Genomic DNA, 115,343 nt, shown 5'->3' with positions numbered 1-115,343 from the left:
CCGGCCAACGCGAGCATCAGCCGCGCCTGCACCCCCTCGTGCAGCGGCTCCTCGCAGGCCGCCGTCCGCAGCTGCTCGACCACGAAGGCGGGCCGGTCCCGGCCGAGCGCCAGGTCCGCGAACTCGACGGCCAGTTCGATCCGTTGCTGGGCGACCGCCACCGCGGCCGGGTGCTGCCGCAGCACCGGCAGGTCCTCCAGCACCGGGCCGCGCCAGTACTGGAACGCCCGGCCGAACAGCTCCAGGGCGAGGGCGGGGTCGCTCTCCCGCGCCGCGGCGGCCCGGCCGCCGAGCTCCTCGAAGCGCAGCAGGTCGAGCATCGCGGGGTGGGCCTCCAAGAGGTACCCGCCGCGCACGGTGCTGATCCGGCAGTGCCGGCCGGGCCCGCCGCCGCCCTTGATGGTCCGGCGCAGCCTCGCCACGTAGCTGTGCAGCAGATCGGTGCCGGAGGGCGGCGCCTCACCGCTCCACAGCACCTCCGCCATCTCGCCGTGGCTGACCGTCCGGTTGGGCTGGATGGCCAGCAGCCCGAGCAGGACGCGCTGCTTGAGCGGTAACGCCACCGCGCGGCCGTCGCACGAGACGGACAGCGGCCCCAGGACCCGGATGTCGTACGGCCCGTCGACCTGCGCGGTCGTCCCGGTCCGGCCGGCGTCTTCCGCCCAGGGGGCCTTGCCGCGGTCCAGCCCCACGGCCTGCGCCAACCGGTCGAGCGAGTCGCGGCGCGGCTGCGCCACCCGGCCGGACTCGATGTAGCGCAGGGCGCGGACGCTGAGCCCGGCCCGCTCGGCCACCTCGCTCTGCGTCAGACCGGCGGCCAGTCGGGCACCCCGCAGGATCGCCCCCCAGGAGTCCACGGTCATGCCCACAACACTTCCTTCCCCCGACGGGCGCATGACGCACCGTGACGGATCGACACAGACCGTGCGGGGCGTCGGCGCCGACTGTAGCGAGGCCATGTGTCATCCGGCACACACAGTGGCGTCGCCCCGGGCATGTGAGATGCGACACACCCGCGCCGCGACCGCCCCCGCAACTGCCTCTCCGGGCGACGGATTTTCCTCCCCCGAGTTGCCGCTCGGCCCGACCGCCGCATCATACGCGGAGGTCAGGCTGCCCTTACCGACTCCGGGGGATGCCGCCAGAATCGATACAGCAAGGCTTCCTCCGATTCATTTACGGTCCGTGTGGTCACGCAACCATGAAGCGGCAGCGGGACACTGGGCCGGATTTATCCCTTCGGCAATGTCCGGTTCACATCGCCATGGCAATGTCTGGTTCACATCCCGGTGACACCAGCATGTCGCGCTGTCATGAAGAGAGCGGCTTTTCCACCTGGGTGGCATCTCTTGTGGGGGATTACCAAGCACATGCTGGCGGATACTGCGCACGACTGGCCCCTGACCGGAAGAGAAGTCGAACTAGCGGCGATCGAGGACGCCATCGGCCGGGGCGGCGGAGTCCTCCTGGACGGCGATCGCGGCACGGGGAAGAGCCGGCTGCTGGCGGCGGCCCTGGAGCGGGCCGCGGCCGCGGGCCGGACCGTCATCTCGGTCGGCGGGGCGGGACGGGGCCGGGAGGACTCCGTCGAAGCCTTCGGATCGCTGACGGAGTGCCTGGAATGGTTCACCGCCTCCCGGCGCCGGGAGGCCGTCGCCGACCGCGCGGTGCTCGGCGTCGACGACGCCCATCTCGTCGACGACACGTCAGCGGCCCAGCTGTACCAGCTGGTCGCCTCCGGCCGGCTGGCCCTGGCGACGGCCGTCGAGCGCGGCGCACCGGTGCCGGCCGGGATCGACAAGCTCTGGGTCACCCGCCTGGTGGAGCGCATCGAGCTCGGCCCCTTCGACCGGACCGCGGTCGCCGGCGCCCTGCACGGCCGGCTGGGCGGACACGTCGACACCGCCACCCTGGAGCGGCTCCGGGCCACCACCGGCGGCAACCCGCTGATCCTGGGTGAGCTGGTCGAGGGTGCTCTCGCGGACGGCTCGCTCCGGCAGGTCAACGGGATCTGGCGGTGGCAGGGCCTGGCCGAACGCCCCACCGAGCGGCTGGCCGCCGTCGTCCACCTCAGCCTGCGCGGCCTCGCCCCGGACGAGCAGGAGCTGGTCAACATGCTCGCGGTCGCGCAGCCGCTGGAGGCGGAGATCACCAACCACTGCGGCCTCGCCCAGGCCGCCGAGTCGCTCAACCTGCGCGGGGTGGTGGCGGTCGAGTACCGCGGGCACCGGGTGCGGCTGCGGCTGGCGCTGCCGCTGAGCGGGGTCGTGGTGGCCGCCCGGATGTCCGATCTGACCGCGCGCCGGCTCCGCCGCCAGGTGGCCGACTGGATCGAGAGCACCGGCGCCCGGCGCGCGGACGACGAATTGCGCGTCATCACCCTGCGGCTGGACGCGGGACTCGTCCCCGGGCGGCGGCAGTTACTGCGGCTGGCGCGCACCGCGTTCCAGCGGCAGGACCTGGCGCTCGCGGAGCGCCTGTGCCGGCTGACGCTGGACGGCTCCCCGACCGGCGCCGGGGAGCGGGCCCGCGACCGGCGGCCCCGGCCCGGTCCGGCTTGGGAGCCGGCGCTGCCGATCGGTTCGACGACCGCATCAGCGGCCGGCTCGACGACCGGTTCGGGGATCGGCCCCGCGGCGTTCGGCGCCGCTTCACGCCCGCCGCTGACGCGCGTGGCGTCGGCCGGTGACGCGCCCACGGCGGCCCCCGACGACGTACCGACCGCCCTGCTGCTGGGCCTGATCCTGGCGGCCCGGGGCCACCACACCGAGGCCGAGACGCTCTTCGCCGCCGGCCTCGACACCGGCGCCCGGGTGCCGGTCGCCGACCTGCTCGCCGCGGTGCACGGCAGGGCGGCCAACCTGGCCTTCGGCCTGCGCCGGCTGGACGACGCGGCGGCCGTGCTGGACCGGGCCGTGGCGACCGTGGGCGTCGACCGGGCGCCGGCCCTCCAGGGCTCCCGGGCCGTCATCGCGGTCACGGCCGACCGGCTGCACGACGCGGTCGCGATCGGCGACGCGGCGCTGCCCGACGAGCCCGCCGACTCCCCCGTCACCCAGGTCCTGCTGCCGGCGGTGGCCTTCGCGCGGATGCAACTCGGCGACCCGGCCCGCGCGTTGGAGCTGCTGTCGCGGTGCGCGGCGGCCGTGGACGGCTGGGACGACGATGCCCGGCTGCGCCACCACGTGCTGCTCGCCCGCTGCGCGTTCCTGATGGGCGATCTGCACGGCTGCGAGAGCGCGCTGGGGGCCATGAGCCGGCACGCCGCCGAGGAGGACCACCAGCGCCGGCTCCAGATCGCGGTGCTCCGCTCCCGCCTGTGCCGCGCCGCCGGACGGCCGGACGAGGCGGTCGCGCTGCTGCGGGAGGCGAGCGTCCTCCAGGGGCGGGACGACTGGTTGACCACCCAGGCCTGGACGCTGGCCCAACTCGCCGGCGCGCTGGCCGAGTCCGGTCGGCGGACCGAGGCGCTGCGCACGCTGGTCGAGGCCCGGCTGGTGCAGAGTGAGGCGGTGGCGCACCCGATCGCCGCCGACGACATCGCGCTGGAGCGCGCCCTGGTCCTGGCCCACTGCGGGGACCGTACCGGAGCCGCCGGCCAGGCGCTGGAGGTGGCCAGGAACTCGGCGGCGGCCCACCGCACGGCCACCGCCGTGGCCGCCCTGCACCTGGCGGCCCGCGTCGCGCAGGCCGCTCCGCTCACCGCCCAGGCCACCCGGCTGGCCGCGGACAGCAGTTCGGAGCTGGTCCGGCTGCAGGCCGAGCACATCCGGGCGCTCGCCGAGTCCGACGGTGACGCGCTGACCGCGGTGATGACCCGGCTCCGCGCGCTGGGCGCGCTCCCGCTGGCCGCCGAGGCGGCGGCGCAGGCCGGGCGCGCCTACCGGGCGGCCGGGCGGCACCACAAGAGCCGTGAGGTCCGGAGCGGTTGCGGGGAGATCCTGGCCGACTGCAGTGGCACGCTGCCGCCGTGGTGCGCGGTCGAACCCCGGTGGGAGGGCGCGACCGCGCAGCTGACCACCAGGGAGCGGGAGATCGCCGCGCTCGCCGCGGCCGGGGTGTCCAACCGCGACATCGCCGGCCAACTGGTGCTCTCGGTACGGACGGTGGAGAACCACCTGCACCGCGTCTACCACAAACTGGCGGTCACGGCCCGAGCCGAGCTGGCCCGGGTGCTGGCCCAGGCAGAGGCCACCGAGCCGGTGCTGCTCGGCGATGTCCGGGCGGCCCCGGCGGCAGGCGCGACGGCCGAACGGACGCGGTCCAGACGGAGACCGCCGGGCACCACCAAGGGCCCGGGTCGCCGGGCTGCCGGCTGATCCGCCCCCGTACCCGCACCCGGGTGTGCGGCCCGGCCCGCGGGCCGGGTACTCACCCCGTGCCGGCCGAGCTGGCACCGGACCGCCCCTGGCAGGGCAGCTCGTAGGACAGGTCGTCGCGCACCGCCGCCAGGTGGTGCCCGGGCTCGCGCTGGGCCACCAGGGCCGTCAGGTGCTCGACCGCCGCCCGTAGGCTCTGCTGCTCACAGATCAACTGCTCGATCTGCAACCTCAGTTCGAGATTTTCGGGGGTGGCGGGGAGATCGCCGCCGGACCGCGACGGAGCCGACCGGTCGGCCGGCGCGAGTTGGCGGCTTCTGGCGGACAGCAGCGAGACCGGCGCCAGGCCGCGCTCGCCGCCGGGACGCCCCCGCTCCCGGCCGGCCCCGGCGGGCTCCTCGACCTTCCGACCGCACCGTTTGAGCGCGACCGCCAGCTGCTCGTGGAACCTCTCGCGCCCCGGGTGAGTGGTGACCAGCTCCTCCAGCTGGCCCACCACCTGCCACTGCAGGCCCAGCCGCAACGCGGCGTCGTAGAAGTCCTCCAGCGCCCGCAGCCGCTCCTCCTCCAACTGCGCCGCGGCACCGGCGCAGAGCGGGCCGCCGGCCCCGCCGTCCAGGGCCGGGCCGCGCCACAGCTTCAGCGCCTTGCACAGCAGCGAGTGGGCGGTCCGCGGGTCGCCCGCGATCAGCCGCCGCGCCCGGATCACCTCCATCCGGAAGTGCGAGCTGTCGATCTCGTCGGGCCGGGCCTGCAGCAGGTAGCCGGCGCCGCGGGCGATCAGGCGCGGCGCGTTGGCCCGCGCGGGCTCCGCCTCGATCAGCACCTGGCGCAGGCGCGACACGTGCGCCTGGAGGGCGTTGACGGCCTTGTCCGGCGCGTCGCCGCCCCACAGCTCCCGGATCAGCAGGTCGATGGGCACCGGCGCGCCCAGCCGGGTGAGGAGCGCGCCGAGCAGCATCCGCTGCTTGGGACTGTTCAACTGGACCCGCCGCTGCCTGGCCTCGTCGAAGATCTCAGCAGGACCCAGGATCCGGAACTGCATCTCTACCCCCATGGCTCGGTGCGGCCCGTGCTGCCCAGCAACCTCGACCCGTGCTGCCCAGCAACCTCGAGTCGACCACGAGCCGACCTCCAGCACGTGAGTACGAGCTACTCAAACGCGTTCGAGCGACTGCCCGGCCACCCCACCGCGCCGCCACCCCCGGGCCGCACGCCCGCCCCGCACCGCGCCCGAAGGTGAGTAGCGGCTACTCAGGTCCCATGGCCCACCTGTGTGGTCGTGCCGCGCTACCTGGCTGCGGCGGGGGCGTGCACCGCGTTCGACCACATGAGCTGGACGGGAACATCGCCACTCCCGTCCGCGAGTTTCACCGACCTGAAAATGGCCGAGCTGGGAGCCAGCCCGAGATCGGCCTCGTTGATGGGCAGATCGCCGATCTCACCCTGGCCGATCTCCGAGTACCAGCCGACCTTCGACTCGTCGTTGAACCGAACGGCGTCCTCCACGTCGGGATCCGTCCGCGCCTCGTTGAGCTCGTGGTAGAAGGTGGCGACGACGTTTTCCCAGGATTCGTCGAATCGGACTATCCCGTTGGATCCTTCCGAGAAGACCCCGACCGCGTAGTAGGTCGTCACGGTCTGGTCACCCTTGGCCACGTGCACCGATCCGTGGTACCCGCCCAGTCCGTGCGTCGAGTCACCGTCATCGTCGTCGATCTTGATCAGGGCGCGCGTGCGGCGGGAGTGTTCCTCTTCGGTGCCGGGCGGGGGCTGGAAACCGGGCGAGAAGCCGTCCACGAGGATGACCCCTCGCGGCAGCATCATGTTGATGACGCACTGCCCGGGATCGTTGTCGCCAAGCACCCCGCTCAGGAACAACTGGCCGGCGAGCTCCTCCGCCTGGTCCTTGAAGAACCGCGATCCCTTCGGGGTGTCCAGGTCCACCACGGCGGGCGGCAACGCCCTGGAGCTGATGCTGTCCGAGTAGTACTGGTCCATGACCGATTGCAACGTGCTGTCCGACATCGCCGCCGCGAGTGCCTTGTCGATGTTGTCCATGTCGCTCCCGGCCCAGGCCGCGGCACCGCCGACGAAGCGGTTGACGAAGACCAGGTCGGCGATCGTCTTGCCGCGATGGTCCTTCAGATCCCAGGTCGGAATCTCACGGAACCCGTCGGCCGTCACCGCAGCGGCCGCGGCCTCGCCGGCCAGCGCGGTCCGCCTGCTCGCGAGCGCCTGAGCAAATCGCGAGCCGGGGCCCACCACAATGCCGCGCGGCCTGATCTCCCCGTTCTCGGAATAGATCATGGCAAATATCCCCTTAGGTATGAGCCGGGACAAATGGCGCCACGAACACGTCGGGGGTCCGGGCACATTCCATTTCTCGCGCGTACACCCGTGCGCCCGGCCGACCGCCACCCGGTGGGACGTGCAGCCAAAGGAGCTGGAGGGCGGGCGCCGCACACATTCGTCCCGATTTCAGTCTATCGCCGACGTCCACCGCTGACGTGTCGTAGGGCGCCGCCGTCCCGGCCTACCGGCGGCTTGTGGGCGTACACGCACTCGTCGCGTCACCGCCGGTCACAGCCCTGTCGGACTCCCCATGCCGGCGAATCACCCGCGTTCGCCGACCCGCCGAGCGGCGGCCGTGCCCGAGCCCCCCGGACGGAGCCGCTCACTGCGTCGCTCGCCCGCGCAGGCATCGGTGCCCGCCGCCGTCGTGTCAGCCCGACCCGGCCGGGCCCAGGCGCCTTCGGAGGTGGCGGGGGGTTGTGAACTGTTGGGGATTGAGGTCGTTTTGGTGCGCATAGGTGTCCATGAGTTTGTTGTCGATGGCGGTTTGTTGGATCGATGAGGCGACTGTCGGTGGTGTGTGTGAGGGTCGCTGGGAGGCGTCCCGCTGGTTCCTGTCCGCCGACGGGGAGCCGGGGAAGCGGTTCGGCAACGAGACGATCCGGGTCACCCCGGACGGTGAGGTGTCGATCAAGCTGCCCGCGCCGCTTGCCGAGCATGCCAACGCCGCCAGCGGCCGGTATGTCCTGACCGCGAAGGTGGCGTTCGCGCACCGGGGCACCGAGTGGGCCGACCGGATCGAGGGCCACCGGGCGGTGGCGTACCGCATCCACCGGGATGTGGCTCGTGGCCGCTGGTACCTTGACGCGTCCTGGGTCCGGCCGGTGGTGCGGACGATGCCGCTGGAGGCGGCCCGCGCGGCCGGGATGGTCGGGGTGGACACCAACGCCGACCACTTCGCCGCCTGGCACCTCGACCAGTACGGCAACCCGGTCGGCGAGCCCCGCCGGTTCCGCTACGACCTTTCCGGCACCGCCACCCACCGCGCCGCCCAGATCCGCCACGCCATCGCCCGGCTCCTGCACTGGGCGAAGCGGTGCGGTGTGAGGGCGATCGGCCTGGAGAACCTGGACTTCACCGCCGAGACCACCCGCGAGAAACACGGCCACCGCAAGCGGTTCCGGCAGCTCGTCTCCGGCATCCCCACCGGGAAGCTCCGCGCCCGGCTCATCTCCATGGCCGCCGAGCAGGACATGGTCATCGTCGCCGTGGACCCCGCCTACACCTCCCAATGGGGCGCGCAGCACTGGCAGAAACCGCTCGCGACACCCACCCGCACCACCACCCGACACGACAGCGCCGCCGTCGCGATCGGGCGACGCGCCCTCGGACACCCGATCCGGCGACGGACGGCACCGCCCCCCGACGACCGGAGCGATCGTCGTGGGCATCGGACCGTCCAGGCCCCATCAGGTGTGCGGGGGCGCGAGGGAACCCGCCGCCCCGTCACGGACCGCGCACACGATGCGCGCAGCCGAGCGGGGACAACGAGAACGCGGGCGACCAGTCGGGCATCCACCACCGTTCGGGATGCACGCAGTGATCAGACCTGGGTCCAAGACTCACTCCTGATCACTTAATTGGAACGGTCAGTAGGCAGTGGTCCGCCAGGTCCTCCAGGAAGGCGGCGACGACGGGATCGGGGGTGGTGCGGGTGTAGGCGGTCAAGGCGCGGCCGACCGGGGGGTCCGGGCGCAGGACGGCGCCGTTGAAGCGGGGCGGGATGGTGTTGGCGGGGACGAGGGTGGGGCCGAGTCCGGTGGCGGCGTAGTTGGCGGCGGCGGGCGCCTGCTCGGTGCGGACCGCCACCCGAGGACGGAAGCCGGCTGCGGCGCAGGCCTGGTCCAGGAGGTCGGCCAGGCCGCTGTCGGGGGTGAAGTGCACCCATTCCCGCTCGGCGAGGTCGGCCAGCCGGACGCGGGGCGCACCGGCGGAGCCGGCCGCGGGATCGTCGGTGTGGGTGATGACGAAGAACTCCTCGGTGCCGAGGTGGCGCACCGGCCCCTCCCAGCCGGGCGGTGGCGGTCCGACGGCGATGTCGGCCTGACCGGCGTTCATGGCCGCTGCCAGTTCCTCGGTGCGTCGGTGCTCGAACAGCCGGACCCGCACGCCCGGGTGGTGCCGGCGCCAGGCGCCGAGGGCGGCGGGCAGCAGGCCGTAGCTGATGGAGTAGAGGGTGGCGAGGTGGAGTTCGCCGGTGGCGAGGCCGGCGGTACGGCGGGCGGCGGTGGTGGCGCGCTGGGCCTCGGCGAGGGCGGCGCGGGCATGGGGGAGCATGGCCCGCCCCGCCGGGGTGGGGCGCACGGTGCGGGGCAGGCGTTCCAGCAGCGGGCTGCCGATCTCGCGTTCCAGGGCCTGGAACTGGTGGGAGAGGCCGGGCTGGGTGATGTGCAGGAGTTCGGCCGCGCGGGTGAAGGAGCCTTCGTCGACGATCGTCACCAGATATTCGAGCTGTCGCAGCGTTGGCATGTGTTCAGCTTATGGGTTTGATAGGGAACAGTCCTTGGACGCATACCGGCCTCGGTCCGCAGGATGGGGTCATGTCCGGCGAGGCGGTATCGGGGCCTCGCCGCTTCCCGCTACCAAGGAGTTGTCCCCATGTCGAACGCATCCGGCGCCGGTGTCCTCGCGGTCTTCAAGGCGGCCCCGCATGCCACGGACGAGGATTTCGCGAAGGTCATCGACGCGGAGCTGGCCCGGGCCAAGGACCTCGTCGACCAGGGTGTGATCGTGCACGGCTACCACCGCGCGGACTGCGTCGGTGCGGCACTGGTCATGGACGCCGTCACGGTCGAGGCCGCGCGCGAGATCATCGCGACCTTTCCTGCGGTCGCGGCGGGCCTGATCGAGACCGAGACGGTCATCCCGCTGGTTCCGCTGCAGCTGCCGCAGGACTGACGAACCGCGGGACGGCCGGGCACCGCTGCCCCGGCGGTGCCCGGCCGTCCTCCGGCAGCTTTGTGAAGGCGTCCATGCACGATCCCTTCGCACCGTCCGGGCCCGTCCTCGACCCGGCCGCCCGCGCGCTCGCCGACCAGGTGGCGGCCGGGCCCGACCCGCGCCGGCTTCCCCTGTCGGAGATCCGCGCCCGGCTGGACCTGGCCCAGTCCGGTCCGGTCGAACGCCCCGACGCCCACATCGAGGACCTGTCCCTGGCCGGGCCGGACGGCGCGGTCCGCGTCCGGCTGGTACGGCCGACCGCTCAAGGCCCGGCACCGCTGCCGGTGATCCTCTACCTGCACGGCGGAGGGTGGATCGCCGGCGGTGCGATCAGCCACGACCGGCTGGTCCGGGAGCTGGCGGTGGGGGTGGGCGCGGCCGTGGTCCTCGTGGACTACGACCTCGCCCCCGAAGCCCCCTACCCCACCGCCCTCCGGCAGGCCCGCGCGGCAGCCCACTGGGTGGCCACGCACGGCCTCGGACGCGGACTGGACCCGGCCCGGATGGCCGTGGCCGGCGACAGTGCCGGCGGCAACCTGGCCGCGGCCCTGACCCTGCTGGCCAAGGAGCACGGCGGGTTCGCCTTCCGTCACCAGGTCCTCATCCACCCGCCCCTGTCCGCGTCCTGCGACACCGACTCCTACCGCCGCTTCGCCCGGGGCTGCTTCCAGAGCGCCGACCACCTGCGCTGGCTGTGGCAGCAGTACGTACCCGATCCGGCACGGCGGAGCGAGCCGACCGCCGCGCCACTGAACGCCGAACCGCGCGAACTCGCGGGACTGCCACCGGCGTTGGTGATCACCGCCGAGGCCGACGCGCTCCGCGACGAGGCGGAGGCGTACGCCGCGAAGCTGCGCACCGCCGGCGTGCCGGTCACCTGCGTGCGCTACCAGGGCACGATCCACGCCTTCGTCGTCCTCGACGCCCTCCGGAAAACCGGGGCCGCCCGCGCCGCGCTCGCCCAGATCGTCGCGACCCTGCGCGAGGCGCTCCACCCATGACAGGAGACCCCGTGAACACTCCCCCGCCCGGACCCGCGATCACCGTGGGCACCATCGCCCTGTCGTTCCACCGCGCCACCGCGGCCGTCACCCGCCGCGTGCTGGAGGCCCACGGCCACCGGGTCGAGAGCATCGAGGCCCCGCACGAGCAGCTGTTCCGGCTCCAGGCCGCCGGCCGCATCGACGTCCTGGTCTCCGCCTGGCTGCCCTCCAGCCACGACACCTACCTCTCGGCCTACCGGGACCAGGCCCACCTGCTCGCTCCCCACTACCACCCCTACTGCGTATGGGCGGTGCCGCCGTACGTCCCGGCCGACGCCGTGCGCGAGGTCGCCGACCTCGCCCGGCCCGACGTCGCCGCCCGCATGACGCACGCCATCGACGGCATCAACCCGGGCGCCGGCATCAGCCGCTTCTCCGCCCGGATGGTCACCGCCTACGGCCTCGACCGGGCCGGCTACACCTTCACCCCCGGCACCGAGGCCGGGTTCATCGCCCGCGTCGAACAGGGGATCGCCGACCGGGAGTGGTTCGTCGTCCCGATCTGGCGCCCCCAGTACCTCAACCGCCGCCACGGCCTGCGCCCGCTGGCCGAACCCAAGGGCCTGCTCGGCACCGTCGACGCCGCCTCCCCCGTCATCCGCCGGGCGAGCCTCGGCCGCATCCGCCCCGAGGCACTGGCCCACCTCGACGCCCTTCACCTGGGCAACGACGGCGTCGAGGAACTCGACGCCTGGATCAGCGCCGACGGCCTCACCCCGCTGCAGGCCGCCGACCGCTACCTCGCGGCTCACCCGTAACCGCCCGCACCAACCCACCGGAGACATGGAAATGAACCCGCACCCCGACACCATGCCCGCCGTCGCCTACCGCACCAGCCTGCCGATCGACGACCCCGCCAGCCTGGAGGACCTCGCACAACCCGTTCCCGAGCCCGGCCCGCACGACCTGCTCGTCCGGGTCGAGGCGATCGCCGTCAACCCGGTGGACTACAAGGTCCGTCAGAACGCCGACCCGGGCGGCGCGCCCCGGGTGCTCGGCTGGGACGCCGCGGGCACCGTGGTCGCCGTCGGCGAGCAGGTGACCCTCTTCCAGCCCGGCGACGACGTCTACTACGCCGGCGCACTCGACCGCCCCGGCGCCAACTCCCGCTTCCACGCGGTCGACGAGCGACTGGTCGGCCCCAAGCCCGCCACCCTCTCCTTCACCGAGGCGGCCGCGCTGCCGCTCACCGCGCTCACCGCCTGGGAGGGCCTGTTCGAACGCCTGGGCCTGCGCCACGGCGACCTCGGACAGACCGGCACCCTGTTGGTCACCGCCGCGGCGGGCGGCGTCGGCTCCATCGCCACCCAACTCGCCCGCACGCTCACCGGGTTGACCGTGGTCGGCACCGCCTCCCGGCCCGCGAGCGTCGAGTTCGCCCGCCGGATGGGCGCCCACCACGTGATCGACCACCACCGCCCGCTGGTCGAGCAGCTCGCTGACGTCGCAGCCGGCGGAATCGACCACGTCTTCGGCACCGCCGGCACCGACCGGAACCTCGCCGCCTACGCCGAGGCGCTCAATCCCTTCGGGCAGATCGTCGCCATCGACGACTTCGACACCCTGGAGATCGGCGCCCTCAAGGCCAAGAGCATCTCGTTCCACTGGGAGTTCATGTACACCCGCTCGATGTTCCGGACCCCCGACCAGGCCACCCAGCACCGCATCCTCGCCCAGGTCGCCCGGCTGGTCGACGCCGGACTGATCACCACCACCGCCACCCGGGACCTCGGCCCGATCAGCGCCGCCAACCTCCGCGAAGCCCACCGCCTCCTGGAGTCCGGCACCGCCATCGGCAAGACCACCCTGACCGGCTGGGCGGTCGAAGCGAACGCTCGGCCTGCCGCGGGTTCCGCCCGGCGCGTCTAGGCCGATGGTGCGGGCCGCGCGGCGGCATCGGCGGCACCGCCGTGGCGCAGCGTTTCGAGGGATGCGCCGCGTCGGCGCCGTACGAGTTCCCGCAGGGTGCTGACGTTGCGGTAGCCGACCCGGCCGGCGATCGCCTCGGCGCTGAGCGTGGTGGTGCGCAGCAGGAAGGTCGCCTCGTCCAGTCGGATGTCCTGGACGAAGTCCAGGGGTGATGTGCCGAGGACGGTCTGCGCGGTGCGCTGGAGGGTGCGCTGGCTGACGCCGAGCGTGCGGGCGGCTTCGGCCAGCGGGGGCGGATCGGCCAGGTGCGCGCGGGCCCACCGTTCGAAGGCGGTCATCAGCGGGTCCGCCTGGGCCAGTTGGGTGGGGAGGGCGAAGGCGGCCTGCGAGGGTCGGTCGCCGATCAGCAGGTAGCGGGCGACGAGGTCGGCGAGGGCGGGACTGTGGCGCTGCACCACCCACAGCGCGAGGTCGATGTGGGCGAAGGCCGCGCCCGCGGTGGTGACCGGGCCGTCCTGGATCAGCGTCCGCGAGTCCTCCAGCACCACGCCGGGGTAGCGTGCGCGGAAGGCGGGGCCCAGCCACCAGCTCGTCGTCGCCCGCCTGCGTTCGAGGGTCGCCGACTCGGCCAGGAAGAACGCTCCGCTGCACGCGGCGGCCAGTGGGGTGCCGGAGGCGGCGAAGGCGGCGGCGAGGTCGAGCAGCCAGGCGTTGGCGGGCTCGCGGACCGCTGCGACCACCCGCTCGGGGGCCTGGAAGCCCACCGCCGGCATCAGCAACAGGTCCGTGCCGTGCGGGAGTTCCCCGACCGGTACGGTCGTCAGGCTCAGCCCGTTCCCCGTACGGACCTGCGGCCCCCCGCCGACCACGGTCACCGAGAACGGCGGCGCGCCACCGTCCCGCGCGCTCAGCGAGTTCGCCGCGCCGAGCACATCCATGATCGCCGAAAGCCCTGAATCGAAGACGCCGTCAACCGCTGCCATCACCACGCGCATGGCGCAAACGGTACTCGAAACGTCGTTTCCGCCGCTCGTGGCGGATCGATCACGGCCCTAACGTCTTTCCCGGGCCGGACATTCGCTACCGGCCCCGCTGCGAAGCCGCTGACGGCATCGCCACCCAACCACTGACCTACCATGGAGATCCCGTCATGACACTGAAGCTCGGAGTCCTCGCGTTGCTGACCGCCAAGCCGGGCAAGGAGGCGGAGCTGGCCGCGTTCCTGGACGCCGGCCGCGCCGTCGTCGAGGACGAACCCGGTACCCGGGTCTGGTACGCGTTCCAGGTCGACAGCGCGACCTTCGGCATCTTCGACGCCTTCGCCGACGAGGACGCGCGCCAGGCCCACCTCACCGGCCGCATCCCCGCCGCACTCGCCGAGGTCGGCCCGGAACTGCTCGCCGCCGCCCCCGACATCCGCCTGGTCGACGTCCTCGCGGCCAAGAACCCTTCCTGACGCGACGGCGTCGGGAAAGCGCCGATCTCCAGTGCTCGCACCCGAGGTGGAGATCGGCGCACCCGGCCGGCCGCGTCGCCCGGGAGGGCATCCGCCGGAACCGACCAAGAGGAGGACTCCCGTGCTCCACGTCCCCGGCGGACCGGGTGGCGGCGCCGACCGGCCACCTCGGCAGCGGTCGGCGCGACCGTCCTGGCGCTGGCGGCCGCCGCCGGCTGCGGCGCGGCACCGGCCGGCAGGCCCCCCGCCCGTCCGACGCCCCGACAGCCCGCAGCCGCGGCAAGCGGCCCCGTCGGAGGAGGTGCCGCCTGGACCGGGCAGTTCACCGGCTACGGCTCCCCGTCGTGGCAGCACGCCTGGGGCGTCGCCGGCCAGGGCGCCTGGGGCGGCGACAACCTGGCCGAGGTCTCCGACCCCACCGCCCCCGGCGACGGTTCCGCCCTCCGGGTCACCTACGGAGCAGGCTCCTCGGACAACAAGTGCGCCGACTGCCCCGCCACCGGAGGCGGACAGTTCTACACGGACCTGAACGCCCTCGGCCTGTCCGCACTCGCCCACGGCAGCACCCTCGACCTGGCGTACCGGGTCAGGTTCCCGGCCGGCCGCGACTGGGGCAGGGCCGGGAAACTGCCCGGACTCTACGGGGGCCGGATCGGCCAGGAGTCCGGCGGCAACCACGGCAGCGGCTGGTCCACCCGGTACATGTGGCGCGGCGCGAACGGCGTGCCCGACAACGGCGAGGTCTACCTCTACACGCCCACCAACTCCGGCCCGACCGGCTACGGCGTGGACGAGGGCCTCGGCGACTGGCGGTTCCTCGCCGACGGCACGTGGCACACGGTCGAGCAGCTGGTGAACCGGACGACCGGCGACATCACCGTCTGGTACGACGGCCGGCAAGTCCACTCGGCCCACGGCGAGGCCTCCGGCATCAGCTCCCTCCCCTTCGGGGGCGTCCTCTTCTCCACCTTCTACGGCGGCCACGACACCAGCTGGGGGCCGACGAGCACCCAGCAGGCCTACTTCGCCGACTTCTCCCTCTCCCCTGGCGTCCAGCACTGACCGCGAGGACGTGAACGGCACCGCCCGGTACGCCCGACCCCGGCGACCGGCGGGCGACCCTGCTGGTCCTCACCGAGGCCGCCGCTGTTCCGCCGGTGTTCCTCCGCTGTTCCGGACGGCCTCGCGGGCCGTCTCCCGCATTCGCCGCACCGGCCCGCGGACGCGACCGCGTACCGTACGGTGTGGGTCCATGGATCAGATAGCTCCCCTTGACGCCCGCCGGTGCTACACGGCACATCATCCGGTGCACGCCGCCTACTACTTCGCGCCGGAGCACGACGACTGGTACGGCCTGCTGGGCCTGGACCGCGGTCCGATGGCGTACCTGGCCGGGCGGTCGGCGCCGCTGGGGAGGCCCGGTCCGAGCCTGGTCAGCGCGGTGTTCTACAACTTCAGCCCGGAGCTGATCGCCCGCTGTCTGCCGCGCGCCTGGGACGCGGCGGCGCCGGAACGGGTGCTGGAGACCAGACTGCGGATCGTGGACGCCTGCCTCACCCGGCTGCTGGGCGCGGAGGCGGTGTCCTCGGCCGCCATGGCGGAGGCGGCGGACCTGGCGATGCGGGCGGTCGAGGGCTGCACCGGAGCGGGTCGGCCGATGTTCGCCGCCAACGCGGACCTGCCGGTCCCGGATCGGCCGCACCTGCGGCTGTGGCACGCGGCGACGCTGCTGCGCGAGCACCGCGGCGACGGGCACGTGGGCCTGCTGGTACAGGCCGAACTCGACGGCCTGGAAGCACTCGTGACGCACAGTGCGACCGGCGCGCACTGGAAGCCCTCCTTCCTCCAGCCCCAGCGCGGCTGGTCGCCGCGCGACTGGGCGGCCGCCCAGCAGCGGTTGCGGTCGCGCGGACTGCTGGACGAGACCGGCGAGCTGACCGCGCAGGGGCAGGAGCTGCGACGCACCCTGGAGACGGAGACCGACCGGCTGGACCTGGCGCCGTACCGCCGCCTCGGCGCCGAGGGCACCCGGCGGTTGACCGAGCTGGCCGGGGCGTTCTCCCGCACGGTACTCGCCCGCGACGGCATGCCACTGGCGCAGATCGGCAAGCGCTGAGCGCGGATCGGCAAGCGCCGCACACGGACGGCGGCGGCCCCCGGACGTTCCCGGGAGCCGCCGCCGTCCGTTCGTCGGGCTCAGCCCTCCGCCGCCGCCAGGGCCGTCTTCTCCGCGGCCGAGCGGGCCATCGCCGCCAGGACCTCGCGCAGCTGGTCGAGAGTGGCCTCGTCGGCCACCCGGCCGCCCTTCATCTTGGGGCCGGCCACCGGGATGGACATCGACTCGGGCAGGACGTCGGCGCCCATCATCCGCAGTGTCTCGGTGGTCCAGGCGCGGGCCCGCTCGCCGCCGGTGGTGGCGGGCGAGGCCGTCACCACGGCGACCGGCTTGCCGACCAGCTCCCCACCGCCGACGATCCACTCCAGGCCGTTCTTGAGCACCCCGGACATCCCGGCCGCGTACTCGGGGCAGGTGATCAGCACCGCGTCGGCGCTCTTCAGCTCGGCCCGGAAGGCCATCACCGAAGCGGGCGGGCCGGCGACCTCCACGTCGTGCTCAAAGTACGGCAGCCCCGCCAGGCCCTCGAATATCGTCAGTTCCGTGCCCGGACCGCACATGTCGGCGGCAGTGAGCGCCACCGAGCGGTTGAGCGAGCCCTCGCGCAGGCTCCCGACGATCGCCACGAACTTCATTCCTGTCCCATCTCTCGTTCCGCGTACGCCCATTGTCACGCGATCGAGGCCACCGCCGCACGTCGTACCGCCGTAACGGCCGCCACGATCTGACGGCTGACCAGGTGGCGGTGGTCGACCAGGTAGAAGTGGCCGCCGTGATAGACGTGCAGTCCCCGGTAGTCCCGGGTGTGGCGCTCCCAGGCGGCCAGCCGCGGCCGGTCGACCAGCAGGTCGGTGCTGCCGCCGAAGGACGACAGAGCCACCGGCAGCGGGTCGGCGTCCGGGTCGGGCCGCCAGGTGTCGACCAGGGCGAAGTCGTTGCGGAATGTCGGCGCGAACACCTTCCACAGCATCTCGTTGTCCAGCACGGCGGGCGGTGTCGCGCCCACCGCCCGTAGCCAGTCGCGCAGTTCGGCGTCGGACAGGTGGTGGCGGGCGGCCGGGCCGGCGCCGTGGCCGGCCGACGGCGCCCCGCAGGAGGACAGGCCGAGCCACAGCGGCGCCCGCCGCCCCGGCCGCGCCAGCCGGCCGGCCAGCTCGTAGGCGACCAGCGCTCCCATGCTGTGGCCGAAGAACGCGTACGGCCGGTCCAGCCACGGGGCGAGCTCCCGCTCCAGGAAGTCGGTGAGCTCGTCGGCGCCGGCCAGCGCCGGGCGGTCGGACAGCCGCCCCCGGCCGGGAGCGTCCACCAGGCACAGCTCCCAGTCGCCGGGGAACAGCTGCTCCCAGCCCCGGTAGAGCAGGTGCGAGCCGCCCGCGTGGTGGAACAGGAACAGCCGCAGCGTGGCGTCCGGCCGCGGCCGGGGGCAGGTCACCGCGCCGCGCACGAGCGGGCGCACCCTGGCCGGGCCCGCGGGTATCGCGCTCACCCGCGCGCCGCGGCCAGCGCCGCGTCGAGCGGGTGGACGGCCGGGAGCCGGCGCATCCGGGCGAACTCCACGACCTGTCCGGCGACCGCCTCCAGTCGGGACTGCAGACGGGCGTCGGTGCAGCGGCCGTCAGGACCGAACCCGGCCTCGACGGTGTTCACCGCCACGCCCAGCGGCGTCGGCCAGCCGCGCAGTGCGCACACCACGTCGCGCAGCGCCGACAGTGTGGACACCGCGCCCTGCCAGCCCGCGCCGACCGCCAGGCAGCCGACCGCCCGGCCGGTGAAGTACGGCCGCGCGTCGCCGCGCAGGTCCTCGACGTAGTCGAGGGCGTTCTTCACCAGGCCGGAGATGCCGCCGTGGTAGGCCGGGCTGGCCAGCACCAGCCCGTCCGCGGCCGCGATCTCGGCGATCAGCCGCTCGGCCCGCGGCTCGCGGACCGGCTCGCGCGGGTCGTACAGCGGCAGCAGCAGGTCGTCGCCGGCGATCAGCGAGGTCCGGGCGCCGAGCCGCTCGGCTTCGGCGAGCACCGCGCGCAGCGCCCGCTCGCCGGTCGAGCCGGGCCGGGTCGATCCGCCGATGCCGACCAGTAGCGGCGGCTGTTCCATTACCCCTCCTTCTGTCGGTCGGTCAGGTCCTTCTGTCGGCCGGTCAGGCCGCGACGGGTGCGGTCGGGGCGCCGGCGTCACTGCGGGCGCTCTCGTGCAGGTCGCGCCGGTGGATGAACAGGAAACCGATCGCGGCGCCGACGGCCGCGAACACGGCGCACCACACCATCACGTCACCGAGGGCACTCACGAAGGCGCTGCGGGCGGCGTCGGTGACGCCGGCCAGGGAGTCGGCCGGGACGGCCGCGGACAGGCCGCCGGTGCCGGACGCGGCGATGGTGCGGCCGAGCGGCTCGGCCTGCGCGCCGAGCGCGGAGCCGGCGGTGGAGGCGGCGAAGTCGGCGACCACCTTGTGGTGGAAGAGCGCGCCGAACGCGGCCACCCCGACCGCGACGCCGACCTGCTGGAACGTTTCGCCCATGCCGGAGGCCATACCGGCCTTCTCGGGCCGGACCACGCCGATGGTGATGGCGGCCCGCGGCGGGTTGAACAGGCCCATGCCGATGCCGGTGACGATCATGCTGGGCAGCATCGCCGTCCAGTCGCTGCCCGGCTCGACCAGGGTGATCAGAGCCATGCCGACGGCGATGAAGCCGATCGAGGCACCGATCAGCACGCCGGGCTGCACCGAGGCGAGCGCGCCGCCGGTGATCGCGGCGACGATGAACAGGGTGATCATCATCGGCATGAAGCGCAGGCCGGTCTCCCACGGCGAGTAGCCCAGCACGTTCTGCACGTAGGAGATCTGCAGGAACACCGCGGCCAGGCTGGTGGCGTTGGACAGCAGGGTGGCCAGGCACACGCCGCTGAAGGTGCGGATGCGCAGCAGCGACATGTCGAACATGGCGGCCTCGCCGCGCCGCAGCTCGACCACGACGAAGAGCACCAGCAGCAGCACGCCGCCGGCGAACGCGCCGAGGATCGGGGCGCTGGTCCACCCGGTGGACTCGCCGCGCAGGAAGCCGAGCACCAGCAGGGCCAGGCCGAGGCCGAAGGTGACCATGCCGGCCCAGTCGATGCCGTACGGGACCTGCTCACGCGACTCGTTGAGCTTGGCCAGGCCGATCAGCAGGGCGATCACGCCGATCGGGACGTTGACCAGGAAGATCCACCGCCAGCCGAAGGTGTCGGTCAGCAGGCCGCCGATCAGCGGGCCGAGGGCCAGGGCCAGGCCGGCGATGCCGCCGAACACGCCGAAGGCCTTGCCGCGGTCGGCGCCCCGGAACTCGTTGCCGATCAGGGCGGGCCCGACCGAGAACAGCACGGCGGCGCCGATGCCCTGCACGCCGCGCGCGAGGTTCAGCGTGAGCACGTCCTGGGCGAGGCCCGCGCCCAGCGAGGAGAGGGTGAACAGCACCAGGCCGGTGCTGAACACCCGCTTGCGGCCGAGGCGGTCGGCCAGCGAGCCGCCGGTCAGCAGGAACGCGGCCAGGGTGAGCGTGTAGGAGTCGATCACCCACTGGAGGTCGGAGAACCCGGCGTTCAGGGTCTCCCGCAGGTTCTGGAGGGCGACGTTGACCACGGTCACGTCCAGCATCAGCATGAACATCGCCACGCACGCCAGTGCCAGGGTCCATCCCCGGGCGGAACCTCCCGTCGCCGCGGCGGCCGACGGGTTCTCGGCTGACATCACGCAAGTCCTTTCGTCACACGGGGCGGTGGCCCCGCTGTTCGGTGGTGCACTGCTCATCGCCAGGCGCCGGTGGCCGGGTCGTGGACGCCGCGAACCGCGCCCTCGATCCCGGTCACCGCGATCAGGGCCCGCCCGTCCGGGCCGACCAGGGCACAGTGCTCAGTGCCGTCGGCCGCGAACCAGTGCCGCAGCAGCAGGCCCTGAGGGTGGGCGGCGGCCAGCGCGAGGTCGTTGGCGCCGGTGTACAGGCGCACATCGGCCAGCGCGGTGGGCACGATCACGGGTACGGGGCCGGGGGTGCGGCCGTCGAGCACGCTGGTTCGCAGCAGGCAGTCCAGGGCGGTGCTGGGAATCAGGAAACGGTCGAACACGCTCCGCGCGGGGAGTTCCAGCCGCAGGTCGGCGGCGCCGCCGTCGGACAGCAGTCTGGGGTTGCGCAGGGAGCTGAAGACACCACTCAACTCTACCGTCGTCCCGGAGAGTTCGTAGGTGTTCGGAGCACTCCGGCCGACTTCGGCGACGGGCGGGCAGAGCGGCCCGGCCGTCAGGGTGCGGGCCAGGGTGACCGTCATCCGGCTGTGCTCACGGGCGGGCACCGGTCCGTCGGCCGGGGTGAGCACCCGGACCGCGACCCGGTCGCCGTCGCGTTCGGCGGTGACCTGGAGGGTGCGCGGCCAGCGGTGTTCGGCGGCACGGATGAACCGGGAGAGCACCACGTCGCCGATCCGGGCCGGCACCAGGCCGGGGGCGAGTGCCGCGGCGGCCTCGGCGGCCATCTCCAGGATGAAGGTGCCGGGGACGGTGGGCCGGCCGTCGACCAGGTGGTCGCGCAGGTACGGGTGGCCGTCGAGGTCGACGTGGCAGGTCCAGACCGCGGTGCGGCCGCTCCGGGCGGGCGCGGCGGTCAGGAAGGCACGCGGCGCGGCGGCCAGCGGCCCGGGCGCGGGCACGGCCCGGGCTGCGGCCCGGAAGCCGGGGGCACGGCGCTCCAGGGTGGCCCAGTCGGCGTCGCCGATCCAGCTGGTGGCCAGCCCATGGCTGCCCCGGCCGGCCAGTTCGGTGCGGAAGAAGGCCCGGCCCTGTTCGTCCGTCAACTGACCGATCTCGTTCTGCCGGGCGAGCAGCGCGCCGGCGGGCGTGTCGGCCGAGGCCATCCCGGACTCGACCCACAGCCCGGACGTGAACGCGACCTCGTCCCGGCCGTCGATCGCACGGGCGTGTGCGGCGGCCAGCATCAGGTACTCGTTCGCGGCACCGTAGTCGGGCTCGCCGCGCAGGCCGATGAAGGCGGACACCGAGCTGACGGCGCACCACAGCGCGGGCCGGCGCTCGCCGAACGCGGCGCGCAGGTGGGCGTGGCCGCGGACCTTGACGTCCCGGACGGCGCGGAAGTCGGCGAGCTTCTTGCGGGTCACCCCGGCGGAGCGGCCCAGGCCGGCGCCGTGCACCAGGACGTCGACCCGGCCCTCGACGGCGAGGACCTCCTCGACGGTCTTGCGCACGGCACCCTCGTCGAGCACGTCGCACTGGCGGTAGTGGACCTGACCGGGGCCGCACAGCGCCTCCAGGTCGGCGATCACCCGGGCTCGTTCGTGGAGCTGGACGGCGCGCTCGTAGCGGCGGCCGAGGGCGGCCGGGTTCTCGCCGGGGTGGCGGGCGGCCAGTTCCCGCAGCGCCTCGACCCGGGGCGCGGGTGCGGCGGCGTCGGCCGGGTCGGGGGCGGCACCGGAGCCGAGCAGCCACACCGACTGCGGGGTGCGGCCGTCGACGAGTTCGCGCACCAGGTGGGCGGTGAGCCCGCGGGCACCTCCGGTGGCGACCACGACGGGGGCGTCGGGCAGTGCCGGCGCCTGCTCGGCGGCGGGGACGGGGACGGGCAGCAGTTCCAGTCGTTCGCCGGCCAGGTGGTAGGCGGCGGGGATGAACCGCTCGGCGGCGGACTCCTCGGCGAGCAGCGCCAGCGCCGCGTCCGCCTCGGTGCGGTCGGTGACCACGGCGAACATCAAGCAGTCCGTCAGTTCCTGGGCCAGGCTGCGGACCAGGCCGGTGAACAGGCCTCCGTGCGGGGCGGGCACCAGACCGTCGGCACCGTCCAGCACCAGCACCGCGAAGGAGCGCAGGTCCGGGGCGCGGTGCTGGGCGGCCAGGAACGCCAGGTCGTGCAGGTCGAGCAGGCGCTCGGACACGGCGTCGGACGGCCGGTCCTGGAATCCGGCCAGGACGCGTACGTGGGTGAGGGCCCGGCCGTGCCCGTCGAGCAGGGCGGCCAGGTCCTCGGGCCGCTCCAGTCGGACGGCGGGGACACCGTCCACCGGCGTGGCGCCGCTCGGTACGGCGATCAGGCAGTCGGCGGGCAGCGGGAGGCCGGCCAGCGCCGCCGGGTCGTCGGCGAGCAGCAGGGTGCCCGCGGGGACGGCGGCCAGCGGCTCGCGCACCCGCCGGGCGGGCACCGGGTGCAGGGTCAGGGCGTGCCGGGCGAGGTGACCGGTCAGCACCTGCGGCCCGGCGGGGTCGGCGACGTGCGCCGGGGTGACCCGCACGGTCGGGGTGTGGGCGTCCTCGACGGACCGCAGCCGGCTCGGCTCGCCCCGGCGCAGCGCCTTGAGCAGGGCGACGGAGCCCTCGGCGCCCCGGTAGTCGCGGGGCTCGGCGGGGGCCGCGGGGGCCTGCGGGCGGTCGAGGGAGAGCTCACCGAGTACGGGCAGTCCGCGCTGCTCGGCGGTGCTGCGCCGGGTGAGGACGAAGCCGACGGCCGCGTCGGCGACCGGGCGCGGGTCGCGGGCGGGCAGGCCGTCGACGGCGGCGCTGACGCCCATCACCACGGCGAGGTCGATCTCGCCGTCGCGCAGGTAGCGGACGGCCGTGACGAGCGCGGACAGCGCGGAGTCCCGGCCGGCGTCGACGGTCATGTTGGGGCCGTGCAGGTCGAGGCGCTGGACGACGCGGGCGGCGATGACGTTGGGCATCAGGCCGGGATAGGCGTCCTCGTTGATCGGCGGGGTGAGGCCGCGCACGGTGTCGGCGAGCGCCGAGGCGGGAAGTCCGGCGGGGGCGGTGACGTGCCGCTCCAGGTCGTCGAGGTGGTAGCGCAGCGCGTAGCCGTGGGCGTTGCGGGTGGGGCCGCTGTGGCCGACGAACACCCCGGCGCGATCGGCGAGCCGCCGGTCGCCCACCCAGTCGCCGGCGATCCGGTCGGCGCACCGCAGGGCCATCAGCTGGCTGCGGTCCATGGCGGCGATGGCGGACGGCGCGAGCCTGGCCTCGACCGGGCTGGGCACGGGGTAGGCGTCGCCGAAGGTGGCGGGCCAGTCGGCGGCGGCGCCGGTCAGCCAGCGCTCCAGTTTCTCGGGCGAGGGGTCGCCGGGCAGGTGGGTGCCGGCCGCGACCACCACGACCGGGTCGTCGGCGTCCGCCGCGGGCCGCTCGGGTGCGACCGGGGGGCGGTCGGTGAGCAGCAGGTGGCCGTTGGTGCCGCCGAAGCCCATGGCGGAGATGCCGACGGTGCGGCGTCCGCCGTCCCGCTCGGGCCAGGCCAGGTCGGCGGTGGGCACCCGGACCCCGGTGGTGCCGTCGGGCAGGCCGGTGAACTGGCGCTGGCCGGGGATGGTCCGGTGACCGAGGGCGAGCAGCGCGTGCACCGCGGAGACCGCGCCGGCAGCCCAACCGGCGTGTCCGACAAGGGACTTGTTCGAGGTCATGGTCCAGGTACGGCCGGGCGCGGCGGCGGTGAGGGCGCCCAGTTCGGTGCGGTCGCCGGCCGGGGTGCCGGTGGAGTGGGCGACCACCCAGTCGACGTCCTGCGGGTCGGTGTCGGCGGACTCCCAGGCGCGGTGCAGAGCGATCTGCTGCCCGGCCGGGTTGGGGGCGTAGATCGCCTTGCCGCGGCCGTCGGAGGAGCCGCCGAAGCCGGCCACGTAGCCGAGGATCGGGTCGCCGTCGGCGACCGCGCGGCGATGGGTCTTCAGGGCGAGGATCGCCGCGCCGTCGCTGAACAGCACACCGTCGGCGCCGCGGTCGAGCGAGCGCACCTGCCCGGAGCGGGACAGGCCCCGGAGCTTGGAGAAGAGCACCAGGTTCTGCGTGGTCAGCGCGAACGCGCCGCCGCACAGGGCGACATCGGCCTCTCCGGCGCGCAGCGCGCGCACCCCGATGTCGATGGTGTACAGCGAGGAGGAGCAGGCGGTGTCGACCACCACGATCTCCGCGTCCGCCGGCAGGTCCGGCACGGCGGCCCGGGCGATCCGGTACGGCAGCACCTCGTCGGGGGTACCGGCGGCCAGCGGGTAGCGGCACTCCAGGCCGTCCGGGACGGGCAGGCCGGCGTCACCGAGCAGGCGGCGGGCACCGGTGGCGACCAGGGTGTGCTCCAGGTGCTGGCTGCCGTCGGGGGTCAGGCCCACCGCGAACAGCTGCCGGTCGGCCGGACGGACCGTCACCTTCTCGGTGGCACCGAGCAGCGAGTGCCGCAGCCACAGCGCGGTGTACTCATCGGCGGTGAACGCCCCGGAGTCGATCTCCGCGCGCAGCGCGGGGTGCGGGGTGAAGCCGGTCATGAAGCCGGACACCCGGGCGTACGTCTTGTCCTCGGCGGCGATGTCCGGCGACCAGACCGTGTCGAGGTCGATCCGGTCGCCGGGTTCGCCGAAGACGGGCTCGCCCTCGGTGAGCAGCCGCCAGAACTCCTCGGGGCTGCTGGCACCGGGCACGGCCAGGCCCATGCCCACCACGACCACCGCGTCCCCCGCGACGTCGTCGGCCGCCGCGTCCGCGGCGGCGTCGGGCCGGGGCTGGGGCGCGCCCAGTTCGAGGGTGCGGCCGTCGAGCGCGACGGCGTCCGGGCCGGTCAGGAACACGGCGACCCGGGCGGCAGCCGCGTCCCGGCCGTCGGTGGAGTGCAGGGCATGGATCCGCACGCCGGGGGCGGCCGCCGCGAGCAGTTCGCGGACGGCCCCCTCCAGCTCCTGCCGTTCCCCGCCCGGCGGCCCGACCAGCAGCAGGGCTCCGCCCGGCGCCAGGGCGCGGACGGCCTCGGCGGCGGCCTGCCGGGCGGCGGGCCGCCACCCGTCCAGGTCGGCCGTCACGACCGCGGCGGCGGGCCGACCGGCCGGGCCGGCCTGCGCGAGCGCTGCGGCGACGGCCGGCCCGGTCGGCTCGCAGGCGAGCACGCGGGCGTCGGCGAACGCGGCGGTCAGGGGCTCCACTGCGCCGGGGTCGGCGGCGACCAGGACGGTGCGCGGGGCGGGGTCGATCGGCATGGTGACTCCGTGGGATCCTTCGTGAGGGTCGGTCAGCTCGCGAACGCCGGTGCGGCGAGCACGAGTTCGGCCACGTCGGCCAGAGTGGACTGGGCGATGAACCGACCGGGCTCGATCGACTCGCCCAGACCGAAGCGCTCGACCACCTTGGCCAGCATCTCCACCCGCTTCAGCGAGTCGATACCGAGGTCCGCCTCCAGATCGGCGTCCGCGGTGACCATCTCCACGGGGTAGCCCAGCGTCCCCGCGAACAGCTCACGCAGCTGCGCCACCACCTCCTCCAGGCCCAGCCCCACCGCCCCAGCAGGCTCCGCCACGACCGACTCGGCCACGACCGGCTCCGCCACCACGGGCGCCACCACGGCCTCCACCGCGGCCGGCCGCGCGGCCGGCTGGGCCGCGGCCTCCACCGCGCTCGCGACGGCGACGTCCGGGACACTGCGCCGCACCAGCCCGGACAGGCCTGCCCGGCCGCACTCCACGAACCGTTCGGCGCCCTCGGCGTGCAGCGCGCGCACGGCGTCCAGGAACCGCACCGGAGCGGTGAGCTGGCGGACCAGCAGCTCCTTGAGGTCGTCCCGGTCGCCCGCCCAGCCACCGGCGACCGGCGAGTACACCGCGTGCCGCAGCGGGAGTTGCCGGATGCCGACGATCCGCTCACGGAAGTCGTGCGCGGCGGCGGCCAGGCCCGGGCTGTGGAACGGGTAGGGCGCGTTCAGCCGTATCGTGCGCGCGCCCAGGGCCTCGGCGAGCCGGGCGACCAGGGCGACCGACTCGTCGGGTCCGGCGACCACGGACTGCCGCGGAGCGTTGACCACGGCGAGCGCCAGCGCGCGGTCGTCGGCCGCGCCGACCAGGTGGGCGGCGCGGTCCGCGGACAGCTCCAGGGCGAGCATGCCGCCGCGGCCGGGGTAGTGGGCGAGCAGCGCCTCGGCCCGGTGGCACACCAGCCGGGCGCCGTCGGCCGGCTCGAACGCGCCGGCGAGGGTGAGGGCGGCGATCTCCCCCATGCTGTGGCCGACCAGGGCGTCGGCCGGGCCGGCCGTCCCGGCGATCCGGTACCCGCCGACCGCGGCGGTGAACACGGCGAGCTGCAGCGCGAACGGGTCCTCGCGGACCAGCTCGGCGGCGGACGGGGCGTCGGCGCGGGTGAGCAGGCCGCTCACGCCGGGGCGGCCGAACTCGGCGGCGACCCGGTCGGCGGTGCGCAGCGCCTCGGCCAGTCGGTCGTCGTCCCGGCCGGCGAACATGCCGGGGGTGTAACCACCCTGCCCGGGCAGCAGGTAGACGGTCTGTACTGCCATCACGCGTCCTTCGTGGGTGTCGTCTGAGTACTCGTCGGGATGTTCGCGGTCACCAGGTGACGGGCAGTTCGCGGACGCCGTAGAGCACCATGTCGTGGCGGAACGGCAGGTCGGTCAGCGGCTTGGCCAGCTTCAGGTCGGGCAGGCGGCTGAACAGGCCGGCGAAGACGGTGCTCAGCTCGACCCGGGCCATGGTGAAGCCCACGCACTTGTGGAAGCCGTGGCCGAAGGCGACGTGGCTCTGCGCGTTCTCCCGGTGGATGTCGAACCGGTCGGGCTCGGGGAACACGGTGGCGTCCCGGTTGGCGGCGTTGAGCATGACCAGCAGGCCCTCACCGGCCTTGACGGTCTGCCCGCCGACCTCCAGGTCCTCGACGGCGGCGCGGGGCAGGCCGGCGTGGTTGATGGACAGGTAGCGCAGCAGTTCCTCGATGGCCTGCGGGATCAGCGAGGGGTCCGCCTTCAGCTCCTCCAGCTGGTCGGGGTGCTCCAGCAGGGTCGCGGTGCCCAGGCCGATGATCTGCGCCATGGTGTCGTAGCCGGACAGCAGCAGCAGTGCGGCCAGGCCGACGAACTCGGCGTGGTCGATCCGGCCGGCCTCCTGGTGGGTGGCCAGCCGGCCGAGCATGTCGTCGGTGGGGTTCTGCTCCCGGTCGGTCACCAGCCGGTCGAAGTAGGCCATCAGCTCGCCGGCCGCCTGGCCGACCTGCTCGGGGGTGCTGCGGCGGTCGAGGATGGTGTCGGTGAGACCGACGAACAGCGGAGCGTCCTCGTACGGCACGTCGAGCAGTTCGCACATGACGGTGGCGGCCATCGGGAAGGCCAGCTGGGTGACCAGGTCGGCGCTGCTGCCCTGCTCCTCCAGGCGGTCCAGCAGGCCGTCCAGGATGGCCTGCATCTGGGGGCGCTTGGCCTCCATCGCGTTGATCAGGAACTCGCGGGTGATCAGGCGGCGCAGCCGGCCGTGGTCGGGCTCGTCCTGGTTGAGGAAGAAGCCGGGGGGCAGCGGGGTGTCGCCGGCGATGTAGGACGGGTAGCCGGGGGTGTTGGGGTCGGAGCTGAGCCGGTGGTCGGTCAGCACGGCCCGGACGTCCTCGTGCCGGGTCACCACCCAGACCTCCTCGCCGCGCGGCACGGCGACCTTGAACACCGGCTGCTCGGAGCCGAGCTCACGGTAGGCGGGCGGCGGGTCGAGGGGGTGGACGCGGGGCATCGGGAAGGCCGGAAGGGCGGAGGTGGTCATCGCGGTCTCCATCAGCTCTGGGGCGGGGCGGGCAGGAAGCCCGTGGACACGAAGTAGTCGAGGTACAGGTCGAACAGGGCCCGGTCGACGGGGCGGCACTCGATGCCGGAGCCGTCCAGCGCGGCCTGCAGGTTGGCGGTGCCGAACACCGGCCGGCTACCGGGGTAGCCGACCTCGTCGGCGGGCCTGTCCTCGCCGAACAGCGGGAGGTAGACGGCGAGTTCGTTCTCCTCACCGCGTTCGACCGCGGCCACCAGCTCGCGGTACCAGTCGTGGTAGTCGAGCTTGCGCAGCGGGTAGCCGTAGTCGACGACCAGCTGGAAGATGTCGTTCATGCTGCTGGAGCCGGCGCTGGGCACGTTGAAGACCGGCTCGTGGAATCCCCCGCCGAGCGCGATCCGGGCGACGGCGGCGGCGCAGTAGTCCACCGGGACCAGGTCGATCAGCAGGTCGTAGTCCAGATAGGCGCCGAGCTGGATGCAGCCCTTGAGCAGGTGGTTGATGAAGGTGTCGGTCGAGCAGGCGCCGCTGGTCTGCGAGCCGGCCACCGCGCCGAGCCGGTAGACGTGGGTCGGCACGCCGCGCTCGCGGGCCTGCAGCATCAGGGTGTCGGCCACCCACTTGGACTGCCGGTAGCCGCCGACCACGTCCTCGGTCTCGGTGAGCCGCTCCTCGTCCCAGCGGCGCTCGCCCTGGTCGCCGGGGTAGACGCCGATGGTGGAGACGAAGTGCACCGGCTTGACCCGGGTGTCGCAGGCCAGCCGCAGCACCTCCAGCGCGCCGAACACGTTGACCGGCTTGATCTTCGCGTAGGGCACGATCCAGCTGGAGATCGCCGCGTTGTGGATCACCATTTCGACGGTCTCGGCGAGCTCCCGGTAGGCGCGCCGGGTGGTGCCGAGGTAGGGCCGGCCGGTGTCGCCGGGGACGCCGACCACCCGCTCGGAGTCGCCGGTGCGCAGCAGCCCGTACTCGGCGAGGTTGTCGAGCACCCGGACGTCGGCCTGCGCCCGGTCGGCGGCCCGCACCAGCACGTACACGGTGGCGGTGGAGCGGTCGAGCAGCTCGCGCAGCAGGAACGCACCGGTGTATCCGGTGCCGCCGGTGAGCAGCACCGCGCGGTACGGACCGGCGACGGGCGCCAGCGCGTCGGGGCCGGGGGCGATGTCGGCGGGCAGGACGGCGTCGGCGAGCATCTCCTCGCCGCCGACGCCGCGCGGGTTGCCCGCACCGCTGATCTGCGGGTCGACCTGCGAGCCGACCATCCGGCCGAGCTGGGCGACGGTCGGGTTCTCGAACATCCGGCGCAGGTCGAGCCGCACGCCGTACGCGTCGCGCACCTGGGCGGCCATCTGGAGGACCGTCAGGGAGTCCCCGCCCAGGTCGAAGAAGCTGGTCTCCACGCCGACCTTGGGCAGCCCCAGCAGGTCCTGCCAGATCCGGGCGAGCTGGGTCTCCACCGGGGTGCGGGGGGCGACGTACGCGGTCTCGGTGCTCTCCTCGGCGGTGGGCCGGGGCAGGCTGCCCCGGTCGACCTTGCCGTTGGGGAGCTTGGGGAGTTCCGGCAGCACGACGAAGTGCGCGGGCACCATCGCCTCGGGCAGGTGGGCGCGGGCGTAGCCTCGCAGGCTGCCGCGCAGGCCGGCCGCCCAGGACGACGCGAGCGGGTCGTTGGCGAGTCGTCGGTTCATGCCACGTCCTCGGAGTTGAGGGGGGTCTCGGGGTTGACGGGGGTGAAGACCGCGTCGAACGTGTCCAGTCGGCCGTCGGGGCGGACCCGGGTGGCCAGCCGGTGGCCGGTCGCCTCGGCGATCTCGACGAGGTCCTCGGGGTGGACGGCGGCCTCCTCGTCCACCGACCACAGCTGCCGGTCGAGGTCCCACGCGGTGGCCTCGCCGGGAGCGTCGGCGAGGGCGCGGACCGCGGCGGCGACCCGCACCAGCCGGCGGTTGGGGATCCCGGTGACCAGCCGCTCGCCGGGTTCGGCGACGAGCCGGTCACGCAGCGAGTCCAGCCCGTCGGGCAGCGTCGTCCAGGCGATGCGCGCCGCGGGGGCGGGCGCCGGGGCGCCGTCGCCGACCAGCAGGGTCACGTCGTAGCGGAACAGCGACAGCTCGTTGTCGGCGCGGCCGCGCTTGAGCTCGAGCCGGACGTCGGCGACCTTGCCGCTGTCCGCGGCCAGCCGCTGGAAGAAGTCCGGCGAGAGGCACAGCTCGCGTTCCTCGTTCAGCTGCCGGTGCACCGCGGAGCGGATCTCCTCGACGGTGCTCAGCGCGCCGGCCCGGTGCAGCTGCACGGCGGTGTGGAACTCGGGCAGCAGGTCGAGCGAGCGGACGTCGCCGACGAACACCGCGCCGCCGGGGCGGACGGCGCGCACCGCGTCCAGCAGGACCGTGCGCAGGTAGTCGGTGCCGGGGAAGTACTGGGCGACCGAGTTGATCACCACGGTGTCCAGGCTGTCCTCGGGCAGGGCGGCGAGGTACTCGGGCCCGCTGTGGGCGAGGTGGACGTGGCCGGGCAGCGGCCGGCCCAGGCAGCCCCGGGCGGCGTCCAGCGCGGCCGGGGACAGGTCGACGCCGTGGTACTCCTCGACGTGCTCGGCGAAGGAGCGCAGCACGAGGCCGACTCCGACGCCGACGTCGGCGACCCTGGCGGGCTCCAGGGCGCGGATCCGCTCCACGGTGTGGCCGAGCCATTCGCGCATCTCGGGCACCGGGATCGGCTCGCCGGTGTAGCTGGACAGCCAGCCGGCGAACTCCGAGCCGTCCTCGGCGGGCGCGGTGTACGCGCTCTCCCACACCTCGCCCCAGCGCTGGACGTGGGCCTGCTGGACGGTGTCGTCGGACAGCTCCTCGGCGGGCGAGACGTAGGCGACCAGCTCGGGGCCGTGCGCGCCGTCGATCGCGATGACCGCGACCGCGTCGACGCCCTCGTGCCGCGACAGCACGCTCTCCACCTCGTCCGGCTCGACCCGGTGGCCGAGGATCTTCACCTGCCGGTCGACCCGGCCGAGGAACTCCAGCCGCCCGTCGGCGCGCCAGCGCACCCGGTCGCCGGTGCGGTAGTAGCGCTGCCCGTCGTGCTCGACGAAGCGCTCGGCGGTGAGGTCGGGCCGGCCGAGGTAGCCGGCCGCGACGCCGTCGCCGCCGATCCACAGCTCGCCGGAGGAGCCGATCGGAACGGGCCGGCCGTGGGGATCGGTGACCCGGACGGCGGTGTTGGCGATCGGCCGGCCGATCGGGATGGTGCCGGCCTGCACGTCCAGGTCCCGGTCCAGCTCGTGGACGGTGGACCAGATGGTGGTCTCGGTGGGCCCGTACATGTTGAGCACCCGCACCTGCGGCAGTGCGCCGAGCAGGCGCTGCGCCAGGCCGGAGGGGAACGCCTCGCCGCCGATCAGCAGGGCGCGCAGCCCGGTCAGCGCGGCGAGCGCCTCGGGCTCGGCGGCGACCGCGGCGAACAGCGAGGGGGTGCCCTGGAGCAGGGTGACGCCGTGGCGTTCGCACAGCGCGGCCAGCGAGTGCGGACTCTCGGCGACCTCGGCCTCGTGGACCCGGCGCAGCTCGTCGACCCAGGTGAGGCTGTCGAGGACGTCGTCCGGGGCGACGCCGAAGTCGACCAGGCAGGCGATCTCGTCGACCCCGACGGCGGACAGGGTGCGGACCAGGTCCGCGCAGTCCTCGGGCGAGCCGAACAGGCCGGAGGCCTCGAAGTAGCGGTCGATGGCGAGGTCGATGACCGCCTCGATCTGGTCCTCCGCGCCCATCTCCGGCAGCTCCTGGCCGGTGGTGGCGAACAGGGTGCGCCACAGCTCGGTGGAGCTGCGCAGGTAGTCGCGGAACGGCTCGCGGGCCCGCGCCCGGGCGTCGGCGGTGTCCTCGGACATGAAGGTGTGCACCATCAGGGTGACCTGGCCGGGGCCGCTGTGCCCGGCCGCCTCCCGGGCCAGCCGGTACGCCTTGATCTTCGCCGCGAGGTCCTCGGGCGCCTGGCCGAGCAGGTGGGTGAGCAGGTTGGCACCGGACGCGCCGGCCTGCTCGAAGGTCTGCACGGCACCGACCGAGGTCAGCCAGATCGGCGGCTCCTCCTGGACCGGCGCGGGGTGGATGCGCACGTCGACGACCTCGCCGCTGCCGCCGGTGCGCAGCACCTGCTCGCCGCGCCACAGCCGCCGGAACTCGTCGATCTGCTCCGCCATCTTCTGCTTGCGCACCGGGAAGTTCTCCGGGCGCAGCGCGAAGTCGTTGGAGTTCCATCCGGACGCGAAGGCGAGGCCGACCCGGCCGCCGGAGAGGTTGTCGACCAGCGACCACTCCTCGGCGATGCGGATGGTGTCGTGCAGCGGGGCGACGACGCTGCCGCTGCGCAGGGCGATCCGCTCGGTGACGGTGGCCAGCGCGGCGGACATCACCGACGGGTTGGGGTAGAGGCCGCCGAAGTGGTGGAAGTGCCGTTCGGGTGTCCACACGGCTTCGAAGCCGTGGCGGTCGGCGAACCGGGTGGCGTCCAGTACCAGCCGGTAGCCGTCCTGGTTGGAGACGCCGGCGGAGGCGGCGAAGAAGAACAGGCTGAACCCGACCGCACGTTCGCGACTCTCGGTCTGCGGCACCAGGTTGTTGATGATCCGTTCGCCCGCCACCACGACCTTGGCGCCGCGGGTGAGCGGCCACAGCAGCTCGAGCACCGAGATGTCGAAGGAGACGCTGGTGACGGCGAGCACGGTGTCCTGCGGGCCGCAGCCGACGGTGCGGTCCATGCCGACGAAGAAGTTGACGGCGTTGCGGTGCCGGATGGCGGTGCCCTTGGGCTTGCCGGTCGTACCGGAGGTGTAGATGACGTAGGCGGTGTCATCGCCGCCGACGGCGACGTCGGGCGCGTGGTCGGGCCGGGCCGCGATGGGGGCGGCGTCCTCGTGGACGTCGACCCGGCGGGGCGCGGCGAGGCCGGCGGGTGCGCCGGGGCCGGTGATCAGGCAGCTGATGCCGGCGTCCTCGGCGATGGTGTCCAGCCGGGTACGGGGGAACGCCGGGTCCATCGGAACGTACGCGGCGCCGGCCTTGTGGACCGCGACCAGGGCGGTGACCAGGTCGATGCCGCGACGGATGCTGACGCCGACCAGGTCGCCCCGGCGCACGCCGAGGGCGAGCAGGTGGTGGGCGAGGCGGTTGGCGCGGGCCTCCAGCTCGGCGTAGTCGATCTCGTCGTGCCGGTGGGCGAGGGCGGTGGCGCCGGGGTTGGCGCGCACGTGCCGGGCGATCAGGCCGTGCACGGTGTCGGCGGCGTCGTAGTCGGCCGCGGTGTCGTTCCAGGCCGCCACCCGGGCGAGTTCGGCCCGGCCGAACAGCTCGGCCTCGACGGCACGCCGCTCCGGGTGGTGGGCGACCTCCTCGACGGCGCGGGCGTAGTACCCGGCGAGCCGGTCGCAGAACTCCTCGGGCAGCACGGCGAGGTCGCAGTCAAGCCACAGCGACAGCCGGCGCTCCTCCGGGTCGATCAGGAAGTTCACGGCCAGCGGGTAGTTGGTCTCGGCGATGCCGACGGTGACCCGCATCAACGCGTCCGAGGAGCGGCTGCCGTCGCGGTGGAAGTCCATGAAGTTGACGTAGGAGCTGAGCTGGAGCTCCGCGCCGAGGTCGTGCTGCATCTGCGCGATCGGGTAGCGGCGGTACGGGGCCGCGGCGCGCTCGTGGGCGAAGACGGCCCGGGCGGCCTCGGCCAGGGTCACGGTGGACAGGTCGAGACGCAGCGGCAGCGTGTTGAGGAAGACGCCGATGGTCTCGTCGCCGCCGTGCTCCTCCAGTCGGCCGTTGGCGACCATGCCGGTCAGCACCTCGTCGGCGCCCCCGACCAGGCGCAGCACCGCGGCGTGCGCGGCGACCAGCAGCGCCTTCAGCGGCAGCGCCTCGCGGGCGGCCAGGTCGCGCAGCGCGGCGGCGGTCGCTTCGGGGATCGGCACGTCGTATCGCTGGTTGGCGGCGTGCCGGGGCTCGTCGGCCGGGCGGGGGGCGAGTTCGGTGGGCTCGGCGCCGCGCAGCAGGGCGGACCAGAAGTCGCGGGCGGCGGGGTCGGCCACGGCGGCGCGTTCCGCGGCGACGAAATCGCGGTAGACGGAGGCCACTTCGGGCAGGGCGAGGGCCTGGCCGGCGATCCGGGCCTGGTAGTGCTCGACCACTTCTTCGAGCATCCGCATGTCGCTCCAGCCGTCGAGGACGACGTGGTGCTCGATGACGGACAGTTCGAAGGAGTCCTCGCCGCACGGGTGGACGGCGAACTTCAGCAGCGGGGCGGTCTCGGGGTCGAAGGTGGTGAACTTGGCCTGCTCGACCCACGCCTCGACGGCCCGCTGCTGGGCGGTGGGGGTGAGACCGCGCAGGTCCTCGCCGTCCTCGACGGGGATGGTGACGTCCCGGTGGACCAGTTGCAGCGGCTCGGAGTAGCGCGCGAGGTCGAAGGAGCAGCGCAGCGACGGGTGGCGGCGGGCGGTGTCGTCGACGGCGGCCCGCAGCGCCTCGCGGTCGAGCGGCGCGGATATCCGGATGCTGGTGACGACCCGGTAGATGGAGGTGTCCTCGGCGAACGCGGCGTGGAAGAGCATGCCCGCCTGCATCGCGCTGAGCGGGTAGGCGTCGTCCAGGCCGTCCGGCAGCAGCTGCCGGTCCCGCTCGGACAGCAACCCGAAGGGCTCCCGGGCGGCGGCCGGCTCCTGGTCCACCGCCCGTACGGCGCGGGCGAGTTCGCGGATGGACGGGCCCTGGAACAGGTCGGCCACGTCGAAGGTGCTGCCGTGCCGCTCGACCTCGGCGCGCACCCGGATCGCGTGCATGGAGTCGCCGCCGAGCGCGAAGAAGGAGTCGTCGATGCCGAACGCGTCGGTGCCCAGAACGGTGGCCCAGGCCTGGTGCAGCAGCCGTTCGCGGTCGGTGCTCGGCGGCTGGACGGCGGCGCGCGCCGCTCTCGCGGCGGGCAGTGGCAGGGCCTTGCGGTCGAGCTTGCCGTTGGGCAGCAGCGGCAGCTCGGTGAGCGGGACGACGTGCCCGGGCACCATGTAGGCGGGCAGCCGCTCGCGCAGCCAGTCGGTCAGCTCGGTGTGCTCGGGCTCGGCGCCGACGGGCACCACGTGGGCGACCAGCTGCGGCTCGCCGCCGCCCAGTCGCGGCGCGGTGACCACGGCGTTGGCGATCCCGGGGTGGGCGAGCAGCGCGGACTCGATCTCCCCGGGCTCGATGCGGAACCCGTGCACCTTCACCTGGTGGTCGAGTCGGCCCTGGTAGAGGACCACGCCGTCGGAACGCAGCACGGCGCGGTCGCCGGTGCGGTAGAGCCGTCCGGCGCCGGCCGGTCCGGGGACGAACGCGGCGGACGTCAGCTCGGGCCGGTTGAGGTAGCCGATGGCGACCTGGACGCCGCCGATGCAGAGCTCACCGGCCACTCCGGCGGGCAGCTGCCGACCGGCGCGGTCCATCACGTACAGCGTGGTGTTGGCCACCGGCCGGCCGATCGGGACCGGCCCGGCGGCGTCCTCGGGGCGGCACTGCCAGTGGGTGACGTCGATGGACGCCTCGGTCGGCCCGTACAGGTTGTACAGGGCCGGCGCGTGCTGGCCGTAGCGCTCGAAGTAGCGGCCGACGGTCTCCGGGCGCAGCGCCTCGCCGCTGCACACGATCCGGCGCAGGCCGGGCAGTTCGGCGGCGGCGTCCTCGGCCAGGAAGAGGTCGAGCATGGACGGCACGAAGTGCGCGGTGGTGATGCCGTGCCGGCGGACCGTCTCGGCGATGGCCCGCGGGTCGCGGTGCGCGCCGGGCGCGGCCAGGTGCAGGGTGGCGCCGGTCATCAGCGGCCAGAAGAACTCCCACACCGACACGTCGAAGGTGAACGGCGTCTTCTGCAGCACCTTGTCGTCGGCGCCGAGGCGGTACTCGTCCTGCATCCACAGCAGCCGGTTGACCACACCGCGGTGCGGCACGGCGACGCCCTTGGGGCGGCCGGTGGAGCCGGAGGTGAAGATGACGTACGCGGGGTCGGCCGGGCCGGCGGTGACGCCGAGCGGACCGGCGGCGGGCAGCTGGGTCAGCACCTGGTCGAGGGCGAGGGTCTCCAGGCAGCTGCCGGACAGCCGTTGGGCCAGGTCGGCCCGGGTCAGCACCAGCCGGACCTCGGCGTCCTCGATCTGCAGCGCCAGCCGGGCCAGCGGCTGATCGGGGTCGAGCGGGGTGTACGCGGCGCCGGCCAGCAGGACGCCGAGCAGGGCGACGACCAGGTCGAGCGAGCGCTCCTCGTGGACACCGACCACGTCGCCGGTGCGCACCCCGCGCTGACGCAGGTGGTGGGCCAGCGCGCGGGCCCGGTCGATGAGCTGGCGGTAGGTCAGCGACGCGCCGTCGACCTCGGCGGCGATCGCGTCGGGGGTGCGGGCGGCCTGCTCCTCGATCCACGCGTGCAGCGGGCGGTCGAGATCGTAGTCGCGCACCGGGCCCTCGGCCCGGGCGGCGGCCGCCTCGTCCTCGGCGAGCAGGTCGATCCCGCCGACCGGCGTGTACTCGGGGGCGCGCAGCAGGGCGTCGGTGAACCGGACGAAGCGCTCCCGGTGGGCGGCGAGCGGGGCGGCCCGGTGCCGGTCGGGGTTGGGCTCGAAGGTCAGTCGCAGGTCGGCGCCGTCGGCGCCGCCGAAGAACTCCAGGCCGAGGTCGGCGACCGGGCCGGAGGACAGCTGGTGGACGGGGCAGTCGACGGTGCCGAGCCGCAGCTTGCCGTCGAAGGACACCACGTTGACCACCACGCCGGTGGTGTGCTCGCCGCCGTCGGCGCGGCGGATCTCCCGCCGGATCTCCTCCCCGCGGAAGCGCTGGCGGCGCAGCGCCTCGCCGGCCCGCTCGCCGACCTGCCGCACGACCTCGCCGAAGTCCTGCTCGGGGCGGACGGTCACCCGCAGCGGCAGCACGTTGGCGAGCATGCCGGGGGTGGTGAGCGAGACCCGGGTGGTGCGGCCGCGCACCGGCAGGCCGAGGACGAGGTCCTGCTGCTGGGTGACGCGGTGCAGGTAGACGGCGGTGGCGGCCATCACGATGACCGACCAGTGCACCTTGTGCCGGGCCGCGGCGGCGTCGACGCCGGTGATGCCGGCGGGCTGCTGGAACCGGGAGGCGGCCGGGCCGTCCTGGTCCGGGGAGGCGAGGCTCGCGGTGTCGGGCCAGTCGGCGAGGGCGCCGAGCCAGTGCGCGCGGTCCTGCTCGTACTGTTCGGAGCCGCGGTAGGCCTCGTCCTCGGCGAGCAGGTCGGCCAGGGTGCCGCCCGCTGACGGCCGCGGCTCGCGGCCCTCGGTCAGGGCGGTGTAGATCTCGGCGAGCCGCCGCCAGTGCAGCGCCTGGCCGTAACCGTCGAGGACGATGTGGTGGTACCGGAAGTGCAGCAGGTGGTGGCGCGGGGCGACCTTCACCAGGGTGTGCGCGAACAGCGGTCCGCGGGTCAGGTCGACGGGGGTGGCGAGGTCGTCGCGCATCCACTGCTCGGCGGCGGCCCGGGCGTCCGCCGCGCCGCTGACGTCCCGGGTGTGCAACCCGGGGACGGCGTCGAGCGGCACCTGCCAGGGCCGGCCGTCGGGATCGGCGGTGAACCGCACGCACATCGCCTCGGCCTCGACGACGGCGAGCCGGACGGCCTCGGCCAGGCGCCGCTCGTCGACGTCCCCCTGGATGTCCACGTAGCCGGCGCAGTTGTGCATCGCGCCGCCGGAGTCGAGCTGGTGGGCGATCCACACCTCGTTCTGGGCGGCGGACAGCGGCAGACGCCCTGTGAAGGCGTTCACGAGTCACTCCTCTGGTGAGAAATTCATGAATGCGCGCGGGACTCGGTTTCACCGCGATGAAGAATTCGGAAATCCATTGCGCCGCCATTCCGGGCGGCCGAGGCGCTACCGACGGGTACCGTCGGCCGGGCCCGGACCGGCGCACACCGAAGCCTCTGACCAAGCGTCAGTTACGCGCCACGCTCCAGTAGTTACAGCCACTTCGAGGATCTCCCATCCGGCACCACCGGCGCCCTGATCGATCCTGCGGCCTCCCCCCCGAAGCGCTCCCCCACGACGCGGTTGACCTTAGGGTTCTCGGACCTGACCGGTCAACAACGACTTTCGGCCCGCGGTTCAAGCCGGAGAATTCCGGCGATTACACCGCGATGCCCCCCACACCCGCCCCGACCTGCATCGTCGGTGCGCTGCACATCCGGAGCGCCACAGGGCGTCAATCCGGTCGCAGGCGCACGACCTGCGCCAGGAGCACACAGCGTGAGCGCAGGTAGCAGCGGGTGGACCGTGCCGCACCCCCCGAATCCCCGCCCGCCACAGACCCCCCGCCGGCCACCCGCAGTCACCAAATGGACGCCAAAGCGGTCCCCGACCGATCAAAACCAGCCACCACCGGTGCCGTATGGCGTCCCTCTCAGCCCCTATCGGCCACCCGGGGAGGTCCTCCGACTTTGCCGCGGAAGGGCCGCGTGACGTCCCGATCTACCGTCCACCAGGGCATTCTTGACACATCGCCACCAAGCGCTCCGACGACGTGACCGGTCCGGGCCGGAAAAGGGGCTTGCGCCCTATTGCGCCATGATCCGATCAGCGGTATTCCACCCCCGGGCGTCGGCGGGACAGCCGCCGGAACGGCGTTCCGTGGAGTGGCACGGCAATCCCGGAATCCCCCAGCACGCAGCCGACCATCGCGCAACTCTCCGATGACAACGGCAGGTTCACCACGGGGTGGCCGACGACATTGCCCCGGCCCTGCGGGAACTCCCGCACCGGTCTCCTGACGCCGCTCCGGGGCACCCGAAGGCGCGGGACCCCGGGAACGCCGAAGGCCCTCCGTCCCGGGAGGGCCTTCACGGCGGCGAGGCCGCCGCGGTCGAGCTGTGATGGGCGGCAACGAACCGCAGGTTCGCCACCCGGGTGCCGTCATGGTCGACCGACCACCCAAAGGGTGGGCCCGGCGGCAGGAGCCGCCGGGCCGAACGTTCGGACGGACCAGGGGTCAGCTGGTCTGGATCGCGGTGTCGTCGATCACGAAGCTGGTCTGGAGGGAGGAGTCCTCCACACCGGTGAACTTCAGCGCGACGCTCTGCCCGGCGTAGGCCGACAGGTCGACCGTCTTCTGGGCGTAACCGGTGTTCTTGTCGAGGTTGGAGTAGGTGGCCACCGCGGTGCCGTTGACGGTCACGGTGAGCTTGTCGTACTGGGCCGTGGTGGTGGTCTCGGCCGTGTCGATGTGCAGCCAGTAGCTCAGGGTGGCCTTGCAGCCCGCCGGGATGGTGACGGTCTGCGAGAGGCTGTCGGTGTGCGCGGTGCCGTAGCCGTCCAACCACGCCTTCCAGGAGCCGCTGTGGGCCGGCTCGGACGCCGAGTTGTCGATCACACCGCTGGTCGCGGTCCACGGCGCGGCGGAGCCGGTCTCGAAGCCGGGGTTGCCGAGCAGCTGGGTCGGGGTGCAACCGCCGCCGGTGCCGGTGACCGTCCAGCCGAAGCTGGTGGAGCCGGCGGCGCCGGTGGTGTCGGTGGCGGTGGCGGTCACGTTGTAGCTGCCGGCGGTGGTGGCGGTGCCGGTGATCAGGCCGGTCGAGGAGTTGATGGACAGGCCGGCCGGCAGGCCGGTGGCCGAGTAGGTGAAGCTCTGGCCGGAGGCCGAGTCGCTGGCCTGGACCTGCAGGTTGGCCGAGGAGCCCTGGGCGGTGGTCTGGTTGCCGGGGTTGGTGACGCTCACCGTGTTGCCCGTCGAGCCGCCGCCCACGATCGGGTGGGAGATGGCGCAGGAGTTGGTGTCGTTGGACCAGCTGGCCTGCTCGGCCCAGGTGCCGAAGGTGCCGAAGGTGACGTTGGCCGCGCCGCCCGCGGTGCCCGGGGACAGCCAGGCGCACTCGTCGGAGTTCTCCTGGCCGTTGTACGAGCTGCCGGACACGTGGTTGGTCCAGCCGCCGGCCGGGTTCTGGTCCGACATCATCTCGTGCCACTCGTGGCCGAGGGTCATCGTCCAACCGTCCAGCGTGCCGGGCGAGTTGACGAAGCCCACGCCGCAGCCGGCGCCCGAGTCCATGTTGTAGGGCTGGTTGCTGAACGCGACGTCGCCGTACGGGGAGGTCACCGCGCCGCCGGTCAGCGTGGTGTCACCGTTGTAGTCGTGCCACGCGCAGTACTGGTTCTGGTAGTTGTCGGGGTTGGTGCCGTGCGGCGACAGGATCACGTAGTAGGCGTCCCGGTTGGACGCCGCCGTGGTGTTGCCGAAGTGGGCCGCCGCGTTGACGGCTTCCTGGCCGAGCTGGTGGCCGGTGGCGGCGCTCGGTGACGCCGCCGCGTTGTCGTACCACACGCCGGCGAGCACCCCGCCGCTCTGGTACGGGACGAAGTTCGCGTTCGAGGGGCAACTGGTGGCGCCGGCGGCCACGTTCGGCCCGTCGCACCACTGCGTCAGGTCCGCGGACCAGAGTTCGTTGCCGGTGCCGATGCCCTTGAACATCTGCTGAGCGGCGCCGGCCGCCCCGGCCGAGTCGCCCGAGAACTTCGCGTTCCCGTTGGCGTCCGTGCTCTGGGTCCCCCACTGGGAACCGTAGAACACCAGGTAGACCTTGGAGTGGCCGCTCTGGACACCGATCCCGTCGATTCCTCCGCCGTAGGAGAGGGTCTGCGGTCCGGTGGCCGCGCTGGCGCTGGACTCCTGGTGGGTGGCGGCCCACTGCTTCATCTTGTCGTTCTGGGCGATGGTGGGCATGGCGCCATGCCGGTAGGAGTGCTGGTAGGCGGGGCTGTACGGGTTGGTCACGGAGCCGCTCTGCGGCGAGGCCGGCTCGTCCGCCGCCTGGGCTGCACCGGTGGTGGTCAGCGCGGCGGTGACGAGGGACAGCGAGGCGACGGCGGCCAGGGCCAGTCGTCTGGCCGCACGGATGCGGGGAATGCCCATGTGTGGGGGGTCCTCTCTCCTGCCGTCTCCGGTGCCGGTCGGCCCTGATGACGGCTCGGGGCATGACGGGGTACGGCAATCACACGGGCGGGAGGCGCGAGAACGGTGGGGCGGCCCGTGCTTGCCGGCAGTGCCATGGGAGCTGACGGGCATCGGCCGACGCCACGTCAGCGGCTGAGCAGCAACGCGATGGTGGAGCAGCGGAACCAGCGCCGGCCGCCGACCCGAGGGCTCTGGCAGGGGGCGTGAACGGAAGAAAAGCAGCGGTGACAGGCCTCAGTCAACGGGTAGCGCAAAAGAGATTCCTTCTGCGCCGCCGAAACCTCCGACAGGAAAGAATCTGACGAGGAATCGGCAATGGGAGATTCTCGCCGGCCATCATTTCGGGATCTCCGGAATAGAACGAAGCCCGGGCCACTCAACCGGCCGGGCGCGCCGGGCACCGCCTCCGGCCGAGCCGGATCTCAGCCATGAGTCAACTCCCTGTGCGGATAGCCCGATGGAGCGTCGACGGACGGCGCGGCCGGACCCGAGGGTCCCGGGCGGCACCTCTACTGCGCCTACTGCGCCGGGATCGGACGCACCGGGTGCTTGTTCAGGATGGAGACCCGGTTGAAGGCGTTGATGGTGATGGCCACCCGGATCACCGCGGAGATCCGGTCGTCCGTCAGGACCTCGCGGGCGGCGCGGTAGGCGTCCTCCTGCGGGGCGGCGTCCGCCGGGTTGGTGGTCGCCTCCGCCACGGCGAGGGCGGCGCGCTCCCGAGGGGTGAACAGCTCGGTGTCGCGCCACGCCGGGAGGGTGCCCAGGCGCTGGGCGGTATCGCCCGCCTGCAGGGCGGCCTTGGTGTGCACGTTGAGGCAGTAGGCGCAGCCGTTGCACGACCTGCGGTTATGCAAATCGGGACGACAGGATTTGAACTTGCGAGGGTGATCTCGACACAGCTGGCGGTGCCGCCGAGAATCTCGTCCAGCGCCCACTCGGCGACCTCGAACACCAGGTGATGAAGGCCGCGTTCACCGACCGATCCGATGTACATCCCAGGCCGCTTCCGAACGGCCTCCAGGCCCTCCAGAACCACGATCGTGCTGGCGTCGTACACCTGGGATTCCTCGCTCATGATGCCCCCTCCGAAGGTGTCCGACAGAGCTCACCAGCCTAGGAGATTTCCGAGAAAACACCAGGTCAGAGCAAGTTTCCAGTCGATCAGCCGAGCTCCCAGAGCGTCAGCCGCCCGTGTTCGTCGACGGCGGTCCAGGTGCCGTCGCCGCGCAGCCGGGGCTCGGCGGCAAGACGGCCTCGGATCGCTCCGCTGGAGACGTCGACGACGTACGGGATGTTCCGCTCGTCGTCCTCGGTCTCACCGGCGACGGTGATCACCGCGGTGGCGGCATCGAGGTAACCACCGCTCCACGCGATGTGGGGCTCTTCGCCCTCGTCGTCATCGGTGTTCCCGTCCTCGCTGGTTCCTGCGGGGGCCAGGAAGCGGTCGACGGCGAAGCGGCACAGCTCGGTTCCGTCCGGGAAGGCATGAAAGACGGCGTCATCCTCGCCGTGTCCGACAGTCATGAACTCCCGGCCGTCGGGGGAGACATCGATCAGGCAACGGTCGTCCCACGGGTAGGCGTGGACGCTGATCGCGTTGCCGTCCAGACGGCCGTGGAAGAGGAAGACGCCGTCCTGGCCCTCGCCGACGTCCAGGAGCATGTGGATGCCGTCGGGGTGGGCCAGCTGGTGGGCGCCCTGGCCGACCGTGGGCAGGGCGTGCTCGGCGAGCACCCGCCCGTCGGCGGCGTCGACGACCAGCCAGCGGTCCCCACCGTCGCCCCGCCCCAGCATGGCGTCCGGTCGAAAGATCCACACGTGCGCGCCGTCGCGCGAGAAGGCGCAGTTTGCGAGCCCGATCGAGGAATGGGCCGGCGGCATGAAGGGGATCCGCCAGCGCACCGTACCGTCGGCGTCCAGGCACACGGCCTCGTGCTGGGTGGCAACGACGACGCATCCGGAGTCGGGCGCAAGAGCAGCGCCATAGGCGTCACGTGGCCGATCTCCCAGCCGGAACACCGCACAGGGCGCGACGATCCCGTCAGCGGCAGCCGAGAAGTCAACCGCGAACAACGTCCCTTCCGACGCCCACGACACTGGGCTGCGCCTGGCTGTTACCGCCGCGGCTGCGAGTGGGGACGGTTCCGTTTCCGGTGTCAGCGGCTTGGTCGTGGCGATCGGTCGAACGGGCAGCAGCGTCATGGGGATGCAATGTATCGGGGCGCCCCGACAACACCGGCCGGACCCGGAAGGAATCCGGGTGGCCCCGGACGTACACCCCGGCCGGAGCGAAGACGATCGAGTACTCGTCCCCCGAACCGTTGGCCATCGACGCCATCTCCTCCGTCTGCGACCACCGCGCGTCGTAGGAGTGGTAGCGCGAGGACTGACCGGGGCCGAGGATCGCATCCAGCATCGCCAGAGCACGGCAGTGGTCCCGCAGGACGTCGGGATCGGGCAGAGAACGGGCGACATCGTTGACGGTCATGCCGACCATCCAAGCGGACCCCAGTGACAACCCGCACAATCGCCACCAGGCCGCCGCACAAGAGACATCGGCGACCAACCGGGACAGCGGCCCCGTCCCGGCAGCGAACGCCCTTCGAGGCGCTGACACGTCTCAGCCGGCGGCTGCGCCCAGGTAGAGGGCAGCAAGCCGGGGAAGGCGACGGTGCATCTCGTCAGCGTCGTCGAAGTCGAAGTCCTCGCCCATGTCGGGCTCCAGCGCCGTATCCAGGTCCTGCCCGGCCCGATGGCGCTTCCACTCCTCATGGAAGGCATCGGCGTCACCCGTGAGGCGCTCGAACGCGTCGCCGGCCGCGTAGTTCACGTCCTCGTCGAAGATCACGTAGTCGTCGCCCCCGGCCGCGGCCTCGATCACTGCGGGGTGGCCCGCCAGATCGTCCGGGCGAGCGGCTGCCAGCTCGTACCAGTCCCGCCCGAGGGCGATCAGACCGGCCCGGAAGTCCATGAAACTGTCGTCCGAGCAACCTCCCCCGATGAGATAGGCGGCGGCCCACACGTCCCAGCGGTACACGGCACCGTGCACCTCGTCGAATCGCTCCTGATAGGCGATGATCTCCTCCTGCGGGAGCCTCGCCAGCTGGTCCACCAATGCCTCGGCGAACGCTCTACCGTGCGAGCCGCTGCTTTCGGCCCGCGCTGCCCCGACCACATTCCAGAACCCGTCGACGTCCATGACCAGCCACCCTTGCAGCAGGTTCCGACATGTGAGGCCCACCCGATCTCACCGCGGCGAGTGACGAGGTCGCTCTTCGAGCGGCGTAGTCACTTGTGGGTGGCCTCCAACGCCCCGCCTTCGAGCTGCGCCGGTGCCGAGGCACCGCCCCGCGCGTGCGGTGACGTCCGGCTCCGGTTCCGGATCAGGTGAAGGGGCCGTCGGTGACGAAGCGCTGGAGGTGGTGGGCGAAGGCGCGGGCCTCGGCGGGCGGCCAGGAGACCAGGGACGCCTCGATGTGCGCGGCGAGGCGGCGTCGGGTGACGTCCACGGTCTGCTGCCCGGCCTCGGTGAGCGCGAGCAGGGTGGCGCGCCGGTCGCGGGGGTCGGGTTCGCGGCACAGGAGGCCTGCGTCCTCCAGGCGGGTGGCGCGGCGGGTCACGCCGGAGCGGTCCAGGCCGATCTCGCCGGCGAGGTCGGCTGCGCTGCGCGGGCCGGTGCGGGCCAGCCCGCTGAGGACGGGGTAGGTGGCCTCGTCCACGGCGTCGCCCAGGCCCTCGGTCAGGCGCTGGTGCAGCCGTGTCCGGGTGTCGCGCCTGAGCAGCACTGCCAGCGCGTCGGCGATCTCGTGTCCTACATCGTTCGGCATGCCTCCAGATTAGCGTGCGCGGCGCACGCAGCCTGTAGTACTCTTTAGATGCGTGCTCAACGCACGCAAATCTCCGATCCAGGAACCCGTGTTCCCGACCCTTCTGTGAGGACCGCCATGACCACCACCGCCTTCCGTACCGACGTCGTCTCCGCCATGACCGACCTGCTCTTCACGCCGGGGCTGGAGCTGTCCGAGGCCGTGGACCGGCACTTCGCCCCGGACTACCGCCAGCGCACCGACGGCAGTTGGGCCGACCGGAGCGAGTTCACGGCTCACATCGCCCACCTGCGCGGCATCGTCGCGGGCGGCTCGATCCAGGTGCTGGAGGAACTCGTGCAGGGTGACCTGTACGCCGACCGGCACATCATCGATGTCGACAAGACCGACGGCTCCTCCGTTCGCGTGGAGGTCTACCTCTTCGGCGAGTTCGCCCCCGACGGTCGCTTCCGGCGCATCGAGGAGACCACCCTGATGCTCCAGGGCGCCGACAGCGACCGCAACATCGGCAGCGCCCGCTGACGGTGAGGGTGTTCATGAGCGGTTCCCGGTCAGGCCGACCAGCCCTCTGACCGACCCTGGTCCTGAACGGGATCTGTCGGCCTCGTCCGTGAGCCGCTCGTGAGCGGCAGCCCGGCTTGCATGGCTTCGTCAGAGCCTGGCCATGGCTCCTTCGCTGTCCCGTCCTGTGCGCCCGCCGGGCCGGTGGCTGCCGTCCCACCCGGATCGATGGAGCTCGTCCGGCACCGGGGTGCTGGTCGCACCGGAGGGCACCGGCGCCTGCGGGGCCGGCCTCGCCCGCCACCCGCGCGAGTGGGGCGTGACTGTGGTGGGGATCGACCGCCCGAACCACAAGGCACGCCGCCGGCAGGGCGAGCCGACCGTGTCGACGACGAGGCCGCCGCCCTGGCGGCCTGCCGACCGGTCGGCTCGCCGCGCCACGCATACCCAAGCAGCGCCACGGCCGGGTCGAGGCCGCACGGGGCATGCGAGTGCGCCGGCGCAGCGCGGTGCATCAACGCGCCGATGTGGCACGGCAGACAAAGCGACTGAATCGTCACCGCGCCCGGCGGTCTTCGGGCGGTGCTGTGCAACCTGGGCGACTGACAGCCGATCACGACCTGTCCCGCCGCCCGCCCCAACCCCGAGCCGGCCGGAAAGCCGGCCGTTGTCCTCAGGCTTGCGTTGCGGACCCCGGCCCGGGGCCATCAGTAGATCGGCGCCCCGACCACACCAACCACCCCAACCATCACCGCCGAGCAGCTCGCAAGCGCTGCTTGACATCCCTACGAGCATCGCCGCGTCCTCGCTGGAGCCCGCACCCATGTCCCGAACACGTACCCGTCCGCACGACAACCTGACCCTCGCCGTCCTGCTGCTGGGCGTCGGCGCGTACTCGCTGCTGCAATCGCTGGTGGTCCCGGTCCTGCCGACCCTGATGGAGCACCTGCACACCAGCCAGTCGACCGCGACCTGGCTGATGACCGGCTACCTGCTGTCCGCCTCCGTGGCCACCCCGATCCTGGGCCGGATCGGCGACAAGGCCGGCAAGGAGCGGATGCTGCTCGCCACCCTCACGGCGCTGACCGCCGGTTCCGCGATGGCCGGCGCCTCCCACTCCATCGGCCCGATGATCGTCGCACGGGTCATCCAGGGCGCAGGTGGCGCCGTGGTGCCACTCGCGTTCGGCATCATCCGTGACGAGTTCCCCGCCGCGAAGGTCCGCGGCGCCGTCGGCGTCACGGCGGCGCTGTCCGCCGTCGGCGTCGGACTGGGGCTGATCCTGGCCGGACCGATCGTCGACCACCTGGACTACCACTGGCTGTTCTGGGCACCGACGATCCTCACGGCGCTCGCCGCCATCGCGACCTACCTGTTCGTGCCCGAGTCGCCGGTGCGCACCCCGGGCCGGATCAGCTGGGGTGCCGCGCTGCTGCTCTCCGTCTGGCTGGTGGCCCTGCTGCTGGCCGCCGGCGAGGGGACGCAATGGGGCTGGGGCTCGCCCCGGATCCTGGGCCTGTTCGCGGTCGCCGTGGTCTTCGCCGCCTGCTGGGTCGTGGTCGAGCTGCGCTCGAACGCCCCACTGATCGACATGCGGATGATGCGCGTCCCGGCGGTGTGGACCGCCAACCTGGTCGCCCTGCTCTTCGGCACCGGGATGTACACCACGATGAGCTTCCTACCGCAGCTGGTCCAGACCTCGCAGCGGCTCGCCGGCTACGGCTTCAGCGCGAGCGTGAGCCAGTCCGGGGTCTACATGTTGCCGCTGACCGGCGGCATGTTCGTCCTCGGCGTGATCGCCGGTCCCCTGGCCACCCGCTTCGGCTCCAAGCGCGTGCTGATCGCCGGCAGCCTGGTCACCGTCGCCCCGTTCGCGGTCCTGGCCACGGCCCACGACCGGTCCTGGGAGATCTACACCGCCTCGGCCCTGCTCGGCGTCGGCCTCGGCCTCGCCTTCTCCGCCATGTCCGCCATCGTCGTCGAGGCCGTCCCGCCGTCCCAGACCGGGGTGGCCAGCGGGATGAACGCCAACGTCCGCACCATCGGCGGCGCGATCGGCAGCGCGGTGACGGCCAGCATCCTGTCCTCCGGGGTCACGGTCAGCCACCCTTTCCCCCACGACTCCGGCTACACGAGCACCTTCTGGTTCCTGACCGGCAGCGCCGTGCTCGCCACCGCCGCGGCCCTCGCCGTCCCGACGATCGAGCACCACCGGAGCGACCGCGGCGACGTGGCATCGCCCCGGACCCGCACGGAGCAGGGCAGCGTGCCCGGTACTGCTGACGGCGACGTCAGCCACCCTGCACTCACGCCGTGATCGCCCGGCGCAACCGGTCGGCACCGGTCGTCGCGGCCGACAGGCAGGTGGCGGGCATCTCGTCGCGCCGCAAGCCCCGGGCGGCCTCGCCGCCGATCGCCACCGTACGGACCGGGATGCTCACCCCGGTGAGCCGGCCGTCCGTCGTGCGGCAGAAGGATCGGTGTACGAGCGGCTCGACAGCCCCCCTCTGCACCGCCTCCTCCGCACCGAGACCACACCGTCGGAACACCTGCGAAAGCCCGCCGCGTGGGCCGCCCCCGCGTCACGTCGCCATCTGTCCAAGCAATGTCCATGAGTGAAAGGAAGTGGTTGTCATGCTCGACGTACTCATCGCCGGGGCCGGCCCGGTGGGACTCTGGCTGGCCGCGGAGTTGCGCCTGCACGGGGTGGAGGTGACCGTCGTGGAACGCCGGGCGGCACCGGACGGACGGTCGCGCGCGGTCGGCATGCAGGCCGGCACGCTGGACACCTTCGCCACCCGCGGGCTCGCGGAACGGTTCATCGAACGCGGCACCCCGGTGCCGACCGGCCACTTCGGGGCGGCGACCACCCGGCTGGACTTCTCCACGGTCGGGGCGGTGCACCCGTTCATGCTGGCGCTCGGTCAGTCCGTCACCGAACAGCTCCTGGAGGAGCACGCGGTCGCCGTGGGCGCCCGGGTGCTGCGCGGGGAGGAGGTCGTCTCGCTCACCCAGGGGCCGGACGCCGTCGAGGTGGTGATCCGGGCCGGCGGCACCCACCGGACCGTGCGGGCCCGCTGGGTGGTGGGCTGCGACGGCACCCGCAGCGCGGTGCGCCAGGCGGCCGGCATCGACTTCCCCGGTCAGGACACCACGCTGACCGGGTGGCTCGCCGACGTCGAACTCGACGATCCGCCCACCGCGCCGCTCGCCGCCACCGGGCCGGCCGGTTCGTTCCTGGCGGCCCCGATCGGCGACGGCGTCCACCGCCTGGCGGGCCTCTCCATCGCCACCATGCACCGTGGCACCGGCGAACCGCTGACCCTGGAGGAGGTGCGCGAGCAGACCCGCACGCTACTGGGACGGGACCTGGGCATGCGCAACCCCCGCTGGCTGTCGCGCTACGGCAACGCCACCCGTCAGGCCGCGCGGTACCGGGCCGGACGGGTGCTGGTGGCCGGGGACGCGGCGCACATGTTCTTCCCGGCCGGTGGGCAGGGCATGAACCTCGGCATCCAGGACGCCACCAACCTGGGCTGGAAGCTGGCCGCCACCCTCCAGGGCCGGGCGCCCGACGGACTGCTCGACAGCTACGACACGGAGCGCCGGCCGGCCGCCCGCGCCGTCATCGACAACACCCGCGCGCAGCTCGCCCTCTTCGCCGCGGCGAACCCCGAGCAGATCGCGCTGCGCGAGGTCTGGTCCGCCGCACTGGCCGAACCGCAGACCAACCGCCAGTGGGCCCGCCGGATCGCCGGCTTCGACGACCCGCTCCCCGCCGCCACCGCACCCGGCGCGCACCCGCTGAACGGCACCCGACTGGCCGGCCTCACCCTGGACACGCCCGACGCACCCACCGCCCACCCGCTGATGCACCACGGCCGACCGCTGCTGCTGGACCTCGGCGGCACACGGACGCCGTGCCCCACGCACGGCCTGGAACAGCGAGCAGCCTCCGTCAACACCGAAACAGCGGATCCGATCTGGCGGGACGTCACCGCCGTCCTCATCCGGCCGGATGCCCGGATCGCCTGGGCCAGCACCGACACCGATCCGCAGCGCCGGGCCGCGGACTGCCTCACCGCCCTGCGCACCCTGGACCGCTGAGCGCGCTCGGTGATCCCACCCGCCGGACCCGCTCGGCGCCCCTCTCTCACGGACCAGGCCGGATCAGCGCGGGACTCCCCCAGCCCCAGCGGGGGCACCCCCATCAACGGGTGCATCGCAAGGCGGGGCACCTCCAATGCCGTCAGGTCAGGGCGGCATTGGAGGTGGTGTCTCGTATGTTCGCGAGACAACGAGGCCACGCGGCGACGCTGTCCACGTCGCGGTCGGGCAGCAGGTCGAAAGGTTGGTGGGTCTCGCAGTCCACCAGGATGGTGCCGTAGCGGCGGCCCTTCCTGGTGGCGAACTCGTCGATGCCGAGCACCCCCGGCGTCGTCCAGGCGGGGTCCGGCAGTGCCATGACCAGGTGCAGGACGGTCATCCGACCGATCGTGACGCCGAGCAGCAGGGCCAGGCGGACGACGGCGCGAGCGGCCAGGACAACGCCCGGCGCGCTGAGCAGACGCTGCAGGACGGGCGTACGGCGGCCGTAGCGGTAGGTCAGCCCGTCTATCTGCTCGACGAAGGCCACCCGCCGGCACTCGCGGTTGTCGCAGAACAGCCGGCGGACCGACAGTTCGATCACAACGCCTCGGCCGCCGCACGGCGCGTCCGCGAACCGTCGACCGTACCGGCTGTGCACCCGGCCGGACCGTGCCCCGCAGCCGGGACACGACATGAGCGCGCCCTCCGGTGTCGATGCTTCGATCACCACGAGGCCGTCCCGTACCTCCATGCACTCGACCCGCGTCCCCGCGAGATGCGGGAGCAGAAGGGATATCTCCTCACACGCGGTCAGCGCCCACCCCGAGGTGACAGGGCGTCACCGGTGCACGGAAGTGCGATCGCCTTCACGAAATCCGTGCCTGAACCGTCGATGAGAGCCACTCGGGCGGCGAGTTCGTAATTTGGCGGTTCCGGGTCCTCTCGGGTCGGCCCCTGACAGGCCCGGCCAGCGAGGGCCCGGTTTCGTCTCGGATGTGCGTGGAAACTGGGATGTCCCGGTCGTGCGCCGCTGCGAGACCGGCCGCCATGACGCGACCTGAACTCTCCGAACTCGACCACCTGCGAGAGATAGAGCGGCTCGCTGGCGCGGTCGCGAACGCCGCCTCGGCCGAGGGCTGGCTCTCGTATCTGCCCGAACCAGAGGATGCGACGCCCCTGCAGCGGGCGGTGAACGCACTGGCCCGCGAGCTTGATCGTCATCGGCACCAACGTGATCCCGGGGGTGCTCCGGACTCCGCGGTACCGCGAGGTGGTCACGCGCAAGACTCTCCTGGCCAGTCAACGGCAGCTCACCGACCGGGCCATCGAAGTCCGAGGTCGCGAGCGGTTGCGGGGCCGCCCCCAAGGGGACGGGGCGGCCCCGCGTGGCCGATACGGTGCCTCACCCAGCCGGCACCGCATCGCCGTCGGAATCTGCGGCGGCCTTCGCGCGCAGCGGCTCGAGCGCCACCGACCAGGCGACGACCTCGTCCAGCATCGTGTTCATCGCCGCTTCCTGCCGCTCCCCGGGCCGGAACACGCCCGCCGAGGTCGGGTCCGTCATGTCGCAGCCGGTGTAGTCGAAGTCGTCGAACACCGACAGGACGACCTGACTGCGTACGCCGGCGACCTTCACCTCGGCCAGCGTCAGCCGCAGATGCTCGACGGCACGAGTGCCGCCGTGCACGCCGTAGCTGACGAACCCGGCCGCCTTGTCGTTCCACTCGGCGAACAGGTGGTCGATCGCGTTCTTCAGGGCCGCGGTCATGGAGTGGTTGTACTCGGGCGTCACGAAGACGAATCCGTCGAACGAACCGATGGCGGCGGCCCACCGCCGCGTGGCCTCGTTGCGGTACTGGCCGAACATCGCGGGCACGGGCTCGTCCAGCAGCGGCAGCGCGTAGTCCGCCAGGTCGACCAGTTCGAAGGTCACCTCGCCCACCACCGCCGCGGGATGCCGCGCGGCGACCTCGGTGGCCCACCGGGCCACGGTCTCCCCGCGCCGGCCGGGGCGAGTGCTCCCGAGTATGACGGCAATCCTGGTCATCTGTTCCGCTCCCTATGTGTCATGTGCGTGCGGGCCCGGCGGCGGGCACGTCGTTCAGCCGGTCCGCGAGATGGCGCCCGGTCACCGAGGTCCGGTGCTCCACGAGGTCCCTGGGCAGCCCGGAGAACACGACGTCACCGCCGGCCGCTCCGGCACCAGGCCCCATGTCGATCACCCAGTCGGCCTGGGCGATGACGTCCAGGTCGTGCTCCACTACGACCACGGTGCTGCCCTTCGCCACGAGCTGCTCCAGCAGGCCGAGCAGGCGCCCCACGTCCTGGCGGTGCAGCCCCGCTGTCGGCTCGTCGACCACGTAGAAGTCGGAGGGCGAGGCCAGCTCGACGGCCAGCTTGAGCCGTTGCCGTTCTCCTCCGGACAGCGTGGACAGCGGCTGCCCGAGTACGAGATAGCCGAGCCCGGCCCCCTCAAGGCTCTCCAGCACCGCCCTGATCGGCCGTTCCGTGAAGAACTGGCACGCCTCGGCCACCGACAGGGCGAGGACATCGGCGATGCTGCGACCGCGGAGCCGGTGGGCGAGCACCTCGCTGCGGAACCGGGAGCCGTCGCACTCCTCGCAGGTGGACTCCATGGTGTCGCCCCGGCCCAGCTCCGTCACGGTGACCCCGAGACCGTTGCAGGCCGGGCAGGCACCCGCCGAGTTCGACGAGAACAGCGCGGTACTCACCCCAGTGGCACGGGCGAACGCCTTGCGGACGGGATCCAGGATGCCGGTCCAGCTCGCGGGCGTGCTGCGGCGGCTTCCCCGGGGCAGGCTCTGGTCGATGATCACGCAGGAGTCCAGGTGTGACGGGAGTACGCCCCGGCTCAGCGAACTCTTGCCCGCCCCCGCGACCCCGCTGACGACGACGAGGACCCCGAGCGGGAACTCCACGGTCACATCGCGCAGGTTGTGCAGATCGGCGCCCTCCACCCGCAGCCACCCCCTCGGCTCGCGGGCGGCCCGCAGCCGGGGCACGGTGCGCAGGGCGGCGGCGGTGGCCCCGTCGGACGCGGGAAGGCCGCCGGGCTCTCCCGCGTAAACGATCGTTCCGCCGTGAGTTCCGGCGCCCGGCCCCAGGTCGACGACCGCGTCGGCGACATCGAGTACCTGGGGGTCGTGCTCCACGACGAGGACGGTGTTGCCCTTGTCGCGCAGGTTCGCCATCACCTTCAACACCCGGTCGACGTCGTCGGCGTGCAGCCCGGTCGTCGGCTCGTCGAAGACGTACGTCAGGTCGGTCAGCGCCGAGCCCAGGTGGCGCACCATCTTCACCCGCTGCGATTCGCCGCCCGACAGCGTGCCCGCACGGCGCTGGAGGTTGAGATAGCCCAGACCGAGCTCGACCATCGCGGCCAGCGCGGTGCGGATGCCGTCGACGACACCGGCCATCGCCGGGTCGGTCCACTTCTCCATGAGCGCGAGCAGCTCGGCGATCTCCATGCTCGTGCACTCGGCGATGCCCACCCCGTTGACCCGGACCGAGCGGGCCTCGGCCGACAGACGGCTGCCCTCGCACGCGGCGCACGTCGCGGTGGTGGAGATGAGCTCGACCGCGGCACGCACGTGCGGCTGGAGCGATTCGAGTTCCTTGTTCAGGTACAGACGCCGCAACTTGGGCACGAGACCCTCGTACGTCACCTTCAGCGAGCGGCTGTCGACCTTGGCGTGGTCCAGGTACAGCAGTGTCCTCCACGCCTCGTCGTCGTACTCGCGGAGCGGGAGGTCGGGGTCGAAGAAGCCGGAGTTGACGAAGATCGACCAGAACGCGGAGCCGACCGCGAAGGTGGGGAAGAGCAGCGCGCCCTCGTTGAGGGAGCGGTCGCGGTCCACCAGCCGGTCGATGTCGACATCGGTGACCACCCCGGTGCCCGAACAGGACGGGCACATGCCGGCCGGATCGTTGAACGAGAACCGGCTGGGCGAGCCGATGTGCGGGGTGCCGTGGCGGGAGAAGAGCTGGCGCAGCAGACCATAGGTGTCGGTGGCGGTCCCGATGGTGGACCGGGGGTCCGCGCCCAGCCGCTTCTGGTCCACCGTCACGACGGCCGAGAGGTTGCGCAGACTGTCGACGTCCGGGCGCACCGTCTGCGGCAGCAGCCCCTGGACGAAGGTCGGCTGGGTCTCGTTGAGCAGGCGCTGGGACTCGGCCGCGATGGTGCCGAGCACCAGCGAGCTCTTGCCCGAACCCGAAACCCCGGTGAAGACGGTGAGCGCGCCCTTGCGCACGTCGATCGAGACGTCGCGCAGGTTGTTGGTGCGCGCCCCGCGTACCTCGATGTGGCCGCTGTCGTGGGACAGCCGACCCGCTCGCGGCTGGTCGGCGGCTCGCTCCGTGCTGCCCGCTGTCGATGCCTCGGTCAATGATCGGGCGGGTTTCAAAGATCCTCCTGTGGTTCCTGGGGTGTCAGGCTATGAGGAGTAGAGGTCAGTCTCTGACCTCTACTCCTCATAGCTCCGCGCGTCCTACTCGGGCCCCGGTATGTCCAGTTCGAGCGCGCCCATCGGGCAGGACCTGATCAGCCGCTCCATCCGGCGGACACCACCGGGCGGGTCGTCCCCCGCCCGCAGGACGACCCGTTGCTCGGAGGACCGGAAGATCGCGTCCGACAGTCCCTCGCACTGCCGGTGCATCTCGCACCTTCGGGCGTCGATCCCGACCACGGCCAGTACGGCACCGGCGTCAGGACGCTCGTCCATGGAACGTCACATCCATCCTCTCGATCCCTCGGATGGTGTTGTGCAGCCGCCACGTGGGCTTCGAGACCTCGATCCGGCCGACGTGGCGGACGAGCGCCGCCAGCAGGCTCTGCCCCTCGAGGCGCGACAGCGCCTGACCGACGCACGCGTGGATGCCGTGCCCGAAGCCGACGTGCTGGGCCACGCCCGGCCGGCCGACGTCGAAGGACTCCGGGTCCTTCCAGAACCTCTCGTCGCGGTTGGCCGAGCCGAAGAGCAGGAGCACTCGCGACCCGCGGGGGAGCTGCGCCCCGCCCAGCTCGGTGTCGTCCGCCACGTGGCGGGTGAATCCGCGAAGCGGTGACTCGAGCCGGATGATCTCGTTGAACGCCGACGGGATGAGTGAGGGGTCCGCCTTGAGGCGCAGCCACTGGTCCTCGTGCTCGCCCAACAGCCACAGCATGCTGGACAGGGCGCTGACCGAGGTGTCCATGGACGGGGCCAGGAAGTCACCGAGCAGCCCCGGCAGCAGCTTGTCCTCGATCTTGCCCTCGCGGGCCTCCGAGACCAGCTCGGCCCCCCAGCTTCCGGGACGCAGATTGCCCGGCTGCGACATCCGGTGGAGGAACTCGCTCATCTCGCCCAGGAGGGGAAGCCCTGCCCGGGTCCGGTCGTTCATGGGTCCGAAGGCGTTGAATCCGGCACTGGCCCACTCCAGGAGCCGTTCCTTCCCCTCGCCCTCGGGCCACCCCAGCAGATCGGGCACCACGGCCAGCGGGAACGCGACCGCGAAGTCCTGGACGGCGTCGAACGATCCCCGCTCGACGAGGTCCTTCACCAGCCGGTCCGCCCAGGAGGTGACGTACCCCGTGATGTCGGCCATCGCGCGGGGCTTGAGATGCCGGGCCACCAGTCCGCGCACATAGGCGTGGTACGGCGGATCACTGGTGAAGCTGCTGCCCTTCTGCGCCTTGTTCAGGGTGTCCATCAGGCCCACCCCCTCACCGGATACGAACGTGCCGTGGCGGTGCAGGGCCGCGTAGACCTCGTCGTAGCGGGCGGCGCAGTGCACCTGATGGGAGGTCAGGTACGTCACCGGCGCGAGGTCGCGGAGCGCGCCGTACACCGGGTACGGGTCGGTGATCGACGCGTCGGTGTACGGATCGAGATCGGTCCGCGGGATCGTCATTGTCGAAGTCACGGCTTCACCTTCCCTGCGCGACGAGGTCTTCGATCAGCGGAACGATGCCCACCGCTGTCGGCGCCGTCGCGGCCTGTTGTGCGAGGTCCCAGGCCCTGGAGCAGTACGAGGAGTCGCCCAGCATCTCCTTGGCGACCTGCGCGATCGCCTCGGCGGTGCCTTCCTCGCGGTAGAGCGTTCGCGCGCATCCGTAGTCCGTGAGGCGCTTGAGAGCCGGTACGAACGCCTCGAACGGGTTGAGGATCAGCTGCGGCGTGGCGGTGTTGATGGCGTTGATGGCCGTCAGGCCGCCCGCCGGATGGATGATCACCTCGCAGGTCGGCAGGATGGCCTCCAGCGGGATCCAGCCGGCCCGGACGCCCGGGTACTTCTCCTCCAACTGCTTGCCCTCGGCCTCGCCGATGGCGACGACGACCTCGACCTCAAGGGCCCGCAACCCCTCCACGATGGCCGAGATCCGGTCCATCGCCCCCGGGAAGGCGTACCGGAAGCTGCCCATCGTCAGGCACACCCGGCCCTGGTCCGGAGTCCTCAGCATCCAGGGCTCGATCTCCCGCTGCTTGTTGTGCGGGGTCCAGCGCATGAAGGTGTTGGCCGTGCCGGTCAGCCCGGGAGGGCAGATGTCGATGCGCAACGACGGGTCGGGCAGCGTGTCCGCGCCGATCGTGGCGAGCTGGCCCGCCAGCTCCTCGTGGAGATGCTCCTCGTAGCCGTGGATGTCGAACAGGTCCCAGGACTGCCGTACGAAGGGGATGCCGACGAGCCGGGCGGCGATCTCCGCACCGTGTCCCTGGCTCCCCGCGATCAGGACGTCGGCGCCCCAGGTCCGGCAGATCTCCACCAGATCGTCGAAGACGTAGCTTCCCTGGCGGCCGAACCAGTGACCCAGGTAGGGCATCTCCAGCTCGGGCCGGTGGGGGTACTCGATCGCCGGCCTGCCCCCGGAGGCGGCCTTGATGCTCTCGGTCGAATGGCCGCGGGCCACCGGGATCGACGGCAGACCGACGCCGGTGACCGCACCGGACAGCTCCTCGAAGGAAGCCACCAGGATGTCGTGCCCGGACGCCCGCAGCGCCGAGGCAAGGGGGCCGATCGCGAAGGCACTGGCCGGGCTCGTGCCCGCGGCGTAGAACAGGGCCTTCACGAGGCGGCCTCCTCGGACCGGTCCTTGTCGCGCTCGGCGAAGTAGGCTTCCTTCAGCCCGACCGTCTCGAATTCGATGGCGGCCAGACCCGAGGTCAGCAGATGGCTGGAGCGGAGCTCCCGGACGAGGTCCAGGTAGTTCTCCATGTCGTCGAAGCCCAGGACGAAGAAGCTCTCCGCCTCACGCCCGTACTTGATGGCGCGCACCGGGGTGATCTCCCCGCCCCGCTTCACGAAGGCGCCGATGCCGGGGAAGACGTGCTCGTGCTCGATCGATATGCGCTCGTCGAGCGACAGCTCGTACCAGGGGTTCTGGTAGTTGACGACGAGAACGGCGGTGAACCTCATGCCCGGGGCTCCGATCGGTTCTCCTGCGGACGCAGTACGGCGTGCATGTGCCAGATCAGGGAAACGACGTTCCCGGCTTCGTCGACCATCTGGTCGGAGAGGTTGTCGGTGGGGGCGTCGACCTCGAAGGTCCGCGGGTCGACCATCTTGGCGACGGCCTCGGCGGGAAGCGAACTGTGGTAGCGGGTCGCCTCGATCGTCCTGATGTCCCAGTCCGCGGAGAACGCCGCCCGCAGCTCCGGCTCGGAGATCCGGCGCGGCCCGGGGAAGTCGGGCGTGAGTTCCGTCGAGAACGTGAACAGGTGGAGTTCGGCGCCGTCGGCGCAGAGTGCGCGCAGGAGCTCTGTGTAGCGGGGCACTTCCTCTGCCGGAAGCGTGTGGAAGAAGGCGCTGTCCAGCACGGAGTCGTAGCGGGATCCGGACCTCGCCAGGGAGAACGCGTCGACGACCCGGAAGTCCACCGCCACGCCGCTGCGACGGGCCTTCTCGCGGCCGCATTCGACGGCGACCTCCGAGATGTCGACCGCGCTGACGCGGAGTCCCTGAGCGGCCAGGTACAACGCGTTGTCCCCGAGTCCGCAGCCGAGATCGACTACGTTTCCACGGAATCCGCCGGCGTCACAGATCGTGCGTACCGCGGGCTGCGGTCCGCCGATGTTCCACGGCATGAGGGGGCCCAGCTTCTCCCCGTCCTGATAGAGCTTCTCGAAGGGGATCTTCTCCGTGCTGCCGGTGGGCATCGTTCGCGATTCCTCTCATGGTTCTATGGACATGCGGTGGTGGAAGATGTTCAAGGGGTCCCACGTACGCTTCGCCGACCGCAGGCGTGCGTAGTTGTCCTTGTAGTACAGGTGGTGCCAGGGCTGCCCGGAGCGATTGCGGGCAGGGTCCATGAGGTCGGCGTCGGGGTAGTTGATGTAGCAGCCGTCGGTACGGTCGCCGACGACCGGAACGCCCCCCGTACCGGCGAAGAACTCCTCGTAGAGGCCGCGCAGCCAGCCGAGATGGAGCCCGTCCTGCTCGGCGTCCTGCCAGGCGGAGAACCACGACGACTTCGCGATGGAGTCCCGCTGGGCGGCGACCGTGTCGGACGGGTCCCGCCGGTTGATCTCCCCCCCGTAGCTGTTGAGCATGACGTACGAGGCCTGGCCGGGGTGGTCGGAGTTCAGGTGGCGGTGGAGCACGGCGAACTGGTCGTCGGTGGGCGTCGTGCGGTGGTACGCGGACTTGGAGGCCGAGCGGGCTCCCATGACGTCGCCGCAGTCGGCCTGACTCATGTAACGGGTGCCGGTCAGCCAGCTCATGACGCCCCCTCGGGGGATGCCCACCGCGCCCGTCCCCTCCGTCAGCGACGCGACGAACTCCCGCAGAATCCTGCCCTCGGGGTCCACGTCGGCGTCCTGCTGGACCATCAGCTGCAGGAATCCCGAGCTGCGGTGCTGGACGAAGAGAGTGGCGAACAGCGACGACTCGGGCGTTCCCGGCGCGCTGTGGCGCTCGTGCCACTCGAAGAAGCGCCGCAGCAGGGTGATGAACGCCTGCTCGTCCAGGGCCGCCCAGGGGTACATGATCTTCTGGACGTGCAGCCGGCCGGAGGCGCGGGGCAGGCCGACCGGCCCGTCGGCCAGGTGCTCCGGGCTGCGGAACTCGTAGGCGGTGACGATGCCGAAGTTGCCGCCGCCACCGCCGGTGTGCGCCCAGAAGAGCTCGCCGAGGTCGCCGGTGTCGTCGGCGCGCGCGGTCACCAGACGCACCTGCCGGGACTCGTCCACGACGGCGACCTCCACGGCACGCAGATGGTCCACCACCAGCCCCAGCCGCCGCGACAGCGGGCCGTAGCCGCCGCCCGCGACCAGCCCTCCCATGCCCACCGCGGAGCAGGCCCCCAGGGGCAGGGCCGTGTTCCACCGGCGGTACAGGGCCTTCTGGGCCTGGTCGACCGTCGCACCCGCACCGATCCGCACCCCGAGTCCGTCCTCGGACAGGCCGACCCCGTTGAGGTTGTGGAGGTCCAGGACGAGGTCACGGCGCGGCGTACCCACGAAGTCCTGGCCGCAGTGGCCACCGGACCGGCAGGCGACGCCACGCCCGTCCGAGACGGCCCCGCGCAGAGCGGCGACGGTCTCGTCCGGCGTGACAGGCAGCACGAACTGCGCGGGTTCGACGGCGAACCGGTGGTTGTCCGAGTGCGAGAGCTCGATGTACCGGGGGTCTCCGGGGCCCACCGTGCGCGGTGTCATCGGCGCCGTCACGACGCGTCGCCCTGGCGGGACCGGGAGAAGACGACCTCGTACGTATTGGACTCCCGCGAGGTCAGCAGGGACTTGCCGCGTGCGCGCATCCGCCGGTCGTGCGCGGGGCGCTGCTCCTCCGGCATGGTGTGGAACGCCTCGTAGGAGGCGGCGTCGTCCCATTGCGCGTAGTTGACGACCATGTCTCCGTCGAGCGCCCGGAGAATGCTGTGCGAGCGGTATCCCGGCACCTGCCGCATCCAGGAGTCCGGCTTCTCGAACATGGACACGAGCTCGCTCTGGTGCTTGGGATCGCATCCCATTAGGACGATGACGGTGAAGTCGTCGCGGTCCGGGCCGATCTCCGCCAGGGAGCCGCCGTCCTTCGTCTGGACGGACACCACCTCGGTCTTCAGCAGATGCACCGACGTGGTGAGATCGGTGAAGTAGGGAACCGTGTTGTGCTTGAAGTTCTCGCCGTCGTACCGCTCCTTCAGATCGTCGATCGACCGCCACTGGATGTAGTTGGCCGCGCAGGGCCGCGCCACTCCGGCGTGCAGGGTGGACGACCGCCAGCCCGGGTAGTTCGCCTTGGCGATGATGCCCCGCATGGCGTCCAGGAGAATCTTCTGCTTCTCCGAGTCCGTGGTGTTGAACAGGTTGAACACGGTCAGGGAGCCGTTCTCCGGCTCGATGATCGGCATGCGTCCTCCTATGAGACTTTCTTTCCTTCGATGACGGACTGCAGGCCGGCCCGGGCGACTCCGACCAGCTCGATACCGACCTCGGACATCAGGGACCGGAACTCCTGCACGGTGCGCTGCTTGCCCTCGCAGAGGACGAGCATGTCCATGTCCATCAGCGAGATCGCCCGGTCCGCCGTGTCGTCCAGACCGGCCACGGCCTCGACGACGGCGAGATGCGCCCCTTCGCGCATGGCCGACGCGATGTTCTTGAGAATGTGGCGGGACCGCGCGTCGTCCCAGTCGTGGAACACGTTGGAGACCATGTACAGGTCGCTCCCGGGCGGCACGCTGTCGAAGAAGGAGCCGGCCTTCACCGTCACGCGGTCCGAGACCCCCGCGTCCGACAGCTCGGGCCACGCCCGCGAGACCACGTCCGGCTGGTCGAAGAGGACGCCGGAGATGCCGGGGTGCTTCTGCAGCACGGCGGACAGGAGCGCCCCTCGCCCGCCACCGACATCGGTGACGCTCGTGAACCGGGAGAAGTCGAACGCCTCGACCACGGGGCGGATGACCCTCTTGGAGAGCTCGGTCATCGCGGAGTTGAAGACGGCCGCGGTGTCGGGATTGGACTCCATGAACTCCCAGACGCCCGAACCGTGCATCGCGGCGAAGGGCGAGCGCCCCGTGCGCACCGCGGTGGGCAGGTGCGCCCAGGTCGACCGTTCGGCGGTGGAGCCCGTCCACCGTGCGAAGTTGCGCATGGAGTTGGCGTCGTCGGTGGCCAGGGCGCGGCCCAGGGCGGTCAGCCCCAGTGTGTCCTGGTCGGTCCGGCGCAGCAGGCCGACCGCTGTGCCGGCGCGGAAGAACCGGTCCGCGGTGTCGCGCTCGAGACCGAGCCGAACCGCCAGCTGGGCCGATCCCAGAGCCCCGGGCGTCAGGGCGTCGGCCACCCCGAGTTCCGCGAAGGTGCTGACGACACCGGCGCGCCAACTCCCCATGAGGAGGTCGAGAAGCTGCAGGCTGACAGGTGCCGACGACGGGGGCAGCGATTGTGCATTTGCCATGGTCATGATGTCCCTTCGACTGTTGGCCATGTGAGGAGGTGGGGCACCGCTGCAAGAGGAGTCCGTGCTCGTCACACTCTCTTTCCGATGCAGGGGCGGCGCTAGGTATCCCCATGGGATGGTCCTGGGAAGCGGTGCCCGAGCGACGCGGAGTGCTGTGGGACGGGGCGTACGCACCCGTCCCGCAGCACTCCGCGGGGTGTAGCCGGACGGACAGCGCGGCGTGGACCGCGTGGCCGTCCTTCGGTTAATCGCCTCTAGGCATGGGTCCGGCCGGCGTTGATTTCGGCGTCCGGTGCCGCGTCGGCGGCGTTGCCCTCTCCCCACTGCTGGGCGCCCTGCTTGGGCCGGGGGATGAGGAAGGTCGCCAGCATGCCGAGGGCGAGCAGCGCGGCACAGGTGTAGCCGTTGATCTGGATCGCGTGGGACATGGCGTCGCGGGCGGCGTCGGCGGCGGACGCCGTCTGCGGGTTGTCGCCCAGCCCGGAGATCATCGCGCCGGCGCTGTCGGAGACCGCCGAGGACAGCTGGTCGGCGCCGGCCTCGGGCGTTCCCTGCTTGATGAGCCGGTCCGACAGGTCGGAGGCCAGTGCCGTGAAGAACGTCGAGGTCAGGACCGCGATACCCAGTGCGGAGCCGAGCTGGCGCGCTGCGCTCTGGATTCCGGAGCCCTGGCCGGCCTGCCGCGGCGGCACGTCCGCCAGGACCACGTTGGTGACCTGGGCGGTGGCGAAGCCGACCCCCATGCCGTACAGGAACAGGGCGATGGAGATGACCCACCACTGGGAGTCGCTGCTGGCCAGCAGGCCGAACATCAGCAGGCCGGCGGCCTCCAGGACCAGGCCGATCCGGACCAGGCCGACCGGCCCGGTCTTCTCGGCCATGCCGAAGCTCGCGCCGCTCGCGAAGAAGCTGCCGACCGCGACGACGAAGACCAGCAGCCCGGTCTGGACCGGGGAGTAGTCCAGGGCGTACTGGAGCCACAGCGGCAGCACGGCGAGCATGCCGAACTCGGCCAGGGCGATGATGAATGTCGCGATGTTGCCCGTGCTGAAGGACTTGATGCCGAACAGCGAGGTGTCCATCAGCGGCGCCGTGCCGTTGCCCCGGGTGAGCCGCACCTGGAGGAACAGGAAGAGGGCGAGACACACCACCGCGACGGCCAGGGCGACCGGGATGACCGACAGGCCCGTGCCGTCCCCGAAGGGACCGAAGTCCTTGCGCGGTTCCCACCACCCGTAGTTGCGTCCCTCGATCAGCGCGAACGCGAGAAGTCCGAGGCCCAGCACCGACAGCACCGCGCCGACGGCGTCGATCCGTCCCGGCTGGCGGGGGGAGGGCTGGAGGAACTTCATGACGCCGGCGAGGATCAGCGCGACGACCGCGATGTTGATGCCGAAGGCCCACCGCCAGGAGTAGTCGGCGAGCCAGCCGCCCAGCAGCGGTCCGACCGCGGCGGCCGCCCCGATCGTCGATCCCCAGATGGCGAACGCCTTGCCGCGGTCCGGCCCCCGGAAGGTCAGATTGAGCAGCGCCAGCGACGTCGGCATGATGATCGCGCCACCGACACCCTGCGCGAACCGGCTGGCGATCAGCAGCTCCCCGGTGGGCGACACCGCCGCGGCGATGCTGGCCAGCCCGAAGATCACGGTCCCGACCATGAACAGCCTGCGCGCTCCCAGGATGTCCGAGAAGCGGCCCATCACCAGCAGCAGGGCGGCCAGGATGATCGCGTAGGACTCCTGGATCCACTGAGCGCCGAAGGCCGAGATCTCCAGGTCGTCGATGATCGGCGGCATCACCACATTGACGATGGTGAAGTCCACGACCACCAGCGAGACACCGAGGGAAATGGCGACCAGGCCCAACCAGGCGTCCCGGTTGGTGGGTAGGGGCCGAGCCGGATTCTCGGGCACAGCGTTCCTCCGTTCTGTTCGATGGGGGTGCACCCGGTTCGGTCGCCGAGGGCGAGGTACTGGGGGTGTCGGGGAGGCGTCCCGCCTCCGAGCCAATGGCACCCTGCCAGAAGAAGAGGACGTATTCTGACCTCTACTGACACCAATCCGGAGGGCAATCCGTGATCGCCAACCGAACGCTGGAACTGCTCAGCCTGCTTCAGGCCCAGAAGGAGTGGACCGGCGACGGTTTGGCCGAGCGGCTGGGGGTGTCCCCGCGGACGGTCCGGCGCGACATCAACCGGCTGCGCGAACTGGGCTATCCCGTCACGGCGCGCAAGGGCCCCTCCGGCTTCTACCGGCTGTCCCGCGGAGCGCGGCTGCCCCCGCTGATAGTCGACGACGAGCAGGCCATCGCCATCGCGCTGGCCCTGCAGACGGCTCCGGCCTCGGTGACCGGCATGGGGGACGCCACGAAGCGGGCGCTGAACTCCATCAAGGAGCTCCTGCCTCCCCACCTGGCCCGCAGGCTGGCGACCTTCTCGATCGAGCAGATAGAGAACGCCTGGGAGCTGGCTCCGCCACAGGTCGATCCCGCGCTGCTGGCACAGCTGAGCGCCGCCGCGCAGCAGCGCGAGCTGGTGCGGTTCGCCTACCGGTCCATCGACCGCGGCCCGGTGGAGGACGACGAGGTCCTGGCCGAACCCCATCGGCTCGTCGTCTGGTCCGGGCGCTGGTATCTGGTGGCGTACGACCAGCGCAGGAACTCCTGGCACACTTATCGACTCGACCGCATCGGGCAACTGGCCCCCACCGCCTGGCGGTTCGGTCCTCGGGAAGTGCCGGAGGCGGACATCACCCGCTTCGTCCAGAGCCAGCCCGACCGGGGGGACACCGCGGACACCTGGCCGTGCTGGGGCACCGTCCTGATGGAGTGCCCCGCGACGCTGGTGGCGAAGTGGGCTCCGGGCGCGGCGAGCTTCGAAGCGATCGACGAGCGGATCACCCGGATCCGGATGGGGGCGTGGTCCTGGTCGGCGCTCATCGGCTTCCTCGTCACCTTCAACTGCCGTTTCACCGTCGAAGGCCCGCCCGAACTCGCCGAAGCGGCCCGCCAGGTGATCGGCCGCCTCGACGTCGGGGTGCCCCTGCCCGACGAGCGGGCGCCGGAGCCGGTCAGTTCAGTCCGAGCCGGTACCTGAGATCGGAACGGACGGCCCGCATTCCTTCCTCGATGTTCAGGAACGGGGACGACGCCAGATCCGTCCACACCCGTGAGGTGACCGAGAGATCGACGTTCGGACCCGCCGCCACGGGCTCGTGCGCAACGGGCACCGGCCGGTCGAAGAGACGCTCGGCCACCTCCAGGAGCTCGTCGATCCGGAAGGGCCGCCCGCTGGCGAAGATCTTGCAGACATACGGGTCCGTCCCCTGGGTACGGGAACGCACCGCCTCCATCGCCGCGACGGCCATCCGGGCGCAGTCCCGCGCGTAGATGTAGTCGCGCGTGGTCTCCAGCGCGGCTCGCAGCGGCAGGGGCTCGCCGCTCAGCTGGGCCTTGATGATGGCGCTGACCAGGCCCTGGTTCTTGGCGAGGTTCTGTCCGGGGCCGTAGAGATTCGTGATGCGGGCCGACACGGTGGGCAGTCGCCACCGGTGCGACAGGGCCCGGGCTTCCTCCTCCACGGCGAGTTTGGCCTCGCCGTAGGGATTCCTGGGAACGGGAGGGGAGAACTCCGTGAACGGCGCGCGCTCCGAGCCCGCGAACGCGCCGCCCGCCGACGACGCGAAGAACAGGGCGCCGTTCGAAGGGGAACCCGACCGTTCGAGCCCGTCGTTGACGCCGGCCAGCAAGCGGCTCACCAGTACGCGTTCCCGCTCGACCTGTTGCGCCGGTGTGTGGAACACAGCCAGGCCCGCACACCAGTACAGATTCCAGCGGGCCGGCTGCCTGGCCAGGTCCCTTCCCAGCGCGTAGAGCCGCCGGCACGCCTGGGCGTGGTCGCCCCACCGCACGGACACCCGGCGGACCGGACGTGGGCCGAGCACGCCGAGGATGTGCCTCCCCAGCAGCCCTCCACCGCCCACGACGACTTCCGTCGTCCCGGTGGATTCCTCGCGCGCGGCGGAGCCGTACGAACCCGGCGACAGCAGCGCCTCGCCGACGGGCGGAGCCGGAAGAATGCGGTCCATCGTCAGCTCACGTCCAGATACGGATGCGGCCTGGGACCGGACGGCCCGGCCGGCTCACGGCCTCGGACAAACTTCTTCAGATGCGCTCGTACCGACCCGTTCGGGTGCCGCCGCGAGGCGTCGAGCGCGAGATTCCACACCGCCTCCTGCTGCCGGGTGTCCAGCAGCCGGGAGATCAGCCCCTCCCACGCGACGCACAGATCGACGAACTCCTCCTGGAGGCCCAGGCGCGCCGCCAGCTCGGCGGACCGGGTGAGGGTCCGCAGCACCACATTGCCGTCGGCGCTCGGCGAGGGGCTGATGCGGCTGGCCCCCACCAGACCGTACGACGCCTTGTAGTGGTGCAACGCGGCGCGGGCGATGCGGCATTGCTCCTCGCGGGGGATGCTCTTCTGCACTTCCAGATGCGCGGCGTGCAACAGCAGCGGGTGCATCTGGTACGTGCCCGACCGCGTCCGTTGCAGCAGCGCCCGGTCTGCGAAGCGCCGGCACGCGCGCCGGGCCCAGTCGGCCGATACGCCGAGCGAGGCCGCGACCGAGGTCTCGTCCATCTCGGGACAGGGCAGGAGCGAGAGCCGCAGATAGCGGTCGTGATCGAACTCCTCCAGGCAGGTGAACGAGGTCATGAGCCGGCCGACCAGACTGCGCCCGGGCACTTCCAGTTCGCTGAAGACGGAGGTCGAGGAGGAGAGGCGGTTGCTGAGCTCGCGCAGGTCCAGGAAGTCGCGTGTCGATATCCGCGCCGCTGCCAGGCGGAGCGCCAGCGGCAGGTTGGCGCACATCTGGATCAGCGCCCGGGCATCCTGCGTCTGCCTGCCGTCGAAGCGCTGATCGACCATGGAGCTGAGCATCTTCAGGCACTCGTCCTCGTCCGGCAGCCCGAGCGAGATGTGATGGGCCCCGTCGATTCCGTTGAGGATGATGCGGGAGGTGATGACGCACGCGCTGTCGCGCGAGGGCGGGATGAGCGGCTCCACCTGCGCGATGCTGCACGCGTCGTCCAGCACGACGAGCAGCTTCTGCCCCGCGGTGAGGGTCCGCCACTGTGCCAGGCGCCCCTCCTCGGAGGACGGGATCTCGTCGTCGGGAACGCCCTTCTGCCTCAGCAGCACCCCGAGCGCGCAGGACACACTGGCCGTGGAGGACGAGGCGGACCCGTCCAGCGACACGAAATGCTGCCCGTCCGGATAGTGGCGGGCCAGTTTGTGTGCCAGCCGGACGGCGATGGTCGTCTTGCCCACGCCGCCCATTCCGTGAATCGTCGCCACGAGCAGCGGATGGGGCCCGCCCCCCGACAGCAGTTTTTCCAGCTCGTCGACCTCGCGTTCCCGCCCTGCGAAATCGTGCAGATCCCGGGGCAGGCAGCTCGGGCCGACCGGGGGACTGTCCCTTGCCGCGGAGGACGGCAGGTGCGGGACGTTATGGACGGGCAGGCTGCTCACGGGCTGGACGGGCGGGGCGGGAACGGCGACATCGGATCCCATGCGGACCGGATGCCCATGGATCTTCGACGCCACGTGCAGTATCGAGGTCAGTTCGTCGGAACGTCCTCTTTCATGGAATGCCTTCACGGTTTTGTTCAGGAGTACGCGGTGCTGCTCCACCAGCTCGAAGATGCGGAGTTCCTGCCCCCGCGGTTCCGATCCCTCACACGGCCGTCCACGCCAGAGCGCCAGTGCCGAGTACGCCGTCGAGAGGTCCTCGTCACTCGCCAGGGAGCTCGACATCGCCCGGTCGTAGAGGCGGCGGAACTCGGAGACATCGGACTGCTTGGGCGTCAGCTTGAGCATGTAGCCCTCCTGCGAGGTCGTCACCAGGTCCCAGCCGTCGTCGAAACTGAGCCGTAATGCGGAAATCATCTTCCGCACCTGGTGATTCGCGCTGGAAGGGCGCTTCTTTTCCCATGCGGCATGGAGCAGATCCTCCATCGCCGCCGAATGTTCGGGCTGAAGGGCGAGATAGGAAACCACCGTCCGGTATTTCCGCCCGGTCAGCTGAACAAGTGTGTCGTCATTTCGAACCTGAAGTGAACCCAGCACGTCAAAACGAATGAAACTCATAGCTTCTTCCCCCGTCAGCCATTCGATTCAATTGAGAAAATGCCCTGCTTCGAACTGCCGGCACGACCCGGTCGATCGGTCGTGGGCCTGCGGCAGCCCCCCGTGAAGAAGGCTTCGAAAATCCTCGTGCGCACTCCCGCCCACGTCATGGGCGGGAGCAGCGACAGGTCAGGTGTGGGGGACGCCGGGCCTTCCGCGATGCCGACGCATGCGTGAGCGCACCCAGAAATCCACCGGATGCGACTCGGGACCGAACGGTCGGCCCGCGACTGGTGCGGGCCGACACCGGGAAGGGTGGGAACCAGCGATTCGGAATACCGGGGTCCATTTCACCCGGAAGGGGAACTCCGTGTCGCGCGAAGCCCCTCAGGCCGACTGTCTGTTGGCGCGATGCACTGATAGGCAGCAGGCGGCGCCTGGTTCACCAAAGGCCCCGGACGTTCGGGTGGCCGGCCATTGCATCTGATCTCCCCCGTTCAGTCTTCAGTAATGCTAACACCAAGCTTTGGCCGAAACCCCGCTTTCTGGTTCCTGGACGATTTGACGGTTTCGGTGGTCCGGGTTTTCCTGGCGTCACCCGCGGGGCCGTTCGGGGACTTCGGTCCCGGCTTGGTGGTCAGCGGAAGGACTCGACGATCTCGCGCCTGACCGACTCCCCGTACTCGGCCTCGCGCCGGTGGCGCGGCATCGTGGCGACGGTGGCGGAACGCCCGGAGCGAACGGAGGGCAACCGGCGCGCGGCCATGGACAGGGCCGTTCCCGGGCCGATCTCCACGAACGTGTGCGGACCGGAACCGAAGTTCCGGCAGAGCGCCTCCCAGAAATCGACCCGCTCGGCCATCTGCCGCGTCCAGAACCCGGCTGGCAGCACCTCCCGGTCGCTGACCCTCCGCGCCGAGAAGGCCGAGACCATCCGCACCCCCGCCGGCGACAGGCGGTGCTCGTACCGGGCCAGGAACTCCTCGAACTCGAGAGCGGCGGGCCCCAGGAGAGGAGAGTGGAACGGTTCGGTCGCGGCGGCGCGCATGCACGGCACACCCTGGGAGCCGAGATGACGAACCGTGGCGGAGACATCCTCCTCCGCACAGCTCACTACGCACTGGTTGTCCGCGTTCTCCGCCGCGATCCAGGCGCTCCCGTCCAGGGCACCGAGCTGCTCCCGTACCGATTCCGCCGTACCGCGGCAGGCGATCAGACCGCCGCGGGGGGCGTGCTCGAGGAGCCGGGCCCGTTCGTTCAGGAGCGCGCCCGCCAGCCCGAGATCGAAGACCCCGGCGAGCGTGGCCGCGGCCAGTTCGCCCACGCTGTGACCGATCAGGGTCACCTCGGCATCCCCCAGCTCGTCCAGCCAGACCGTGCCCGCCGCGTAGCCGATGCCGAACAGCAACGGCTGGGCGTACGGCCCGCGGGCGAGTTGCTGGGGTGAACCGTTCAGCCATACGTCCCGCAGCCGGTCCGCACCGGTGCCGAAGGCGTCGAGGAAATCGTCGAGCGCCTTCCTGAACCGGGGGTCGGACTCGTAGAGCGGGGCCCCCATCGACGGGAACTGCGAGCCCTGCCCGGGCAGCATCAGCACCGGGGAGCCCGGAGCGGCTTCCGCCCCGCCGGGCTGCCGGGCGGCCGAGGACGCGTCACGCACGCGATTCGTCACCGGTTCACCACCCCGCCACGCCGTCGAGGAAGGACGGCATGTCGTGGGAGCGATATGTACGGACCCGCGGCAGCGCCCGCTGGACGAAACCGGAGAGGACCTTGCCCGGCCCCAGCTCCCAGGTCCGCGACACCGACCGCCTCTCCAGCTCGGCCATGACATCCACCCAGCGGACCCGGTGCACGAGCTGGTCGCCGAGCTGACGCCTGATCTCCTCACCGCTCGCGTACGGCGCGGCCGTCGAGCCGGAGAGCAGGGGCGTTCGGGGCGAACGGAAGTCGAAACGCCGCAGGTAGTCCACGAAATCAGCCGTCGCGCTCTCCATGAGGCTGGAATGAGCCGGGCCGCCGATCCGCAGCACGGTCGCCCGCGCATCCGGCCTCGTGATGACCCGCCGGACCAAGTCGTCGATGGCGGTGGACTGGCCGGAGACCACGACCTGGCGGGGCTCGTTGTGATTGGCGACCTCGACCACCTCGCCGGTGTCGCGCCGCACATCCGCGCAGGCCCGCTCGACCTGCTCGATCGCGAGGCCGATGACGGCCGCCATCTTGCCGTCCACCCGTTGCTGCACCTCCGCCATGAGCACGCCGCGACGATGAACGAGCTGGAGGACCTCCTGCCAGGTCAGCACGGAGGCCGCCGCGAGCGCCGTGTACTCGCCCAGGCTGTGGCCCGCGACGACGTCCGGCACCGCGCCGTTGGCCCGGGCGGCGACCAGGGCCGCGTAACTGCACAGAAAGACGGCCGGCTGGGTGACCGGCATGTGCCGCAGCCGCTCGACCGGCCCTTCCTCGCACAGGCGGGTGAGGGGAAAGCCCAGGATCTCTTCCGCTTCCCGCCACAGCGGTTCGACCAGGCGCGGGTAGTGCTCGCGCAGATGTGTGCCCATGCCGGGCTTCTGGGTTCCCTGTCCGGGAAACAGGAACGCTCTCACGGCGCCACCTCGGGTATGCGGTCGTCAATTGGGCGCAGGGCGTCGCCCCCGTCGTTCCCGGCCCTGCCGGGCGCGTCGACACCGGCGAGGCAGTCGGCGATCCCCGCCCGGAACACCTCGTCCGTGTCCAGGCGTTCGGCCACGCGGGCCTTGTACGCGGCGGTCGCCTCGTCGGTGTCGAACAGCAGGCGGGCCTGGCCCCGCAGCCTTTGCGCCAGGACCCCCAGCCACGGGGATCGCTCCCGCTGGTAGTCCAGGAGCGCGCGCGGGTCTCCGGTGCGGAGGTACCGCAGCGCCCGGTGGCCGAGCGCGTCGGCGTCCATCAGTGACGTGTTCAGCGCCTGACCGCCGATGGGGACGAAGGGGTGGGCGGCGTCACCGCACAGCACGAAACGGCCTTCGACCAGTCGGCGCGCCACTCTCGTGTCGTCGCCGAACGTGCGCACCCAGGACGGTTCGACCGGAAGCCCTTCGCCGGTGGCGTCCTGCCAGGCGGCACGCAGATCCTCGGCCGAGCGCTCTTCCCCCGCGGGCCACCGCGGGTCATGGATCAGCACCCGCGTGACCTCGGCACTGAGCGGGGCGGCGGTCACGGTGTAGCGCCCCCGCCGCTCGAAACGCCGCTTGGGCACCTCGCAGTGGTGAAGATCGGCCTGCACCAGGACACGGGCGGGCGGCGCGCCCGCGCACTCAATGCCGAGCAGGGACCGGACGGTGCTCTCCTGCCCGTCCGCGGCGACCAGCAGCGCCGCTCCGACGGTCCGACCGGTCCGGGTCGTCACCTCGCAACGCCCCTCCTGCTCCCGGACGGACACGACATGCTCACCACGCTGTACGCGCACGCCGCGGTGGTACGCCCAGTCGCCCAGCGTCCGTACCAGTTCCGGCTGCGGGCAGCGCCAGACACCGGCCCGCGCGGAGCGGACCCGCGACAGGTCCACGGACAGGCCGCCGTAGTGCCCCTGGGTGCCCCGGGGCAGCCGCGGCGCGAACGCGACCCCGTGGGAGTCGAGGATCTCCATGGCGCGGGCGTGCAGGGTCGAGGCACGTGTCTGCGGATTCGGGGTCTCCCGCGATTCCAGAACGGTGACCCGGGCGCCTCCCCCGGCGAGGATTCCCGCCAGGAGGAGGCCACTGGGCCCGGCACCCACGACCAGCACGTCCGGGGGACCGGGCACGGTCATGTCCCCGACCGCCGCTGCGCCGCGGCGGTGCCCGCCCACCGGACCGCCGCCTCGAGGGTCCGCAGGCTGTTGTTGCCCAGGTTCCGCCGGGCCAGCCGTTTCGCGTCCGCGACCGTCGCCTCCGGGCCGAGGACCTTCCGCACCACGCCGGGGTCGATCGCCACGGTGTGCTGCGACGTGACCCGCCACTTCTCCCCGGCCGGGGAGATGGTCCACTCACCGGTGTGCAGCGCCAGCAGCGCCGGCAGCGTCACCTGCTTGTACAGGAGCCTGGCCGGGCTCTGGGACACCCGGTAGGACTCCGTGACGTGCGTGTCCCCGTCCGGGGTCCGCGTCCGCATCCGGAGCAGCTGGAGTCCGTCGGAGAACTCCTTCATCTCGGCCTCGGCGACGTGGTCCAGCCGCCCCGACCACAGCTCGCCGCGGTCCAGGAACGAGAACAGCAGGACGGGATCGGCCGTGGTTTCGACCGCGTCCGTGAAGGTGAACGGGCTCAGGTCGCCGTCCGCGTCCCGTTCGACGGCGGACCGCAGCGCCGCGAGCTCCTTCGTGCTGTTGGTGTCCACGGCCCGGGCTATCCATTCGAGCGACTCGGCCGAGTCGCCCTCCGCCCGGTAGGTATGCGACAGCCGGACCGTGCAGCCGCCGTCGGACGCGGGCAGGACCTGCCACTCGCCCGACATCTCCGCGACCGGTGGCGCGGTGACGGTCTGCGCGAAGCGGATGGTACGGGCGACGGGGTCGAGCCGGCGCTCGGACACCCAGGACTTGGGCTCGCCGTTGGCGACCGCCCACAGCTGGATCGTCTGCCTGTCCCCGTCGCGGGACAGCTCCGCGCTGTGGATGGTCGGCTCGAACATCCGCGACCACTGCCCGACGTCCGACAGGCGGTGGTACACCTCGTCGGCACCGCTGTTGATCACGATGGTGTGCACGTCCACGCGAGGCCGGTCGGCCATGCGGATCATCTCCTAGAAGTTTCCGAGGCCGCCACACACATTGAGTGCCTGGGCCGTGATCGAGGCGGCGCCTTCGGTCGTGAGGTACTCGACGAGGGAGGCGACCTCGTCGGCCGTGCTGTAACGGCCGAGCGGGATCTTCGCCTCGAAAGCGGTCAGGACCTCCGCCTCCGTGGTCTCCCACGCCTGGGCGTACGCCTGACGGACACGCGAGGCCATGGGGGTCTCCACGTATCCCGGGCAGACCGCGTTCATCGCGATGCCCTGGGACGCGAGTTCCTTGCCGACCGCCTTGGTGAAGCCGACCACGCCGTGCTTGGAGGCGGAGTACGGGGCGGCCAGCAGGACCCCTTGCTTGCCCGCGGTGGACGCGATGTTGATGATCCGGCCGTGGTCGACCTTGTCGATGCCGCCGCGGGCCAGGACCTCCCGGGTGACGTAGAAGACGCTGTCGAGGTTGGTGCCGAGCACCTCCCGCCACAGTTCGTCGGTCAGTTCGGCCGTCCTGCCGCCGCCGTTGCGGCCGGCGTTGTTGACCAGGATCCCGATGGGCCCGTTGGCTTCCACGGCCCGGCCGACCAGACCGCGTACCTGCTGGGGGTCGCTCACATCGGCGGTCAGCACGGCGACGGGCACGCCGTGACCGGAGAGTTCCGCGGCGGTGCGGTCGAGCTTCTCGGGGTCACGGCCGCAGATCGTCACGGTGTGCCCGGCCGCCGCGAGACGCCGCGCGACGGCCGCTCCGATGCCGCTCGACCCGCCGGTGACGAGAGCGTGTCGGGAAAGGCTCATGACGAGGCCGCCCGACGCTGCAGGGCGTGGTTGATCGCGTCCAGAAGCTGCTGGGGCGTTTCGAGGTCGATGAGGACCGAGTCGTCGATCTCGATGTCGTTGTCGCGGCCCAGGCGCAGACCGGTCTCCAGAACGGCCAGGGAGTCGTACCCCAGGTCTTTGAAGGCCCTGGTGCCCAGATCGCGTTCGAGGTCGACGCCCTCGTCGACGCCGGAGCCCTCCACGAGCGCCCGCCTGAGGTCGTCCATGGTGACGTGCTGTGTCATTGTCTTCCCCTTCGGTTATGCCCCGATGACCAGGGCGGAGTTGAACCCACCGGTGCCCCGGGACAGGACCAGGACGTTGGTGATGTGATGGCGCGCGGTCACACCGCGCAGGTCGATCCCCAGGGACTCGTCCGCCTCGACGTTGATGGTCGGGGGGATCGTCTGGTCGCGGATGGCGAGTGCCGCCATGGCGATGTCGAGCGAGGCGGTGCCGCAGCCCATCCGACCCGTCGCCGTCTTGGGCGCGGCGACCGGGACGGAGCGCGCTCCGAAGACGTCCACCAGGGCGGCGGCCTCGGCACGGTCGGCCTGCCTGGTGCCGGCCGCGTCGGCGAGGACGAGGCTGATGTTGCGGGGGCGAAGCCCTGCCGCGTCGAGCGCGAGGCGGATGGCCCGGCCCAGGCCCGTCCCCGGGTCGTCCCGCACACCGTCCACCGTCGCCCCGTGGCCGAGCACCGCCGCGTAGTGGCCGTCGGCCTCGGACCGCAGTACGAGATGGGCCCCGCCCTCGCCGTTGACCCACCCGTCGGCCCGCTCGTCGAACGGGAGGTAGGCGGTGCGCGGGTCGGCGGACCGCGACAGCTGACCGGTCGAGGTGTGCGCGACACGTCCCCAGGGGCACATGGTGCTGTCCACCGATCCGGTGAGCATGATCTGGTTCCCCCGTGCCAGGCGGCGCGCGGCGAGGGCGACGGCGTCCAGACCGCCGGCGTCGTCGGCGACGATCACGCCGCTGTGGCCCTGGCAGCCGTGCCGGATCGAGATCTGGCCGGTGTTCACCGCGTAGAACCAGGCGTAGGACTGATGGGTGCTGACGTACTTGGGGCCTTTGGACCACAGGTTCTGCAGTTCCTTCTGCCCGAACGCGTAACCGCCCGCGGTGGACGCGGTCATGACGCCGATGTCGAGCGGGTCGACCCCGTCCAGGTCGATGCCGCTGTCCTCGAACGCCCCGGCTGCCGTGACCAGCGACATCTGTGTCATCCGGTCGGTGGCCGGCAGGAGCCGACTGGGCAGCCCCTTCGGGTCGAAGTCGAGGACCTCGCCGCTGACGGGGTTGTCGTACAGGGTGGAGTCGAACGAACGGGTCACCCCCAGACCGCTGCACCCGTCGAGGAGGGCCTTCCAGTGCTCTTCCCGGCTCCGACCCAGAGGGGAGACGACGTCGATTCCGCTGATGTGTACGGTCATGCCGCACTCTCCGGATCCGCCAGAACCATGGCGCTCTGGAATCCACCGAAGCCGCTGCCGGTCGTCAGGATCCTGTTGGTCGGTTGCTTCCTGGCATGGAGCGGGACGTAGTCCAGATCGAGTTCCGGGTCCGGCTCGGTGAGGTTGGCGGTCGGCGGGATCACGTCGTGGCGCAGCGCCAGGGCGCAGGCGGCGATCTCCAGGGAGCCGATGGCCCCCAGCGAGTGACCGATCATCGACTTGATGGAGCTGATGGGCACGTGGTGGGCGGCGGCGCCGAGGGACGCCTTCAGCGCGGCGGTCTCGTGCCGGTCGTTCTGCTTCGTCCCGCTGCCGTGGGCATTGACGTAGTCGAGCTGGCCCGGATCGATGCGGGCCTGGCCGAGGGCGGCGGTGACGGCCTTCGCCAGCTCGCGTCCCTCTGGCCTGAGGCCGGTCATGTGGTAAGCGTTGCAGCGACTGGCGTATCCCATGACCTCGCCGTAGACGCGCGCGCCGCGGCGCAGCACGGACTCCTCGGACTCCAGGACGAACATCGCGCTGCCTTCGCCCAGGACGAAGCCGGACCGTGCCGCGTCGAACGGCCGCGAGGCGGTCTCCGGACTGTCGTTGTAGGTCGATGTCGCCTTGATCGTGTCGAAACAGGCGACGGTGATGGGAGAGATGGGCGCGTCGGTGGCACCGCAGACGACCGAGTCCAGCACACCGTCCTGGACGAGCTCCCACGCGTTGCCCACGGCGTCGATCCCGGACGTGCAGCCGGTCGAGACGACGCCGCTCTGCCCGGTGATGCCGAGGTCCTGGGCGATGCCACTGGCGAACGAACTGGGCACGAAGTACGAGTAGAGCTCGGCGGGGGAGTCGGGGGCCACGTCCCAGAGTTCGCCGTCCTTGCTGAGCCGCCGGTAGACCTCCTCCAGCTTGGTCGTGGCGCCGACGGCGGAGCCGACCATCACCCCGGCGCGCCCGGGAGGGCAGGTGCCCGCCCACTGCGCGTCCTCGACCGCTTCACGGGCGGCGACCAGGGCGAACTGGGCCGCGCGGTCCAGCTCCACGGCCTGCCGCTCGGACAGTCCCGCGGCTTCGGCGTGGAAGTCGACCTCAGCGGCCACCCGGGACCTGAACGGCTCCGGGTCACAGAGGCTGAGGCGGCGGGTGGCGGTACGCCCCTGGGTCAGGAGTTCCCAGAAGCTGTCGCGCCCGACGGATCCGGGCGCGACGACCCCGACCCCGGTGATGAAGACCCGGCGGCTCATCGCTCGGCCTGCCAGTGGTAGAAGCGCTCCGCCATGGCGTCCTTCGGCGACCGCCAGTCGGGGGCGTAGGCGTCGATGTACGGCCTGAGGTCGTTGCTGATCCCGATGAACCGCGGATCGGACTTGGCCGCCTCGACCGCGCCGGTGCCGTCGGGGGTCTCGAAGTCCTGCAGGTGGAAGTAGAGGCCGCGGTACCGGAAGAGTTCGCGGCGCAGGGTGCCCATCCGCGCGGGCATGTCGGTGGCGTCGAAGCGCGTGAAGATGTCTGCGACCGCGTCCGCATGACCGGGGTCCATCCGGGCGACGATGAGAGAGCTGAACAAGGGTTCCTCCTCTGGTTACGCGGCGGGCTCTCCGAGCCAGCAGCTGAGTGAAGGGAGCAGTCCGTCGGACTGGTGGCCCGCCCAGGCGATGTGGCCGTCCGGCCGGACAAAGAGGTTCGGGGGCGTGGCCGGGCCGCTCGTCCGGTGCGGCTTCCTCGGCCGCGCGCGCACCACGCGCACCCGCCGCCGCCACGGCGCGGCGGCCGACGCCGCCGAGTCGTCGTCCGTGAGGAGGACCAGCAGGGCTGATCCGTGCCGGAGTTCCCCGACGACGTCGTCGCCGGTCCCGGCCACGTCGAACACGTCCGGTGCCAGCCGCCCGCCCACCGGTGGCAGGGCGCCCGGGACGCCCATGTCGTAGCGGATGTCCAGTCCGCTGACGCTGTCGGCCAGCCGGGTCGACACCTCCGGGATGTCCAGGAGCCGCCGCAGGACCTCGCGCAGCGGGTCCACCTCCGGGCCGCGCAGAAATATCTGTCCCTGGGCCGCGGTGTTGAGCAGCAGTTCCCGGCCGACCGGGTACCGCTCGCTCTGGTAGGTGTCCAGCAGGGAGTCCGGCGCGTGTCCGAGGGCCACCAGCGCCAGTTTCCAGCCGAGGTTCACCGCGTCCTGGATCGAGACGTTCATCCCCTGGCCGCCGGCCGGCAGGTGCGTGTGGGCACTGTCGCCGACGAGCAGCGCGCGCCCGAAGCGGTACGACTCCACGAGGGACGAGGCGTCCGAGAAGGAACTGGCCCACAGGCACTCGCCGTCCGCCAGCGGCTTGCCGACGATGTTCTCGTAGGCGGTCCTGATCTCGGCATGGGTGACGGGGGTGCCGTGCGGGCGCGCCGGCTGGGAGAAGTCGCAGACGATGACCCGTTCCGTCCCGTCGCCCAGCGGCGCCGACATGACCATGCCTTTTTCGTGCTTGACCCCGAAGGGCTCATCGGGCAGGCCACAGCCCCGCAGATCGCCCAGGAGCATCTGCACGGAAGGGGGAGTGCGGTGGACCGGCATGCCGATCGCCTCGCGCACCCCACTGGCCGCTCCGTCGCAGCCGACCACGTAGTCCGCCTCGACGACCCGCTGCCCGGCCGGGCCGCCGAGCACGCAGCGGTATCCCGCGCCGGTGGACGCCATGGACTCCAGCCGCCACGGCCGCCGCACCGGGACCCCCAGTTCCTCGGCCCGGGCGGCGAGTACCCGCTCGGTCCTGGACTGCGGGTACTGGTTGGCCGGGCGCATCGTGCTGGACAGGTGGTCCCCGTCGATGTTCAGACCCGCGAAGTGCACCCCCGGCACCTGGGCGAGCCCGTCGAAGCGGTCCAAGATGCCCCGCTGCTTGAAGATCTCCAGCGTGCGCACCGTGAATCCCAGCGCCCGGGACTGCCCGGTCGGGCCGGGCAGCGCGTCGATCACCAGTGGCTGGATTCCGTGCAGCGCCAGCTCGGCGCCGAGCATGAGACCTGTAGGGCCGGCTCCCACGACCAGAACCGGTACGTGCGACCGAATTTCATCTGCGGCGTGCAACGTCATGCTGCCAACGGTGCTCGGAATCGTCCGGCCGCAGTAGGGCATCAGCAGTGAGGATGGAGGTATATCCGTGCTATCGAAGGGGAGCGCGACCGACCACCCTCATGCCGGACAAGGGGGACGCGAACCGGGTGGTGCCGTCCTCGACGCACGCCGGGCCGCACCTGCCCCGTGAGGGGAGGCGCGGCCGATACGGGCCGTGCTCCGGCGACCCTCCTCGGGAGAGGGGCTGGGCTCAGGAGCGTGGCTGGGGCGGACGGTGAGGATCTGCTCGGCCCGTCCCACCGGCCCGTGGATGTCGTGCAGCACACTGCTGGTGAGCCCCGCCCCGCGGGGCCGAAGGTGACGGTGGTGTCCAGGCCGGTCCACGGCCCTTCCGACTGCCGGTGCAGATGGATCGTCAGATCGATGCCGGGGAACATCTCGTGGGCGGGGTCCTGCTGGACGGCGACGCCGTTCGCGGTGTCCACCAGTGCGATGTACGAGGCGAGCGCGCCGTTCACTGACCATCCGAGGAAGCCCTCCGACAGGTGCTCGGACGCAACTGCTCGAGCGGACTGGGGGCGCGGGGCAGGACGGCGTCCACGACACCGGTGTGGACGATGGCGTCCTCGTGCGGCGCCTGCCGTCATTCGGTCGATTGACGACAGGCGCGGGGGCGAGGGGTCAGGGTGTGGTGGTGAGGGCGGGCCAGAGGGTGGCGGCGGTGACGGACCGGGCCAGGGCAGGCGCCCAGGTGGTTTCGTTGCCGTCCTCGTCACGCCAGGACCACAGGCGGGTGGTGGCGAGGTGGAGCGGGTTGAGCTGGGTGATGCCTATGGCGCCGTGGAGTTGGTGGGCGATGCGGGCGATCTCGGCGGCCGAGGCGGATGCCTGGGTCTTGGCGGCGGCGACGGCGAAGTGGGCGGCCACCCCGCCGGTGTCCAGGGGGGTGGCGGCGGCTTGGACGGCGGCGCGTACCAGGGCGGCCTCCTCGATGAGCCGTGCCTCCTCCTGTTTGACGGCCTGGAAGCGGCTGAGCGGACGGCCGAACTGGGTGCGGGCGGTGGTGTGGGCGACCGTCAGTTCCACGCAGTGTTCGGCGGCTCCGGCGATCAGGGCGGCCCGGGCCAGGGCTGCGCGGAGCCGGGCCTCGTCGAGCAGCTCCGGGGAGATCCGGCGGACCTGCGAGGCGGGGATCTCGAGGGCGGCGAGGTGCAGGTTGTCGCGGGGTTCCTCGGCGAGGTTGCCGCCGGGGGTGAGGACGGCCTGGTCCGGGGTGAGGGTGAACAGGACAGGGCCGAAGGGGGCGGTGGCCAGGACGATGACGGCGGTGGCGGTGCGGGCCCAGGGGACGCGGCGCAGGGTGCCGGTGACCAGCAGGGTGTCGTCGTCGCCCAGGCAGCCGGCCGAACCGACGGCGGAGGCAGCCGGACGAGCGTAACGGACCGTCAGCTCGGTGGCGATGGCATAGCTGAGCGGGCCGTCGGGGACGGGGAGGCCGACGCGGTGCAGCAGCGGGCGGGCGACCAGGGCGGTCTCGGCGAGAGGGGCGGGGACGGCGCGGCGTCCTGCCTCCTGGGCGGCGGCGAGGAGTTCGGCGGTCGAGGCGTCCAGGGAGGGGAGGGCCACGGCGTCCGGGGCCGTCGTGTTGGTGACGACGGCGATGGAGTCCGCATCGGCGTAGAAGGCGGTGGTGTCGTAGGCGTCGGCGGAGATGACGGGGGCGCTGGTGTCGATCGTGTGGGTGTTCATCGGTGCTGCTCCAGACCACGAGTGATGATGCCGCGAAGGATCTCGTTGGTGCCGCCGCGCAGCGTGTAGCCGGGGCTGTGCAGCAGGGCGAAGGCGAGCAGTTCCGGGTGGGTACCGGGGGTGGCGTGCGGGTCGGCGGGGATCGGTAGGACGCTGCGGACGGTGTCGACCAGGGTGCCCTCCAGACGGGTGCCGAGGTCTTTGACCAGGGCGGCCTGGGTGTCGGGCGAGGCTCCGGTGTCCAGGGCGGCGGCCACACCGAGGGACAGTTGGCGGATGCCGTGCAGACGCGCCGCCAGAATGCCCACCTGGGTGAGCTGTTCGGCTGTCGCGGAGCGCTGCTCCAGTTCGCGGAGCAGGGAGACCAGCAGGGGGAAGGTGGACAGATAGCGTTCGGGGCCGCTGCGTTCGAAGGCGAGTTCGCCGGTGACCTGCTTCCAGCCGTCGCCCCGCTGCCCGAGCAGCATGCCGTCGGGGACGTCGACGCCTTCGAGATGGAAGGCGTTGAAGCGGTGCTCGCCGCTCATCAGCCGGATCGGCTCGACCCGCACGCCCGGGGCACGCAGGTCGACGATGAACTGGCTGAGGCCGGCGTGCCTGTCCTCGGCCTCATCGGTGCGGGCGAGGACGATGGCGTAGTCGTTGACGTGAGCGCCGCCGGTCCACATCTTGGTGCCGGTCAACCGCCAGCCGTCGGCGGTCCGTTCGGCGCGGGTGGCGACCGAGGCGAGATCGGAGCCGCTGCTCTTCTCACTCATGCCGATGGAGAAGAAGCACTGCCCGGCGGCGATCCGGGGCAGGAAGAAGCGGCGTTGCTCCTCGGTGCCGTGCTGGAGGATGGACGGGCCGGCCTGCCGGTCGGAGACCCAGTGGGCGCTGACCGGGGCGCCGGCGGCGAGCAGTTCCTCGATCACCACGTAGCGTTCCAGGAAGCCGCGGCCGGCGCCGCCGTAATCGACGGGCAGGGCCATGCCGACCCAGCCGCGCTCCGCGAGGCGGCGGCTGAAGTCGGGGTCCCAGCCGGCCAACCAGGAGTCGGGGCGGCCGAGTACGGTGCCGCGGGCGCGCTCCTCGTCGAGAAAGGCGCGGACCTCGGTACGGAGTCGGCAGGCCGATTCGGGCAGGATGACGTCGGGGAATGCCATCGGTGAAAGCGTTGAAGGCGACATGGTTCATTCGCTCCTGAGCTGGTGAATGAGCGTTCTCTGGTGAATGAGCGTTCTCTTCGGTACGGGAATTCGGTCAGCCTGTGGGGTGCAGCAGGGAAGGGTCGAAGCCGGCTTCGCGGAGGACCTCCTCGGTGTGCTGGCCGATGGCCGGGCAGGGCCGTAGCTCCGGCTCCGGGTCGGCCGAGTAGCGCACCGGGAGGCCGATGGCCCGGTAGCGGCCCTCGGTGGGGTGGTCGGCCTCGCGCAGCAGGCCGCCCTCGCGGGCGTAGGCGGTGGTGGCGGCGGAGGCCAGGTCGAGCACGGGGGCGGCTGCGATACCCACCCGGTCGCAGAACTCCTGCCACTCGGCACTGGTGTGACGCGGTGACAGCTCCGCGAGCAGCGGATAGAGCGCGTCGGCGTTGCGGGCCCGGTCGGGGCCGGTGGCGAAACGCGGGTCGGCGGCCAGTTCGGGGCGGCCCACGAAGGCGGTGAAGTCCCGCCAGTTGCGGTCGCTCTGCGGCAGGATGCACATCCAGCCGTCGGCGGTGCGCAGGGCGCGGCGCTGCGGGCTGAGCGAGCGCGGCGAGCCGAACGCCCCGTCGGCCTCCAGGGCGGCCGCGCCCAGGTGCTCGACCAGGTTGAAGGCGAGCATGGTGTCGGCCATCGGGACCTCGATGTGTTGTCCGGTGCCGCCGTGGTCCCGGTAGTGCAGCGCGGCCAGTACCGACTGGGCGATCTGCATGCCGCAGATCTTGTCGGCCAGCACGGTGGGAACGTAGTGGGGTTGGCCGGAGACCTGGTGGTTGAGCCAGACCAGGCCGCTGGCCGCCTGGATGATGTCGTCGTACGCGGCGTGGGTGCCGTAGCGGCTGTCGCTGCGGAAGCCCTGGGCGTTGGCGTAGATCAGGCCGGGGTTGACGGCCGCGACGTCGTGGTAGCCGAGGCGGAGCTTCTCCAAGGCCTGCGGGCGCAGGTTGGTGATCAGGACGTCGGCGGTGCGCAGGAGGGCGAGCAGGGCGTCGCGGCCGTGCGGAGCCTTGAGATCGATGGCGGCGCTGCGCTTGTTGCGGTTCAGGTTGAGTGCCGCGCCGCCCATGCCGGGGTGGCGCTGCGGCGGGTAGTGGCGCGTCATGTCACCGGTGGGCGGCTCGACTTTGATCACGTCGGCGCCCAGGTCTCCGAGTTGCTGGGCGGCGTACGGAGCCATGATCACGCTGGCCAGTTCGATGACGCGGACTCCGGCGAGGAGTCCTCGGCCGGACGGGCCGCTCGGCTTCTCGGACATCTTCCTGTGCCTCCTGGGGTATCGGGTGGGGTGGATGAACGGTGGTGCGGTACGGGCGGCGGCGGACACGTGGTGCCGAAGACGCAGAAGCGGTGGAACTCGCCGCATCGGTCGGCCTGGGGCAGCGGTTTCAGTTGCCAGGGCTGGTTGCGTAGAAGTGGCCTAGCTCCACTGGAGCGCAGCAGACCCGAGCGGGGACCGCCGGCCAGGCTGAGGGACCGAGCGCCCGCTGTACGCGAACGGTGTCGCCGGTTCGGTGAGCGGGCCGAAGTCGGTCCCCGTGGTCGACAGCGCGGCGAGCGGCGCGCGCCCGGGCCGGGGCAGGCCGAGTACGTCCTCCCGCGCGAGCAGACCGAGTTCCTGCACCCAGTGACACACCCCGGCCAAGGTCACGCGGATCCGCCACGAGCCGCCCTCCGCCGCACGGCGGCGCAGGACCGTTGCGACGGCGGCAGCCCCGAGGTAGGCGGCGAGGTAGTCGTTGAGCAGGTACGTCGGCGGCAGCGACGGCCGGTCGGTCCACTCCTCGACGGCGAATCCGGTTGCCGAGCAGGCGAGTTGGTCGAACCCGCCGCGTTCGCCCCAGGGGCCGTCGGCGCCCCAGGCGTGGTATTCGAGGGTGATGAGTCCGGGGCGGCGCCGGACGAGTTCCTCGGTCGACGCCCCGTGCCGGGCAAGTCCCCGGTAGGCGTGGACGAAGACGTCCGCGTCCTTGAGCGCGTCGTGGAAGGCCGCACGGTCGTGATCGTCGCGCAGGTCGCAGTAGGCGTTGCGCTTGCCGCCGCCGGTCATCGCGATCATCGGGATCGGGTCGGGGCGGTCGGGACGCGACAGGTGCAGCACGTCGGCGCCGAACTGGGCGAGGAGCCGCGCCGCGACGGGACCTGCGATGACATGGGTGAGATCGAGCACCCGTACGCCCGCAAGCGCCTCATCGGCCGCACCGATCGGCTCCAGCGGCCGGACCGGTCCGTCACCGACACGTTCGATCTCGACGACCGGGCGCTGCGCGACATGGCGCCCCGCGGGGTGCGCGAGCCACTCGTCCCGGCTGCGCACCACGCAGGCGACGCCGCCCCGCGCGCAGACGGCCTCCTCCAGCGTGAAGGCGTCCCAGCCGGCCACCGTCTGCGCGATCCCCACCTTGTCGAGCCCGCACCTCAGCACGGAGTGGACCGCGTCCCGCAGATGCGGATAGGTGGTGATGATGAAGATCCACCGGCCGTCGCGCGCCCGGTAGAAGTCGCTGTTGCCGAGCAGGGTCGGATCGTCGAGGAGAGAGACGAGCGGGCGTCCCGAGAGCGTCGTGTGATACGTCGCCATGAGCTGGTCGATCGCGCCCCCGGCCTGCACCTCGACCCTCTGGTGCGGGTGGCCGCGCTGTTCGCCGACCGCCGCCGTCTGCCGCCCGAAGACACCGATCGCGGCAGACATGGCATCGGCGAGGCGATGCACCGAGGGCACCAGGGGATCCGCCCCGACGACGGTGATGTCCTCGGCCCCCCGGGCCGGATCGGGGTCGCCGAGAGTGTGCAGCAGCCGGGAGACGATCTCGGCGGTGGACGACGGAGGCGTCGGCCCGGCCGTGGTCAGCATGTTCGAAGTCATGCCGGGATGCTCGTTCCCCGCACCGCACGAGCGCCCGCGTTCACGGATATCCGTGAACCGATGCGGACGTCACGTCCGCCCCTCCTGGATGTGCGCGAGGAGCCGGGCCGCCGCCCGGTCCAGACTCAGCCGCTCCGAGCGGCCACGACGCCGGTGCGTCAGAACGAGGGCACCCGTGACGACGGGGCCGTCGGTGACGGGGATCGCGAGCGCGCTGACCTCGGGATCGGCCAGACCCTCGCTGCGGCTGATCCGCGACGCACGGATCCCCGGAAGAGCGCGGCGGAACTCGGCGACCGCCTCGGGGTCGTGGCGGGCGAGCTCGTCGAGCAGCCCACGGCGCTCCACCTCGTCGGTGAAGGCCAGCAGCAACCGGCCGGCGGCGGTACGCAGCAGCGGCCGGGCCATGTGCTCGTCGGCGAGCGGCACGAGCCGGGGAATCTCGTCCTCGCCGCCGCGCGCGAGGTGCACGGCGTCGAGCCCGACCCGCACCGTGAGCAGCACCGGGGTACCCGCGACGCGGCTCAGTTCGTCGAGTTCGGTCTGACTGATCCGCGGGACGACCCGGCCTGCGATGAGGTTGAGGACGTGCGGGGCGGGCCCGAGCCGGAAGCGCCGGTGCTGTTCCAGCAGGAAACCGGTCGCGACAAGGCCGTTGACCAGATCCTGCACCGAACTCGCCGGGGCCTCGGCCGCCCGCGCCAACTCGGCCACGGTCACCCCGCCCGGCGCCCGCGCGGCGGCCTCCAGGATCCACACGACCCGGTCCACCGTACGGTGACGCCGCCGCCGGCCGTGCTCGCTCATCCCGCCCGCCTTGTCCTTGTTGTACGTAGCCGGCCGATCGCGCCGTCACGGCCCGCCGATTCTCCCCCGCCACCCGACGAGCAAGCCGACCCCGGCCCGCTACAGACGTCACCAGCCCGGCACCTGCACCGGACCCTGATGTCGACCGTTCACACCGCCGGCGGCAGTACCTGAACCTGAACCTGATCCACGCCGTCATGTCCAGGATCGTGCGAACGACGGGGCTGCGCCAAGCTCTACCGTGCCGCGAAGGCTCCGACCTTGAAGTCGGTGCCGCAGACGCTGAAGACGCCGCCCGGCGAGCCGTTCGCCTTCATCACGTTCACCGTGGTGCCCGCGTCCTTGGGCAGCGCGACCTTGACGTGGGACGCCTGCACCGGGCAGGTGTAACGGGCCGACTTGGTGCCCTCGCCGTTCACGTCGTTGTACAGCACGTCCGCCACCACCGCGGCGCCCGCCGGTACTTCGACCGCTTCCGAGCCCTCCTTGGAGTTGTCCCCCGAGACCGGGCTCGCCTTGCCCTGGTCGTCGTCGGCGACCACGGTCGTCGGGCCGACGATGGTGCAGGGGGCACCCGAGCTGTTGGTGATCTTGAGGGTGGCCGCGGCGGCCTGCGCGTCACTGGCGTGGCCCGCGGACTGGAGGAACGTCACCGAGGTGTTCTTGGTCGTGCAGGCCGCGGTGACACCGCCCCCGCCGGCGCGGGAGGGCGAACTGCCTCCAGCGCTCGTGCTCGTCCTGTTCCCGGACGGCGCCGAGGCCGAGGTGGACGCCGACGCCGAGGTGGAGGTGGAGGCGGAGGCGGAGGTGGAACCCGACGGGGCGGCTGATGATGCGCTGGTGCCGGCGGCGCCGCTGTCCTGCGTACCGCTGCCGTCGTTGCAGGCGGTCAGGGACAGGGCGAGCGTGGCGACGGCGCCGACGGCGAGCAGGGCGGGACGGGTGGTGGTGCGCATGGCTGGTTCCCCCGGTTCTCGTTCGTGGGTCGCGATCCTGCACGAGGTCGTTTCCCCTTACACGAACGAGGGTGTTGCGGCGCGCTGGCAGATCACTAACGAGCGCGGCGGCGGCGCTAACGCCCCGCTAACGCTCCCGGATCCTGGCGTGTGCCGCCGCGTGCCGGCGCCGCAGTTCGGGCAGTGCGTCCTGGTCGGCGATGTGCAGCAGGGCATCGAGCGCGGTGACGGCGCCCGCGTCGTAGCCGGTCTGCTCGGCCTCGAGCGCGGCCTGCGCGAGGCAGCGCCGCCCGGCCATGGTGTCGCCGAGCCCGGCCAGCGCCTCGCCCTGCCAGGTACGCAGGAGCACGCGCCGGGCGACCGCCTCGTGCTCGGGGCCGAGGCCGAGCGCCACCTCGGCCGCCTCGTACGCCTGCCGGTGGCGGCCCGCGCCGAGGTGGATGCGGGCCAGGTGCTGGAGCGCGAGCATCCGGGTGTGCGCGTCGTCGGCCTCGGTGGCGAGGGCGAGGGCTCGGGTGCAGGCCGTTTCGGCGGCGCCGGGTTCGTCGTCGGGGAGGGCCGCGGCGAGGTTGACCAGGGCGGTGGCCTCGCCGAGTATGTCGCCTGCGCGGGCCGCGAGTTCGGGTGCGACGCGCAGGTGCCGGACGGCCTCGGCAGTGCGGCCCTCCTCGGCGAGCACCCAGCCGAGCAGGGTCAGGACGCGAGCCTCCGCATAGGGGTCGGCGCAGGCGCGGGCGTCGGCGAGGGCGGCCTCCAGGGTGGGCGCCCAGTCGGCGAGGACCCGCCAGACCACGAACGGCCACTGGGTCACGGCGATCCGCCAGGCCCGCTCGGGCCGGTCCTCGGCGCGGGCCGCAGCGGCGATCAGGGCGAGGTCGTCGCGTTCGGCGGCGAACCAGCCGAGCGCCTCCTCGCGGCTGGTGAAGTCCCGCACTGCGGGCGGCTGTTGAAAGTCATCGGGCTGTACGAAGGCGGGCTCCCCGCCAGGTTCCGCAGCCTCGGACGCGGACAGCGCGGTCGCCACGCAGTGGTCGTACAGGCGCAGCCGGGCCGCGGTGCGGGCGGCCGGGTCGTGGCTCTGGCCACGCGCGTAGAGCCGGACCAGATCGTGCAGGACGTAGCAGCCGGGGGCGGTCTCGGTGAGCAGGTGCGCGGCGACCAGGCGGTCGAGGGCGCGGGCCGCATCCGGCGGGGTCGTGTCGGCGAGCGCAGCGGCGCTGAACCGGTCGACGTGTGTGCCCGGGTGATGGCCGAGCGCGGTGAACAGCTGCGCCGTGTCGGCGGGGAGGTGGGCGATGGTGAGCCGTAGCGCGGAGGCGACGCCGATGTCCTCGGCGGCGAGCAGCGCGAGCCGCTGACGCTCGTCGGCGAGCCGGTCGGCGAGGGAGGCGAGGCCGAGGGCGGGGAGTTCCACGAGCCGAGCGGCGGCGACCCGCAGCGCGAGCGGCAGCCCGCCGCACAACTCGGCTGTACGGCGGGCCGCTTGGGGCTCGGCGGCGGTGCGGTGCTCGCCGAGGACACGGGTGAGCAGGGCCACGCTGTCGTCGGTGGCGAGGACGTCGAGGGCGACGACGCGGGCGGCGTCGGAGGCGACGAGACCGGCGAGGCGGGCACGGCTGGTGACGACGGTGACGCAGCCGGGTCCCGTGGGCAGCAGCGGGCGCACCTGGGCGGAGGTACGGGCGTTGTCGAGGACGACGAGCAGCTGCAGTTCGGCGGTGAGCTCGCGGAACAGGGCACCGGCGGCGTCCGCCGACTCGGGCATCCGGCGCGGTGGAACGTCGAGAGCGACGAGGAACTCCCGCAGCAGCTCGGCCGGTTCGGGGTCCGAGGTGTCGCTGAACCCGCGCAGATCGGCGTAGAGCGTCCCGTCGGGGAAGTCGGAGCGCCGGCCGGCCGCCCAGTGCACGGCCAGTGCGGTCTTGCCGACCCCGGCGGGCCCGGTGACCACGACGACCGGCCCGTCAGGTCCGGCCGCGGCCGCCGTCAGCGCGGCGCTCTCGGCGGTGCGGCCGTGGAATCCACGCGGGGTACGAGGCAGCAGGTTGGGCCGGACCTGCACTGGTTCCAGGGCGGGTTGGGGCGTATCGGCCCGGACCGTGGGGGCGCTGTCGGGGCCGAGGGCGAGGGTGAAGGCGGCGGTCAGCTCGGCGCCCGGACGGACGCCGAGCTCGTCGGCGAGAACCTGGCGGGCGCGGTGGTAGGCGTCCAGGGCCTCCGAGGAACGCCCCGCGTGGTGCAGCGCCTCGACCAGCCGGGCGGCCAGCGGCTCGCGCAGCGGATGGGCCCCGGTCTCCGGCCGCAACAGCTGGACAGCGCGCTCGTGTTCACCGCCCACGACGTACGTGTCGGCGAGCAGCTCGACCGCGGCGAGCCGCGCCTCGTCCAAGGTGTGCGCGGCGGAGCGCAGCAGCGGTGACGGGTAGGCGCCGGCCAGCGCGGGGCCCTGCCACAGGGCGAGCGCCTCGGTGAGCAGCGCGGCCCTGTCACCGGGGTCGGTGGCGCGGCGGGCAAGCGCCACCAGACCCTCGAAGCGGTGGGCGTCGAGCAGCGTCTCCGGCAGTTCCAGGTGGTACGCGGCGCCGCGCGTGCTCAGCTCGACGCCGTACGCCGATGCGTCGACGCCCGCCAACAGTGCCCGCAGGCGCGAGACATGGCCTTGGATCACGGTACGGGCGTGCAGCGGGGGTTCGTCGTCCCACAGCGCCTCGGTGAGTGTGTCCACGGAGACCGCGACATTGGCCCGCAGCAACAGCATCGCGAGCAGGCTGCGCCGCTTGGCGGGCCCGAGCGGCAACGGCCCGTCGTTCCCGCTGACCGACACGGGGCCGAGGACCTGGAACTCCATGAACCGAACCCTATCTTCCGAGGGCTACTGGGCATCGGGACGTCGAACCGTACGGATACCGCTACCGCGCCACCCCGTCACCGATCAGGTCGGGCCGGTCGCCGGCGGAGCCGATGGCACGAGGGATCAGGGCCCGGCGGTGGCTTCGACGCACCGGGCCAGGTGGCGCACCCAGTAGGTGTCGTCACTGCCTTCGTCGCGCCCGGACCACAGGCGGGTGGTGGCGAGGTGGAGCGGGTGGAGCCGGGTGATGCCGATGGCGCCGTGAGGTTGGTGAGCGATGCGGGCGATCTCCGCGGCCGAGGCGGATGCCTGGGTCTTTGCGGCGGCGACGGTGAACCGCGTGCCCGGGTCGCCGGTGTCCAGCGGCGCGGCAGCTGCCTGGACGGCGGCGCATACCAGGGCGACCTCTTCGATCAGGCGTGCTTCCTCTTGCTTGACGGCCTGGAAGCGGCTGAGCGGGCGGCCGGGCAGAGGGGGAGGCAGCCGGACGGGCGTAGCGGATCGTCAGGTCAACCGATCACGGCAGACATGGCATCGACGAGGCGATGCACCGAAGGCACCAGGGGATCCGCCCCGACGACGGTGATGTCCTCGGCCCTCCGGGCCGGATCGGGGTCGCCGAGAGTGTGCGGCAGCCGGGAGACCACCTCGCCGGTGGACGACGGAGGCGTCGGCCCGGCCGTGGTCAGCGCGTTCGAAGTCATGCCGGGATGCTCGTTCCCCGCACCGCACGAGCGCCCGCGTTCACGGATATCCGTGAACCGATGCGGACGTCACGTCCGCCCCTCCTGGATGTGCGCGAGGAGCCGGGCCGCCGCCCGGTCCAGACTCAGCCGCTCCGAGCGGCCACGACGCCGGTGCGTCAGAACGAGGGCACCCGTGACGACGGGGCCGTCAGTGACGGGGATCGCGAGCGCGCTGACCTCGGGATCGGCCAGACCCTCGCTGCGGCTGATCCGCGACGCACGGATCCCCGGGTCATGACTCGGCATCCGCGACCCCCTCTTCCTGCTCGCCGGGCTCGGAGCGGTCGCCGGTCGCCGAGTCGGCGCCCGAAGCACATCGACGACTGGGTCACCGCCCAGCTGGAAGCCAAGCGCGGAAAGGTCACCGTCTACCGGGCCGTGTCCACCCTGCGCAACGCGCTGAACGCCGCCGTGCGCTCCTGGAGGCTGCGCCACAACCCGGCCAAGCACTCCGTGCCGCCCAAGCCCCGCGCCGCCGAGCGCACCTGCTGGACCCCCGACGAGGCCGCAACGGTCCTGCGCCACAACGCAGAGCAGTACGCCGATCAGCTGACCGACCTGTTCGAGGTCATGCTCGGGACCGGCATGCGCCGCGGCGAGATCCCCAGCCCTGCATTGGTCGGACGTCCACCTCATGGACCGCAAGCTGCGGCGGAGCGGATGGGCCCACTCAGCCCGGACAGCGGTCGACCGTTGCGCCCGTGACGGACGGTGAGCAACTCGGCGGCGAAGGCGACCGCTGTCTCCTTCGCGGTCGCCGCGCCGAGGTCGAGCCCCAGCGGCGCGTGCAGCCGGGCCAGTGCCTCCGGAGTGACGCCCGCTTCCCGCAGGGCCTCGACGCGCTGGGCCTGGGTGCGTCGCGACCCCAGCGCCCCCACGTAGGCGAGCGGCCTGCCGAGCGCCTCCACGAGCACGGGGATGTCGAACTTCGTGTCGTGCGTCATCACACAGACGACGGTTCTGGGGTCGGTCCGGGCGGCTGCCAGGTACCGGTGCGGCCAGTCGACGACCACCTCGTGCGCGGCGGGAAAGCGCTCCGCCGTCGTGAAAGCGGGTCGGGCGTCGCAGACGGTGACGTGGTAGCCGAGGAAGGCCCCGATCTCGCAGACCGCTGCGGCGTGGTCGTTCGCCCCGAAGACCAGCAGGCGTGGCGGCGGTGCCCAGGCCTCCAGCAGCACCCGGGCCTCGCCCGGCTGCGCACCGCCGCGCAACCGGTACGTCAGCACCCGGGCTTCATCGAGCCCGAGGAGCGCTTCGGCGTCGGTCAGGACCTGCTGGTCGAGATCGACGCGCCCGGTGCTCCCTCGATGACCGTCCTCGCGGACGGCCAGCACGCGTCCGGCTTCGCCCTCCGGTGCCGAGATCACGCGGGCCACGACCACGGGGGCCCGCGCGGCGACAGCCCGATGGGCGTCAGCGAGGACGTCCGCCGGCTCCTGCGCCACGGCCTGGACGAAGACCTCGATCTCGCCGCCGCAGGTCAGACCGATCGCGAACGCGTCCTCGTCGGAGTACCCGAAGGAGGCGCACCGGGGCCGGCCGGTGCTCAGCACCTCGCGGGCGAGCTCGTAGACGGCGCTCTCGACGCAGCCTCCCGAGACGCTTCCCAGCGCCTTGCCGTCGGTATCCACGCACAGGGCCGAGCCGGGTGGCAACGGTGCGCTCCCACGTACGCCGATCACGCTGGCGACGGCGTAGGGTGCGCCGGTCGCGTGCCATTCCAGCAGGCGGGACGTCAGTTGCCGCACGGCGTTTCTCCGATCTGCTCCGCGGCCAGTGTGGAAGCGGTGCTCTGGTTTTCAGCGAAGCGAGCCCGTCGGCGCCGCCCCCAGGAAGGCGCGGCCATTGGCCTCCAGCACGGCGGCGTCCATGCCGTTGTCCAGCGGGAACCGGACCGGGTCCGGCTGCGCCATGTCGAACGGGTAGTCGCTGCCGCAGACGACCCGGTCCGGGGAGGCGTGGGCGCGCAGCAGGCGCAGGGTTTCGGGGTCGTGGGCGACCGTGTCGAAGTACAGCCGCCTGAACGACTCGGCCGGGGGACGCGTGCTCCCCCGTCGCACGTCCTCCCGGGTGCGCCAGCCGTGGCCCCAGCGGCCGAGCAGGGCCGGTGCGCAGCCGCCGCCGTGGACGAAGCAGATCCGCAGGCCGGGCAGCTCCTCCAGAACGCCGCCCAGCAGGACCGCGGCGACCGCCGTGGTGCTCTCGACCGGGTTGCCGATCAGGTTGACCAGGTAGTGGTGGTCCCATTCCTGGCGGGGCAGCTGCATCGGGTGGACCAGCACGGACAGGCCCAGGCCGGCGGCGACGCCGAGCACCTCCCGCATGCTGCCCCGGTCGTAGGAGCGGCCGTCGACCACGGGCGGGACGGCGACTCCCGCCACCCCCTCCGCCACGGCCAGCCGTTCGAGCTCCCGCCGCGCCGCACCGACGTCGTCGAGGCGCACGAGCCCGAGTCCGACCAGGGCCCCGTCCGTGCCGGCTACGGCCTCGGCGAGCCGTTCGTTGTAGGCGGCCACGTACGCGTCGGCCTCCCGGGGCCGGTGCACGGGGAAGGCGAAGGGAGGCGCGGAGATCACGCGGACGCCCAGTCCGGCCTGCTGCGTGTCGGCGAGGACGGCGTCGATGTCGGTCATCGCCGTCGTCCGGAACGAGAGCGGGGCATCGCCGAGGTACAGCTCGCCGTCCCGGTCGTTCATCCCCCCGTACGGGTTCCCCGGGGGTAGGGCCAGCAGCTCGCGCGGGAGCCAGTGCGCGTGGACGTCGATCACTCCGCTGCGGATCCCTCCGTTCACAGCCATGCGTACTCCTTGACGGTCTTTCCGATGAGCTGCGGGCGGGGAATCACTCGCCACCCCGGCACTCGTGTGCTGCGCGGGTGACCGCGCGCCGGATCGCCTCGTAGCCGGTGCAGCGACAGATGTTGGAACCGACGACCGCCTCGACGGCCTCCGGCTTGTCGGCGATCGCCGGATCGCGTTCGAGGGCTTCGGCGGCCACCATCAGGAATCCCGGGGTGCAGAACCCGCACTGGAGTGCGTGCTCGGCCGAGAAGGCCCGCTGCAGCGGGTGGGGTTCGCCGCCGGGGTCCGCCAGGCCCTCCACGGTCCGGAGCGAGCTCCCGTCGCACTGGACCGCCAGGACAAGGCACGAGCGGACCGCCTGGCCGTCCATCAGGACGGTGCAGGCGCCGCAGATGCCGTGCTCGCAGCCCAGATGGGTGCCGGTCAGGCCGCAGTCGTCGCGCAGGACGTCGGCAAGCAGCCGCCGGGGCTCGACGTCGAGCTCGTAGCCCCGGCCGTTGACGGTGAGCGTGATCTTCATCGGTCCTCTCCCTTGCGGGCGGCGCGCGACCGTCGGTCCGCGTCCGCGTCCGTGAGCGTCCGGGCCACCAGAACGGCCAGGGCCTGCCGCTTGTAGGCGACGTCCCCGTAGGGTTCGGCCACGGGCGCGGCGTCCTCGTGCGCGGCGATCTGTCCGGCACGGACGAACGGGTGGTCCCCGCGCGGGTGTCCGCTGCCGGGAGGCGGCAGCTCGGTACCGATCAACGACCGCTCGGCCGCCCGCGCACGCAGCGGCCGGTCGGCGCTGTTGACCAGTCCGATGCGTGCGTCGGCCACCACCCCGTCGCGCACCGACACCGCCGCCGCGACGGCCACCTGCGCGAAGCAGAAGTGGGTGCGCCGGTGCTCGATGAAGCCGACCCCGTACTCATCGCCGAGCAGCGGGAGTCGCACGGCGGTGATCAGCTCGTCCGCCCTGCGCTCGGTGCGGTACGGGCCGAGGAAGTAGTCCCGAACCGCGAGTTCGCGCTTCCCCTCGCGCGAGGTCACCTCCACGGTGGCATCCAGGGCGAGGCCGATCGCGCACCACTCCGAGGCCGGGTGGGCCCAGGCGAAGCTCCCGGCCATGGTTCCGCGGGACCGGATGGGCGGATGTGCGATGTTGACCACCGCCAGGGCGAGCAGTCTCCCGAGCGGCCCCGGCACCGCGTCCGCCGACTCGAAGGTGCGGTGTCGGACCAGCGCGCCGACACGCGCCTCGTTCCCGTTGACGTCGATCCGGTCCAGGCCGGCAAGGCGGTTGATGTCGACGACGAGGTCCGGGCGGATCCGTGCCAGATGCATCTCCAGCAGCAGGCTCTGGCCTCCCGCGAGCACCTGGGTCCGTCGGTTCCCCTCCCCGAGTGCCTCGACGGCCTCGGCGATCGTGCTCGGCAGCACGTAGTCGAACGCGGCAGGTTTCACCGGCTGTCCTCCTCCAATTTCGGGGCCTCCTCGAACTTCGGGGCGCGCGCTGCCCGCCACACGACGTCCGGGGTGAGCGGCATCTGCAGCAGGTCGGGATCGGCGGGGCGCAGCGCGTCGGTCACGGCGTTGACGACGGCGGCCGGGGTGCCGATGCACCCTGACTCCCCCGCGCCCTTGGCGCCCAGCGGGGTGCCGGGGCTGGGGGTGCACGTGTCCTTGATCTCGATGGGTGGGATCTCGCTGTAGGTCGGCAGCAGGTAGTCCAGGAAGCCGTTGGCCAGGTGGGGCACGCCGTCCTCGCCGAAGGTCATGCCCTCGTAGAGGGCCTGGCCGAGGCCCTGCACGGCCGACCCGAACGCCTGGCCGCGCACCACGGTGGGGTTGAGCACCACGCCGCAGTCGTCCACCGCGACCAGCCGCAGCACGCGGACGGTGCCGAGCTCCGGATCCACCTCGACGACCGCGACGTGCGCGCCGAAGGGGAACGCCATGCCGGCCTCGAAGCGGTCCTCGACGCGCAGCGGGCCGGTGGCCTTCACCAGTTCGGCGAGGTCGGCGACGGCGGAGTCGTCCCGCGCCGCGCGGACGACCCCGTCGGCCCACTCGACCTCGTCGACCAGCAGGCCCCACAGCTGCGCGGCACGCGTGCGCGCCTGCTCGATCAGCATGGCGGCGACGTGCTGCAGCATCGCCCCGGCCACCTGCGCGGAACGGCTCGCGAACGATCCCAGCCCTTCGGGCTGTTCGTCGGTGTCCCCCTCGACGAGACGGACCCGCTCCTCCGCGATGCCGAGGACCTTCGCGACCAGGGCGGGGAAGACCGTCTCGTGCCCCTGACCGCTCGGCGCGGCACCGCACCGCACGGTGACGGTTCCGTCGGCGTGCGCCTCGGCGCTGCCGAACTCGTGCAGACCGCCGGGCTCGCCGCCGGAGCGTTCGACGTAGCAGGAGACGCCGATGCCCAGTGGGAGAGCCTGCGGATCCTCGCGGCGGCGAGCCTGTTCGGCACGCCAGGCGGCGTAGTCCAGGGTCTCCAGGGCGAGGTCCAGAGCGCCGGCGTAGTCGCCGCTGTCGTAGCGTCGGCCGGTGGGCGTCTCGTACGGGAACGCCTCAGGCGGGATGAAGTTGCGCCGCCGCAGCTCCACGGGATCGATGTCCAGTCGGCGTGCCATCAGATCCATGGCCCGTTCCAGGGCGATCGCCGCCTCGGGGCGTCCCGCACCGCGGTAGGGGTAGGTCACCATCGTGTTGGTGAGCACGGAGCGCAGGGTCGCGTGCACCCGTGGGGTGGTGTACGGGCCCGTGGCCATCCACACGGTCTGCATGGGCAGGCCCACCCCGAGGTGCGGATAGGCGCCGACATCGGCCTCGACCTTCAGTTCGTAGGCGAGCAGCCTGCCTTCGGCGTCGGCCGCCAGACGCACGGTCTGGTCCTGGCCCCGGCCTCGGGTGGCGACGAGCATCGACTCCAGCCGGTCCTCGATCCAGCGGACCGGCCTACCGAGCTTGACCGCCAGGTGGGCGACGACCACGAACTCGGGGAAGGCGGCGCTCTTCGAGCCGAAAGCGCCCCCGGTGTCGGGAACGACGACCCGAATCCGGTCGGCGGACCATCCGAGCAGCGCCGCGAGCTCGCGTTTGAGCCGGTGGGGCATCTGGTGTCCGGACCAGACCGTCAGGCGGTCCCCCTCCGGCACGGCGAGGATGGTGCGGCACTCCATCGGACTGGGCATCAGCAACTGCTGGCGGTAACGGCCCTGCACGACGGCGGCGGCCTCACGCCAGACGGAGTCGTCGACGGGCTGCCCGGCCTCCCCGCGCAGAGCGGTGTTGCTCAGGCCGTCGAACAGACGGGGTTCGTCCATGGCCGCCGCAGCCGGCGTGATCACTGCAGGCAGCGGATCGATGGCGAAGGTCACCTCGGCCACGCCGTCCTCCGCGCGGTAGCGGTCCTCCCCGAGGACGACGGCGACCGCCTCTCCGGGGTAGCGCACCCGCTCCTTGACCAGCGCCGGCCACTCCCGGCCCGCGACGGCCTCCTCCGTGGACAGCCGCGCCAGCAGGGTGTGCGGAACCGCGGGAAGGTCCGGGAGCTCGGCGGCCGACCAGGCCCCGACGACTCCGGGGACCTCGCGGGCCGCAGCGCAGTCCACGTCCCGAAGCAGCCCGTGCGCGACACGGCTTCTCACGAACGCGGCGTCGAGGCATCCCGGAACCGCGATGTCCGCGACGAACCGGCCGCTTCCGGTGAGGAGCCTCTCGTCCTCACGCCTGGTCCAATGCTTCACGCGCAGACCTCCTGGGCCCGTGTCTGAACAAGGAAATCGGGAAATCGACGGTCCGCGCCTGCACGGCTCGGGAGATGTTCACATCCCGAAGGCCGAAGCCCGATGGCTGGAGGCTACCGTCGTGGGAGTCCTCGCATGCGGCGGCCGCAATCAGCGTGCACCGACGGAGGAGTGCTGTGCCCTCCGCGCACAATCCGAGGGTCACGCGCTGCACCGACGGAAGTGATTCCCTCCATCGGGAGGCGGCGCCGACCGGTCACACGGCGTCCTGGCGCACGGTGCCTCGCAGCGCGGGCCGGGTGCTACTGGATCTCCTTCTCGACCAGCGAGTGATCGGGGAACAGGCCGCCGCCGGTGTCCGAGGTGTTCAGCCACACGTCGCCGTCCAGGCCGATGCAGGTGATCAACTCGTGGTGCTGCTCGACATACTCGGAGTTGCCCGGTCCGCCGGTGTAGTCCTGGTAGCCCAGCCGGGCCGCCGACACGCCGGAGATGCACTCGGCCCCGCCGGGCACCTCCGTGGCGGTCTCGGCGGTCCCGTCGGGGTCGCGCCGGCCCTGCCGGACGTGGTTGTCCCGGCCGACCAGGAAGATGTGCTCCATCACCCGGCGGGCACCCTCGTTCCAGTCCATGAAGGTGCTCGGCCGCTGCGCCATGGAGCCCCAGCGGTTCGGCCCGGCCTGGTAGTTGTAGCTCGCGCGGCCGGGCTCCGACGGCCGCCCCCGCCATCGGCTCCTCCCCTGGGGTGTGTCGACGCCCTGGTCAGCTCCAACCACTGCCGGTGCACGGGCTACCAATCCATCCGCTGCGCGATCCTGCGGCCACTCGTGATCAGCGGCCGCGGCCGCCGTAGCGGACAACGGCCGCCATTCGTGCGGACACCGCTCAGGGTGTCACTGCGTCGGGATCGTGCGCACCGGGTGCTTGCTCAGGATGGAGACCCGGTTGAAGGCGTTGATGGTGATGGCCACCCAGATCACCGCGGAGATCTGGCCGTCCGTCAGGACCTCGCGGGCGGCGCGGTAGGCGCCCTCCTGCAAGGCGGCGTCCGCCGGGTTGGTGGTCGCCTCCGCCAGGGCGAGGGCGGCGCGTTCCTGCGGGGTGAACAGGTCGGTGTCGCGCCACGCCGGGAGGGTGCCCAGGCGCTGGGCGGTGTCGCCCGCCTGCTGGGCGGCCCTGGTGTGCACGTTGAGGCAGTAGGCGCAGCCGTTGATCTGGGAGACGCGCAGGTTGACCAGTTCCACGAGCTTGCGGTCCAGCCCGGCGTCGGCCGCGCCCGCACGGGCGGATTCGGCCGTCGCGCGCATCGCGCGGTAGGTCTCGGGGCTCTGCTTGTCGATGAAGACCCGCCGGCGCCTCGGGGTCACGGTCACATCCGTCGCTGTCACGTCACTCACGGAAACTCCTCTGGCGGATCACTGTCGGGCGGCACTGCGCCATGGCATGATAGTTGAAACTGAAACATTCTTGAAGAGTCGACTGAGGGGACCTACCGTGACCACCACCGAGACCGATCCCGTCGAGCCGCGCGGCGAAGCCCCGGACCGGAAGGCCGGCCCCCGGGTGGAGGTCCTGCCCGCGCGGGACGTGCCGCTGGGCGGGCCGCGGGCGATGACCGTCCGGCGCACCCTGCCGCAGCGGGCCCGGACCCTGATCGGTGCCTGGTGCTTCGTGGACCACTACGGGCCCGACGATGTCGCCGTGAGCGGCGGGATGGACGTCGCCCCGCACCCCCACACCGGGCTGCAGACGGTGAGCTGGCTGTTCAGCGGAGAGATCGAGCACCGGGACAGCCTCGGTGTCCACGCCTTCGTCCGCCCCGGCGAGCTGAACCTGATGACGGGCGGGCACGGCATCAGCCACTCGGAGGTGTCGACGCCCGCGACCACCATCCTGCACGGCGTCCAGCTGTGGGTGGCGCTGCCCGAGCAGCACCGGCACGCCGAGCGCGACTTCCAGCACCACGCACCGGAGCCCGTCCCGCTGGACGGCGGCGAGGCTCGGGTCTTCCTCGGCTCCCTGGCCGGCGACACCTCCCCCGTCCCCACCTTCACCCCGCTGCTCGGCGCCGAGATCACACTCCGGCCGCATGCCACCGTCACCCTCGACGTGGACCCCGCCTTCGAGCACGGCCTGCTCGTCGACCACGGGGACGTCCGGATGGCGGGCACGCCGCTGCGCCCGGCCGAACTCGGCTACCTCGCCCCCGGGGCCACCACGCTGACCCTCGCCAACACCGGCGACGCCCCGGCCCGGACGGTCCTGATCGGCGGCCCGCCCTTCGAGGAGCAGATCGTCATGTGGTGGAACTTCATCGGCCGCAACCACCAGGACATCGTCGAGGCCCGGGAGGCCTGGCAGAACGGATCCGACCGATTCGGCAGCGTCACAGGCTACCCCGGAGACCGCCTCCCCGCCCCCGTCCTGCCCGGGACGACCCTCACCCCGCGCGGGAATCCCCCGGTGCATCAGGCGGGCTGAGGAGCCGTCACACCGGTCAGGTCGACCGTGACGTCCGGGCGCCACGGGAGCAGTGCGAGGTCCTGGTCCTGCAGGGCGAGGACCAGGGCCGAGTCGGGCAGCACCCGGCGCAGCTCGCGCAGCAGCGCCTCGGCGGTCGGGCGGTCGAGTCCGGCGGTGGGTTCGTCGAGCAGCAGGATGCGCGGCCGGCGCAGGATCGCGCGGGCGACGGCGAGGCGGCGGCGCTGCCCTTGGGACAGCGCGCGGCCGGCGGGGCCGACCGGGGTGTCCAGGCGCAGGGCACCGAGGCCGACCGTCGCCAGCGCGGCGCGCAGTCGCTCCGGGTCGGCGAGTGGTGCGGCCAGGCACAGGTTGGCCGAGACGGTCGTGTCGGCGAGCCAGTCGTCGGCCTCGACCAGGGTGAGCACGTCGGCGACGGCCTCGGCGGGCAGGTCCGCGACGGGGGCGCCGCCCAGCCGTACCCGGCCGGAGGTGGTCGGCAGCCGTCCGGCCAACTGCCCGAGGAGCGTGGACTTCCCGCTGCCGTTGGGGCCGGTGACGACGACCAGCCGGGGAGCACGGACGGTGAACGAGAGTGGCCGCCCACCGTTGGCAGTGGGCAGGTCCGCCACGGTGAGCACCGGGCTGCCCCGCGTCGGTGCGGGCCGCTGCCGGTCGGTGGCGGTCGCGGTGAGCGGGCCCAGACGCGCGGCCGCGTCCTGGGCGCCGGCCAGCTCCTGGAGCAGCTGCGGAAGGCGCTCCAGCAGGTCCCACACCGCCGCGAGCAGCAGCACCTCGCCGACGGCGTCGGCCACCGGCTGCGACCAGCCGTCTGCCTGCAGCGCGAGCAGCAGGGCGAGACCCTGGCCGAGGGCGGCGAGCAGCCGCAGGCCCAGGCGGCCCACTCGCTGCTCGGCCGCCGCGGCGGCGGCCGCCGCCTCCTCGCGCTCCAGCGCCGTCGCGACGACACCTCGGACCTGCGGCATCGCGTCCAGGCAGCGCAGTTCGTTGAAGGCGGCCCGGGCGGCGATCAGGTCCGTCCGTGCGCCGGCCCGCGCGGCGGCGGCACCCGCGAGGTGCCGCCGGGCCCGGCGCCCGGTGCGGATCGCCCACCAGGTGCCGCCCGCGAACACGCCGAGCTCGGCCGCGCCCAGTGTCGGGCTCGCTCGCAGTAGCAGCACTTCCACCAGCACCGCGGTGACGGCGCAGCCGGCGAGTGGCGCGACGACCTGGGCAGGCAGACCGGCCACCGTCTCGACATCGGTGGTCAGGCGGGCGAGCAGGGTTCCGTCGCGTTGGGCGCGGAGCTCGCGCGCGCTCAGCTCGCCCGCGCCCCGGACCAGGCGGCCGCGCAGGGTCACGGTCGTGGCGAGGACGACCCGGTGGCTGACCAGCCGTTCGAGGTAGCGCAGCGAGGTGCGCAGCAGGGCGAGGGCCCGGACCGTCCCCGACGGGTACATCCACGACCAGGTCGTGTTGGCCAGCAGTGTCACCAGCGCGCAGGTCGTCAGGAACCAGCCGGACAGGCCCAGCAGGGCCGCTGCGCTCAGTTCCGCCGCCGCGGCCAGTGTGATGCCGACGGCCAGGTCGCGGCGGGGCATGGAGTGGCGCAGCAGTTTCCAGGCGTTCATCGCGGCCTTCCCCGGTCCAGGCGGATCGTCCGGTCCGCGAGCGGGAGCAGTTCGGGGCTGTGGGTGGCGAGCAGCACGCTCCGGCCGCGCGTCAGTGTGCGCAGGGCCGCCACCACGCGGGCCTCCGCTACCGGGTCGAGGTGAGCCGTGGGCTCGTCCAGGCAGAGCAGCGGTGCGTCCCGCAGCAGGGCCCGCACCAGGGAGAGCTGCTGGGACTGGCCGGAGGAAAGCCCGCTGCCCCGCTCGCCGAGCGGGGTGTCCAGCCCGCCCGGCAGGTCGGCGAGCAGGTCGCCGAAACCGAGCGTGCGAAAGGCGGCGGCGAGTTCCGCGTCGCTGGCGTCCGGCCGAGCCAGCAGCAGGTTCTCGCGGACGGTGCCGGGCAGCAGGTGCGCGGGCTGGCCGACCCAGGCGACCGAGCCGGGTGACGGCGGCTGCCGGGTGCCTTCCCGCTCGTGGGTGACGGTTCCGGCGGCGGGTTCGGCCAGGCCCGCGGCGACGGCGAGCAGGGTCGACTTGCCCGCGCCGCTGGGCCCGGTGACGGCGAGGAACGCGCCGGGGGTGAGGTCGAGACTCACGTCGTCCAGCGCCGGGTCCTCCCGATCGGGATGACGGACCGTCACCCGATCCAACCGCACGCCGACCGCGTCGCCGGTGCGCCGGTCCGGCGCGGGCCGGGCCGGTGCCACGCCCCCACTGCCGGCGCTGCCGAGGACCTCGTCGATCAGCTCCGCCGCGGCGCGGGCCTCGGCGCGGGCGTGGTAGCCGCGGGCCAGGTCCCGGGCGGGGGCGAAGTAGGCGGGGGTGAGCACCAGCACGAAGAGCGCGGTGGCCAGGCTCATCCGGCCGGGCACCAGCGGCAGCTGGAGGTAGTCGAGCAGCGCCAGCCCGCAGTAGGTCGCCACCACGGCGAGGGTCCCGGTGATCAGCAGCTCGATCCAGGCGGTGGAGAGGAAGGCGACCCGCAGCACCGTCTGCGTGCGGTGGGCCAGTTCCTCGTCGTCCTCGCGCAGCGCGACCGCGGCGGTCTCCCGGGCACCCAGTCCGATCAGCGTTGGCAGGCCGCGCAACTGGTCGAGCAGGCGCGCGCTGTGGCCGCGCACCGCCGTCAGCTGCGCGTGGACGGCGGCCTGCGTGCCCAGGCCGATGACCTTCAGGTTGGCGGGCAGCAGCGGGGTGGCGGCAACCAGGATCAGTGCCACGAACCAGCTGCGGACCGCGATGGCGGCCAGCGTCAGGCCGCTGCCCAGCAGCATCGTGGTGCGGGCGGGGACGTACTCGGTGAGCCACTCGGTCAGCCGGGCGACCTCGCCGGTCAGGGACTCGGCGAGGGCGGCGTCACCGATGCCGGGGCGGGCGGGGCCGTGCGCCGGCAGAGCTGCGGCGAGCAGACGCTCGCGCAGGGCCGCGCGCACCCGGCGGGCACCGCGCGCGGCAGCCGCGTCGGCGGTGGACAGCAGCACCGACCGGACCGCCAGACCGGCCAGCACAAGCCCGGCGCCGGGCAGGACCTGCACCGGGAGCCGTCCGCCGTGTTGGCCGGTGAGCCCGCGCTGCGCGGCCCAGGCCAGACCTGCCGCCCAGAGCACGGTGCCCAGTGGGGCCAGCCCGCGCAGCAGGCCCGCCCGCCGCAGCTCCCCGCGACCGGGCTCGGCCCACGCGTGCAGCCGGGCCGACACCTCGTCGTCCCGGCCCCGGGCCCGCTCGTCGCCGAGCTCGGTCAGCAGTGCGGCTGAGACGCTCACGTCCCGGCCCCGGCGGAGTCCGCGTCGTCCGGGTCGAGATCGAAGACCCCGTCCCGCTGGTCCCGCCGGTCGCCGAGGATCCAGGCGACCAGGGCCGTCGCCGAGAGGAGGGCGATGCCCACGGGGTCGATCCAGTCGGCGACGCCGCCGAAGACGTCCTGGGACACGGCCGCCAGCCCGACACCCAGCACGGTGAGCAGCGCGCGCCGGACGACGACCACGAAGCCACCCGGCTCGGGCCGGACTTGGCGGGATTCCCTCGCGCGCACCCGGAGCGGGGCGAGCGGCGCCTCGGGAGCCTGCGTGAACTTGCCGCGGAAGGCCCACCAGGCGTACGCGTTGTAGGCGAACACCACCGGCATGCACAGCCCCACGCCGACCACGAGGAAGGTCTGCGAGCTGGACGGGCTGGACGCCTGGTGCAGCGTCAGCCCAGGAGGTACGACCACCGGCGCGGTCGCGGCCACCAGCGCCAGCAGACCGCAGACCTGGGCCGCGACCACACCCACGAAGGGCCGCCAGTCCGGCCGCCGCCCGAAGCCGTGCCAGGCCACCGCACCCGCGGCCACCGCACCGGCGACCGCGATCCAGTACAGCGTCGCGCGCACCGGCTCGTCGAACCTGAACTTCTCCGGATCGGCGACCTCCAGGCCGAACCCGAGGATCAGCGCGGCCACGGTGGTGCCCACCAGCAGCGGGCGCCCGGCCCGGCCCGCCCGCTCGCGGGCGGCGCCTTCGGTCTTGTCCTGCAGCCAGGCGGCGCCGGCCAGCAGGTAGAGCACCACCAGACCCAGCGCGCACAGCACGCTGTACGGGGTGAGCCAGTCGAAGGCGCCCCCGCTGAACGAACCGTCACGCTGCTCCAGTCCGGAGAGCACGCCGCCGAGCACCAGGCCCTGGCAGAGGGTCGCCGCGAGGGAGGACGCGCCGAACAGCAGGGCCCAGCCGCGCCGGTAGCCGGCGGCGGCACTCTGGAACTCCAGCCCCATACCGCGCAGGATGATCGAGAGCAGCATGCCGATCAGCGGCAGGTAGACCCCCGGCAGCACGGTCGCGTAGACGCCGGGCAGCCCCGCCCACAGGGCGACGCCGGCCAGCACGAGCCAGCTCTCGTTGGCGTCCCAGGCGGTGGCGATCAGCTCGCCGTACTCGCGCCGCCCCTCCCCCTTGGCGAACAGGCTGAGCATGCCGACGCCCAGGTCGTAGCCGTCCAGGACGACGTACATGCCGAGCGAGAGCAGGACGAGCGCGTAGGTGGCGTACTCAAGCAACGGAGGCCTCCGTTCCGAAGGTGGTCGTCGCGACGGCGCCCGCGGGTGCCTCGGGGCCGGCCTTGACCGTCCGGACGATGTAGCGGACCCAGATGACCAGCAGGGTCGTGTAGAGGAGCACGAAGGCGGTCAGGGTGGTCGCGGCCTGGGCGGTGGTCAGGTGCGACAGCGCGTCGGAGGTGCGCAGCTTGCCGTAGACCACCCAGGGCTGGCGCCCGGTCTCGGCGGTGATCCAGCCACCGGTGATGGCGAGGACGCCGGCCGGTGTCATCCAGACCATCCAGCGCAGGAAGCGGCGGGAGTCGAACAACCGCCTGCGCAGGCGCAGCACCAGCCCCGCGAGGGCGGTGGCGAACATGGCCAGGGCGGTGAAGTACATGGCGCGGAAGCCGTAGAAGGCGCTCCACATGTTGGGCCGCTGGTCGGGTGGGGTCTGCAGCAGGCCGGGCACCTCGGCCTTGCCGGTGAGGTCGTGGCCGATCACCGCACCCAGGTGCGGGATCGTGATCCGCAGGTCGTTCGCGCCCTGGCCGGTGTCGGGGACGACGACCAGGTTGTATCCGTTGTTGTCGGTGCGCCAGTTCCCCTCGAACGCCTGGAGTTTCGCGGGCTGGTGCTGGGCCATGAAGACGGCGGTGGCGTCGCCGACGTACAGCTGGATCGGCATCAGGACGGCGAGCACGCCGAGGGCGATGGACAGGCAGCGGCGGGCGAACGGCAGCGCGGCCCGGCGCTGCTTGACCAGGTACCAGGCGGAGATGCCGCCGACGAACCAGCTCGCGCTGATCAGCACGGCCAGCAGCATGTGCGGGAAGCGGTAGGTGAAGGCCGGGTTGAGCAGGACCTCGCCCCAGTCGCTCGGGTGGAACTGGCCGGCCGCCTCGGTGTAGCCGGCCGGGTCCTGCATCCAGCTGTTGGCGGACAGGATCCAGGTGGTGGACAGCAGGGTGCCGAAGGCCACCATCCAGGACGCGAAGGCCATGGTGCGCGGCTTGACCCGGCCCTCGCCGTAGAGCATGACGCCGATGAAGCCGGCCTCCAGGAAGAAGGCCGTGATGACCTCCATACCGATGGTGACCCCGATGACGGGTCCGACCGCGTGGGCGAAGACACCCCAGTTGAGGCCGAACTCGAAGGTCATCACGGTGCCCGCGACGACACCGAGGCCGAAGCCGACCGCGAAGATCTTCTTCCAGAAGCGGAAGATCTGCTGGTAGAGCGGGTTGCCCGTGCGTACGTACGCGGTCTGCACGACGGCAAGCAGCACGGAGAGGCCGACCGTGAGGGCCGGGAAGGACATGTGGAAGATCGCCGTGATGGCGAACTGCCACCGTGACAGTTCTATGGCAGCCGGTGAGGCCATGAGGTCTCCGGAGGGGACGCGGAACGGGCTGGTGCGGGGGTCAGGGGCGCGGAATGCTCCGCGGATCGGCGCATGCCGGGTGGATCACTCCCGGTAGAGCAGCACCGTGGCGCCGGCCAGCACCGCGCTGGCCACCAGGGCCCAGGCGATCTGACCGTGCAGCACCAGGACCGCGCCCGGCACGGCGCCGGCCAGCATGGTGGCGACCGCGAGGATCCTGCGCCGCTGGCGCGGCGCGGCACCACCGGCCAGGCGGGAGTCGGCCGCCAGGCCGGTCAGGGTGAGGGTGAGCACCGTGGTGGTGAGGTCCGGCACACCGAGACCGCGCACGGTGCCGTTGCGGACGCCCATCGCCACCGCCACCAGGGCGATCACGGCGTACCGCACGGATCCGTCCGCACTCCAGGCGAAGGCGACGACGGCGGCCGCACCGTGCAGCGAGACCTCCAGGACCAGGGCCGCGCGCAGCCATCGGCCGCGCCGCGTGGTGGTGTGCCGCCCCGCGAGGCGGCCGGCCAGGACCGCGCCGGCGAGGAAGGCGGCGAGGGAGGTCAGCGAGCCCGCGACGGAGAACCCGGGGGCTCCGGCCAGGGCGAAGGCGATGACGACGACGTTGCCGGTCATGTTCGCCGTGAAGACGTGGCCGAGGCCGAGGTAGCTCACCGCGTCGATCAGGCCGCTCACCGCAGTGAGGGCGAACAGGGCCAGCGCCAGCGGATGACGGTCGTGGACCTGTGCTCCGGGGAGCTGTGGCGGGGCGGTGCGGGGATCGCCTGCGGGCGCGGTCATGACGCCTCCTCTCCGAATTGACGCATCGTCAGAAGAAGCACGGGTCCAGCGGCCCCGCGCCCTGACCCGGGAGGGCGAGACCGCGGGCTTCGCGCCAGGCGCGCTGCTCCTCGGAGGCCGCCACGGCCTCCGCCACCCGCTCGGCCTGGTGGACGCCGGCGAGGCCGGGCGCGGGGGTGGCGTGGTAGCCGCCGAACCGCGTGACCGGGCTCCACGACGGCGCCACCGCGGGCAGGTCCGGGGCCAGCCCCTGGTGCTCCTGGGCGCCGTGGACGATCCGGCCGCCGACCACGGTGAGCACGGACTCGATGTGCGGGATGTCCGGCTCGGGCACGGTGAAGTAGTCCGCACTGAGGATCGCGAGGTCCGCGTAACTGCCCACGGTCAGACGGCCCTTGACATCCTCCTCGCCGGTGAGCCGGGCGCCGCCCAGGGTGTAGAGCTCCAGGGCCTGTTCGCGGCTGAGCCGGTTGTGGTCGGCCGCGAGCCGCCGCCCGCTGACCGCGCGGCCGGAGACCAGCCAGTGCAGGGCGACCCAGGGGTTGTAGGAGGAGACCCGGGTGGCGTCGGTGCCCGCCGCGACGGTGAGACCGCGGTCCAGCATCGCGCGCAGCGGCGGCGCCTCGGCGGCGGCCGGGGCGCCGTAGCGGGCGACGAACGCCTCGCCCTGGAAGGACAGGCGGTTCTGCACGGAGACGGCTCCGCCCAGGGCCGCGATCCGGTCGAGGCTGTCCGGGCTCACCGTCTCCGCGTGGTCGAAGAGCCAGCGGTTGCCGTGCGGGAAGAGGCCCTCGGCCGCGAGCTTCTCGAAGACCGCGAGGTCGCGGCGGATGGTCTCGTCGTAGGTGGCGTGCAGCCGGAAGCCCCAGCCGTTTTCCATCAGCAGGCGGACGGCCTTCTCGAACTCCGTCTCGTACGCGCCCAGGTGCGGCCTGGGCTCGGTGAAGTTCTCGAAGTCGGCCGCGGCCCAGGTGAGGTTCTCCCCCGCTCCGTTGAGGCGCAGCCACGCGTCGCCCTCCCCTGGGCGCACGGTGTTGACCCAGCGGGTGAGGTCGTCCAGTTCCTGCCCCGCGGTCTGCGGGAAGAGGTGGTAGGCGATCCGCAGCGTCAACTGCCCTTGCCGAGCCAGGTCCATGACGGTGCCGTAGTTCTCCGGGAAGCTCTGGAAGCCGCCGGCGGCGTCGATCGCCGAGGTGAGGCCGAAGCGGTTCAGCTCGCGCAGGAAGTGCCGGGTGGAGCCGGCCCGGTCGGCCTCGTCCAGCGCCGGCGCCTTGGCCAGCGTGGAGTAGAGCAGCAACGCGCCCGGCGCGGCGATCAGCAGGCCGGTCGGCTCGCCGTCGTGGCCGCGCACGATCTGGCCGCCGACCGGGTCCGGGGTGTCCCGGGTGAAGCCGGCGGCGCGGAGTGCGGCCCGGTTGAGCAGCGCCGACTGGTAGAGGTGCAGCACGAAGACGGGGGTGTCGGGTGCCGCGGCGTTGAGTTCGTCCAGGGTGGGCAGCCGCCGCTCGGCGAACTGGTCGGCGGACCAGCCGCCGACCACCCGCACCCACTGGCCGGGCGGGGTGCGCTCCGCCTGGACCCGGAGCATGGCGAGAGCCTGACGCAGCGTCGGCACGCCGTCCCAGCGCAGCTCCAGCACGTAGTTGAGACCGCCGCGGATGACGTGCAGGTGCGCGTCGTTGAGTCCCGGGACGGCCCGGCGGCCGAGCGCGTCGACCACCCGGGTGCCCGGGCCGACCAGCGGGACGATGTCCGCGTCGTCACCGACCGCCTGGATCAGTCCGTCCCGGACGGCCACGGCGGTCGCCTGGGGACGGCCCGGGTCGTTGGTGTGCACCTTGGCGTTGCGGATGACCAGATCGGCGGGCTGGTCCGGGATGCCGGGGCGGATGCCGGCGACGGGCATGCTGGACAACGGAGTTCCTTTCGGGCGACGGCAGCTGATGGGTCGGCGTGCGCGGTCGAGGTGCGCGCCGGGTCAGTGGGGGCTGAGCGCAGCGGGTGGGATGAACGGCAGCGCGGGGCTGTCGGCGGGCCGCGGAGCCGCCACGGCCGCGACGGCCAGCGCCGCGAGTTCTCCCCCGGCTCGCTCGACCCGCACCGGCAGGGTGTCGGTGAGCGCGTCGCCGGTCCCGCCCCAGTCCTCGGAGGCCGCGAAGACGGCGGTCGGGGCGACGAGCGCGCGCTGGTAGGCGAAGAGCGGGCGCATCGCGTGCTCGAGTGCCAGGGAGTGGCGCGCGGTGCCGCCCGTCGCGGCGATCAGCACCGGCTTGCCCGCCAGCGCTCCGGGTTCGAGCAGGTCGAAGAACGACTTGAACAGGCCGCTGTAGGAGGCCGAGAAGACCGGCGACACGGCGATCAGCGCGTCGGCCGTGCTCACCTCCTCCAGCGCGCCGGCCAGCGCGGGCGCGGGGAAGCCGGAGAGCAGGTGGTGCGATATGAGGGTGGCCAGCGGGCGCAACTCGTGCAGGTGCACCCGGACTTCGCGGCCGGCCCGGGTGAGGTGCGCGGTGGTGGCGTCGGTGAGCCGGTCGGCGAGCAGGCGGGTGGACGAGGGCTGGCTCAGTCCGGCCGAGACCACGGCCAGGGTGATCGGCGAGGTCGTTTCCATGATGTGGCTCCGTCGGGGTCAGGAGGCGGTGGGGACGCGGTCCCGGAGCGCGGCGTGGGTAGGTGCGTCGGGCACGGTCGCGGGCCGGCCGGCGGCGAACTCCTTGCGGAGCACGGGCACCACCTCCTCGCCGAGGATGTCGAGCTGCTCCAGCACGGTCTTCAGCGGCAGCCCGGCGTGGTCCATCAGGAACAGCTGGCGCTGGTAGTCCCCGACCACCTCGCGGAAACCCAGGGTGCGTTCGATGACCTGCTGGGGGCTGCCCACGGTCAGCGGCGTCTGCTCCGTGAACTCCTCCAGTGAGGGCCCGTGGCCGTAGACCGGTGCGTTGTCGAAGTACGGACGGAACTCGCGGACCGCGTCCTGGGAGTTGTGGCGCATGAAGACCTGCCCGCCGAGCCCGACGATCGCCTGCTCCGGCGTCCCGTGCCCGTGGTGGGCGAAGCGGGTGCGGTAGAGCTCCACCATCCGCCGGGTGTGCTCCTGCGGCCAGAAGATGTTGTTGTGGAAGAAGCCGTCGCCGTAGTAGGCGGCCTGCTCGGCGATCTCCGGGGAGCGGATCGAGCCGTGCCAGACGAAGGGCGGTATGCCGTCCAGCGGGCGCGGGGTGGCGGTGAAGGACTGCAGCGGGGTGCGGAAGCGGCCCTCCCAGTCCACCACGTCCTCGCGCCACAGCCGGTGCAGCAGCGCGTAGTTCTCCACCGCGAGCGGGAGGCCCTGGCGGATGTCCTGGCCGAACCAGGGGTAGACCGGGCCGGTGTTGCCGCGCCCGAGCATCAGGTCGACCCGGCCGTCAGCGACGTGCTGCAGCATCGCGTAGTCCTCGGCGATCTTCACCGGGTCGTTGGTGGTGATCAGGGTGGTCGCGGTGGAGAGGACGATCCGCTCGGTCCGCGCGGCGATCCAGCCGAGCATGGTGGTGGGCGAGGACGGCACGAACGGCGGGTTGTGGTGCTCGCCGGTGGCGAAGACGTCGAGTCCGACCTCCTCGGCCTTGAGCGCGATGGCCAGGATCGCCTTGATCCGCTCGTGCTCGGACGGCGCCCGTCCCGTAGTGGGGTCGACCGTCACGTCGCCGACGCTGAATATCCCGAACTGCAAGGGGTGCCGCCTTTCCGCTGACCGGGCGGCCCGGTGGGGCCGCCCCGGCGAACCTAGGCAGCCCGCGGTGCCCGGAGTGCTTTCGCAGCGCATCGTCGGTTGCCTCGCAGCGCACGGCGCGTGCGGCTGACCTGGGAATGCGCTGTCAGTGCAGTCTGGGAACAGTCCCGGGCGCGCAGCGAGCAGCCGCGTCGGGCCGGCGCGCATTAGCGTCGTCGAACGTGGCGCCCTGATGGCCCTGCCAGGCGCCGACGTTCCCGTCAACTCCCCGAATGGAGAAGAACCATGGTCGACTTCGCCACGGTCCACGCCGCCCCGAGCCCCGATCTGCTCACCCCGGACAACGCGATGATGCTGTTCGTCGACCACCAGCCGCAGATGTTCTTCGGTACCGGCAGCGGTGACCGCACCTCCATCATCAATTCGACCGTCGGCCTGGCGAAGGCCGCGAAGATCTTCGACGTCCCGGTGGTGCTCTCCACCGTGGCGGCGGAGTCCTTCTCCGGGCCGATCCTCCCGCAGCTGAAGGCGGTCTTCCCCGATCACGGGATCGTCGACCGGACCAGCATGAACGCCTGGGAGGACGAGGCGCTGGTCGAGGCGGTCAAGGCGACCGGCCGCAGCAAGATCATCCTGTCGGGCCTGTGGACCGAGGTCTGCCTGGTCCTGCCGGCGCTGTCGGCCCTGGAGCAGGGCTACGAGGTGTACGTGGTCGCGGACGCGTCGGGCGGTGTGAGCCCGCGGGCGCACGAGCACGCCCTGCAGCGGATGACCGCGGCCGGCGCGGTGCCGGTCACCTGGCTCCAGGTGCTGCTGGAGCTCCAGCGCGACTGGGCCCGGACCGAGACCTATGTCGCGGTGACGGACCTGGTCAAGGAGCACGGCGGCGCCTACGGCATGGGCGTCGTCTACGCCCAGGCCATGGTCAACCCGCACGCCGCCGGCTGACGGGCCGCGACCGAACTCGACCGGAGTCCATCATGAACACGGGCCTTCTCCTGCTGCGGGTGGTCGCCGGCCTGCTGATCGCGGGCCACGGCGTCCAGAAGGTCAGCTTCCGCCTGGGCGGCAGCGGACTGGCGGGTGGTACCGCCGAGTTCCGCGGCGACGGCTTCCGCGGCGGGAGGCTCACCGCGCTCGCCGCCGGCGGCACCCAGATCGGGGCCGGACTGATGCTGGCGCTCGGCCTGCTCACTCCGCTGGCCGGCGCGGGTGTGATGGGCGTGATGACCGTCGCCCTCACCGTCAAGTGGCCGCACGGGCTGTGGGTGCAGCACGACGGGTACGAGTACCCCCTCGTGCTGGTCGTCATCGGTGCGGTGCTGGCCGCCACCGGCCCCGGCCAGTGGTCGCTGGACGGCGCCCTCGGCCTGGCGCACTGGCCGTTGTGGTGGCTGCCGGTGGCGGTGGTCGCCGGCGTGGGCGGCGGCCTGGCCACACGGCTCGCCCTGCACCGGGCCTGACCGCGGACACCTCCCGATCGCGCGGGCCCGGAGCGCCCTCCTGCTCCGGGCCCGCGCCCATTCGTCACCCAGGGAAGGTCGATGAAGTCGAGTACCGTCACGGATTCCGGCGGGTCCGCCTGGACCCCGCTGCGGGAGAAGGTGTTCCGCGCGCTGTGGCTGGCCCAGTTCGTCTCGAACGTGGGCGGCTGGATGCAGACCGTCGGGGCGCAGTGGCTGCTGGTCGGCCACGGGGCCGCGCTGGTCTCGTTGGTCCAGGTCGCGGCCGGTCTGCCCGTGCTGCTCCTCGCCCTGCCGGCCGGCGTCCTCGCGGATCTGGTGGACCGCCGCAGGCTACTGCTCGGAATGCAGGCGGCCATGGCCGCGGTCGCCGCCGTGCTCGCCGCGCTCGCGCTGCTCGGCGTCCTCGGACCGTGGTCGCTGCTGCTCCTCACCTTCTTGCTCGGCTGTCTGACCGCGCTGAACGGTCCGGCCTGGCAGGCGCTCCAGCCGAGTCTGGTGCCGCGCGAGCAGCTACGGCAGGCCTCGGCACTCGGGGCGGTGAACATGAACGTGGCCCGTGCGCTCGGGCCCGCGCTCGGTGGTGCCCTGGTCGCGGCCGCCGGCGTCGGCTGGACCTTCGCGTTCAATGCGGTCTCGTTCCTCGGCATCGTGCTGGTCCTGCTGTTCTGGCGCCCCGTCGGCGCGACGCCGGGCCGCGGCCAGGAGCGCGAGCACGCACTCGCGGCACTGCGCGCCGGCGGGCGCTACGTGCGCAGCGCGCCGGGGGTTCGGCGGATCCTGCTGCGCAGCGCGTTGTTCGTGCCCGGGGCGGCCGCCCTGTGGGCGCTGCTTCCGGTCATCGCCGTACAGCGTCTGGGGCTTGGCCCCTCGGGGTACGGCGCCCTGCTCGCCGCGGTGGGGCTGGGGGCGGTCCTGGGCGCGGGCGCGCTGCCATGGCTGGGCGCCCGCCTGAGGACGACCGGCACGCTGGCGCTGGCCGGAACGCTGACGGCGGGCACGCTCGTCGTCGTCGCCGTCTCCACGGACGCCGTCCTGGCCGGCTTCGTCCTCGCGCTGGCGGGCGCGGCCTGGATCTGGGGACTCTCCACCCTCAGCGCTGCCTTGCAGCTCGAACTCCCCAACTGGGTCAGAGCGCGGGCGGTCGCCTTCTACCTGCTCGTCTTCCAAGGCGGCAACGCCCTGGGCGCGCTGGTGTGGGGGCAGCTGGCCCAGTACACCGGACTCACCGCCGCTCTGACCACCTCGGCCGCGCTGCTCGTACTGGGTGTGGTCTCCCTGCGCCGGCTTCCGTTGCTGGACGGCCGGGTCGATCCGTCACTGTCCGACACCTGGCCCGAGCCACGGCTGACCGTCGAGCCGGCTCCGCAGGACGGCCCGGTCCTGGTCACCGTCACCTACCGGGTCGCCGGCGCGGACGCCTCGGCCTTCGTCCGCGCGATGGGTGGCGTCGAGGCCTCCCGGCGTCGGACCGGCGCCATCAGCTGGGGCCTGTACCGGGACGCAGCCGAGCCGGACCGGTTCATCGAGGTCTTCACGGTGACCTCGTGGGCGGAGCACTGCGCTCAGCACCACGTGCGCTACACCGGGATCGACCGCGAATTCGAGCGCACGGCCCGGAAGTTCGTGCCGAGCGAGCCGGTCGTGACGCACGCCGTGCCGGCCCGGGAATGAGCCGGGTCCGGGCCGGCGTGCGCCCGCCGGAGCAGCCACGCCGGCGTGCGGCGGCTCAGAGGCCGAACCGGGCACGGTGGGAGGCGGGGACCAGATCGGCGTACTCGGGGTGCTTGGTGATCCACCCGCGGATGAAGGGGCAGTAGGGCAGCACGGCGAGCCCCTGCTCGCGCGCCGCGTCCAGCGCGGCACGCGCCAGCTTGCCGCCCAGTCCCCGACCCTCGAAGCGCGGGTCGATCTCGGTGTGGATGAAGGCGATCTCGTCGCCGGAGCGGTGGTACTCGGCGAAGCCGGCGAGTTCGCCGCCGTCGTGGATCTCGAACCGGGACTTGTCGGCGCTGTCGCTGACGAGCTGCTCCATCGTTCCTCCTGCAGGGTGTGGTCGACCGCCTCGGGAATGGGCGGCACCTGATCGTTGACGGCCGGATCATGGCGACACCGGGAGCATAGTTTAAGAATCAACATTTGTCCCCCTGGCATCGCACGGCTCCCGCCGACGGCCAACCTAGCGACGAACGACGGTGCCGCCGGGTGGGACGGCACTCGGACGACACTCCGTGCCTCCTGGGGGCAGCGCTGGGCACGCAGAGAACACGCCGACCCGGTCGGGCTGCCTAGCGTCGTTCAGGGGCCGGACCTGCCCAACGCAGGCCTGCCGGTGCATGACCATCAGATGGCGTGAGGGAACGGGCGAAGAGATGAGCGGAACCGACGAGTTCGACCTCGTGGTGCTGGGTGCCGGTCCGACCGGGGAGAACCTCGCCGATCGCGCGAGGGCCGGCGGGCTGAGCGTGGCGATCGTCGAACGCGAGCTCGTGGGCGGCGAGTGCTCGTACTGGGCGTGCATGCCGAGCAAGGCGCTGCTCCGGCCGCCGGCCGCACTGCGGGAGGCGCAGCGGCTGCCCGGCGCCCGGGCGGCGGTCAAGGGCGGGCTGGACGCCGACGCGGTGCTGCGGCGCCGGGACGACTTCGCCTCGCTGTGGCGGGACGACGGCCAGGTGGCCTGGCTGGAGTCCGCCGGGATCACGCTGGTCCGCGGGCACGGCCGGCTGGACGGCGAGCGACGGGTGGTGGTGGACGTCCCCGGCGGGGGCCGCCGCATCCTGACCGCACGTCACGCCGTGGCCGTCTGTACCGGCACCGGTGCAGCGCTGCCCGACCTGCCGGGCCTCGAGCACACGGGTGTGTGGACCAGTCGCGAGGCGACCAGCGCGCCCGAGGCCCCCGGCCGGCTGGCCGTCGTCGGCGGCGGCGTCGTCGCCGTGGAGATGGCCACGGCCTGGAGCGCGCTGGGCAGCCGGGTGACCCTGCTGGTCCGGGAACAGGCCCTCCTGCCACGACTGGAGCCCTTCGCCGGTCAGCTGGTGGCCGAGGCGCTTCGGGAGTCCGGGGTCGACCTGCGGTTCGGGGTGTCGGTGACCGGCCTGGCCCGGGACGGCGAGGTCGTCCTGGACCTCGGCGAGCACGGCGAACTGCGGTCCGACGAGGTGCTGTTCGCCACCGGACGGCGGCCCGCGACCGGCGATCTGGGCCTGGAGACGGTCGGGCTGGAGCCCGGCGGATGGATCGAGGTGGACGACACCGGGCTGGCCCTGGGCGTGGACGGCGGCTGGCTCTACGCGGCCGGAGACGTCAACCGCCGCGCGCTGCTGACCCATCAGGGCAAGTACCAGGGCCGGGTCTTCGGCGCGGTGATCGCCGACCGGGCGGCCGGCCGTGAGCTCGACCTCGCTCCCTGGGGGCGCAGCGTCGCGACCGCCGACCGGGCGGCCGTGCCCCAGGTGGTCTTCACGGACCCGGAGGTCGCCTCGGTCGGCCTCACCCTCGCCGAGGCGGCCGCGACCGGCCGGCGCGTGCGGGCCGTCGACTACCGGATCGGCGACGTGGCGGGGGCCGCGCTGTACGCCGACGGATACCGCGGGCAGGCCAGGGCCGTGATCGACCTGGACCGGGAGACCGTGGTGGGGGCGACCTTCGTCGGGTCCGGGGTCACCGAGCTGCTCCACTCGGCGACCGTCGCCGTCACCGCCGAGGTACCGCTCAGCCGGCTCTGGCACGCGGTACCCGCCTACCCGACCATCAGCGAGGTCTGGCTGCGCCTGCTGGAGGCCTGGCGCGGCTGAGGAAGAAGTCGCAGAGCAAGTCGCAGAGCAAGCGGACGGCCGTCCTGTCGGCGGTCGTCCCGAGGACACGAAGTACCGAGAGCAAGGAGCGAAATGATGGTGGCGGCAACGAGAGAGGACGAGCGGCTGGGCGAGCCGGACCCGACGGTGGCCGGGATCGAGACGCCCACGGACACGGATCCGGTGGCCGGTACCGGAGCCGAGCCGCACCCGCACGCGATGACACGGATCACCCTGCGGCCCATCGCCTCGCCGATGCCCCTGGGCTTCTTCACGGTGGCCATCTCCTCCGTTGTGATCAGTAGCCTGCAACTCGGCCTGATCGACGGTGCGAACCGGCAGGCCGTGGCGCTCACGGTCTTCTCCGCCTTCGTGCTCCAACTACTGGTCAGCATCCTTGCGTTCGGCGCCCGTGACGTCATCGCGGCGACGCTGATGGGCGGATTCGCCGGCGCCTGGCTGGCCAACGGCCTGGTCACGTCGGCGGACGCCCACGGCGGGGCGCAGGTGCTCGGTGTGCTGAACCTGGCGTTCACGGTCTTCGCCGCGCTGATGGCATCGGTGGCCAAGCCGAAGAAGGTGCTGTGGCTGCTCCTGCTGATCGCCGTACCGCGCTACTTCGTCGCCGGCGTCTACGGCCTCTCGGGCGCGGCCTGGCTGGGCCACGCCGCCGGGGTGCTCGGCATGCTCCTCGCGGCGGTCGCGATGTACGCCGCCTACGCCCTGATGCTGGAGGAGCTCCGAGGCAGGGAGGCCCTGTGGATCGGACGCAGCGGTCCCGCGCGGGACGCCATGCACGCGGGACTGGCCGATCAGCTGAACCGGCTGGAACAGCATGCGGGTGTGCGCCGGACCCTGTAGTCGGTGGCCCGTCCGACCGCCCGGATCGATCTGACGGCGGGACGCGATTCGGCTGTGCTCGTACCCGAGGACGGGTACGAGCACAGCCGAATCGCGTTTCGTCCACGGCCTGCGGAGTCCGCGCCCCCGGAGTCGGTGGACGGCACGAAGAAGTGCCGGGCCCGCCGACGAACGGACCCGGCACTGAGCGGGCCGGGCCCGCCGACGAACGGTCCCGGCCCGCGCTCACGCCCCGGTCTCGGGGGTGACGACCAGGTGCTCGGCGAGGAACCAGACCTGGGTCTCGCCGGTGCGGATGATCTGGGAGACCAGGAGGTCCTGGGTACCGTCGTCGCCGAGCTCCGCCGTGCGGGTGGCGGCGTCGCGGACGTCGGCGAGGATGGTCTCGTGGGCGTCGAGCAGGCGCGAGAGCATCGAGTGCACGTCCTCCGCGCCGTCCGGCGGGCGCGGCACCCCGGTGATCAGCGCGGCGTGCCGGGGGTCGCCCACGGCGACGCCACCGAGCGTCTGCACCCGTTCGGCGAGCGCGTCGACCAGCTCCAGCTGCTCCTGGGCGTGCTTGTCGAAGAGCAGGTGCAGCTGGTAGGCGGTCGGCCCGCGCATGCCCCAGTGGCACTTCTTGTACAGCGCGTACAGGAACTGGGTGTCCGCGAGGACGCGGTTGAGCCGCTGGCACGAGTACTGCCGGGCGTCGTGGGAGAGCGCGATCGGCAGCTGAGTGACGGTGCCGAACTCCTGGATCTCCGCGCCGTGTTGGTGGAGGTGTGGCTGGCTGTTCATGGTGCTCCTGGGAATGGCCGGGCTGTTCGGGGACCAGGCTAGGAACGCGCGGGCCCCCGGCCTGTTCCGACGGCGCACCGCCTGCGTTCCTTCCGTGCACCCGCACGGGAGTTGGGCCCGGGTGAGTCGCCGGGCAACCGGAGCACTCTCGGGCGACACCGGGTGCTCTCCGAGGCAACAAACCGGCGACGGCCGCCCCTAGCGTGAGCCCCATCGCAGCCACCCGCTGTCCGAGAGATAGGAAGAACCATGCCGTTCATCACCGTTGGCCAGGAGAACTCCACCTCCATCGACCTCTACTACGAGGACCACGGCACCGGGCAGCCGGTCGTCCTGATCCACGGATTCCCGCTGAGCGGACACTCCTGGGAGCGGCAGAGCGCCGAGCTGCTGGACGCCGGCTACCGGGTCATCACGTACGACCGGCGCGGCTTCGGTCAGTCCTCGCAGCCGACCACCGGCTACGACTACGACACCTTCGCCGCGGACCTCAACACCGTGCTGGAGACCCTCGACCTGCACGACGCCGTGCTGGTCGGCTTCTCGATGGGCACCGGCGAGGTCGCCCGCTACGTGTCCACCTACGGTTCGGCCCGCGTCGCCAAGGTCGCCTTCCTGGCCTCCCTGGAGCCGTTCCTGCTCAAGACCGACGACAACCCGGACGGCGTCGCCACGAAGGACTTCTTCGACGGCATCGTCGCCGCCGTGAAGGCCGACCGGTACGCCTACTACACCGCCTTCTACCAGGACTTCTACAACCTGGACGAGAACCTCGGCAGCCGGATCAGCGAGGAGGCCGTCCGCAACAGCTGGAACGTCGCGGCGAGCGGCGGTTCCTTCGCCGCCTCGGCCGCCCCGACCACCTGGTACACGGACTTCCGCGCCGACATCCCGCGCATCGACGTCCCCACCCTGATCCTGCACGGCACCGGCGACCGCATCCTGCCGGTGGAGAACACCGCCCGGCCGTTCCACCGCGCGCTGCCGTCCGCCGAGTACGTGGAGATCGAGGGCGCGCCGCACGGCCTGCTGTGGACCCACGCCGAGGAGGTCAACACCGCGCTGCTCGCCTTCCTCGCGAAGTGACCCGGACGGCCGTCCTCCCCCGACGGCGGCCGTCCGCCCCGTCGTCGGTACCGCCGTCGCCGGCCCCAGGCC

The 115,343-nt window shown here is 72.3% G+C and carries 91 protein-coding genes and 3 pseudogenes (1 of these 94 running past the window's edge); 21 read left to right on the top strand and 73 right to left on the bottom strand.

From position 1 onward, the window contains the following. Positions 1-863, bottom strand: partial view of a BTAD domain-containing putative transcriptional regulator gene (locus ACFVWU_RS06635; protein WP_387616467.1) — the 5' end (the start) only. The gene continues 1,039 nt to the left of window position 1, outside the view; 863 of the gene's 1,902 nt are visible here — the first part of the coding sequence; its start codon is at positions 861-863; the stop codon falls past the left edge of the window. A gap of 507 nt (positions 864-1,370) precedes the next feature. On the opposite strand from ACFVWU_RS06635, the gene ACFVWU_RS06630 reads away from it, so the two are divergent. Next, on the top strand, positions 1,371-4,319 hold the full coding sequence (locus tag ACFVWU_RS06630; RefSeq protein WP_387616465.1) for a LuxR C-terminal-related transcriptional regulator: 2,949 nt from the start codon (positions 1,371-1,373) through the stop codon (positions 4,317-4,319). Between the two features lie 52 nt (positions 4,320-4,371). Here the strand turns inward: ACFVWU_RS06630 and ACFVWU_RS06625 are convergent, their stop codons facing one another. Together ACFVWU_RS06625 and ACFVWU_RS06620 are read right to left on the bottom strand one after the other, a co-directional pair. Then, the gene (locus tag ACFVWU_RS06625; RefSeq protein ID WP_387616463.1) at positions 4,372-5,364 is read right to left on the bottom strand and encodes a BTAD domain-containing putative transcriptional regulator; all 993 of its coding nucleotides are present in this window, start codon (positions 5,362-5,364) and stop codon (positions 4,372-4,374) included. A gap of 245 nt (positions 5,365-5,609) precedes the next feature. Further along, a complete protein-coding gene (locus ACFVWU_RS06620) occupies positions 5,610-6,629 on the bottom strand; it encodes a hypothetical protein (protein WP_387616461.1) in 1,020 nt (339 codons plus the stop codon). A 575-nt stretch (positions 6,630-7,204) separates the two neighbouring features. Here ACFVWU_RS06620 and ACFVWU_RS06615 point away from each other — a divergent pair. Beyond that, positions 7,205-8,254, top strand: a pseudogene (locus ACFVWU_RS06615) (IS200/IS605 family accessory protein TnpB-related protein); the annotation flags it as partial. Here ACFVWU_RS06615 and ACFVWU_RS06610 read toward each other — a convergent pair. Next, positions 8,247-9,143, bottom strand: coding sequence for a LysR family transcriptional regulator (locus tag ACFVWU_RS06610; protein WP_387616459.1), 897 nt, complete (start codon positions 9,141-9,143; stop codon positions 8,247-8,249). The pseudogene ACFVWU_RS06615 and the gene ACFVWU_RS06610 sit on opposite strands and share 8 nt — an antisense overlap. A gap of 129 nt (positions 9,144-9,272) precedes the next feature. Here ACFVWU_RS06610 and ACFVWU_RS06605 point away from each other — a divergent pair, with 129 nt between their 5' ends. The 4 genes from ACFVWU_RS06605 to ACFVWU_RS06590 all read left to right on the top strand — a co-directional run bounded on the left by ACFVWU_RS06605 (position 9,273) and on the right by ACFVWU_RS06590 (position 12,526). Continuing rightward, positions 9,273-9,572, top strand: a complete 300-nt coding sequence (locus tag ACFVWU_RS06605; RefSeq protein WP_387616457.1) for a hypothetical protein — start codon at positions 9,273-9,275, stop codon at positions 9,570-9,572. A gap of 74 nt (positions 9,573-9,646) precedes the next feature. Beyond that, the gene (locus ACFVWU_RS06600) at positions 9,647-10,615 is read left to right on the top strand and encodes an alpha/beta hydrolase (protein ID WP_387616455.1); all 969 of its coding nucleotides are present in this window, start codon (positions 9,647-9,649) and stop codon (positions 10,613-10,615) included. An 11-nt stretch (positions 10,616-10,626) separates the two neighbouring features. Then, positions 10,627-11,415 (top strand): glycine betaine ABC transporter substrate-binding protein, encoded by a 789-nt coding sequence (locus ACFVWU_RS06595; protein ID WP_387616453.1) that lies wholly within the window; start codon positions 10,627-10,629, stop codon positions 11,413-11,415. Positions 11,416-11,446: 31 nt separating this feature from the next. Beyond that, entirely contained in the window at positions 11,447-12,526 is a 1,080-nt protein-coding gene (locus ACFVWU_RS06590; protein ID WP_387616451.1) for a zinc-binding alcohol dehydrogenase family protein, read from the top strand. On the opposite strand, the gene ACFVWU_RS06585 is transcribed toward ACFVWU_RS06590, so the two are convergent. After that, positions 12,523-13,521 carry a GlxA family transcriptional regulator gene (locus ACFVWU_RS06585; RefSeq protein ID WP_387616449.1) on the bottom strand — a complete coding sequence of 333 codons (999 nt, stop codon included), beginning with the start codon at positions 13,519-13,521 and terminating at the stop codon, positions 12,523-12,525. The genes ACFVWU_RS06590 and ACFVWU_RS06585 overlap by 4 nt on opposite strands. Before the next feature lie 155 nt (positions 13,522-13,676). Between ACFVWU_RS06585 and ACFVWU_RS06580 the strand changes: the two genes are divergently transcribed. From ACFVWU_RS06580 to ACFVWU_RS06570, 3 genes are all read left to right on the top strand, one after another. Then, entirely contained in the window at positions 13,677-13,982 is a 306-nt protein-coding gene (locus ACFVWU_RS06580) for a putative quinol monooxygenase (RefSeq protein ID WP_387616447.1), read from the top strand. Positions 13,983-14,006: 24 nt separating this feature from the next. Continuing rightward, positions 14,007-15,044, top strand: coding sequence for a polysaccharide lyase (locus ACFVWU_RS06575; RefSeq protein ID WP_387616500.1), 1,038 nt, complete (start codon positions 14,007-14,009; stop codon positions 15,042-15,044). Positions 15,045-15,234: 190 nt separating this feature from the next. After that, positions 15,235-16,098 carry a hypothetical protein gene (locus ACFVWU_RS06570; RefSeq protein ID WP_387616445.1) on the top strand — a complete coding sequence of 288 codons (864 nt, stop codon included), beginning with the start codon at positions 15,235-15,237 and terminating at the stop codon, positions 16,096-16,098. A gap of 80 nt (positions 16,099-16,178) precedes the next feature. Here ACFVWU_RS06570 and ACFVWU_RS06565 read toward each other — a convergent pair whose 3' ends face one another. From ACFVWU_RS06565 to ACFVWU_RS06495, 15 genes and pseudogenes are all read right to left on the bottom strand, one after another. Then, complete coding sequence (locus ACFVWU_RS06565; RefSeq protein ID WP_387616443.1) at positions 16,179-16,724, bottom strand: NADPH-dependent FMN reductase; 546 nt, start codon at positions 16,722-16,724, stop codon at positions 16,179-16,181. A 44-nt stretch (positions 16,725-16,768) separates the two neighbouring features. Further along, a complete protein-coding gene (locus ACFVWU_RS06560; protein WP_387616441.1) occupies positions 16,769-17,584 on the bottom strand; it encodes a thioesterase II family protein in 816 nt (271 codons plus the stop codon). Next, positions 17,581-18,192: an NADPH-dependent FMN reductase gene (locus tag ACFVWU_RS06555; RefSeq protein WP_387616439.1), complete on the bottom strand. Its 612-nt coding sequence runs from the start codon at positions 18,190-18,192 to the stop codon at positions 17,581-17,583. The genes ACFVWU_RS06560 and ACFVWU_RS06555 overlap by 4 nt, the downstream gene beginning before the upstream one ends. Positions 18,193-18,235: 43 nt before the next feature. Further along, positions 18,236-19,822: an MFS transporter gene (locus tag ACFVWU_RS06550; protein WP_387616437.1), complete on the bottom strand. Its 1,587-nt coding sequence runs from the start codon at positions 19,820-19,822 to the stop codon at positions 18,236-18,238. 56 nt (positions 19,823-19,878) lie between these two features. Then, positions 19,879-25,080, bottom strand: a complete 5,202-nt coding sequence (locus ACFVWU_RS06545; RefSeq protein ID WP_387616435.1) for an SDR family NAD(P)-dependent oxidoreductase — start codon at positions 25,078-25,080, stop codon at positions 19,879-19,881. Between the two features lie 32 nt (positions 25,081-25,112). After that, complete coding sequence (locus ACFVWU_RS06540; RefSeq protein WP_387616433.1) at positions 25,113-26,384, bottom strand: acyltransferase domain-containing protein; 1,272 nt, start codon at positions 26,382-26,384, stop codon at positions 25,113-25,115. Between the two features lie 49 nt (positions 26,385-26,433). Then, positions 26,434-27,627, bottom strand: a complete 1,194-nt coding sequence (locus ACFVWU_RS06535; protein ID WP_387616431.1) for a cytochrome P450 — start codon at positions 27,625-27,627, stop codon at positions 26,434-26,436. 11 nt (positions 27,628-27,638) lie between these two features. Continuing rightward, positions 27,639-29,318 (bottom strand): thioester reductase domain-containing protein, encoded by a 1,680-nt coding sequence (locus ACFVWU_RS06530; protein WP_387616429.1) that lies wholly within the window; start codon positions 29,316-29,318, stop codon positions 27,639-27,641. After that, positions 29,315-37,429: an amino acid adenylation domain-containing protein gene (locus ACFVWU_RS06525; RefSeq protein ID WP_387616427.1), complete on the bottom strand. Its 8,115-nt coding sequence runs from the start codon at positions 37,427-37,429 to the stop codon at positions 29,315-29,317. Before ACFVWU_RS06525 ends, ACFVWU_RS06530 begins: the two co-directional genes overlap by 4 nt. A 1,216-nt stretch (positions 37,430-38,645) precedes the next feature. After that, positions 38,646-40,562, bottom strand: coding sequence for a putative Ig domain-containing protein (locus ACFVWU_RS06520; RefSeq protein ID WP_387616425.1), 1,917 nt, complete (start codon positions 40,560-40,562; stop codon positions 38,646-38,648). Positions 40,563-41,122: 560 nt separating this feature from the next. Further along, positions 41,123-41,440, bottom strand: a pseudogene (locus ACFVWU_RS06515) (carboxymuconolactone decarboxylase family protein); the annotation flags it as partial. 328 nt (positions 41,441-41,768) lie between these two features. Continuing rightward, positions 41,769-42,533 carry a hypothetical protein gene (locus ACFVWU_RS06510; RefSeq protein WP_387616423.1) on the bottom strand — a complete coding sequence of 255 codons (765 nt, stop codon included), beginning with the start codon at positions 42,531-42,533 and terminating at the stop codon, positions 41,769-41,771. Between the two features lie 133 nt (positions 42,534-42,666). Then, on the bottom strand, positions 42,667-43,095 hold the full coding sequence (locus tag ACFVWU_RS06505; protein WP_387616421.1) for a hypothetical protein: 429 nt from the start codon (positions 43,093-43,095) through the stop codon (positions 42,667-42,669). Positions 43,096-43,227: 132 nt separating this feature from the next. Next, on the bottom strand, positions 43,228-43,806 hold the full coding sequence (locus ACFVWU_RS06500; RefSeq protein WP_387616419.1) for a DUF4240 domain-containing protein: 579 nt from the start codon (positions 43,804-43,806) through the stop codon (positions 43,228-43,230). A 184-nt stretch (positions 43,807-43,990) separates the two neighbouring features. Continuing rightward, positions 43,991-44,434 (bottom strand): MarR family winged helix-turn-helix transcriptional regulator, encoded by a 444-nt coding sequence (locus ACFVWU_RS06495; RefSeq protein ID WP_387616417.1) that lies wholly within the window; start codon positions 44,432-44,434, stop codon positions 43,991-43,993. 117 nt (positions 44,435-44,551) lie between these two features. On the opposite strand from ACFVWU_RS06495, the gene ACFVWU_RS06490 reads away from it, so the two are divergent. Together ACFVWU_RS06490 and ACFVWU_RS06485 are read left to right on the top strand one after the other, a co-directional pair. Continuing rightward, a complete protein-coding gene (locus ACFVWU_RS06490; protein WP_387616415.1) occupies positions 44,552-44,956 on the top strand; it encodes a nuclear transport factor 2 family protein in 405 nt (134 codons plus the stop codon). Positions 44,957-45,758: 802 nt separating this feature from the next. After that, entirely contained in the window at positions 45,759-47,252 is a 1,494-nt protein-coding gene (locus tag ACFVWU_RS06485; RefSeq protein ID WP_387616413.1) for an MFS transporter, read from the top strand. Here the strand turns inward: ACFVWU_RS06485 and ACFVWU_RS06480 are convergent. Continuing rightward, the gene (locus ACFVWU_RS06480; RefSeq protein ID WP_387616411.1) at positions 47,242-47,448 is read right to left on the bottom strand and encodes a hypothetical protein; all 207 of its coding nucleotides are present in this window, start codon (positions 47,446-47,448) and stop codon (positions 47,242-47,244) included. The genes ACFVWU_RS06485 and ACFVWU_RS06480 overlap by 11 nt on opposite strands. Positions 47,449-47,569: 121 nt before the next feature. Between ACFVWU_RS06480 and ACFVWU_RS06475 the strand changes: the two genes are divergently transcribed. Further along, a complete protein-coding gene (locus ACFVWU_RS06475) occupies positions 47,570-49,042 on the top strand; it encodes an FAD-dependent monooxygenase (RefSeq protein WP_387616409.1) in 1,473 nt (490 codons plus the stop codon). A 142-nt stretch (positions 49,043-49,184) separates the two neighbouring features. On the opposite strand, the gene ACFVWU_RS06470 is transcribed toward ACFVWU_RS06475, so the two are convergent. From ACFVWU_RS06470 to ACFVWU_RS06415, 12 genes are all read right to left on the bottom strand, one after another. Next, on the bottom strand, positions 49,185-49,718 hold the full coding sequence (locus ACFVWU_RS06470; protein ID WP_387616406.1) for a transposase family protein: 534 nt from the start codon (positions 49,716-49,718) through the stop codon (positions 49,185-49,187). A 708-nt stretch (positions 49,719-50,426) separates the two neighbouring features. Continuing rightward, positions 50,427-51,071: an NADPH-dependent FMN reductase gene (locus ACFVWU_RS06465; RefSeq protein WP_387616404.1), complete on the bottom strand. Its 645-nt coding sequence runs from the start codon at positions 51,069-51,071 to the stop codon at positions 50,427-50,429. Positions 51,072-51,090: 19 nt separating this feature from the next. Continuing rightward, positions 51,091-53,433 carry an ATP-binding cassette domain-containing protein gene (locus ACFVWU_RS06460; protein WP_387616402.1) on the bottom strand — a complete coding sequence of 781 codons (2,343 nt, stop codon included), beginning with the start codon at positions 53,431-53,433 and terminating at the stop codon, positions 51,091-51,093. Positions 53,434-53,535: 102 nt separating this feature from the next. After that, positions 53,536-53,769: a hypothetical protein gene (locus tag ACFVWU_RS06455; protein WP_387616400.1), complete on the bottom strand. Its 234-nt coding sequence runs from the start codon at positions 53,767-53,769 to the stop codon at positions 53,536-53,538. Continuing rightward, complete coding sequence (locus ACFVWU_RS06450; protein WP_387616398.1) at positions 53,753-54,949, bottom strand: cytochrome P450; 1,197 nt, start codon at positions 54,947-54,949, stop codon at positions 53,753-53,755. The genes ACFVWU_RS06455 and ACFVWU_RS06450 overlap by 17 nt, the downstream gene beginning before the upstream one ends. 4 nt (positions 54,950-54,953) lie before the next feature. Next, positions 54,954-56,093, bottom strand: coding sequence for a glycosyltransferase (locus tag ACFVWU_RS06445; protein ID WP_387616396.1), 1,140 nt, complete (start codon positions 56,091-56,093; stop codon positions 54,954-54,956). Then, positions 56,090-56,440: a hypothetical protein gene (locus ACFVWU_RS06440; protein ID WP_387616394.1), complete on the bottom strand. Its 351-nt coding sequence runs from the start codon at positions 56,438-56,440 to the stop codon at positions 56,090-56,092. Before ACFVWU_RS06440 ends, ACFVWU_RS06445 begins: the two co-directional genes overlap by 4 nt. Continuing rightward, on the bottom strand, positions 56,437-57,180 hold the full coding sequence (locus tag ACFVWU_RS06435; RefSeq protein ID WP_387616392.1) for a class I SAM-dependent methyltransferase: 744 nt from the start codon (positions 57,178-57,180) through the stop codon (positions 56,437-56,439). The genes ACFVWU_RS06440 and ACFVWU_RS06435 overlap by 4 nt, the downstream gene beginning before the upstream one ends. Positions 57,181-57,195: 15 nt before the next feature. Then, entirely contained in the window at positions 57,196-58,665 is a 1,470-nt protein-coding gene (locus ACFVWU_RS06430; RefSeq protein WP_387616390.1) for an FAD-binding protein, read from the bottom strand. Positions 58,666-58,688: 23 nt separating this feature from the next. Continuing rightward, on the bottom strand, positions 58,689-59,375 hold the full coding sequence (locus ACFVWU_RS06425) for an antibiotic biosynthesis monooxygenase family protein (RefSeq protein ID WP_387616388.1): 687 nt from the start codon (positions 59,373-59,375) through the stop codon (positions 58,689-58,691). Positions 59,376-59,383: 8 nt separating this feature from the next. Then, a complete protein-coding gene (locus ACFVWU_RS06420) occupies positions 59,384-60,421 on the bottom strand; it encodes a methyltransferase (RefSeq protein WP_387616386.1) in 1,038 nt (345 codons plus the stop codon). 257 nt (positions 60,422-60,678) lie between these two features. Then, positions 60,679-62,337: an MFS transporter gene (locus tag ACFVWU_RS06415; RefSeq protein WP_387616384.1), complete on the bottom strand. Its 1,659-nt coding sequence runs from the start codon at positions 62,335-62,337 to the stop codon at positions 60,679-60,681. Between the two features lie 161 nt (positions 62,338-62,498). Here ACFVWU_RS06415 and ACFVWU_RS06410 point away from each other — a divergent pair, with 161 nt between their 5' ends. Further along, positions 62,499-63,518: a helix-turn-helix transcriptional regulator gene (locus ACFVWU_RS06410; protein WP_387616382.1), complete on the top strand. Its 1,020-nt coding sequence runs from the start codon at positions 62,499-62,501 to the stop codon at positions 63,516-63,518. On the opposite strand, the gene ACFVWU_RS06405 is transcribed toward ACFVWU_RS06410, so the two are convergent. The 23 genes and pseudogenes from ACFVWU_RS06405 to ACFVWU_RS06295 all read right to left on the bottom strand — a co-directional run bounded on the left by ACFVWU_RS06405 (position 63,493) and on the right by ACFVWU_RS06295 (position 88,027). Beyond that, complete coding sequence (locus ACFVWU_RS06405) at positions 63,493-64,509, bottom strand: NAD-dependent epimerase/dehydratase family protein (RefSeq protein WP_387616380.1); 1,017 nt, start codon at positions 64,507-64,509, stop codon at positions 63,493-63,495. The two genes, ACFVWU_RS06410 and ACFVWU_RS06405, sit on opposite strands and share 26 nt — an antisense overlap. Before the next feature lie 2 nt (positions 64,510-64,511). Continuing rightward, positions 64,512-66,569 (bottom strand): NB-ARC domain-containing protein, encoded by a 2,058-nt coding sequence (locus tag ACFVWU_RS06400; RefSeq protein ID WP_387616378.1) that lies wholly within the window; start codon positions 66,567-66,569, stop codon positions 64,512-64,514. Positions 66,570-67,185: 616 nt separating this feature from the next. Beyond that, the gene (locus tag ACFVWU_RS06395) at positions 67,186-68,220 is read right to left on the bottom strand and encodes an acyltransferase domain-containing protein (protein WP_387616376.1); all 1,035 of its coding nucleotides are present in this window, start codon (positions 68,218-68,220) and stop codon (positions 67,186-67,188) included. Between the two features lie 4 nt (positions 68,221-68,224). Beyond that, entirely contained in the window at positions 68,225-69,157 is a 933-nt protein-coding gene (gene fabD / locus ACFVWU_RS06390) for an ACP S-malonyltransferase (RefSeq protein WP_387616374.1), read from the bottom strand. Then, positions 69,154-70,335, bottom strand: a complete 1,182-nt coding sequence (locus ACFVWU_RS06385) for an FAD-dependent monooxygenase (RefSeq protein WP_387616372.1) — start codon at positions 70,333-70,335, stop codon at positions 69,154-69,156. The genes fabD and ACFVWU_RS06385 overlap by 4 nt, the downstream gene beginning before the upstream one ends. Positions 70,336-70,337: 2 nt before the next feature. Next, positions 70,338-71,300, bottom strand: a complete 963-nt coding sequence (locus tag ACFVWU_RS06380; protein ID WP_387616370.1) for an SRPBCC family protein — start codon at positions 71,298-71,300, stop codon at positions 70,338-70,340. A 12-nt stretch (positions 71,301-71,312) separates the two neighbouring features. Continuing rightward, a complete protein-coding gene (locus tag ACFVWU_RS06375) occupies positions 71,313-72,092 on the bottom strand; it encodes an SDR family NAD(P)-dependent oxidoreductase (RefSeq protein WP_387616368.1) in 780 nt (259 codons plus the stop codon). Beyond that, the gene (locus ACFVWU_RS06370; RefSeq protein WP_387616366.1) at positions 72,089-72,358 is read right to left on the bottom strand and encodes an acyl carrier protein; all 270 of its coding nucleotides are present in this window, start codon (positions 72,356-72,358) and stop codon (positions 72,089-72,091) included. Before ACFVWU_RS06370 ends, ACFVWU_RS06375 begins: the two co-directional genes overlap by 4 nt. 15 nt (positions 72,359-72,373) lie before the next feature. Beyond that, positions 72,374-73,549, bottom strand: a complete 1,176-nt coding sequence (locus ACFVWU_RS06365) for a beta-ketoacyl synthase N-terminal-like domain-containing protein (protein WP_387616364.1) — start codon at positions 73,547-73,549, stop codon at positions 72,374-72,376. Then, a complete protein-coding gene (locus ACFVWU_RS06360) occupies positions 73,546-74,805 on the bottom strand; it encodes a beta-ketoacyl-[acyl-carrier-protein] synthase family protein (protein WP_387616362.1) in 1,260 nt (419 codons plus the stop codon). The genes ACFVWU_RS06365 and ACFVWU_RS06360 overlap by 4 nt, the downstream gene beginning before the upstream one ends. Next, entirely contained in the window at positions 74,802-75,128 is a 327-nt protein-coding gene (locus tag ACFVWU_RS06355; protein ID WP_387616360.1) for a TcmI family type II polyketide cyclase, read from the bottom strand. Before ACFVWU_RS06355 ends, ACFVWU_RS06360 begins: the two co-directional genes overlap by 4 nt. Positions 75,129-75,143: 15 nt before the next feature. Further along, positions 75,144-76,646, bottom strand: a complete 1,503-nt coding sequence (locus ACFVWU_RS06350) for an FAD-dependent monooxygenase (RefSeq protein ID WP_387616358.1) — start codon at positions 76,644-76,646, stop codon at positions 75,144-75,146. Between the two features lie 246 nt (positions 76,647-76,892). Further along, a pseudogene (locus ACFVWU_RS06345) lies at positions 76,893-77,275 on the bottom strand (hypothetical protein); the annotation flags it as partial. A gap of 34 nt (positions 77,276-77,309) precedes the next feature. Further along, positions 77,310-78,377, bottom strand: a complete 1,068-nt coding sequence (locus ACFVWU_RS06340) for an acyl-CoA dehydrogenase family protein (protein WP_387616356.1) — start codon at positions 78,375-78,377, stop codon at positions 77,310-77,312. Next, positions 78,374-79,522, bottom strand: a complete 1,149-nt coding sequence (locus ACFVWU_RS06335) for an acyl-CoA dehydrogenase family protein (RefSeq protein WP_387616354.1) — start codon at positions 79,520-79,522, stop codon at positions 78,374-78,376. Before ACFVWU_RS06335 ends, ACFVWU_RS06340 begins: the two co-directional genes overlap by 4 nt. A gap of 97 nt (positions 79,523-79,619) precedes the next feature. After that, positions 79,620-80,813: a CaiB/BaiF CoA transferase family protein gene (locus ACFVWU_RS06330; RefSeq protein ID WP_387616352.1), complete on the bottom strand. Its 1,194-nt coding sequence runs from the start codon at positions 80,811-80,813 to the stop codon at positions 79,620-79,622. A gap of 162 nt (positions 80,814-80,975) precedes the next feature. Next, the gene (locus ACFVWU_RS06325) at positions 80,976-82,421 is read right to left on the bottom strand and encodes a CoA transferase (RefSeq protein WP_387616350.1); all 1,446 of its coding nucleotides are present in this window, start codon (positions 82,419-82,421) and stop codon (positions 80,976-80,978) included. A gap of 69 nt (positions 82,422-82,490) precedes the next feature. Next, positions 82,491-83,228: a helix-turn-helix domain-containing protein gene (locus tag ACFVWU_RS06320; protein WP_387616348.1), complete on the bottom strand. Its 738-nt coding sequence runs from the start codon at positions 83,226-83,228 to the stop codon at positions 82,491-82,493. Positions 83,229-83,464: 236 nt separating this feature from the next. Then, the gene (locus ACFVWU_RS06315; protein ID WP_387616346.1) at positions 83,465-84,184 is read right to left on the bottom strand and encodes a DUF4232 domain-containing protein; all 720 of its coding nucleotides are present in this window, start codon (positions 84,182-84,184) and stop codon (positions 83,465-83,467) included. Positions 84,185-84,311: 127 nt separating this feature from the next. Next, the gene (locus ACFVWU_RS06310) at positions 84,312-87,032 is read right to left on the bottom strand and encodes a BTAD domain-containing putative transcriptional regulator (RefSeq protein ID WP_387616344.1); all 2,721 of its coding nucleotides are present in this window, start codon (positions 87,030-87,032) and stop codon (positions 84,312-84,314) included. Positions 87,033-87,158: 126 nt separating this feature from the next. Beyond that, positions 87,159-87,506 carry an acyl-CoA dehydrogenase family protein gene (locus ACFVWU_RS06305; RefSeq protein ID WP_387616498.1) on the bottom strand — a complete coding sequence of 116 codons (348 nt, stop codon included), beginning with the start codon at positions 87,504-87,506 and terminating at the stop codon, positions 87,159-87,161. A 38-nt stretch (positions 87,507-87,544) separates the two neighbouring features. Next, positions 87,545-87,739, bottom strand: coding sequence for a hypothetical protein (locus ACFVWU_RS06300; protein ID WP_387616342.1), 195 nt, complete (start codon positions 87,737-87,739; stop codon positions 87,545-87,547). Positions 87,740-87,808: 69 nt separating this feature from the next. Next, on the bottom strand, positions 87,809-88,027 hold the full coding sequence (locus ACFVWU_RS06295) for a hypothetical protein (RefSeq protein WP_387616340.1): 219 nt from the start codon (positions 88,025-88,027) through the stop codon (positions 87,809-87,811). Here ACFVWU_RS06295 and ACFVWU_RS06290 point away from each other — a divergent pair. Continuing rightward, positions 88,016-88,486 carry a hypothetical protein gene (locus ACFVWU_RS06290; RefSeq protein ID WP_387616338.1) on the top strand — a complete coding sequence of 157 codons (471 nt, stop codon included), beginning with the start codon at positions 88,016-88,018 and terminating at the stop codon, positions 88,484-88,486. The two genes, ACFVWU_RS06295 and ACFVWU_RS06290, sit on opposite strands and share 12 nt — an antisense overlap. Here the strand turns inward: ACFVWU_RS06290 and ACFVWU_RS06285 are convergent. The 7 genes from ACFVWU_RS06285 to ACFVWU_RS06255 form a co-directional block, all read right to left on the bottom strand. Then, positions 88,414-89,529, bottom strand: a complete 1,116-nt coding sequence (locus tag ACFVWU_RS06285) for an XdhC family protein (protein ID WP_387616336.1) — start codon at positions 89,527-89,529, stop codon at positions 88,414-88,416. The two genes, ACFVWU_RS06290 and ACFVWU_RS06285, sit on opposite strands and share 73 nt — an antisense overlap. A 51-nt stretch (positions 89,530-89,580) precedes the next feature. Next, positions 89,581-90,579, bottom strand: coding sequence for an amidohydrolase family protein (locus ACFVWU_RS06280; RefSeq protein ID WP_387616334.1), 999 nt, complete (start codon positions 90,577-90,579; stop codon positions 89,581-89,583). 43 nt (positions 90,580-90,622) lie between these two features. Then, positions 90,623-91,102 (bottom strand): (2Fe-2S)-binding protein, encoded by a 480-nt coding sequence (locus ACFVWU_RS06275; RefSeq protein WP_387616332.1) that lies wholly within the window; start codon positions 91,100-91,102, stop codon positions 90,623-90,625. Next, the gene (locus ACFVWU_RS06270; protein WP_387616330.1) at positions 91,099-92,025 is read right to left on the bottom strand and encodes an FAD binding domain-containing protein; all 927 of its coding nucleotides are present in this window, start codon (positions 92,023-92,025) and stop codon (positions 91,099-91,101) included. The genes ACFVWU_RS06275 and ACFVWU_RS06270 overlap by 4 nt, the downstream gene beginning before the upstream one ends. After that, complete coding sequence (locus ACFVWU_RS06265) at positions 92,022-94,316, bottom strand: xanthine dehydrogenase family protein molybdopterin-binding subunit (RefSeq protein WP_387616328.1); 2,295 nt, start codon at positions 94,314-94,316, stop codon at positions 92,022-92,024. The genes ACFVWU_RS06270 and ACFVWU_RS06265 overlap by 4 nt, the downstream gene beginning before the upstream one ends. 302 nt (positions 94,317-94,618) lie before the next feature. Then, positions 94,619-94,972 (bottom strand): hypothetical protein, encoded by a 354-nt coding sequence (locus ACFVWU_RS06260; RefSeq protein WP_387616326.1) that lies wholly within the window; start codon positions 94,970-94,972, stop codon positions 94,619-94,621. Positions 94,973-95,209: 237 nt separating this feature from the next. Next, the gene (locus ACFVWU_RS06255) at positions 95,210-95,713 is read right to left on the bottom strand and encodes a carboxymuconolactone decarboxylase family protein (RefSeq protein WP_387616324.1); all 504 of its coding nucleotides are present in this window, start codon (positions 95,711-95,713) and stop codon (positions 95,210-95,212) included. Between the two features lie 97 nt (positions 95,714-95,810). Between ACFVWU_RS06255 and ACFVWU_RS06250 the strand changes: the two genes are divergently transcribed. Then, positions 95,811-96,797, top strand: a complete 987-nt coding sequence (locus tag ACFVWU_RS06250) for a pirin family protein (RefSeq protein WP_387616322.1) — start codon at positions 95,811-95,813, stop codon at positions 96,795-96,797. Here the strand turns inward: ACFVWU_RS06250 and ACFVWU_RS06245 are convergent. From ACFVWU_RS06245 to ACFVWU_RS06210, 8 genes are all read right to left on the bottom strand, one after another. Then, positions 96,785-98,407, bottom strand: a complete 1,623-nt coding sequence (locus ACFVWU_RS06245; protein ID WP_387616320.1) for an ATP-binding cassette domain-containing protein — start codon at positions 98,405-98,407, stop codon at positions 96,785-96,787. The two genes, ACFVWU_RS06250 and ACFVWU_RS06245, sit on opposite strands and share 13 nt — an antisense overlap. Beyond that, complete coding sequence (locus tag ACFVWU_RS06240; RefSeq protein WP_387616318.1) at positions 98,404-100,149, bottom strand: ABC transporter ATP-binding protein/permease; 1,746 nt, start codon at positions 100,147-100,149, stop codon at positions 98,404-98,406. Before ACFVWU_RS06240 ends, ACFVWU_RS06245 begins: the two co-directional genes overlap by 4 nt. Continuing rightward, on the bottom strand, positions 100,146-101,420 hold the full coding sequence (locus ACFVWU_RS06235; protein WP_387616316.1) for a cytochrome d ubiquinol oxidase subunit II: 1,275 nt from the start codon (positions 101,418-101,420) through the stop codon (positions 100,146-100,148). The genes ACFVWU_RS06240 and ACFVWU_RS06235 overlap by 4 nt, the downstream gene beginning before the upstream one ends. Then, complete coding sequence (locus ACFVWU_RS06230; RefSeq protein WP_387616314.1) at positions 101,413-102,783, bottom strand: cytochrome ubiquinol oxidase subunit I; 1,371 nt, start codon at positions 102,781-102,783, stop codon at positions 101,413-101,415. The genes ACFVWU_RS06235 and ACFVWU_RS06230 overlap by 8 nt, the downstream gene beginning before the upstream one ends. Before the next feature lie 84 nt (positions 102,784-102,867). Beyond that, complete coding sequence (locus ACFVWU_RS06225) at positions 102,868-103,572, bottom strand: YoaK family protein (protein WP_387616312.1); 705 nt, start codon at positions 103,570-103,572, stop codon at positions 102,868-102,870. Between the two features lie 28 nt (positions 103,573-103,600). Continuing rightward, on the bottom strand, positions 103,601-105,478 hold the full coding sequence (locus ACFVWU_RS06220) for an amidohydrolase (protein ID WP_387616496.1): 1,878 nt from the start codon (positions 105,476-105,478) through the stop codon (positions 103,601-103,603). 72 nt (positions 105,479-105,550) lie between these two features. Then, the gene (locus tag ACFVWU_RS06215; protein WP_387616310.1) at positions 105,551-106,183 is read right to left on the bottom strand and encodes an FMN reductase; all 633 of its coding nucleotides are present in this window, start codon (positions 106,181-106,183) and stop codon (positions 105,551-105,553) included. Between the two features lie 18 nt (positions 106,184-106,201). Next, entirely contained in the window at positions 106,202-107,284 is a 1,083-nt protein-coding gene (locus ACFVWU_RS06210) for an LLM class flavin-dependent oxidoreductase (RefSeq protein WP_387616308.1), read from the bottom strand. 285 nt (positions 107,285-107,569) lie between these two features. On the opposite strand from ACFVWU_RS06210, the gene ACFVWU_RS06205 reads away from it, so the two are divergent. From ACFVWU_RS06205 to ACFVWU_RS06195, 3 genes are all read left to right on the top strand, one after another. Continuing rightward, the gene (locus tag ACFVWU_RS06205; protein ID WP_380609984.1) at positions 107,570-108,232 is read left to right on the top strand and encodes a hydrolase; all 663 of its coding nucleotides are present in this window, start codon (positions 107,570-107,572) and stop codon (positions 108,230-108,232) included. 32 nt (positions 108,233-108,264) lie between these two features. After that, on the top strand, positions 108,265-108,747 hold the full coding sequence (locus ACFVWU_RS06200; RefSeq protein ID WP_387616306.1) for a DoxX family protein: 483 nt from the start codon (positions 108,265-108,267) through the stop codon (positions 108,745-108,747). A gap of 81 nt (positions 108,748-108,828) precedes the next feature. Further along, complete coding sequence (locus ACFVWU_RS06195; RefSeq protein WP_387616304.1) at positions 108,829-110,421, top strand: MFS transporter; 1,593 nt, start codon at positions 108,829-108,831, stop codon at positions 110,419-110,421. Between the two features lie 55 nt (positions 110,422-110,476). On the opposite strand, the gene ACFVWU_RS06190 is transcribed toward ACFVWU_RS06195, so the two are convergent. Further along, positions 110,477-110,782, bottom strand: a complete 306-nt coding sequence (locus ACFVWU_RS06190) for a GNAT family N-acetyltransferase (RefSeq protein ID WP_387616302.1) — start codon at positions 110,780-110,782, stop codon at positions 110,477-110,479. 337 nt (positions 110,783-111,119) lie between these two features. On the opposite strand from ACFVWU_RS06190, the gene ACFVWU_RS06185 reads away from it, so the two are divergent. Both ACFVWU_RS06185 and ACFVWU_RS06180 read left to right on the top strand, forming a co-directional pair. Then, a complete protein-coding gene (locus ACFVWU_RS06185) occupies positions 111,120-112,544 on the top strand; it encodes a dihydrolipoyl dehydrogenase family protein (protein ID WP_387616300.1) in 1,425 nt (474 codons plus the stop codon). Between the two features lie 99 nt (positions 112,545-112,643). Beyond that, the gene (locus tag ACFVWU_RS06180; RefSeq protein ID WP_387616298.1) at positions 112,644-113,405 is read left to right on the top strand and encodes a GPR1/FUN34/YaaH family transporter; all 762 of its coding nucleotides are present in this window, start codon (positions 112,644-112,646) and stop codon (positions 113,403-113,405) included. A gap of 225 nt (positions 113,406-113,630) precedes the next feature. Here the strand turns inward: ACFVWU_RS06180 and ACFVWU_RS06175 are convergent, their stop codons facing one another. Further along, complete coding sequence (locus ACFVWU_RS06175; RefSeq protein ID WP_387616296.1) at positions 113,631-114,185, bottom strand: Dps family protein; 555 nt, start codon at positions 114,183-114,185, stop codon at positions 113,631-113,633. Between the two features lie 249 nt (positions 114,186-114,434). Between ACFVWU_RS06175 and ACFVWU_RS06170 the strand changes: the two genes are divergently transcribed. After that, positions 114,435-115,271 (top strand): alpha/beta fold hydrolase, encoded by an 837-nt coding sequence (locus ACFVWU_RS06170; RefSeq protein WP_387616294.1) that lies wholly within the window; start codon positions 114,435-114,437, stop codon positions 115,269-115,271. Positions 115,272-115,343: the final 72 nt, after the last annotated feature.

The organism is Kitasatospora sp. NPDC058190, from assembly GCF_042883685.1.
Classification (GTDB): domain Bacteria; phylum Actinomycetota; class Actinomycetes; order Streptomycetales; family Streptomycetaceae; genus Kitasatospora.
This window is presented reverse-complemented; position numbering and strand designations above follow the sequence as displayed.

What these genes read in the sequence shown, in the direction of transcription:
- ACFVWU_RS06630 (WP_387616465.1), top strand. Translation starts at nt 1,371, where the DNA reads ATGCTGGCGGATACTGCGCACGACTGGCCCCTGACCGGAAGAGAAGTC.
- ACFVWU_RS06625 (WP_387616463.1), bottom strand. Translation starts at nt 5,364, where the DNA reads ATGCAGTTCCGGATCCTGGGTCCTGCTGAGATCTTCGACGAGGCCAGG.
- ACFVWU_RS06620 (WP_387616461.1), bottom strand. Translation starts at nt 6,629, where the DNA reads ATGATCTATTCCGAGAACGGGGAGATCAGGCCGCGCGGCATTGTGGTG.
- ACFVWU_RS06610 (WP_387616459.1), bottom strand. Translation starts at nt 9,143, where the DNA reads ATGCCAACGCTGCGACAGCTCGAATATCTGGTGACGATCGTCGACGAA.
- ACFVWU_RS06605 (WP_387616457.1), top strand. Translation starts at nt 9,273, where the DNA reads ATGTCGAACGCATCCGGCGCCGGTGTCCTCGCGGTCTTCAAGGCGGCC.
- ACFVWU_RS06600 (WP_387616455.1), top strand. Translation starts at nt 9,647, where the DNA reads ATGCACGATCCCTTCGCACCGTCCGGGCCCGTCCTCGACCCGGCCGCC.
- ACFVWU_RS06590 (WP_387616451.1), top strand. Translation starts at nt 11,447, where the DNA reads ATGAACCCGCACCCCGACACCATGCCCGCCGTCGCCTACCGCACCAGC.
- ACFVWU_RS06585 (WP_387616449.1), bottom strand. Translation starts at nt 13,521, where the DNA reads ATGCGCGTGGTGATGGCAGCGGTTGACGGCGTCTTCGATTCAGGGCTT.
- ACFVWU_RS06580 (WP_387616447.1), top strand. Translation starts at nt 13,677, where the DNA reads ATGACACTGAAGCTCGGAGTCCTCGCGTTGCTGACCGCCAAGCCGGGC.
- ACFVWU_RS06570 (WP_387616445.1), top strand. Translation starts at nt 15,235, where the DNA reads ATGGATCAGATAGCTCCCCTTGACGCCCGCCGGTGCTACACGGCACAT.
- ACFVWU_RS06555 (WP_387616439.1), bottom strand. Translation starts at nt 18,192, where the DNA reads ATGGAACAGCCGCCGCTACTGGTCGGCATCGGCGGATCGACCCGGCCC.
- ACFVWU_RS06550 (WP_387616437.1), bottom strand. Translation starts at nt 19,822, where the DNA reads ATGTCAGCCGAGAACCCGTCGGCCGCCGCGGCGACGGGAGGTTCCGCC.
- ACFVWU_RS06545 (WP_387616435.1), bottom strand. Translation starts at nt 25,080, where the DNA reads ATGCCGATCGACCCCGCCCCGCGCACCGTCCTGGTCGCCGCCGACCCC.
- ACFVWU_RS06540 (WP_387616433.1), bottom strand. Translation starts at nt 26,384, where the DNA reads ATGGCAGTACAGACCGTCTACCTGCTGCCCGGGCAGGGTGGTTACACC.
- ACFVWU_RS06535 (WP_387616431.1), bottom strand. Translation starts at nt 27,627, where the DNA reads ATGACCACCTCCGCCCTTCCGGCCTTCCCGATGCCCCGCGTCCACCCC.
- ACFVWU_RS06530 (WP_387616429.1), bottom strand. Translation starts at nt 29,318, where the DNA reads ATGAACCGACGACTCGCCAACGACCCGCTCGCGTCGTCCTGGGCGGCC.
- ACFVWU_RS06520 (WP_387616425.1), bottom strand. Translation starts at nt 40,562, where the DNA reads ATGGGCATTCCCCGCATCCGTGCGGCCAGACGACTGGCCCTGGCCGCC.
- ACFVWU_RS06505 (WP_387616421.1), bottom strand. Translation starts at nt 43,095, where the DNA reads ATGACCGTCAACGATGTCGCCCGTTCTCTGCCCGATCCCGACGTCCTG.
- ACFVWU_RS06500 (WP_387616419.1), bottom strand. Translation starts at nt 43,806, where the DNA reads ATGGACGTCGACGGGTTCTGGAATGTGGTCGGGGCAGCGCGGGCCGAA.
- ACFVWU_RS06495 (WP_387616417.1), bottom strand. Translation starts at nt 44,434, where the DNA reads ATGCCGAACGATGTAGGACACGAGATCGCCGACGCGCTGGCAGTGCTG.
- ACFVWU_RS06490 (WP_387616415.1), top strand. Translation starts at nt 44,552, where the DNA reads ATGACCACCACCGCCTTCCGTACCGACGTCGTCTCCGCCATGACCGAC.
- ACFVWU_RS06485 (WP_387616413.1), top strand. Translation starts at nt 45,759, where the DNA reads ATGTCCCGAACACGTACCCGTCCGCACGACAACCTGACCCTCGCCGTC.
- ACFVWU_RS06475 (WP_387616409.1), top strand. Translation starts at nt 47,570, where the DNA reads ATGCTCGACGTACTCATCGCCGGGGCCGGCCCGGTGGGACTCTGGCTG.
- ACFVWU_RS06470 (WP_387616406.1), bottom strand. Translation starts at nt 49,718, where the DNA reads ATGTCGTGTCCCGGCTGCGGGGCACGGTCCGGCCGGGTGCACAGCCGG.
- ACFVWU_RS06465 (WP_387616404.1), bottom strand. Translation starts at nt 51,071, where the DNA reads ATGACCAGGATTGCCGTCATACTCGGGAGCACTCGCCCCGGCCGGCGC.
- ACFVWU_RS06455 (WP_387616400.1), bottom strand. Translation starts at nt 53,769, where the DNA reads ATGGACGAGCGTCCTGACGCCGGTGCCGTACTGGCCGTGGTCGGGATC.
- ACFVWU_RS06440 (WP_387616394.1), bottom strand. Translation starts at nt 56,440, where the DNA reads ATGAGGTTCACCGCCGTTCTCGTCGTCAACTACCAGAACCCCTGGTAC.
- ACFVWU_RS06435 (WP_387616392.1), bottom strand. Translation starts at nt 57,180, where the DNA reads ATGCCCACCGGCAGCACGGAGAAGATCCCCTTCGAGAAGCTCTATCAG.
- ACFVWU_RS06425 (WP_387616388.1), bottom strand. Translation starts at nt 59,375, where the DNA reads ATGCCGATCATCGAGCCGGAGAACGGCTCCCTGACCGTGTTCAACCTG.
- ACFVWU_RS06420 (WP_387616386.1), bottom strand. Translation starts at nt 60,421, where the DNA reads ATGGCAAATGCACAATCGCTGCCCCCGTCGTCGGCACCTGTCAGCCTG.
- ACFVWU_RS06405 (WP_387616380.1), bottom strand. Translation starts at nt 64,509, where the DNA reads ATGGACCGCATTCTTCCGGCTCCGCCCGTCGGCGAGGCGCTGCTGTCG.
- ACFVWU_RS06400 (WP_387616378.1), bottom strand. Translation starts at nt 66,569, where the DNA reads ATGAGTTTCATTCGTTTTGACGTGCTGGGTTCACTTCAGGTTCGAAAT.
- ACFVWU_RS06380 (WP_387616370.1), bottom strand. Translation starts at nt 71,300, where the DNA reads ATGGCCGACCGGCCTCGCGTGGACGTGCACACCATCGTGATCAACAGC.
- ACFVWU_RS06375 (WP_387616368.1), bottom strand. Translation starts at nt 72,092, where the DNA reads ATGAGCCTTTCCCGACACGCTCTCGTCACCGGCGGGTCGAGCGGCATC.
- ACFVWU_RS06370 (WP_387616366.1), bottom strand. Translation starts at nt 72,358, where the DNA reads ATGACACAGCACGTCACCATGGACGACCTCAGGCGGGCGCTCGTGGAG.
- ACFVWU_RS06365 (WP_387616364.1), bottom strand. Translation starts at nt 73,549, where the DNA reads ATGACCGTACACATCAGCGGAATCGACGTCGTCTCCCCTCTGGGTCGG.
- ACFVWU_RS06360 (WP_387616362.1), bottom strand. Translation starts at nt 74,805, where the DNA reads ATGAGCCGCCGGGTCTTCATCACCGGGGTCGGGGTCGTCGCGCCCGGA.
- ACFVWU_RS06350 (WP_387616358.1), bottom strand. Translation starts at nt 76,646, where the DNA reads ATGACGTTGCACGCCGCAGATGAAATTCGGTCGCACGTACCGGTTCTG.
- ACFVWU_RS06340 (WP_387616356.1), bottom strand. Translation starts at nt 78,377, where the DNA reads ATGAACACCCACACGATCGACACCAGCGCCCCCGTCATCTCCGCCGAC.
- ACFVWU_RS06335 (WP_387616354.1), bottom strand. Translation starts at nt 79,522, where the DNA reads ATGGCATTCCCCGACGTCATCCTGCCCGAATCGGCCTGCCGACTCCGT.
- ACFVWU_RS06330 (WP_387616352.1), bottom strand. Translation starts at nt 80,813, where the DNA reads ATGTCCGAGAAGCCGAGCGGCCCGTCCGGCCGAGGACTCCTCGCCGGA.
- ACFVWU_RS06325 (WP_387616350.1), bottom strand. Translation starts at nt 82,421, where the DNA reads ATGACTTCGAACATGCTGACCACGGCCGGGCCGACGCCTCCGTCGTCC.
- ACFVWU_RS06320 (WP_387616348.1), bottom strand. Translation starts at nt 83,228, where the DNA reads ATGAGCGAGCACGGCCGGCGGCGGCGTCACCGTACGGTGGACCGGGTC.
- ACFVWU_RS06315 (WP_387616346.1), bottom strand. Translation starts at nt 84,184, where the DNA reads ATGCGCACCACCACCCGTCCCGCCCTGCTCGCCGTCGGCGCCGTCGCC.
- ACFVWU_RS06310 (WP_387616344.1), bottom strand. Translation starts at nt 87,032, where the DNA reads ATGGAGTTCCAGGTCCTCGGCCCCGTGTCGGTCAGCGGGAACGACGGG.
- ACFVWU_RS06300 (WP_387616342.1), bottom strand. Translation starts at nt 87,739, where the DNA reads ATGACTTCGAACGCGCTGACCACGGCCGGGCCGACGCCTCCGTCGTCC.
- ACFVWU_RS06290 (WP_387616338.1), top strand. Translation starts at nt 88,016, where the DNA reads ATGACTCGGCATCCGCGACCCCCTCTTCCTGCTCGCCGGGCTCGGAGC.
- ACFVWU_RS06295 (WP_387616340.1), bottom strand. Translation starts at nt 88,027, where the DNA reads ATGCCGAGTCATGACCCGGGGATCCGTGCGTCGCGGATCAGCCGCAGC.
- ACFVWU_RS06280 (WP_387616334.1), bottom strand. Translation starts at nt 90,579, where the DNA reads ATGGCTGTGAACGGAGGGATCCGCAGCGGAGTGATCGACGTCCACGCG.
- ACFVWU_RS06275 (WP_387616332.1), bottom strand. Translation starts at nt 91,102, where the DNA reads ATGAAGATCACGCTCACCGTCAACGGCCGGGGCTACGAGCTCGACGTC.
- ACFVWU_RS06260 (WP_387616326.1), bottom strand. Translation starts at nt 94,972, where the DNA reads ATGGCGCAGCGGCCGAGCACCTTCATGGACTGGAACGAGGGTGCCCGC.
- ACFVWU_RS06245 (WP_387616320.1), bottom strand. Translation starts at nt 98,407, where the DNA reads ATGAACGCCTGGAAACTGCTGCGCCACTCCATGCCCCGCCGCGACCTG.
- ACFVWU_RS06230 (WP_387616314.1), bottom strand. Translation starts at nt 102,783, where the DNA reads ATGGCCTCACCGGCTGCCATAGAACTGTCACGGTGGCAGTTCGCCATC.
- ACFVWU_RS06225 (WP_387616312.1), bottom strand. Translation starts at nt 103,572, where the DNA reads ATGACCGCGCCCGCAGGCGATCCCCGCACCGCCCCGCCACAGCTCCCC.
- ACFVWU_RS06220 (WP_387616496.1), bottom strand. Translation starts at nt 105,478, where the DNA reads ATGCCCGTCGCCGGCATCCGCCCCGGCATCCCGGACCAGCCCGCCGAT.
- ACFVWU_RS06215 (WP_387616310.1), bottom strand. Translation starts at nt 106,183, where the DNA reads ATGGAAACGACCTCGCCGATCACCCTGGCCGTGGTCTCGGCCGGACTG.
- ACFVWU_RS06205 (WP_380609984.1), top strand. Translation starts at nt 107,570, where the DNA reads ATGGTCGACTTCGCCACGGTCCACGCCGCCCCGAGCCCCGATCTGCTC.
- ACFVWU_RS06200 (WP_387616306.1), top strand. Translation starts at nt 108,265, where the DNA reads ATGAACACGGGCCTTCTCCTGCTGCGGGTGGTCGCCGGCCTGCTGATC.
- ACFVWU_RS06195 (WP_387616304.1), top strand. Translation starts at nt 108,829, where the DNA reads ATGAAGTCGAGTACCGTCACGGATTCCGGCGGGTCCGCCTGGACCCCG.
- ACFVWU_RS06190 (WP_387616302.1), bottom strand. Translation starts at nt 110,782, where the DNA reads ATGGAGCAGCTCGTCAGCGACAGCGCCGACAAGTCCCGGTTCGAGATC.
- ACFVWU_RS06185 (WP_387616300.1), top strand. Translation starts at nt 111,120, where the DNA reads ATGAGCGGAACCGACGAGTTCGACCTCGTGGTGCTGGGTGCCGGTCCG.
- ACFVWU_RS06175 (WP_387616296.1), bottom strand. Translation starts at nt 114,185, where the DNA reads ATGAACAGCCAGCCACACCTCCACCAACACGGCGCGGAGATCCAGGAG.
- ACFVWU_RS06170 (WP_387616294.1), top strand. Translation starts at nt 114,435, where the DNA reads ATGCCGTTCATCACCGTTGGCCAGGAGAACTCCACCTCCATCGACCTC.